The 89,044-nt window shown below is 60.5% G+C and carries 84 protein-coding genes and 2 pseudogenes (1 of these 86 cut by a window edge); 14 read left to right on the forward strand and 72 right to left on the reverse strand.

The window, feature by feature from the left end; genetic code table 11:
• The 19 genes from V3W40_RS08995 to V3W40_RS09085 form a co-directional block, all read right to left on the reverse strand.
• A protein-coding gene (locus tag V3W40_RS08995) for a DUF2165 family protein (protein WP_323147364.1) crosses the window boundary here: on the reverse strand, positions 1–129 show its start. Its footprint begins 372 nt before the window's first position; only the first 129 of its 501 coding nucleotides appear in the window; it begins with the start codon at positions 127–129; its stop codon lies off the left edge, out of view.
• A gap of 223 nt (positions 130–352) precedes the next feature.
• Complete coding sequence (locus V3W40_RS09000; protein ID WP_027607428.1) at positions 353–775, reverse strand: RidA family protein; 423 nt, start codon at positions 773–775, stop codon at positions 353–355.
• Between the two features lie 11 nt (positions 776–786).
• Positions 787–2,370, reverse strand: coding sequence for a flavin monoamine oxidase family protein (locus tag V3W40_RS09005; RefSeq protein ID WP_330214880.1), 1,584 nt, complete (start codon positions 2,368–2,370; stop codon positions 787–789).
• Positions 2,371–2,382: 12 nt separating this feature from the next.
• On the reverse strand, positions 2,383–3,309 hold the full coding sequence (locus tag V3W40_RS09010) for an ABC transporter substrate-binding protein (RefSeq protein ID WP_065927299.1): 927 nt from the start codon (positions 3,307–3,309) through the stop codon (positions 2,383–2,385).
• An 18-nt stretch (positions 3,310–3,327) separates the two neighbouring features.
• Positions 3,328–4,101, reverse strand: coding sequence for an amino acid ABC transporter ATP-binding protein (locus tag V3W40_RS09015; protein ID WP_090406292.1), 774 nt, complete (start codon positions 4,099–4,101; stop codon positions 3,328–3,330).
• Positions 4,094–5,059: an amino acid ABC transporter permease gene (locus V3W40_RS09020; protein WP_065927297.1), complete on the reverse strand. Its 966-nt coding sequence runs from the start codon at positions 5,057–5,059 to the stop codon at positions 4,094–4,096. The genes V3W40_RS09015 and V3W40_RS09020 overlap by 8 nt, the downstream gene beginning before the upstream one ends.
• 15 nt (positions 5,060–5,074) lie before the next feature.
• Positions 5,075–7,468, reverse strand: coding sequence for a TonB-dependent receptor plug domain-containing protein (locus V3W40_RS09025; RefSeq protein ID WP_330214881.1), 2,394 nt, complete (start codon positions 7,466–7,468; stop codon positions 5,075–5,077).
• 578 nt (positions 7,469–8,046) lie between these two features.
• Positions 8,047–10,269, reverse strand: a complete 2,223-nt coding sequence (gspD, locus tag V3W40_RS09030; protein WP_330214882.1) for a type II secretion system secretin GspD — start codon at positions 10,267–10,269, stop codon at positions 8,047–8,049.
• On the reverse strand, positions 10,266–10,790 hold the full coding sequence (locus tag V3W40_RS09035) for a hypothetical protein (protein ID WP_330214883.1): 525 nt from the start codon (positions 10,788–10,790) through the stop codon (positions 10,266–10,268). The genes gspD and V3W40_RS09035 overlap by 4 nt, the downstream gene beginning before the upstream one ends.
• The gene (gspM, locus tag V3W40_RS09040; protein WP_065940309.1) at positions 10,787–11,398 is read right to left on the reverse strand and encodes a type II secretion system protein GspM; all 612 of its coding nucleotides are present in this window, start codon (positions 11,396–11,398) and stop codon (positions 10,787–10,789) included. Before gspM ends, V3W40_RS09035 begins: the two co-directional genes overlap by 4 nt.
• The gene (locus V3W40_RS09045) at positions 11,373–12,416 is read right to left on the reverse strand and encodes a type II secretion system protein GspL (RefSeq protein WP_330214884.1); all 1,044 of its coding nucleotides are present in this window, start codon (positions 12,414–12,416) and stop codon (positions 11,373–11,375) included. The genes gspM and V3W40_RS09045 overlap by 26 nt, the downstream gene beginning before the upstream one ends.
• Positions 12,413–13,138, reverse strand: a complete 726-nt coding sequence (locus tag V3W40_RS09050; protein ID WP_065927292.1) for a general secretion pathway protein GspK — start codon at positions 13,136–13,138, stop codon at positions 12,413–12,415. Before V3W40_RS09050 ends, V3W40_RS09045 begins: the two co-directional genes overlap by 4 nt.
• Positions 13,135–13,764, reverse strand: a complete 630-nt coding sequence (locus V3W40_RS09055; RefSeq protein WP_281114079.1) for a prepilin-type N-terminal cleavage/methylation domain-containing protein — start codon at positions 13,762–13,764, stop codon at positions 13,135–13,137. Before V3W40_RS09055 ends, V3W40_RS09050 begins: the two co-directional genes overlap by 4 nt.
• Entirely contained in the window at positions 13,761–14,129 is a 369-nt protein-coding gene (locus V3W40_RS09060) for a type II secretion system protein (RefSeq protein WP_092485894.1), read from the reverse strand. The genes V3W40_RS09055 and V3W40_RS09060 overlap by 4 nt, the downstream gene beginning before the upstream one ends.
• Positions 14,126–14,557, reverse strand: coding sequence for a type II secretion system protein (locus V3W40_RS09065; RefSeq protein WP_027607416.1), 432 nt, complete (start codon positions 14,555–14,557; stop codon positions 14,126–14,128). Before V3W40_RS09065 ends, V3W40_RS09060 begins: the two co-directional genes overlap by 4 nt.
• A gap of 9 nt (positions 14,558–14,566) precedes the next feature.
• Complete coding sequence (gene gspG, locus V3W40_RS09070; protein ID WP_027607415.1) at positions 14,567–14,992, reverse strand: type II secretion system major pseudopilin GspG; 426 nt, start codon at positions 14,990–14,992, stop codon at positions 14,567–14,569.
• 20 nt (positions 14,993–15,012) lie between these two features.
• Positions 15,013–16,215, reverse strand: a complete 1,203-nt coding sequence (gspF, locus tag V3W40_RS09075; RefSeq protein WP_027607414.1) for a type II secretion system inner membrane protein GspF — start codon at positions 16,213–16,215, stop codon at positions 15,013–15,015.
• Positions 16,212–17,942 (reverse strand): type II secretion system ATPase GspE, encoded by a 1,731-nt coding sequence (gspE, locus tag V3W40_RS09080; protein WP_330214885.1) that lies wholly within the window; start codon positions 17,940–17,942, stop codon positions 16,212–16,214. Before gspE ends, gspF begins: the two co-directional genes overlap by 4 nt.
• A gap of 128 nt (positions 17,943–18,070) precedes the next feature.
• Positions 18,071–18,298 carry a hypothetical protein gene (locus V3W40_RS09085; protein WP_065927288.1) on the reverse strand — a complete coding sequence of 76 codons (228 nt, stop codon included), beginning with the start codon at positions 18,296–18,298 and terminating at the stop codon, positions 18,071–18,073.
• Positions 18,299–18,805: 507 nt separating this feature from the next.
• Here V3W40_RS09085 and V3W40_RS09090 point away from each other — a divergent pair.
• Positions 18,806–21,556 carry a beta-glucosidase gene (locus V3W40_RS09090; protein ID WP_065948033.1) on the forward strand — a complete coding sequence of 917 codons (2,751 nt, stop codon included), beginning with the start codon at positions 18,806–18,808 and terminating at the stop codon, positions 21,554–21,556.
• Positions 21,557–22,030: 474 nt separating this feature from the next.
• Here the strand turns inward: V3W40_RS09090 and V3W40_RS09095 are convergent, their stop codons facing one another.
• Both V3W40_RS09095 and V3W40_RS09100 read right to left on the reverse strand, forming a co-directional pair.
• On the reverse strand, positions 22,031–22,645 hold the full coding sequence (locus V3W40_RS09095) for a TetR/AcrR family transcriptional regulator (protein WP_065940319.1): 615 nt from the start codon (positions 22,643–22,645) through the stop codon (positions 22,031–22,033).
• 29 nt (positions 22,646–22,674) lie between these two features.
• Positions 22,675–23,697 (reverse strand): LacI family DNA-binding transcriptional regulator, encoded by a 1,023-nt coding sequence (locus V3W40_RS09100; RefSeq protein ID WP_330214886.1) that lies wholly within the window; start codon positions 23,695–23,697, stop codon positions 22,675–22,677.
• 209 nt (positions 23,698–23,906) lie between these two features.
• On the opposite strand from V3W40_RS09100, the gene V3W40_RS09105 reads away from it, so the two are divergent.
• From V3W40_RS09105 to V3W40_RS09115, 3 genes are read left to right on the forward strand one after another with little or no spacing between them, the layout of a single operon-like run.
• Positions 23,907–26,090 carry a TonB-dependent receptor gene (locus V3W40_RS09105; protein WP_074847295.1) on the forward strand — a complete coding sequence of 728 codons (2,184 nt, stop codon included), beginning with the start codon at positions 23,907–23,909 and terminating at the stop codon, positions 26,088–26,090.
• On the forward strand, positions 26,083–27,423 hold the full coding sequence (locus V3W40_RS09110) for an LLM class flavin-dependent oxidoreductase (RefSeq protein ID WP_178084565.1): 1,341 nt from the start codon (positions 26,083–26,085) through the stop codon (positions 27,421–27,423). The genes V3W40_RS09105 and V3W40_RS09110 overlap by 8 nt, the downstream gene beginning before the upstream one ends.
• Entirely contained in the window at positions 27,420–28,352 is a 933-nt protein-coding gene (locus V3W40_RS09115) for a sulfonate ABC transporter substrate-binding protein (protein ID WP_330214887.1), read from the forward strand. Before V3W40_RS09110 ends, V3W40_RS09115 begins: the two co-directional genes overlap by 4 nt.
• Positions 28,353–28,463: 111 nt before the next feature.
• On the opposite strand, the gene fecE is transcribed toward V3W40_RS09115, so the two are convergent.
• From fecE to V3W40_RS09180, 13 genes are all read right to left on the reverse strand, one after another.
• Positions 28,464–29,255, reverse strand: coding sequence for a Fe(3+) dicitrate ABC transporter ATP-binding protein FecE (gene fecE, locus V3W40_RS09120; protein ID WP_330214888.1), 792 nt, complete (start codon positions 29,253–29,255; stop codon positions 28,464–28,466).
• 4 nt (positions 29,256–29,259) lie between these two features.
• Positions 29,260–30,228, reverse strand: coding sequence for an iron chelate uptake ABC transporter family permease subunit (locus tag V3W40_RS09125; protein WP_065948028.1), 969 nt, complete (start codon positions 30,226–30,228; stop codon positions 29,260–29,262).
• A complete protein-coding gene (gene fecC / locus V3W40_RS09130; RefSeq protein ID WP_223015333.1) occupies positions 30,225–31,214 on the reverse strand; it encodes an iron-dicitrate ABC transporter permease FecC in 990 nt (329 codons plus the stop codon). Before fecC ends, V3W40_RS09125 begins: the two co-directional genes overlap by 4 nt.
• 2 nt (positions 31,215–31,216) lie before the next feature.
• Positions 31,217–32,137, reverse strand: a complete 921-nt coding sequence (locus tag V3W40_RS09135; RefSeq protein ID WP_330214889.1) for a Fe(3+) dicitrate ABC transporter substrate-binding protein — start codon at positions 32,135–32,137, stop codon at positions 31,217–31,219.
• Between the two features lie 307 nt (positions 32,138–32,444).
• Positions 32,445–34,850 (reverse strand): TonB-dependent receptor, encoded by a 2,406-nt coding sequence (locus tag V3W40_RS09140; protein WP_330214890.1) that lies wholly within the window; start codon positions 34,848–34,850, stop codon positions 32,445–32,447.
• 122 nt (positions 34,851–34,972) lie between these two features.
• The gene (locus V3W40_RS09145) at positions 34,973–36,583 is read right to left on the reverse strand and encodes a gamma-glutamyltransferase family protein (protein WP_065948024.1); all 1,611 of its coding nucleotides are present in this window, start codon (positions 36,581–36,583) and stop codon (positions 34,973–34,975) included.
• Between the two features lie 22 nt (positions 36,584–36,605).
• Entirely contained in the window at positions 36,606–37,385 is a 780-nt protein-coding gene (locus tag V3W40_RS09150) for an amino acid ABC transporter ATP-binding protein (protein WP_053129053.1), read from the reverse strand.
• A gap of 2 nt (positions 37,386–37,387) precedes the next feature.
• Positions 37,388–38,164 (reverse strand): amino acid ABC transporter permease, encoded by a 777-nt coding sequence (locus V3W40_RS09155; protein ID WP_027607402.1) that lies wholly within the window; start codon positions 38,162–38,164, stop codon positions 37,388–37,390.
• Between the two features lie 12 nt (positions 38,165–38,176).
• Entirely contained in the window at positions 38,177–38,983 is an 807-nt protein-coding gene (locus V3W40_RS09160; RefSeq protein WP_330214891.1) for an ABC transporter substrate-binding protein, read from the reverse strand.
• 64 nt (positions 38,984–39,047) lie between these two features.
• Positions 39,048–39,716 carry a GntR family transcriptional regulator gene (locus V3W40_RS09165; protein ID WP_065927276.1) on the reverse strand — a complete coding sequence of 223 codons (669 nt, stop codon included), beginning with the start codon at positions 39,714–39,716 and terminating at the stop codon, positions 39,048–39,050.
• Positions 39,717–39,972: 256 nt separating this feature from the next.
• Entirely contained in the window at positions 39,973–40,410 is a 438-nt protein-coding gene (locus V3W40_RS09170) for a hypothetical protein (RefSeq protein WP_065927275.1), read from the reverse strand.
• Positions 40,411–40,467: 57 nt separating this feature from the next.
• Positions 40,468–41,751, reverse strand: a complete 1,284-nt coding sequence (locus V3W40_RS09175; RefSeq protein ID WP_330214892.1) for a HAMP domain-containing sensor histidine kinase — start codon at positions 41,749–41,751, stop codon at positions 40,468–40,470.
• Complete coding sequence (locus V3W40_RS09180; protein ID WP_065927273.1) at positions 41,748–42,431, reverse strand: response regulator transcription factor; 684 nt, start codon at positions 42,429–42,431, stop codon at positions 41,748–41,750. Before V3W40_RS09180 ends, V3W40_RS09175 begins: the two co-directional genes overlap by 4 nt.
• 196 nt (positions 42,432–42,627) lie before the next feature.
• Between V3W40_RS09180 and bamA the strand changes: the two genes are divergently transcribed.
• The gene (gene bamA, locus V3W40_RS09185) at positions 42,628–44,994 is read left to right on the forward strand and encodes an outer membrane protein assembly factor BamA (protein WP_330214893.1); all 2,367 of its coding nucleotides are present in this window, start codon (positions 42,628–42,630) and stop codon (positions 44,992–44,994) included.
• A gap of 165 nt (positions 44,995–45,159) precedes the next feature.
• Positions 45,160–46,017 carry a lipopolysaccharide biosynthesis protein gene (locus tag V3W40_RS09190; RefSeq protein ID WP_330214894.1) on the forward strand — a complete coding sequence of 286 codons (858 nt, stop codon included), beginning with the start codon at positions 45,160–45,162 and terminating at the stop codon, positions 46,015–46,017.
• A gap of 881 nt (positions 46,018–46,898) precedes the next feature.
• On the opposite strand, the gene V3W40_RS09195 is transcribed toward V3W40_RS09190, so the two are convergent.
• From V3W40_RS09195 to V3W40_RS09205, 3 genes are all read right to left on the reverse strand, one after another.
• Positions 46,899–47,519, reverse strand: a complete 621-nt coding sequence (locus tag V3W40_RS09195; RefSeq protein WP_330214895.1) for an NADPH-dependent F420 reductase — start codon at positions 47,517–47,519, stop codon at positions 46,899–46,901.
• A 65-nt stretch (positions 47,520–47,584) separates the two neighbouring features.
• Entirely contained in the window at positions 47,585–48,526 is a 942-nt protein-coding gene (locus V3W40_RS09200) for an SDR family oxidoreductase (RefSeq protein ID WP_330214896.1), read from the reverse strand.
• A 90-nt stretch (positions 48,527–48,616) separates the two neighbouring features.
• On the reverse strand, positions 48,617–49,642 hold the full coding sequence (locus V3W40_RS09205) for an SDR family oxidoreductase (RefSeq protein ID WP_330214897.1): 1,026 nt from the start codon (positions 49,640–49,642) through the stop codon (positions 48,617–48,619).
• Between the two features lie 91 nt (positions 49,643–49,733).
• Here V3W40_RS09205 and V3W40_RS09210 point away from each other — a divergent pair, with 91 nt between their 5' ends.
• A complete protein-coding gene (locus V3W40_RS09210; RefSeq protein WP_330214898.1) occupies positions 49,734–50,186 on the forward strand; it encodes a winged helix-turn-helix transcriptional regulator in 453 nt (150 codons plus the stop codon).
• 62 nt (positions 50,187–50,248) lie between these two features.
• Here V3W40_RS09210 and V3W40_RS09215 read toward each other — a convergent pair whose 3' ends face one another.
• A complete protein-coding gene (locus V3W40_RS09215) occupies positions 50,249–50,848 on the reverse strand; it encodes an NADPH-dependent F420 reductase (RefSeq protein WP_330214899.1) in 600 nt (199 codons plus the stop codon).
• 73 nt (positions 50,849–50,921) lie between these two features.
• Positions 50,922–51,656, reverse strand: a complete 735-nt coding sequence (locus tag V3W40_RS09220) for an SDR family NAD(P)-dependent oxidoreductase (RefSeq protein WP_281112983.1) — start codon at positions 51,654–51,656, stop codon at positions 50,922–50,924.
• Positions 51,657–51,768: 112 nt separating this feature from the next.
• On the opposite strand from V3W40_RS09220, the gene V3W40_RS09225 reads away from it, so the two are divergent.
• Both V3W40_RS09225 and V3W40_RS09230 read left to right on the forward strand, forming a co-directional pair.
• Positions 51,769–52,131, forward strand: a complete 363-nt coding sequence (locus V3W40_RS09225; protein WP_330214900.1) for a winged helix-turn-helix transcriptional regulator — start codon at positions 51,769–51,771, stop codon at positions 52,129–52,131.
• 437 nt (positions 52,132–52,568) lie between these two features.
• Positions 52,569–52,812: pseudogene (locus V3W40_RS09230) on the forward strand (Arm DNA-binding domain-containing protein); the annotation flags it as partial.
• Between the two features lie 153 nt (positions 52,813–52,965).
• On the opposite strand, the gene V3W40_RS09235 reads toward V3W40_RS09230, so the two are convergent.
• Both V3W40_RS09235 and V3W40_RS09240 read right to left on the reverse strand, forming a co-directional pair.
• Positions 52,966–54,840, reverse strand: coding sequence for a DUF4209 domain-containing protein (locus tag V3W40_RS09235; protein WP_330214901.1), 1,875 nt, complete (start codon positions 54,838–54,840; stop codon positions 52,966–52,968).
• A gap of 538 nt (positions 54,841–55,378) precedes the next feature.
• Entirely contained in the window at positions 55,379–59,143 is a 3,765-nt protein-coding gene (locus V3W40_RS09240) for a hypothetical protein (RefSeq protein WP_330214902.1), read from the reverse strand.
• A 425-nt stretch (positions 59,144–59,568) separates the two neighbouring features.
• Here V3W40_RS09240 and V3W40_RS09245 point away from each other — a divergent pair, with 425 nt between their 5' ends.
• Positions 59,569–59,721 (forward strand): hypothetical protein, encoded by a 153-nt coding sequence (locus V3W40_RS09245; protein WP_330214903.1) that lies wholly within the window; start codon positions 59,569–59,571, stop codon positions 59,719–59,721.
• 100 nt (positions 59,722–59,821) lie between these two features.
• Here V3W40_RS09245 and V3W40_RS09250 read toward each other — a convergent pair whose 3' ends face one another.
• Positions 59,822–60,874, reverse strand: coding sequence for a hypothetical protein (locus tag V3W40_RS09250; protein WP_330214904.1), 1,053 nt, complete (start codon positions 60,872–60,874; stop codon positions 59,822–59,824).
• Between the two features lie 217 nt (positions 60,875–61,091).
• On the opposite strand from V3W40_RS09250, the pseudogene V3W40_RS09255 reads away from it, so the two are divergent.
• Positions 61,092–61,271, forward strand: a pseudogene (locus tag V3W40_RS09255) (hypothetical protein); the annotation flags it as partial.
• Between the two features lie 22 nt (positions 61,272–61,293).
• Here the strand turns inward: V3W40_RS09255 and V3W40_RS09260 are convergent.
• Entirely contained in the window at positions 61,294–64,686 is a 3,393-nt protein-coding gene (locus V3W40_RS09260; RefSeq protein WP_330214905.1) for a TM0106 family RecB-like putative nuclease, read from the reverse strand.
• Between the two features lie 212 nt (positions 64,687–64,898).
• Here V3W40_RS09260 and V3W40_RS09265 point away from each other — a divergent pair, with 212 nt between their 5' ends.
• The gene (locus tag V3W40_RS09265) at positions 64,899–65,804 is read left to right on the forward strand and encodes a hypothetical protein (protein ID WP_320337344.1); all 906 of its coding nucleotides are present in this window, start codon (positions 64,899–64,901) and stop codon (positions 65,802–65,804) included.
• 675 nt (positions 65,805–66,479) lie between these two features.
• On the forward strand, positions 66,480–66,839 hold the full coding sequence (locus V3W40_RS09270; RefSeq protein ID WP_330214906.1) for a hypothetical protein: 360 nt from the start codon (positions 66,480–66,482) through the stop codon (positions 66,837–66,839).
• 45 nt (positions 66,840–66,884) lie between these two features.
• Here the strand turns inward: V3W40_RS09270 and V3W40_RS09275 are convergent, their stop codons facing one another.
• On the reverse strand, positions 66,885–67,418 hold the full coding sequence (locus tag V3W40_RS09275) for a glycoside hydrolase family 19 protein (RefSeq protein WP_330214907.1): 534 nt from the start codon (positions 67,416–67,418) through the stop codon (positions 66,885–66,887).
• An 89-nt stretch (positions 67,419–67,507) separates the two neighbouring features.
• Here V3W40_RS09275 and V3W40_RS09280 point away from each other — a divergent pair, with 89 nt between their 5' ends.
• Positions 67,508–68,575: an acyltransferase family protein gene (locus tag V3W40_RS09280; RefSeq protein ID WP_330214908.1), complete on the forward strand. Its 1,068-nt coding sequence runs from the start codon at positions 67,508–67,510 to the stop codon at positions 68,573–68,575.
• Here V3W40_RS09280 and V3W40_RS09285 read toward each other — a convergent pair.
• The 28 genes from V3W40_RS09285 to V3W40_RS09420 all read right to left on the reverse strand — a co-directional run bounded on the left by V3W40_RS09285 (position 68,560) and on the right by V3W40_RS09420 (position 89,043).
• Complete coding sequence (locus V3W40_RS09285; RefSeq protein ID WP_330214909.1) at positions 68,560–68,961, reverse strand: hypothetical protein; 402 nt, start codon at positions 68,959–68,961, stop codon at positions 68,560–68,562. The genes V3W40_RS09280 and V3W40_RS09285 overlap by 16 nt on opposite strands.
• Positions 68,958–70,250: a hypothetical protein gene (locus V3W40_RS09290; protein ID WP_330214910.1), complete on the reverse strand. Its 1,293-nt coding sequence runs from the start codon at positions 70,248–70,250 to the stop codon at positions 68,958–68,960. Before V3W40_RS09290 ends, V3W40_RS09285 begins: the two co-directional genes overlap by 4 nt.
• A gap of 11 nt (positions 70,251–70,261) precedes the next feature.
• A complete protein-coding gene (locus V3W40_RS09295) occupies positions 70,262–70,861 on the reverse strand; it encodes a YmfQ family protein (protein WP_122768122.1) in 600 nt (199 codons plus the stop codon).
• Positions 70,852–71,889, reverse strand: a complete 1,038-nt coding sequence (locus tag V3W40_RS09300; RefSeq protein ID WP_330214911.1) for a baseplate J/gp47 family protein — start codon at positions 71,887–71,889, stop codon at positions 70,852–70,854. Before V3W40_RS09300 ends, V3W40_RS09295 begins: the two co-directional genes overlap by 10 nt.
• Positions 71,879–72,277, reverse strand: coding sequence for a phage GP46 family protein (locus tag V3W40_RS09305; RefSeq protein ID WP_330214912.1), 399 nt, complete (start codon positions 72,275–72,277; stop codon positions 71,879–71,881). The genes V3W40_RS09300 and V3W40_RS09305 overlap by 11 nt, the downstream gene beginning before the upstream one ends.
• A complete protein-coding gene (locus V3W40_RS09310; protein ID WP_330214913.1) occupies positions 72,274–72,783 on the reverse strand; it encodes a phage baseplate assembly protein V in 510 nt (169 codons plus the stop codon). The genes V3W40_RS09305 and V3W40_RS09310 overlap by 4 nt, the downstream gene beginning before the upstream one ends.
• Complete coding sequence (locus tag V3W40_RS09315; protein WP_330214914.1) at positions 72,780–73,895, reverse strand: phage baseplate assembly protein; 1,116 nt, start codon at positions 73,893–73,895, stop codon at positions 72,780–72,782. The genes V3W40_RS09310 and V3W40_RS09315 overlap by 4 nt, the downstream gene beginning before the upstream one ends.
• Before the next feature lie 3 nt (positions 73,896–73,898).
• Positions 73,899–75,152, reverse strand: a complete 1,254-nt coding sequence (locus tag V3W40_RS09320) for a DNA circularization protein (protein ID WP_330214915.1) — start codon at positions 75,150–75,152, stop codon at positions 73,899–73,901.
• On the reverse strand, positions 75,153–77,210 hold the full coding sequence (locus V3W40_RS09325) for a phage tail tape measure protein (RefSeq protein ID WP_330214916.1): 2,058 nt from the start codon (positions 77,208–77,210) through the stop codon (positions 75,153–75,155).
• A gap of 130 nt (positions 77,211–77,340) precedes the next feature.
• Complete coding sequence (locus V3W40_RS09330) at positions 77,341–77,637, reverse strand: phage tail assembly protein (protein WP_265085419.1); 297 nt, start codon at positions 77,635–77,637, stop codon at positions 77,341–77,343.
• Positions 77,634–77,981: a phage tail tube protein gene (locus V3W40_RS09335; protein ID WP_330214917.1), complete on the reverse strand. Its 348-nt coding sequence runs from the start codon at positions 77,979–77,981 to the stop codon at positions 77,634–77,636. The genes V3W40_RS09330 and V3W40_RS09335 overlap by 4 nt, the downstream gene beginning before the upstream one ends.
• Before the next feature lie 60 nt (positions 77,982–78,041).
• Entirely contained in the window at positions 78,042–79,538 is a 1,497-nt protein-coding gene (locus V3W40_RS09340; RefSeq protein WP_330214918.1) for a phage tail sheath subtilisin-like domain-containing protein, read from the reverse strand.
• Positions 79,538–79,744, reverse strand: coding sequence for a DUF2635 domain-containing protein (locus V3W40_RS09345; RefSeq protein ID WP_065948813.1), 207 nt, complete (start codon positions 79,742–79,744; stop codon positions 79,538–79,540). Before V3W40_RS09345 ends, V3W40_RS09340 begins: the two co-directional genes overlap by 1 nt.
• Positions 79,741–80,331 carry a phage tail terminator protein gene (locus tag V3W40_RS09350; protein WP_034112028.1) on the reverse strand — a complete coding sequence of 197 codons (591 nt, stop codon included), beginning with the start codon at positions 80,329–80,331 and terminating at the stop codon, positions 79,741–79,743. The genes V3W40_RS09345 and V3W40_RS09350 overlap by 4 nt, the downstream gene beginning before the upstream one ends.
• Positions 80,332–80,354: 23 nt before the next feature.
• Positions 80,355–80,876, reverse strand: a complete 522-nt coding sequence (locus V3W40_RS09355) for a hypothetical protein (protein WP_330214919.1) — start codon at positions 80,874–80,876, stop codon at positions 80,355–80,357.
• A complete protein-coding gene (locus tag V3W40_RS09360) occupies positions 80,869–81,231 on the reverse strand; it encodes a phage head closure protein (protein ID WP_034112024.1) in 363 nt (120 codons plus the stop codon). Before V3W40_RS09360 ends, V3W40_RS09355 begins: the two co-directional genes overlap by 8 nt.
• Complete coding sequence (locus tag V3W40_RS09365; protein WP_330214920.1) at positions 81,232–81,717, reverse strand: head-tail connector protein; 486 nt, start codon at positions 81,715–81,717, stop codon at positions 81,232–81,234. It abuts the gene before it with no gap.
• 2 nt (positions 81,718–81,719) lie between these two features.
• Positions 81,720–81,962, reverse strand: a complete 243-nt coding sequence (locus V3W40_RS09370) for a hypothetical protein (protein WP_187681744.1) — start codon at positions 81,960–81,962, stop codon at positions 81,720–81,722.
• A 50-nt stretch (positions 81,963–82,012) separates the two neighbouring features.
• Complete coding sequence (locus V3W40_RS09375; RefSeq protein WP_187681745.1) at positions 82,013–83,266, reverse strand: phage major capsid protein; 1,254 nt, start codon at positions 83,264–83,266, stop codon at positions 82,013–82,015.
• Between the two features lie 9 nt (positions 83,267–83,275).
• Positions 83,276–83,977: an HK97 family phage prohead protease gene (locus tag V3W40_RS09380; protein ID WP_330214921.1), complete on the reverse strand. Its 702-nt coding sequence runs from the start codon at positions 83,975–83,977 to the stop codon at positions 83,276–83,278.
• Complete coding sequence (locus V3W40_RS09385; RefSeq protein ID WP_330214922.1) at positions 83,974–85,311, reverse strand: phage portal protein; 1,338 nt, start codon at positions 85,309–85,311, stop codon at positions 83,974–83,976. Before V3W40_RS09385 ends, V3W40_RS09380 begins: the two co-directional genes overlap by 4 nt.
• Entirely contained in the window at positions 85,304–85,468 is a 165-nt protein-coding gene (locus V3W40_RS09390) for a hypothetical protein (protein ID WP_187681747.1), read from the reverse strand. Before V3W40_RS09390 ends, V3W40_RS09385 begins: the two co-directional genes overlap by 8 nt.
• A gap of 7 nt (positions 85,469–85,475) precedes the next feature.
• Positions 85,476–87,203, reverse strand: coding sequence for a terminase large subunit (locus V3W40_RS09395; protein WP_330214923.1), 1,728 nt, complete (start codon positions 87,201–87,203; stop codon positions 85,476–85,478).
• Complete coding sequence (locus V3W40_RS09400; RefSeq protein WP_330214924.1) at positions 87,203–87,688, reverse strand: phage terminase small subunit P27 family; 486 nt, start codon at positions 87,686–87,688, stop codon at positions 87,203–87,205. The genes V3W40_RS09395 and V3W40_RS09400 overlap by 1 nt, the downstream gene beginning before the upstream one ends.
• A gap of 131 nt (positions 87,689–87,819) precedes the next feature.
• Entirely contained in the window at positions 87,820–88,221 is a 402-nt protein-coding gene (locus V3W40_RS09405; RefSeq protein WP_265085411.1) for an HNH endonuclease, read from the reverse strand.
• A 6-nt stretch (positions 88,222–88,227) separates the two neighbouring features.
• Positions 88,228–88,419, reverse strand: a complete 192-nt coding sequence (locus V3W40_RS09410; RefSeq protein WP_330214935.1) for a hypothetical protein — start codon at positions 88,417–88,419, stop codon at positions 88,228–88,230.
• The gene (locus V3W40_RS09415; RefSeq protein ID WP_330214925.1) at positions 88,376–88,762 is read right to left on the reverse strand and encodes a hypothetical protein; all 387 of its coding nucleotides are present in this window, start codon (positions 88,760–88,762) and stop codon (positions 88,376–88,378) included. Before V3W40_RS09415 ends, V3W40_RS09410 begins: the two co-directional genes overlap by 44 nt.
• Complete coding sequence (locus V3W40_RS09420; protein ID WP_330214926.1) at positions 88,759–89,043, reverse strand: phage holin, lambda family; 285 nt, start codon at positions 89,041–89,043, stop codon at positions 88,759–88,761. Before V3W40_RS09420 ends, V3W40_RS09415 begins: the two co-directional genes overlap by 4 nt.
• Between the last annotated feature and the right edge of the window lies 1 nt (position 89,044).

Here is an 89,044-nt window from a genome sequence, read left to right on the forward strand (position 1 = left end):
GCCTACCGAGCTGCGAAACGCTTGCCAGTTGTTAAGCACCGCAATGCTCAGCCACAGGCTCAAGCCGACGGCCTGTACGCCCAGGAACACCGACAACGAGTGACCCAGTAACCCTGCCTCCACAGTCATTCAAACCTCCGTATTTGCCGAAAGGGAAATCCAGCCTCAGGTATATACACAAGACATTGCTTGGATAATACGTCGCAGGCGTTTAAATACAAGATTTATCTTTGTGCGGGAGGGGCTTCAGGAAGGTTGGAAACGCTGTCTGACAGGCGCCCGCCGGGGCGTTCGGCGCAGTCACGCCGAAGCCCGGAAGCGGTTGTGAGGGGGGGTTACTTGCGAGGGATTATCACGCCGTCCTGGCGGCGATGGCTTCGATTTCCACCAGTGCACCGGGCAATGGCAAGGCCACGACCTGCAACGCGGTGCGTGCCGGCTTGTTCGGCTGCTCGGGGGTGCCGAAGAACTGCGTATACCCACGCTGCAACCCAGCGAAATCCAGCTTGCCGCCCGTTTCCTCGGCGCCGACCAGGAATACCCGTAACTGCACGATATCGCCCAGGTCCAGGTCTTGCTGGCGCAGGATCTGGCGCAGCTTGTTGAACACCGAAACTGTCTGCACTTCGGTGTTGCCAAACACCCCGGGAACCGTTGGATCAACCAGGTCCGGCAAGGTCCCGCTGACAAAGATCAGGCTGGCGGACGCCGGTACGGTGACGGTCTGCGAGATCGGGAAATCGCCGACGCTGGTGCGTTGAATGCTGTCGCTCATGGGTGTGTTCCTTATGAGGCGGCCACTGCCGCGAGGTGTGTTTGTCGGGTCACGCGTTCAGCCAGTTGCGCGACCACATGCCGCGCCGAGTTGGCCGCCGATTCCTGCCAGATGCCCACGCCGCTTTGCACCAGGCCGTCGCCGGCGAAGTACACGCGGCCGTGGCCCTCTTCGAGCAAGGCGCTGGCATCGGCGGGGAAGTGTTCACGTTGCAGCCACGGGCCTTCGCTGAAGGGGATCTGTTCCCAGGACACCGCCAGCGGGTGACGCAGGTGCCTGGAGTAGCCCGGATGCAGCAGCTCCACCGCTTCCTTGGAGGTGGCGTACTGCTGGTCGAACGGTCGCGCGCCAAACGCATCGGCGCCCTCCCCGGTCACGTAACCGGCCACCAGCAGGCCCTCGCGGGTGTTGAGGTCGTTGCTCGGGTACCAGAGCAGGCGCGCCGGGTGTTCGATCCACGACAGGCCGCCGTAGGTGCGGTAGTCGGTTTCCCAGAAGCGTGGGGACTGCCACGCCACTTTGGTGGCCTGGTCGCTGCGGGTGCTGAGCAAGGCGGCCTTGATCGGGTCGCTGAAGTCGGTGTCGAGCTTGGCCAGCAATGGCAGCGGCAAGGTCGAGACCAGATAGTCGGCGCGTACCACCTGCTCGCGACCGCTGCGTTGGTCGTGGTAGGTCACGGCTACGCCGTTTTCCAACTGACGGATCTGGCGCACCTGGGCGCCCAGTTGCACGTGATCGCTGACGCGCCGGTAGAAGGCGTCGGTGATGCGGTCCATGCCGCCCACCGGCTGGAACATGGTCGCCGAGAATTCCGGGAATTCGGTGTGCAGCAAGGCGCCCCACAGTTCGGGGTGCAGCAGTTGGTCCAGCGCCAACGGGCTGCGGCTGGCGGGCAAGGCGCCGGGATGTGCCGGGGACTCCAGGTGCCCTGAACGGATCGTGCCCTCAAAGGCCAGCTCCTGGGACAGGTCGCCATACACGTGCAAAAACGCCAGCAAGCGCGTGCGTTCCTCGGCGCTCAGCACATCGTCGAGGGCATCACGCTGCACCGCTTTGGCCAGCAACCCGGACAAATGCCCGCGCGCATCGTTGATCGCCTGGCCGACGGTGAAGGCCGGCTGGTTCACATCCGGCCGCACCTGGGCGCCATGGCTGCTGTTGACCAGCACTTCCAGCGGCACCCCCAGCTCACTGCAATAGTCGAGGATCGTGCGGTGCTGGCTGGGAATCCGTGCAGGCCCGGCGTTGAAGTAATGCCCCGGCTCGAACGCGGAGGTCTGCGTACGGCCATCCTTATAGTCCACGCGGTCGCCATGACGGATTGTCCAGGTGCGGCCGCCGACTCGCTCACGGGCTTCCAGCACCTGCACGCTGAACCCGGCGCGGGTCAGTTCCAGGGCGGTGACCAGCCCGGCAATCCCGGCACCCAGCACCAGCACGCGGGTGCCCTGCCCCAGACCGTCCTTGAGTTTCAACGGTTGCGGTCGGCGGTGCGATGACGGCCCGAGGCCGAGTACCGCGAGTGCATCCTTGACGGCTTTTTCGCCGCCTACCGCAGCGATGCTCGACAACGCTTCACGTCGTGTCAGTCCCATGTCGATTGCTCCTTAATCCGGCAGGCCCGGTGGGTTGATCAGCGACTTGTCGACGCGCTCCACATCCAGGCCCCAGCGTTGCAGCACCTGCTCGTACTGGCCGCCGGCAATCGCGCCTTCCAGGGCGGTGTGGATCGGCTTGACCAGGCCGTTGTCCTTGCGGGTGGTCACGGCAATGTCCGCCTGCAATGGCCAGCCACCGTTCACCGTACCGACGCGCTTGATGCCGCCGGTAATCGCCGCCGAATAGGCGTACACCGAGTTGGGCCCGAACAGCGCATCGCTGCGCCCCGATTGCACCGCCAGTTGCGCGGCGGCCTGGTCGTCGAAGTACTGCAACAGCGCGGGCTTGAGGCCGGCCTTTTCGTTGGCCTCGTTCCAGGCCAGCAGGACTTTTTCCTGGTTGGTGCCGGAGCCGACGATGATCTTCAGCCCGGCAATATCGGCTGCCTGCTTGATCTCGCTGATCTTGCTGGTGGTCTTGACGTAGAAGCCGAGCACATCCTGGCGATAGGTGGCGAAGTCAAAGCGCTTCTTGCGCGCCTCGGTCACGGTGACGTTGCTGATCACCGCGTCGTACTTGCCCGAGCTGACGCCCAGGGGCCAATCCTCCCAACTGGTAGGCACCACGTTCAATTCCAGGCCCAGACTGTCAGCAACCAACTGCGCGGTATCGGCCTCGCTGCCGATGGTGGTCTTGTCGTCATTGGCCAGCATCGCCAGGGGAGGCGCTGCGCCTTTTACGGTTACTGCCACGGTGAACGTGCCCGGCTGGGCGAACTTGAAGCCCGGCGGGATCTGCGCAATGGCCGCTTCGTTACGCGGCACATGGATGCGCGGACGGTCGGGGCTGAGGTCGACCTGTTGCACGGCGAATGCGCTTTGCGCAGCACTGACGGCCAGCGCCAGCAGGGCCACGCGGGTGGTGTTGATGAACATGGGCAGTCACTCCTTGAACTAAAGCACCTTGCCGAGAAAGGCTTTGGCGCGGGGATGTCGGGGTTGGCGGAAAATCTGTTCGGGCGGGCCTTCTTCGATCAACTCGCCGTCGCAGAGGAACACCACGTGGTCGGCCACTTCGCGGGCAAAACCGATTTCGTGGGTGACGATCACCAGGGTCACGCCCAGTTGGGTCAGGCCCTTGATCACGTCGAGTACTTCGCCCACCAGTTCCGGGTCGAGGGCCGAGGTGGGCTCATCGAACAGCAGCACCTTGGGGTCCAGCGCCAGTGCGCGGGCAATGGCGACGCGCTGTTGCTGGCCGCCGGAAAGCTGGCGTGGGTAGGCATCGACCTTGTCCGCCAGGCCAACCTTGGCCAACAGTGCGGTGGCCTTGGCCTGGGCGTCGGCCTTGCTCCAGCGCTTGTGCGCCAGCGGCGCCTCGGCGACGTTTTCCCAGGCGGTCAGGTGCGGGAACAGGTTGAAGTTCTGGAACACAAAACCGACGTCGATACGGCGCTTGAGAATCTCGCGTTCCTTGAGCTCGTAAAGCAGGTCGCCCTTGCGTCGATAACCGACGTATTCACCGTCGATGGTGATGTGCCCGCTGTCGATCTTTTCCAGGTGGTTGATGGTGCGCAGCAAGGTGGACTTGCCCGAGCCGGACGGCCCGAGAATCACCGTGACCTTGCCTGGGTCGATGGTCAGGTCGATGTCTTTCAACACCTGTTGATTGCCAAAGCGCTTGCCCACGCCCTGGATCTGGATACGGCCGGCACGGGCTTCACTCATGGGTGTTCTCCTTCAGCCAGCGGCGCACGCGTTGCAATGGCGTGGGCGGCAGCACCCTGGCCGTACCCCGGGCGAAATGACGCTCGACGTAGTACTGGGCGCTGGTGAGCACGGTGGTGATGATCAGGTACCAGACGGTGGCGACGATCAGCAGCGGGATCACCGCCTGGGTGCGGTTGTAGATGACCTGCACGGTGTAGAACAGCTCCGGCAAGGCCAACACGTAGACGATGGAGGTGCCCTTGACCAGGCCAATGATTTCATTGAACCCCGACGGCAGGATCGAGCGCAGCGCCTGGGGCAGGATGATCCGGAAGATGCGCCGCGAGGCCGGCAGGCCCAGGGCTGCCGCCGCTTCATGCTGGCCGGCATCCACACCGATCAGGCCGCCGCGAATGATCTCTGCCGCGTACGCCGCCTGCATCAGGCTCAGGCCCAGTACGGCCACGGTGAATTGGCTGAGCACGTCCACCGTCGACCACTCGGCGAACACCAGGTCGGTAAACGGCACACCGAGGACAATGTGGTCGTACAGGTAGGCGAAGTTGTAGAGGATGATCAGCACCAGCAGCGCCGGCATCGAGCGGAAAAACCAGATGTAGCCCCAGGCCAGGGCCGCCAGCAGCGGCGAGCCCGACAGCCGCGCCAACGCCAGCGCAGTGCCGAGGATGGCGCTGAACACCGTGCTCAGCAGCGTCAGCAACAGGGTCTGGCCGAGGCCACGCAGCACCGACGGCGAGAAGAACCACTGGCCGAACACGCCCCACTCCCAGCGCGGGTTGGTGGCCAGGGAATGCCCGATGCCGAGCAGCACCAGCGCGGCAAAGATCGACCCGGCCCAGCGCCAGGGGTGCCGCGCGGGCACCACCTGCAGGGCTTTGATCGGTGTGGACACTCGCGCCTGGCGCAGCGCGCCGGGCGAGTCAATCAGGTCATAGGATTTGGCAACGATGGGCATGGTGTATTCCTCGGCCTAGAAGGCATAGGTCAAGCGGGTGTAGTAGTACCCGCCGGTAAAACCGTAGGGCGAATAGGTGCCGTAGCTGCTGACCATGGTGCTGCTCGGTACACCTTGTTTTTTCGGGTAGACGTCGAACAGGTTCTTGGCGCCGATGGCCACGTTGAGGTCTTTGGTGAGGTTGTAGCCAAGGTCGAGGTCGGTGATCCACTTGGCGCTGTAGACCCGGTCGAGGCTGCGGTCGGCAGAGACGTTGACCTCTTTGTAAGAGCCGTAGCGGGTCAGGGCCAGGTTGAGGTTGAAGCGCTCGATGCTCCAGTCGCCACCGAGGATCAGCTTGGTGCTGGGCTGCACGCCGGTGATCAGGTTGCGTGCCTCGCGGTCCATCAGGTCATAGGCCGTGCCCAGGATCGTGGTGGATTCCTTGTAGTTGAGGATTCTGGTCTGGTTCCAGTTGAACGCGGCGGTCCATTTCAGCGCGCCATAGGGGCCGAGGTCCTGGCTGTAGTTGCCGACCAGGTCCAGGCCTTTGGTGCGGGTGTCGGCGCCGTTGATGAAGTACTGGCCGCCGGAGGTGGAGGTGATGCCATTGCCTTGCAGCACCTGGGTGATTTCCGGGCCGAGCAAGGTGCCCGTGAGGGTGATGCGGTCGCGCAGGTTGATCACGTAGGCGTCGGCGGTGAAGCTCAGGCGATCGGTGGGGGTGAGGGTGAAACCCAGGCTGAAGTTGGTGGAACGCTCGGGTTTCAGTTCCTGCGCCCCCAGAGCCTGGGCAGCGGCTGAACCTACCGGCAGCACGCCGTAGTTGATCGACTGGTACACGCCGTCGACCACGCCATAGGTGGTGGACCGCGCACTGAACAGGCTGTTGGCCAGGGACGGCGCACGGAAGCCATTGCTCACGGTGGCGCGCACGGCGAATTGCGGGGTGAAGTCGTAGCGGGTGGTCAGCTTGCCGCTGCGGGTAGCGCCCACGCCCTGGTTGTAATGCTCGTAGCGAAACGCGGTGCCCACGTACCAGTCCGGCACCGGGTTGAAGCCCACGTCGACGTAACTGGCGAGGCTGTTGCGCGAGGCGCTGCTTTCTTCATCCGGCGAGATGCCGTTGGTGACCTGGGCCCCGGACGACGCACAGTTACCCGGTGCCACGCAGTAGCCGCCGTTGGCGTAGGACTCATAGTCACCGGCCTGCACCTCGTAGGTGTCGCGGCGATGTTCGAAACCGTAGCTCAGGTCCAGCGGCTTTTGCAGGCCGATATCGAAGCCGCGCTTGAAATCGAGGTTGGTGGTCAGCTCGGTGGAAATCCAGGTGCCGGAGGTGAAGCTGTTCGGCGTGGCCTCGCCCAGGGAGGGGTTCTGGTTATGGGTGGTGCCCTGCTCCGCCGCGTTGCGTCCGTAGGTGGTGGACAGGTCCCAGTCCCACTCGCCGACGGTGCCTTTACCGCCGAATGCGGCCTGGAAGTCGTCCTCGTCGATATACCAGGTCGGCGTGTAGCCGCCGGGGTAACCGTTAGGCCCGGTGGTAATGGTGTTGGTGATGGTCGGCAGGCGGAAGTTCTGGCCCTGCTCGGCCTTGCGCCGCGAATAGGTGGTGAAGGAATACAGGCTGAAACTGTCGTCGATCGGCAATTCGGCGTTGTAGCCCAGGGTCAGCAGGTTGGTCTTCGGTGTGCCGTAGCCGCCGTAGGTGGAGCGGCCGGCCTGCTCAAAGGCCTGGGCGTAGGTGTAGCCGTTGGCGCTGGCCTTGTTGTCGTCGTTCTGACTGCGCGCGTCCAGGGCCAACTGCACGATGCCGCCGTTGCCGATCTCGAAGCCCTTGTTGAGGCTTTGCTGCACGGTCTGTTTCTTGCCGTCGTAACCCTGGCCGACATGGGTCACCGAGGTGCCGCTGGTGTCGGCCTTGAGGATCACGTTGATGACCCCGGCGATGGCATCGGAGCCGTACTGGGCGGCGGCACCATCGCGCAGGACTTCGACGTGGTCGATGGCGCTGATGGGGATCAAATCCAGATCGGCCGGCGCGGCGCCGGTGTTGATGCCGTTGATGTTCAGGGTGGCCGCGGTGTGGCGGCGCTTGCCATTGACCAGCACCAGCACCTCGGCGGCACTCATGCCGCGCAGGTTCGGCGCACGGGCGATGCCGCTGGCGTCCCAACCGGTTTTTTCCGGCAGGGTCAGCGACGGGATCACCGCGCTCAACGCCTCCATCAAACCGGGCTTGCCGGTGCTCTGCAGTTGCTTGGCGCTGACCACATCGATCGGCACCGGGCTGCTGGTGACCGTGCGTTGTTCGGCGCCACGGTTACCAGTGACCACCACGGTGGACAGGGTGCTGTCGTCCTGGGCCTGGGCGGTGTTGGCCAGAATCGCCAGCGCCAGGATGGCGGTCGGTTGTAAGACTTGCTTCATAGCCACTCCAGACATTCCAAATCGCGAAGTCGGGCAGTCACGCGGGCGGGCGCGGTGCTCGATTTTTTTCAGGGGTGTTGCGGCGATTGGGGACTAGGTGTGGGGCAGTCGAGGGGTTTGAGTCGGCAACATACGTTGAGCTCCCTTCCAACGATTCTGCCGCGGGGCTATCACCCGGTTATGGCGCGCAGAATCTGAATCACGCTGGGTACCATCCGAGGTCAGGGGTAGGCTGTTGCGATCAAACATAACGGAATGGGTTTTGAAAATATAATGCTGTTTTGGTATAAGCTAATATTCTCTAATTTTATTATTTTTTAGTTTTTTTATTCATATAAATAATGTCTTTTTGAGGTTGGTCTTTATCTCAGGCCCAGATCTATCTGATATCGGGATATCAAACTGTGGGAGGGGGCTCGCGTACATCGCCTCCTGTAGGAGCGAGCTTGCTCGCGAAAAACGTCAACGATAACGCGTGCCTCCTGAATGAACGTGGCGCCTGTGAGTTTTTCGCGAGCAAGCTCGCTCCTACAAAAAGCCTTAACTGACTGGCATTAGGGCAAGCCCCCTCCCACATTTCAGTTAGCCGGCTTCAACAGCTGCATCTGCTGGCGATAGTCATCCGTCACCTGCCGCGCCTGGCTGCTGCTGGTAATCACCCTCGGGGTAATCAGCACAATCAATTCCGTGCGGTCCTTGGACTTGCTGGTATTGCCAAACAACCAGCGCAACCCCGGAATTTTCCCAAGGTAAGGCACCGCACTGACACTCTCCGCGTTGTCCTGCTTGATCAACCCGCCCAGTAGCACTGTCTGCCCACTCTGCACCGCGACCTGGGTGGATACCGAGCGCGTGGAGATACGTGGGTTGGCCTGGGTGTCGTTGCTGGACGCCTGCGGGTCCTGGGCATCGCTGACCTGCTGCTGAATGTCCATGTACACCAAGCCACCCGGATTGATGCGTGGCACGACGTCGAGGATCACCCCGGTCTGCACGTATTCAACACTGCTCAAGGTGGTGTCGGAGGTGCCGGTGTTGACCGTGGTCTGGCTGATCGGGATGTTGTCGCCCACCTGGATCTGCGCCGGTTGGTTGTTCATCACCACCAGCGACGGCGCCGACAGCACCTGGGTGCGACCGTTGGTTTCGAGGGCGTGCAGGGCCACTTGCAGGTTGGAGCTGACGAAGGAGTAGAACAACGAATCCGTCGCGCCCAACCCTGCCCCGCCGCCGCCCAACGCGCCTTGGCTGCCGGCGGTGTTACCCACGGTGGTGCTGGTGGAATTGCCTGCCAGGCGGCCGAGGTACCACTGCACGCCCAGGTCCAGTTCGCCGGTGAGCTTGACCTCGAGGATGCGCGTTTCGATCTGCACTTGCAGCGGTGGGTTGTCGAGGCGTTTGATCGCCGATTCGATTTCTTTCCACTGCACCGGGCGGGTGCGGACCAGCAGTTGGTTACTGCTTTTTTGCGCGGTGATGCGGGTGCCGGCGTCGAGGCTTTTGGCCGGGGCGTCTTCGCTCGCGCCCTGCTCGGCGGTGTCCTGCTCGGCGTCGGGCGCCTGCTCCTCATCCTCTGCGGCGGGTGGGTTGCCATTGAGGTTGTTGCTCAGGCCACCGGGCGTGCTGCCGGAGGTGCTGTTGGTGCCCGGCGAGGACAAGGTCGCGGTGCGCAAACCGGGGGCGACCTTGGCCGGGGTGTCGTCCTTGATCGCACCCGTGCCGTAGATCTGGCGCAGGTACTTGGCGAGGTCGGTGGCCTTCATGTTGCGCACGTCGTAGACGTACATCTGCGGCTCGTTGCCGCCGCCTTCGTCGATGGTGTGGATCCAGTCGCCGACTTCACTGAGGTACTGCGGCTGCGACGAGATCGCCACCACCGAGTTGGTCCGCTCGATGGGCAAGAAGCGCACCATGCCGGCCAGGGGCATGCCGCTGTCGGGGCCGAACATTTTTTGCAGCTCGGGCATCAGCTCGGCCACCGACGCCCGTTGCAGGCCGAACACGCCCACCGACATGCCCTTGAGCCAGTCCACGTCGAAGGTGTCGATGGTGTCCTGGTAATTGGCCAGTTCTTCGGGGGTGCCGGCCAGGCTCAACACATTGCGCGCCGGGTCCACCAGTAGGAACGCATTCTCGCGGGCGAACGGCTTGAGCAGTTTCTGCATCTCGGTGGCCGAGATATAACGCAACGGAAACAGGCGTGCCGACAAACCGCTGGAGGGCTGCGACACGCGCATCTCCGGCACCAGCTTGCCCGCCACCGCCTGGTTGGCCGGCAGGATCACATAGCGGTTGCCCTGTTTGATCATGGCGTTGTCGGTCCACGACAACAGGGTCTCCAGAATCGACAAGGCCTGCTGTTTGTTCACCGGCTTGGACGTGGAAAAGCTGACATTGCCCTTCACGCCCTGGGCGATGCTGTAGTTCTCGTGCAGCAGGTCGCCCATCACGCTGTTGATCACCGCTTCGATCGGCTGGTCGGCGAAGTTGAACACGATGTCGCCGCTGCCCTCCTCCTTGGCGGCCGAGACCGCTGCCGGTTGGCGCACGAACTGCTGGTTGCCGCGTATCAACTGGCGCTGGGGCGGTGTCTTCGCCTGGGGTTGGCCGCTGTCGACCGGCGCCTGTTCGCTGGCCGGATCCACGGGTGGGCGTTGCGAACCGGTGCCCTGCATCGCCTCATGCAGCAGGGCCTCGTCCGGGTCGAGATGCTCGGGGAAGGTGCCGCAGCCACCGAGGGAAACGGCGGTGGCCAGGCACAACACGGTGGTGCGCAAGGCGCCAGGGAAGGTATCGATCAAGGGGTGGACTCGTGAGGAAGGGTAATCGGGGGTGTGGTGGACGGCGGCGGCAAACGCAGGGCCCGCAGGCTCAGGGTTTGCGTGCGGCCGTCGAGTACAAAGCGGGCATCGCGGGGCGTCAGCTGTTCCAGGCGCCAGCCATTGGGCAGGGTCTGGCCCTGCTGGACTTTGAGCGGCGGGCCATCGGCACGCTTGAGCAGCGCCACGCGCAGGTCGCCGTCGAGGACGATACCGGTCAGTACCAGGCTCGACAGGCTGGAAACGGCGGCCTGGCCCACCGCACGGTCGGGGCTGCGGTCGGGGCTGAACAGCGGCGCTTGCCAGGTGCCGGCCAGGCTTTCGAGGGTCGCGCTCGGCGCCACCAGCACCTGGGCGGCGGTAGTGGCGCGCGCATCGGGGTCCGGTGCCGGCAGCCACTGCGGCGCATCGCCGATGCTGCTGAGGATGCCGACCATCAGCAGGCCCAACAGCCCGGCCACACCGAGCAACAGCCATTCCAGGGGACGCAATGCATGGATCATCGTTGCACCTGCCGGGCGGCGGCCGGTTGCAGGTAACCGCGCACCAACAGGTGCACCACCAGTTGCCCGGCGCCGCCACTGGCCGGCGCGTTCGGTGGGCGGCGAATGCTCATCTCATCGACAAACAGAAACGGCCGCTGGTACTCCAGCTCATGCAGGATCGCGGTCAAGGGCTCGATGGCGCAGTTGAGGGTCAGGCTGACCTTGACCTGGCGATAGGGCTCGGCGTCGTCCTGCTCCGGGGTGATGGGCATGCGCTGGGTCAGGCTGCAACCGCCACCGAGGCCGGCGCGGCTGTTGATCAGGTCGGCGATGCGCTGCATCAGGTCCGCCGCCACCGCGCTTGGGTCGTCGCCGGGCAACAGGCTGGTGCTGCTGGCCGGGTCCTGCCGCGCCTGTTCCAACTGTTGGCGCAGGCTGTCGCCCTGGCGCAACACGCCGGCGTAGCGTTGCTGCTGTTCACGCAGTTGCTCGGCCTGCTCGCCCATGGCGCGCAAGGGGCCGGCGAACCAGCTGTCGATCAACAGCCAGTAACCGGCGCCGAGCACCAGGGCCAGGGCGATCAGGGCCGCGCCACGGCGTTCACGGGGTGTCAGTGGTCGGCGCATCGGCGGCCTCCTGGTGCAGGTGGGCGCGCAAGGAAAATTGATCCTTGCCGGTTTGCGCATCGGGTTGGATCACCCCTTCGAACTGGGCGTTTTCCAAGCTGTGGCAGCCCTTGATCCGGGTGATCAAGGCGCTGGCCTTGGCGCTCTGCCCGGAGAAGGACACGTCGGCGCCGTCGTTGACTTCCAACTGGTCGAGCCAGGTGTCCGAGGGCAGGCACGCGGTCAGCTCGTTGAGCAGCGCCGCCAACGGCGGTTGGACGGCCTTGCGACGAATCAGGTACTGGGCGGCGCCACGGGTATTGAGCAGTTGCTGGCGCAGGGCCTGGATCTCGGCGACCTGGGCTTTCTGCTCGCGCACACTGTGTTGCATGGCATCGAGTACGCGCTGGCGGTCGTTGAGCCACAGCAGCATCGCCGCAATCAGCAAGGCGCCGCACAACCACGGCAGGCTGCGTTGCAGGCCCTTGCCCTGGGGGCGCTGACGGGGACGCAACGGCGCCGGCAGCAAGTCGATGCCCATGGGTTTGCCTGCACTATCGGCGACATCCACGGCATGGGGCTGCAAGCCGAGGACCGCGCAGTCATTGAGGATCTGGTCGAGGCGCTCACGCAGGATCGCCACCAGCGTGACGTGCAGGTGCGTGGGGGTGCGGCGCTCCTGGCGCGCGACAAAGTACAACTGGGCGGCGTCGAACGGCGTGAAGCGGTCCAGTTCATAGCCGACCACCGTCGTCAGGTTGCGCGCCGCCGCCGGGGGCAATTGCAGGGTTTGCACCAACACCGTTTCAGGCGGCAGCACCAGCACCTGACGCGCTTCGCCAGGCAGCTTTTCGACCGGCGCGGTCAGCGGCCAGGCGTAGACATGCTCGGGGATCTCGGCAAACGACAACCATGCCGGCAGGCAGCCACGCAGCTCCTTGAGCCACAGGCGCCAGCCCAGTTGCAGCAGGCTGCCGCGCCAGCGCTGGGTGATGGGCTGCGCCAGCGCCTGAAGCCGTGCGCTCAACTGTTCGTTCATTCTTGCCAACGTAAGACTCGATAAGGTTGTGCGCTGCCTTGCGCGGGGCTCAATAACACGGTGGCCTGCACCTGGGCGTGGTAACCGCCGGGGCGTTGGGCGCGGCTGCTGACCACCAGCACGTCGCCGGGATCGGCACCCACCGCATTCTGATGTGGCAGGTTCAGTGCGCGGCGCATCAAGGCACTGGCGAATGCCGGATCGGGCCGGTCCAGGCCGCTCCACAGGCTGATCTCGGGCACCAGTTCGCTGTACAACGCCTGGGTCATGCCCGGCAGCTGGCGCACCTCTTCCACCACCCGAAACGGCGCCAGGCCCTGGTTACGCCGTACCTCCAGGGCTCTGGCGAGTTGGTTGGCCTGGGCCTGGGTCGCACCGCAGGCCAGGGCCAGGCGAGCAAAATCACCCACCTCGGCGCTGTTCAAATACAACTTGCCGCGCTCGCTGTGCAGGCTGACGCGCAACTGCGCATCGTCGAACACCAGCGGGATTTCACGCCCGTCGGCAATCCACTGCTTGCGCTGCAACGGGTCCGCCACGGCCTGCATCGCCAGCGCCACCCCGGCCTCGGCCGCCAGCACCGCCTGGGTGTGCTGGCGGTGCCAGGCGGCCTGGCGTGTTTCCAGTTGCACCCAGCCGGCCAGGCCGCCGAGCAACAGGCTGAGCAAGGCCAGCACCCACAGCACCAGCAGCAGGGCCACACCGCGTTGATGGCGGATCATTCGGGCGCTCCGCCGGACAGGTTCAGGCGCAAGGCAACCACCTGGGTCACCCACGGCACCGGCCCGTTCACCCGTGCGTCAATCCGCACTGCGTAAGGCAGGCGTTTGGTCCACGGCCACTCACTGATCCAGCCGGTGGCCTGGCCCTTGGGCGACACGCCGCGATAGCTGAATTGCAGGTCCTCGACATCCTTCAACAACACCTGCGGCTCACTGCGCGAGGCCGGGACGCTGACTTGCGCGGGGGACTCAAACCGCGCGAACGCCACCTGCAAATCGCGCTGCGATTCAGGACCCACCAACTGCAAGGTGAAGCGCTGGATACCGCCGCCGAGCACACCCGGCAAGGTCGCGACAAACTGCATACGCTGGGGACCACCGGCGAAAAAGCCATCGGTCTGGCTGTCGTCCTCGGTCACATCCAGCGGTAACGCCTCGCTGATGGCGGTGCGCAAAAACTGCTGCGCGGCACGCATTTCATCCAGGCTGACCGTGTAGCGCTGGGCCTTGAGCACGGCGCGATTGGCCCCCAGCAACGCGCCGCCGACCAGGGTCAGCAACACCCCGAGCAGGCTCAGTACGATCATGATCTCAAGCAAGGTAAAGCCCTGCTGACGCGCCTTCACAAGCCGGCCCCGACGCCGGCAGCGCGCAGTTTCAAGGTGCTGAAACGGGCCTGGCGCGGGCCTTCGCTGACGGTGAGGTCCAGGCGAAACAGATGGGCCTGGCCGATGCGGCTGGGCTGCTGGGCGATGCGCAATTGCCAGGCAATACCGTCAAGCTCGCCCTGGCGGGTGCCGCTGGCCAAAGGGCCCATGCCTTCCTGATCCATAACACTCACGGCGGCATGGGTCAGGCGGTCGCTGTGGGCCACCTGCAACAACGAACGTGCGCTCTGGCCGAAGGCGACCAACAGCACCGTGCTACAGATCGCCATCAGCGTCAGCGCGGCGAGCATTTCCAGCAGGGTGAAACCCGCCTGGCGCTTCATGGCAGGGCCTTGGATTCGACGCTGCCGGTCAGCCAGCCGATGTCGATGCGCCAACGCCGACTGCCGTTGGCCAGCAACACGTGGCCGCCGGTGGAGCTGCCATCGGGGTAGAAATCCACCGCCGCGCCGGCTTGCTCGGCGGTGTGCAGGGTCACTTGCAGCCCGGCCGGCCAATACTTTTTCGGACGGCCCGGCGCCTGCACACTGAGGTTGCGCAAATCGAACACCGTGCTTTCGGTAGTGCCACTGACAATCGCCCGCGCCCGCGTGCTGCGCAACGCCTCGACCACCTGCCCGACGGCCTGGCGCTCTTTGGCCGCACGCAGGCCTTGTTGCAGGCCAAACCCCACCAGCCCGGCCGCGATGCTGATCAAGACGATCACCACCAGCATTTCCAGCAGGGTAAAGCCGCGTTGGGCGTTGGCCATGGTCGTGGGTTATTCCCAGTTGCCCAGGTCGGCGCTGTAGCCTTCGCCGCCGGGCTGGCCGTCCTGACCGTAGAAAATCAGGTCGAACGCACCGTGCTCACCGGGGAAGCGATAGCCGAAGGCATGGCCGAACGGGTCCTTGAGGTCCGACGGCTTGGCATACGGGCCGGCCCAACCGGCGCTGTTGCCCGGCTTGTCGACCAGTTGCTGCAGGCTCTTGGGCGGCGAGCCGACGTCCAGGCCGTAGCTTTCGATCTTCATGCTCAGGCTGGCCAACTGGGCCTTGCCCGCGCCGTATTTGCCCTTGTCCACATTGCCGCCGACCTGGCGTACCACGATGGTCGCGACAATGCCCAGCAGCACGATCACGGCGAGCATTTCCAGCAAGGTAAAACCGCCCTGGCGGCGGGCGGGCTTGAATCGGGTATGGCGCATCAGCGTGTTTCCTTAAGGGTTCATATATTGCTGGTCAGGCTCATCAGCGGCAGCATGATCGCCAGCATGATCACCGCCACCAGCACCGCCATGACCACGGTCAGGGACGGCACCAGCGCGGCGAGCAGGCGGTCGATGCCGCGTTTGGCCTCGACGTCGAACACCTCGGCGACTTTGAGCAGCATGCTGTCGAGTTCGCCGGCCTGTTCGCCGACTTCAATCATTTGCAACGCCAGGTCGGGCAGCAACGGCTCGCTGCCGAAGGCGCTGGCCAGGGTGCCGCCGCCCTTGACCGACTCGGCGGCCTGGGCGACCTGGGCTTGCAGGGCGCGGTTGGTGCAGACCTGGCGGGCAATCACCAGCGCTTGCAGCAGCGCCACACCGTTGCTCAGCAGGGTGCCGAGGGTGCGGGCCAAACGGGCGGCTTCGACCCGTTGCAGCAACGGGCCGATGATGCGGATGCCCAGCACGCGGCGGTCATAGCGTTCGCGGCGCTGGGGATCGCGCAGGCGCGCGGCCAGAGCCCATGCGCCGACAATCAACCCGGCCAGCACCGCCAGGCCGTAGGCCCCGAGGAATTGGCCGAGGCCCAGGATCACCTCGGTGATCAGCGGAATCGGCACGCCCAGGTCCTTGAAGATCGGCACGAACTGCGGCACCACATAGGCCAGCAGCAACGCCAGCGAACCGAGCACGCCGACCACCAGAAACGCCGGGTAGATCAGCGCGTTGATCACTTCGCCCCGGAGTAACTGGCTGCGCTCCAGGTAATCGCTGAGCTGGCGCAGGGTGTCTTCGAGGGCGCCGCCCGCCTCGCCGGCGCGGACCATGCTCAGGTACAGCGGCGAAAACTGGCTGCCCTCCGCCTCCAGCGCCTTGGATAACGGCTGGCCGGCCTTGACCTGTTCGCGGATGCGCTCGATCAGCGCGCGGGTCTGGGGCTGGCCGGGCTGCTTGAGCAGGATGCCCAGGGAGCGTTCCAGCGGCTGGCCGGCGCCCAATAGCGTGGCCAATTGTTGAGTGAAACTGACCAGCGCCGCGCCGTTCAACTGGCCCCGGCCAAAGGCCTTGCGCAGGCCCTGGGCGCCCGCCACCTCGATCTGCAACAGCAGCAAACCGCGCTTGTGCAGCGCGGCGACGGCGGCATCCTGGTCCTTGGCTTCGAGGGTGCCGTTTTGCGCCTGGCCCTGGCTGTCGAGGGCGCGGTATTTGAACAGGCTCATGCGCCCTCTCCCCGGGTGACGCGCAGCACTTCTTCAAGTGAGGTGACACCGGCCACGGCCTGGCGCAGGCCTTCTTCATGCAAGGTGCGCAGGCCGCCACGGCGGGCGGCCTGTTCGAGGGTGGCGGCGTCGGCCTGGCGCATCAACAGGCTGCGCAGTTCGTCGTTCATCACCAGCAGTTCGGTGATCGCACTGCGGCCGTGGTAGCCACCGCCCGGCGCATCGGCGCGGGGGCGATAAAGCATGATCGGGCGCTGCTCGGTAAACCGGTCGAGGCCGTGTTCGGCGATCAATTCCGCCGGTGCTTCGAAGGCTTCGCGGGTGGCCGGGTCCAGGCGCCGCACCAGGCGCTGGGCAAGGATGCCGTTGACGGTCGAGGCAATCAGGTAGCTTTCGACACCCATGTCCAGCAAGCGCGTGATACTCGCCGCCGCGCTGTTGGTGTGCAGGGTCGAGAGCACCAGGTGGCCGGTGAGGGACGACTGGATGGCGATACGGCAGGTTTCCAGGTCGCGGATTTCACCGATCATGATCACGTCCGGATCCTGGCGCACGATGGAGCGCAGCGCACCGGCGAAGTCCAGGCCGATGGCCGGTTTCACCTGGATCTGGTTGATGCCCTCAAGCTGGTATTCCACCGGGTCTTCGACGGTGATGATCTTGCGCTCGGCGGTATTGAGCCGCGACAGCGCGGTGTACAGCGTGGTGGTCTTGCCCGAGCCGGTGGGCCCGGTGACGAGCAGGATGCCGTGGGGCCGCTCGAGCACTTCGAGGAAGGTTTCCAGGCGCTGGCCATCAAAGCCCAGGCTCTGGAAATCGAACTGCACGGTCTGGCGGTCGAGCAACCGCATGACCACCGACTCGCCAAAACTGGTGGGCACCGTGGACACCCGCAAGTCCAGCTCCTTGCCCTGGATGCGCAGCATGATGCGCCCGTCCTGGGGCAGGCGCCGCTCGGCAATGTCCAGGCGCGCCATGATCTTCACCCGCGAAATGACCGCCGCTGAAGAGCTGGACGGCGGCGCCTCGGCGTCGTGCAGCACGCCGTCGATGCGGTAGCGCACCTTGAGCTGGTTTTCGAAGGGTTCGATATGAATGTCCGAGGCGCGATGTTCCACCGCGCGCTGCAGGATCAGGTTGACCAGGCGAATCACCGGCGCTTCGGAGGCCATGTCCTTGAGGTGCTCGATGTCTTCCAGGGCACCGCCCTGCTCGTCGAGGTTTTCGATCAGGGTGCCCATCGCCGAACGACCCTGGCCGTAGTAGCGCTCGATCAGGGTTTCGACTTCGTTGCGCGGCCCCACGGCCAGCCACACCGGCACGCCACAGGCATAGGCCATGGCCTGGAACGGGTAGACCAGCGACGGGTTGGCCGCCAGCACCCGCAGGCCGCCCCGGCTCCAGCCCACGGGCACCACCTGGTAGTGGCGCATGAAACGCTCGGTCAATACCGGCAATGGGTCCAACAGCGGCGGCGCAGCATCGGCCAGCAGCAGCGGTGCGCCGAGCAGGTCGGCCCAGGCACGGGCCAGCTCCACTTCGGAAACCAGCCCCAGGCGCGTGAGCAGGCCTAGTAATTCGGTGTCACCGCCCTCCTGGGACAAGCGTCGGGCGCGCTCCAGGTCAACGGTTTTCAAGCCGGCATGTTGCATCAGCCACGCGCAGACCTGTTCGGTGTGCGGGATGTGCAGTTGGCAGGCATCGATGGGCGTTGAAGGGCTGGGCATGGGTAAAAATCTGAGGGGCTATATGAGCCCCCTGTAGGAGCGAGCTTGCTCGCGAAAAAGGTACATCCGACGCCGCGATGCGCTTGGAATACTTTCGCGAGCTAGCTCGCTCCTACAGGGGGTCAGGCTTACTTGGTTGGTGCTGTTTTAGAGGTAGCAGATTGGCTCAGCGGCCGCCCACCCTTGGTGGTTTCAGCTTTCTGTTTTTTGACGGCCTTGGCATCGTGGGCCTGGGTCAACACCGTGGAATCGGCGGCGCCGGATTTCGCATCGGCGTCCGTGGACTCGGCCGCCATCGCCGCGCCACTTAGCGCAACGCCCAATACAACACCGGCACCCAACAGGGAAATCTTCATCAACTTTCTCCAGATCAAAAACAGCAGATAGCCCAAGTGGCGCCTTGAACTCGATCAAGACCCTACACCAAAGCGTTGTGTATGACAGCTTGTGTAAACATGGCACTTTGAAACTACCGAGCTATGCCACTAGTTAGCCACGACTCGATAAATTTTCTTAAACCAATCGACTGGTAGGTTTAGCCTTAGTTCCGAAAGGTAAGAAAATATTTCTTATTTCACGCAAAAATTAGCTTTCGTTTGACTTATAACCGCAAGAATTGCCTTAATTATGCGGTTTTTGCGGTTCAAAATGCCATCTCGTGATATCGCTTAGACACTATCCACAACAATAACTAATACAATTATTACACTTATAAAACTGCGAAATTCGCCAAATAGTTGCAATTAGCCATCGGTTAAAAATTGCGATCACGGGCAACTATTGCCCAGAAAAAAGTGACGAGGTGCAGTGCAACACGCACTTCTCGGCGCGCCCTGTTTACTGAACTGTTGTCGGAGAGACCCATGAATAAACGCAAAATGATCGGTGCACAGTCGGCTTTCGCCCTGCTGGCACTGGCCGTGTCCCAGGTGCATGCGGCCACCAGTCCTGCCCTGGATGAAGGTCGGGTAAGCCGCGCGGAAAAAGCCGCGGACAAGACCCTGGCAAAGATGACCCTGGAAGAAAAACTCGCCTACATCGGCGGCACCGGCGGCTGGGACGTCAAGCCACTGACCCAGTACGGTATCCCGCAGATCCACGGCGCCGATGGCGGTGTGGGCGTGCGCTACACCAGCGAAGGCAACGCCCAGGGCGTGGTCTACCCGTCGGGGCCGAACCTGGCCGCCAGCTGGAACCCGCGGCGCGCCATCGACCTGGGCCGTGCCCTGGGCTATGACACCGCCAGCGGCGGCTATCAGTTCGTCACCGGCCCTGGTGTGAATCTGTACCGCATGCCGTACAGCGGCCGGGCGTTCGAGTACCTGTCCGGTGAAGACCCGTTCCTCGGCGCCAGCCTGGCGCCGGCAGTGATCAACGGCATTCAGTCCCGTGGCGTGTGGGCCAATGCCAAGCATTTCGCCGCCAACGACCAGGAAAGCAACCGCTTCCACCTCAATGAAATCATCAGCGAACGCGTGCTGCGCGAGATGACCCTGCCGCCGTTCGAGTCCGCCTCGAAGAACAGCAAGGTCGCGATGATGATGTGTGCGTTCCAGAAGGTGAACGGCGAGTTCGCGTGCCAGAACAAGCACCTGATGCGTGACATCCTCAAGACCGAATGGGGCTACCCGGGCTTCGTGCAGAGCGACTACAACGCGGTGGTCGACGGTTTGCCGGCGGCCCAGGCGGGTACCGACCTGGACATGATGGGCTACCAGATGAACAGCACCATCCTCAAGCCGTATCTGGACAGCGGCGAGCTGAGCAGCGCGACCATCGATGACAAGGTGCGCCGCATCCTCAAGCAGATCTACCTGTACAAGTTCGACAGCAAGGCGCCGCTGACCAGCCACAACATGAACAGCGCCACCAGCAACCGCGTGGCCCTGAACGCCGCCCGCGAAGGCATCGTGCTGCTGAAAAACCAGAACAGCCTGCTGCCGCTGGACGCCAGGAAGGTCAAGCGCATCGCCGTGGTCGGCACCCTGGCCAAGTACGCGCCGCCTACCGGTTTCGGCAGCGCCAACGTCATGGCCGCCAACTACATCAGTGAGCTGAGCGGCTTGCAGCAACTGGCGCCAGGCGCCAAGGTCGAGTTTATCGACGGGCTGTCCCTGGACCCGGCCACCTCGACCTGGACCCATGCCGACGGCAATGGCAACAGTGTCAAAGGCTTGAAGACCGAGTTCTTCAGCAACACCAACTGGTCCGGTGACCCGGCCGCCAGCCGCACCGACACCCATGTCGACCTGGACTGGTCCACCGACAGCCTGCCGGTGAACGGCGATACCGCCGCCACCTCGATTCGCTACAGCGGCCAGATCACCCCGACGGTCAGCGGCGAGCAGGTGTTCAAGGTGCGTGCCGACGGCGCCGTGCGCCTCTACGTCAACGGCAAGAAAGTCCTCGACAACGGCGACGGCAAGCCGCTGCCGAACAACAGCATTCCGCCGACCATCCCGGTGTTTGCCAAGGTCAACCTGGAAGCCGGCAAACCGGTCGACATCAAGCTGGAATATTCACGCCGCAACGGCTACCTGTCGACCATGGGCGGCCTCGTCGGTGTGCAGATGAGCTGGGCGTCGCTTGTGGCACCGCAGGACCTGGCCAAGTACGACGCGGTACTGGTCGCGGCCGGTAACAGCAATGAGTACGAAGGCGAAGGCTTCGACCACAGCTTCGACCTGCCCGAATACCAGAACCTGCTGATCCAGAGCATCGCCAAGGTCAACCCGAATACCGTGGTCACCCTGCACGGCGGTACCGGCCTGAAGATGAGCGACTGGATCGACCAGGTACCGGCCGCGCTGCATGCGTTCTACCCTGGACAGAACGGCGGCCAGGCCTTGGCGGAGATCCTGCTGGGCAAGGTCAACCCGTCGGCCAAGCTGCCGATCAGCATCGAGCGCAACATCGAAGACAACCCGATCTACGCGACCTTCCCCACGTTCGACAACCAGGAAACCCTGGCCGAGATGAGCTACAAGGACGACCTGTTCCTGGGCTATCGCGGCTACGAGAAAAAGGGCATCAAGCCGCTCTACCCGTTCGGCTATGGCTTGTCGTACACCACCTTCGGCTACAGCAACATCAGCGTGACCCCTGGGGTGGCGGTGGCCGGTGCGCCGATCAAGGTGTCGTTCGACCTGGCCAACACCGGCAAGGTCGCGGGCGCCGAAGTGGCCGAGTTGTACGTGGGCCAGAACAACCCGAAAGTCGAACGCGCGATCAAGGAACTCAAGGGCTACAAGAAGGTGTTCCTCAAGCCGGGCGAGAGCAAGCGCGTGACCATCGAGCTCAACGATCGCTCGCTGGCCTACTACGACGTAGCGAGCAAGCAATGGGTGGTGGATGCCGACAGCTTCAACCTGTCGGTGGGCGCGTCGTCCCAGGATATTCGCCTGAACGCCAAGCTGGTCAACCCGTTCCGCCAGGAACTGTCGACCACCACCAGCAACCCGCTGCCGCGCTCGGCGCTCAACTCGACGCTGCGTGAATCGACGGTGAAGACCGGCGGTGTGCTGCATCAAAATGAAGGTGACAGCGGCACCAGCGACGGTGATGGCTATGACATGAGCGATGACAGCAGCCAGGGCAGTGCTACCGGCAACTGATCCCTGTGGGAGGGGGCTTGCCCCCGATGAGCATGGGTATCTACACAACTGTGTAGCAGCCAACGCTAACCACGATGCGAAGCGAGCCGCCCTTGATCTTGATCTTGCTTTTGATCTTGATCTTGATCTCAGGCGCCCCGTTAACCACGCTGGCCGGAATTCGATAGTGATTTGGGGGGTAAACCGGCAGGGATGCCGGTTTAGCCGCCCCGCGCCATGGATGGCGCGTGGCGGCGGCCCCCCACATCACTGTCGGATTACGGGCACACCGAGCCTGGGCGAGGTGCCGAGTGGTGGGGCGAAGCGTTTTTGGTTACTTTTGGCGCTCTTCCAAAAGTGACCCGCTGTAAGAGCGGAACCCTAAGTAGCCGTTACCGCAGCAACGGATATGTACTCATTCCAACCCCAGCACATGGCCGGCCCAGAGACCGCCATCGGGGGCAAGCCCCCTCCCACATGTTGACTGTGTTCAACTCAGGTTCTGATGGCTGCCTCGACCCGCGCGATGTAGCTGTCAAACCGCGCCACCAGGTCCACCTGCTCGGGAAAGCGCAGCCACTGGATCTGCAGGCCATCCATCATGGCCAGGATTTCTTCCACCAGCCCGGCGATATCCACATCGCTGCGCACCTCCCCCGCTGCGACCAGGTCGGCAAACTGCCCCTGCATGCGCTGGTGAATCGCCGCATAGCGCGCCTGGAACCAGGCCCAGGCCGGATGGGTGTCCAGCAGGCTTTCGGCATTCAAGATGGTAAACGCGCGCACCACGCCCGGTGCCGTGGCATTCGAACGATTGATCGCACGCAGGCTGCCGAGTAAGCCATTGAGGGTTTTCTCCGCACGAACCTCATCGGCAATCCGTTGATTGACCTCATCGCGACGCTGCAACACCCCCATCAACAGCGAGATCTTGCTGGGAAAATGATGCAGCAGCCCGGCCACCGAAATACCCACGATCGCCGCCACCTGGGCCATCGAGGCGCCGCTGTAGCCTTCCAGGGAGAACACCTGCAGGGCCGCGTCCAGCAGCTCTTCGCGGCGTTTTTCACCTTTGGGGGCGCGGCGGGTCTTGGGGGCGGGTTCGGTCATGGGCAGGTCCTAGTGGGCGGTAAAAAAGCTCAGGCGCTTTCCCGTTCGATCAAGCGGCAATCCAACAGGTTCAAACGCTGTACGGCATCCGGCAACACGCCGAGGCTTTCCAGCACGCGGGTTGCCGCCAGTACGCCGATCTCCAAGGCCGGCGGTTTGATCGTACTCAGGCTGGGCAACAACATTTCGGCAAACGGGTAGTCACCGAATCCAAGCACCGCGCACTTTAACCCGGAACGCTGCCCCGCCAGCAAACCACCGGCGGCGAGGTTGTCATTGGCGAAGAAGATCGCGTCAGGTGGGGTGGCGTGGTTCATCAGGGCTTGCATCGCCTGCTTGCCGGCTTCGAAGGGCGCGCTGTCGGCGTCCGGGACGAAGACCCGGGGCTGTACACCCAGTTCGATCAGGGTTGCGGCAAACCCATCACCCCGTTCCAGCGCGCTGAAGTCGCCCGTGGCGCTGTTCTGCACGAAGGCGATTCGCCGATAGCCCTTGCCATACAGGTAGCGCGCGGCCGTGACGCCGACTGCGTAGTGGGAAAAACCGATCTGCACCGGCGCGCGTTCGGGCACGTAGTCCCAGGTTTCCACCACCGGGATATCGGTGTCGGCGATCATCTTTTCGGTGCCTGCACTGTGGAAGCGACTGGTCAGCACCAGCGCTGCCGGCGACCAGCCGAGGAACGCGCGCACCGCGCTTTCTTCCTGCTCGGCGCTGAAGTAACTGGACGCCAGCAACAGCTGATACCCATGGCGACTGAGGGTGTCGCTGAAGCCCTGGATCGTGTTGGCAAAGATCGGCCCCGAGATGTTCGGGATCACCATCGCCACGATCCGCCCCCGCGCCGACGCCAGCCCGCCGGCCACCAGGTTGGGCACATAACCCAGCTCGGCCACCACCTCGGCAATGCGCTCGCGACGCTCGGGCGAGACCTGCTCCGGCTGGTTGAAATAGCGCGACACGGTGATCGCCGACACCCCGGCCTGCCGGGCCACGGTGTTCAAGGTGACGCGCCCGGCGCCACGGCGCTTGCGCGGTTTGTCTTCGTTCACGGGATCATCCTGCTAACAACCAAAAAGAATATAGGGATAATTTTTAAGTCTTTGACGCTCTAAACCCGAGCTACCAATAATGCCGATGTTAGCGCTAACAAAGCGCACTGTCTGCTACTCGCTCAAGCGAATGCCCAAGGCAGTTTCCACAGGCGCTGACGGTCGTAAGAACCGCAGCGGTTCAGGGCATTTTTTCGAGCGAACACACCATGCACAGGCACACGCACTTATTCCTTCTCGCCGGTCTGACCGCCCTCCCCGTGCCCGGCGCCTTTGCTGCCGACGAGCAGGAACCCACGCTCAAAGCGGTGACGGTCACCGCCACCCGGCGTGAAGAATCCCTGCAAAAAGTCCCGGTGGCGGTCTCGGTGCTGGACGGCGAACAACTGGAGCGCGACAACCGCAACGGCGTGGCCAGCATCGCCCAGCAAGTGCCGTCGCTGAACTTCCGCACCGGCGCCTCGAACAAGGACACCTCGCTGTTCGTGCGCGGCGTGGGCACTATTTCCACCTCTCCTGGCGTGGAGCCGACGGTGGCCACGGTGATCGACGGCGTGGTCTACGCGCGCCCCGGCCAGGCCACCCTCGACCTGCTGGACCTGGAGCGCATCGAAGTGCTGCGCGGCCCGCAAGGCACCTTGTTCGGCAAGAACGCCTCGGCCGGCGTGCTCAACATCACCAGCAAGGCGCCCAGCGCCGAGACCCATGGCTATATCGACCAGGCGTACTACAGCGGCAACGAAAGCCGCACCCGTTTCGGCATCGGCGGCAGCCTGGTGCCGGATGTGCTCAAAGGCTCGATCAGCACGCTGTTCGGCAGCTACGACGGTAACGTCGATAACCAGCACAACGGCCAGGAGGTCAACGGCTACAACCACAAGGGCATCCGCGGCAAGCTGGAATTCACCCCCAACGATGACGTGAAACTGACCCTGATCGCCGACTACATGCAGTCCCACGACGACGCGCCGAATGGCGTGGTCAGCAAGTCCCTGAGCCCGGCCTTCAGCAATGCCTTGAGCCCGGTGCGCGCCTCCAGCGACAACCGCGACATCAACACCGATACGCGCAGCCATGTCGAAGACACCAACAAAGGCTTGTCCGCTCAGTTGGACTGGAACCTCGGCGACTACACCCTGACCTCGATCACCGCCTGGCGCGGCTGGGACAACACCCAGTACCAGGACGGCGACCGCCTCGGCACGGTGACCGCCGCCTTCCCCGGCACCGCCGACAAGGGCGAGCTGGCCTTCGACCAATACTCCCAGGAACTGCGCCTGGCCTCGCCCAAGGGTGAGTTCCTGGAATACGTCGGCGGCCTGTTCTACATGCACGGCAAGGACGAGGAAACCTATCAGCGCACGCTCACGACCACCACGCGCACCGACCGTGGCATCGCCGACTACAGCACCACCAGCGACAGCTACGCGGTGTTCGGCGAGACCACGCTGAACTTCACCTCGCGCTTTCGTGGCATCGCCGGCCTGCGCTACACCCACGATGAGCTGAAATACGATCACCGCCGCGTCTCCACCTCGGCCACCACGGTCAGCGGGATTCAACCGGCCACCTCCAGCTCCGGCTCGGTGGACGAAGACGGCTGGTCCGGTCGCCTCGGGGTGCAGTACGACATCAGCGACAGCGTCACCAGCTACCTGACCTACTCGCGCGGCTACAAGGGCCCGGCCTACAACGTGTTCTTCAATATGCAACCGCGCGACACCGATGCGCTCAAGCCGGAAACCTCCAACACCTGGGAAGCCGGGATCAAGGCCACCGCCTGGAACAACCGCCTGACCACCAACCTGGCGGTATTCCACAGCGACTACGACAACTACCAGGCGAACTTTTTCGACACCGTCGCCGGCCAGGTCGTGACTCGCCTGATCAACGCCGGCAGCGTCAGCACCGAAGGCGTCGAGCTGGATTACGCCCTGCAGGCCACCCAGCAACTCAAGCTCTCCGGCGCCCTGGCCTACACCCGTGCGCGCATCGATGAGTTCGCCTGCCCGGCGGGCGCAGCAGCGACGTGCAACGTGAACGGCAAGCCACTGCCCTTCAGCCCGGACTGGAAAAGCTACGTGCGCGCCGACTACACGATCCCACTGGATAACGGCCTGGACATCGAACTGGGCACCGACTACAGCTGGCAGAGCGAAGTGCAGTACGACATCAGTCAGAACGTCGACACCAAGCAAGGCGCCTACGGCATCTGGAACGCCAGCGTGGCCCTGGCCGACTACAGCAATGGCTGGCGCGTGGCGTTGCTGGCCAAGAACCTCGCCGACAAGTCCTACTCACCGCTGCTGGCCAGCGGCGGCAACTACATCTACCGCGCCGTACCCCGTGACGATGAGCGTTACTTCGGCGTGCAACTGCGCAAGGATTTCTAGCATGAGCCGTCAACTGAAACTCGGCGCCTTTCTCATGGCCACCGGGCACCATGTCGCCGCCTGGCGCCACCCGGACGTGCCGGCGGATGCCGGGCTGGATTTCGCCCAGTACAAACACCTGGCGCGGGTGGCCGAAGCGGCGAAGTTCGATGCGCTGTTCGTGGCCGACAGCATCGCCGCCGCCACCGGCACGATCGCCAGCCATATGGCGCGTTCGGACCATTTCGAGCCGCTCACCCTGCTCTCGGCGCTGAGTGCGGTGACCGATAACATCGGCCTGATCGCCACGGCGACCACCAGCTACAACGAGCCCTACCATGTGGCGCGCAAGTTCGCTTCGCTGGATCACCTGTCCGGCGGGCGCGCGGGCTGGAACCTGGTGACCTCGGACAACGCCGCCGAAGCGCAGAATTTTGGCCGCGACGAACACCTCAGCCATGGCGAACGCTACAGCCGCGCCAAGGAGTTTCATCAGGTGGTGACCGGGTTGTGGGACAGCTGGGAAGACGATGCCTTTGTGCGCGACAAGGCCAGCGGCAACTATTACGACCCGACGAAACTGCATGTACTGGACCATGTGGGCGAACATTTCCGGGTCAAGGGCCCGCTGAATGTGGCGCGCTCGCCCCAGGGCCAGCCGGTGATCGTGCAGGCCGGCTCGTCCGAAGCCGGCCGTGAGCTGGCCGCGCAGACCGCCGAGGTGGTGTTTACCGCACAGACCTCGCTGGCCAATGCCCAGGCGTTTTATGCCGACCTCAAGGGCCGCTTGAGCCGGTACGGGCGCGGGCCGGACTCGCTGAAAATCATGCCCGGTGTGTTTGTGGTGGTCGGGGCGACCGAGGCCGAGGCCCAGGCCAAATTCGAGGCATTCCAGGATCTCGTCGAACCTGAGGTGGGCGTCGCGTTGCTGGGGCGCATGCTGGGCAATTTCGACCTGTCCGGCTACCCGCTGGACGGGCCGTTGCCGGCGCTGCCGTTGACCGACAGCGGACAACGCAGTCGTCAGCAACTGCTGAGCGACTTGGCCAACCGTGAGCAACTGACCCTCGCGCAATTGGGTCGGCGAATTGCCGGTGGCCGCGGGCATTACAGCCTGATCGGCACGCCTGCGCAGATTGCCGATGAGCTGCAGAACTGGTTCGAAAACGGCGCGGCCGATGGCTTCAATATCCTGGTGCCGCACTTGCCGGGTGGGTTGGAAGACGTCGCGCAATGGGTGGTGCCCGAGCTGCAGCGGCGCGGCCTGTTTCGCACTGAATACAGCGGTTCCACCTTGCGCGAAAACCTCGGCCTGGCGCGCCCGGCCCATCGATTTACAGAGGGTAAAGCATGAAGTTTCCAGCACTGCTCCTGGCCTTGCTGGCGGTGACGCAAACCGCCCTGGCCGCCGACCCCGCCACCTTGCGTATCGGCTACCAAAAAGGCTCCATCGCGCTGGTCCTCGCCAAGCAACATGACCTGCTGGAAAAGCGTTTCCCGAAGACGGAGGTGAAGTGGATCGAGTTCCCCGCCGGCCCGCAGATGCTTGAAGCGCTGAACGTGGGGGCACTGGATGTGGGTTCCACCGGCGACATCCCGCCGCTGTTCGCCCAAGCCGCCGGGGCCGACCTGGTCTACATCGGCGCCGAACCGCCCAAGCCGAGCGCCGAGACGATCCTGGTGCGCAACGATAGCCCGCTGCATTCGGTGGCGGACCTCAAGGGCAAGAAAGTGGCGTTCCAGAAGGGTTCCAGCTCCCACAACCTGATCCTGCGAGCGCTGAACAACGCCGGCCTGAGCTACAAGGACATCCAACCGGTGTACCTCCCGCCGGCCGATGCGCGAGCGGCGTTCGAACAAGGCAGCGTCGATGCCTGGGCGATCTGGGAACCCTACTCGTCACTCGCCTTGAGCCAGAGCCCCAGCCATGTGCTGGCCAATGGCGAAGGCTTGGGCCTCTCTGGACCGGTGTACAGCGCGCGGCGCGAGTATGCGCGGGACAATGGGGCCTTTATCCATGACCTGCTCGACGAGCTCACCGCCGCCGAAGCCCTTACCCGCAGCCAGCGCGAAGACAGTTTGAAAGTACTGACCGAGTTCATGGGCCTGCCCGCCGACGTGGTTGCACGCTACATGGACAACCGCCCGCCTTCGCCGATTTTGCCGATTGATGAAGGGATCATTCAGGCGCAGCAGGCGACGGCGGATCTGTTTTTCCAGAATCGGTTGTTGCCCAAGGCCATTGAGGTGAAGAAGGCCGTGTGGAGTTCCAAAGCCGACTGAGATCCTAATGTGGGAGGGGGCTTGCTCCCGATGGCGGTGGGTCAGTCAATGCATGAGGTGACTGACCCACTGCTATCGGGAGCAAGCCCCCTCCCACATTTTTTGACCGAGTCAGGTTTGGGCTCGGGTGCTTTTTTCTATCAGGCACATGGGGGTGCCGGCCACCGGTTCGCTCATGATCTGCACCTGCACCTCAAACACCTGGCGCATCAACTCGGCACTGATCACCTGTGCCGGCGCGCCATCGGCCACCAGTTTGCCGGCGTGCATCACCGCCAGGTGGTCGGCGTAGCGGCAGGCCTGGTTGATGTCGTGGAGCACGGTGATCACGGTCTTGCCTTCGGCGGCGAGTTCGCCCATCAGGTCGAGCAGTTCGACTTGGTGGCTGATGTCGAGGTAGGTGGTGGGTTCGTCGAGCAGCACTACGGGGGCGTTCTGTGCCAGGACCATGGCCAGCCAGGCGCGTTGACGCTGGCCGCCGGACAGGTCCGCCAGGGCGCGGTCGGCCAGATTGTCGAGTTCCAGGCGTTGCATCGCCTGGGTCACATGGGCCTGGTCATTGCCGCTCAGGCGTCCCCACAGCGAGTTGTGCGGGCTGCGGCCATAGGCGACCAACTGGCGCACGCTGACGCCTTCGGGCACCGGCAGCACTTGGGGCAGGAATGCAATGTGCCGGGCCAGTTGGCGGGCGGACAGGCTGGCGTAGGCCTGGCCATCCAGGCTCAGCTCACCTTGCGTGGGCTTGAGGATGCGCGCAAACGCCTTGAGCAAGGTGGACTTGCCGCAGCCATTGGGGCCGATTAACGCGGTGACTTTTCCCGTCGGCGGCGTAAACGACAGCCCCTGCACGATGGGTATGGCGCCGTAGCCGATATCCAGCGCGCGTGCTTGAAGAATACTCATGTCATCAGCCCTTGAACCGTGCCAGCAACCAAAGAAAATACGGTGCGCCAATCACCGCCGTAAGCACCCCGGCGGGGATTTCGCTGGGCGCGATCAGCGTGCGCCCGAGGGTGTCGGCCAGCACCAGTAACAGCGCGCCGATCAGCATCGCCGCCGGCAGCAGGTACTGGTGATGCCCACCGACCAGGCGCCGTGCCATATGCGGTGCGACCAGGCCGATAAAGCCGATCGGCCCGATCACGCCCACGCCCAGGCTGGTGAGCAGCACCGCGCAGGCCATCGCCAGCCAGCGTGTGCGGTTCAGTGCGGTGCCCAGGCTGTGGGCCGCCTCATCGCCGAGGGCGATCAGGTTAAGCGGTTTGGCCAGGCACAGCCCCAGCGGGATCAACACCAGGAACGGCAGCACCAGCGCTACATGGTGCCAGTTGCGGCTCCACAGGCTGCCAGTGAGCGCGAGCAAGGCGGTGTTGATGTCCAGCGGGTGGGACAGGATCAGAAACTCGGTGACGCTGGACAAGGTCACCGCAATCGCCACCCCGGACAGCGCAAAACGCACGCCGGAAAAACTCACACCGGTGTTGTACAGCGCCAACAGCAACGCACCACCGGCGCCGCCCAGGCAGGCCACCAGGGGCAGCCAGGCAATCGGCAAATGCGGCCAACTGATGATTGCCACCGTCAGCGCGAGCCCCGCACCTTGGGTGACACCGAGGATTTCCGGCGAGGCCAGCGGGTTGCGAATCACGCCCTGCACAATCGCCCCGGCCAGGCCGAATGCGCAGCCGGCGAGGATCGCGATCAGGCTGCGTGGCAGGCGGTGGTTCCAGACTTCAAAGTCGAGGGCGTCATGGGCCAGCAGGCGCTCCAGCACGGTTTCGGGCGTGAGCCACAGGGTGCCGGCGCTGAGGCTGACGAAGGTCGCCAGCAGCAACAAAACGAGCAGCAGCCAAAGGCGCAATCGTGGCTGGGTCATAGGGCACGCCTGGCGAGAAAGAGGAAGAATGGTGCACCAATCAGTGCCGTGACCACCCCGGCCGGGGTTTCCACCGGGAACGCCACGGCGCGGCTGAGCAGGTCGGCACCCAGCACGATCACTGCGCCCAAGGCGGCACTGAGTGGGATCAGCCAGCGGTAGTCATTACCGAGAAACTGGCGAAGGATATTCGGCGCGATCAACCCGACAAAGCCGATGGGCCCGACCGCGCAGACACTCGCCCCCACCAGCAACAGGCTGGCGACGAACACCTGCAAACGCAGGCTGGCAATGCCCACGCCCAACGAGCGCGCGGCGTCTTCGCCGAGGTTGATCAGGTTCAAGCGCGGCGCACACCACAGCGCCCACAGGCCGCCGATCAAGGTGCACGGCCAGAGCAATTGCACCTGGGCCGCACCGACGTTGGCCAGGGAACCGGCCAGCCAATTGAGCACGCTTTGCGCCTGGGCCTCGACCAGGATCACCGTGAGCCGGGTCAAGGCAGCACACAACGCGGCGACGGCCACCCCGGCCAACACCAGGCGACCTTGGGCCGTGGCCGGCGACCAGGCGCCACCGAGGCTGAACACTGTGATCCAGGCCAGTGCGCCGCCCAGGCAGGTCATCAGCAAGGCAGCGCCGGCAAACGGCGGTGCGACCAACCCGGTGGAAAACAACGCGAGCCCCAACGCCGCACCTGCCGTCACGCCGAACAGCGACGGCGATGCCAGACGGTTGCGGGTGATGCCCTGCATCAGCGCCCCGGCCAGGCCCAGGCAGGCGCCCACCAATGCCGCGCACACCGCACGCGGCACGCGCAACTGGGCGACGATATAGGCCATATTGCCGCCCACGCTGCCCTGATGCACCAGCCCATTCCAGGCGTCGGCCGCCGTGAGAGTGAACGGCGACCAGCTGTACAACGACAGCCAGAACAACACGGCACCCAGCACCACGATGCCGGCTGCGGCCAAACCACGGCCCATGCTTATTGGCTCAGTACGGCTTTGCCGCCCTTGAGGATCGCCAGGGCGTCCTCGGCGATCTGCTCCGAGGCCAACACACCACGGTTGCGCGCCCAGCTGTCACCGTCCACTTCGGCCACCTGCTGGTTGCGCACCGCGCCCAACACTTGCCACAGCGGCTGCTTGCTCCAGCTGTCGACGATGCTCGGGCGGCGGTAATGGCCGACCAGCAGCCAACCCGGATCGAGGGCGAGCAGTTGTTCGAGGCTAACGAATTCGGTCGGCGCGGCGTTGGCGCGCACCGACGGCACTTTCAGGCCGATGGCTTGCAGCACGCTGCCGGCGTAGGAGTCCGGGCCGTGCACGGAGAGGCTGTCTTCACGGGCGACACCGAACAACACGCTGGCACCGGCGGGGATCTGCTGGGCGATTTTCTTCAGGTTTTCGCGGTTTTGTGCGATGCGGGCTTCCATCTGCGGGCTTTTGCCCAAGGCCTTGCCGATCAGCTCAGCGGACTTGAGGCTGCCCTCGTAATCCTCACCGCGCGACGGCAGCAACAGGATTGGCGCAATACTCGCCAAGTCGCTGTACAGCGCCTGGTGGCGGTTGAGGTCGGCCACGATCAGGTCCGGCTTGAGCCGCGCGATTTCCTCGATGCTCGGTTGCGAGCGCAGGCCCACGGATTTCCACTGGCCGATGGCCTGACGCACACGCGGCAGCACGCGATTGGCGTCGCCATCATCGGCGGCGCCGACGGGGGTGACGTCCACGGCGGCGAGGCTGTCGAGAAAAGAGAACTCCAACACCACCACACGCTTGGGCGCATCGGGCAGATGCACCGCGTGCTGGCCGTCATTGAGGTCGATGGGGGCAGCGCTCAGCAGGCTGGAAGAGAACGCCAGCAGGCAGGCGGCAAGGGTGGGGATGGAGCGCAGCAATCGCATGGAGGTACCTCGGCGTTAAAACACCCCAACTGGACGGGCTGGGGAAAACGGCGGGTACTATTCCATATCGGGGCGACGTGATCAAAAAACATTCTCATTTGTGGGAGGGGGCAAGCCCTAATGCCAGTCAGTTAAGGCTTTTTGTAGGAGCGAGCTTGCTCGCGAAAAACTCACAGGCGCCGCGTTCATTCAGGAAGCACGCGTTATCGTTGACGTTTTTCGCGAGCAAGCTCGCTCCTACAGGAGGCGATGTACGCTTAACTGACTGGCATTAGGGCAAGCCCCCTCCCACATTTTTAATCCGCGTCTAAAAGTCGACCGTGGCAGACAGCAGATAGGTACGCGGGGTCGACAAGGTCAGCCCCGGCTCGCTGTCATCCGACGCGCCGGCCGAACTCCAGTAGCGCTTGTCGGCGACATTCTCCACATTCGCCCGCAGGGTGATGTGCTTGTCATCGACCTTGAAGGCGTAGCGGGCGCCGACGTCGATACGGTTCCAGGCGTCGATTTCCTTGACGTTGGACTGGTCCAGGTATTGGGAACTGGAGTGGATGCCCCGGCTGGTCAGGGTCAGGCCTTCGAGGGTCGGTACGTCCCACTCGGCACCGAGGTTGACGTTGTACTTGGGCGTGGCCGGCGCGCGGTTGCCGTCCCAGGCGCCATTGGTGGTGTCCTTCAATTTGCTGTCGATGTACATCACGCCGCCGAGCAGGCGCACGCCCTTGAGGGGTTCGCCGAACACGCTCAGCTCCGCACCGGTGTTCTGGCGTTTGCCATTGGGACCGAACAGCCGCGACGTGGCGTTGGTCTCGTAGGCCGGTTGCTTGATGCGGAACACCGCGGCGGTCACGGCGAAGGCGCCAGCGTCGTACTTGGCGCCCACTTCCACCTGGCGGCTGATAAACGGCGGGAAGATCTGGTCTTCGTTGCGCGACGTGGACGGTGCGATCTTGCCCTGGCTCAACCCTTCCATGTAGTTGGCGTACAGCGACAGTTTGTCGGTGGCTTTGAACAGCAGGCCACCCGAAGGCGAGATCTTTTCTTCGTCGTAGTTGGTCTTGCCTTTGATGCCGTCGCTCCAATCGTCCACGATCACGCGCTGCCAGCGCGCACCGAGGGTGAGCAACAGGCGGTCATCGAAGAAACCCAGGGTGTCGGACAAGGCCACGCCACTGAACGTGTTCTCGGTATAAACCTTCGCATCCTGGCGCGTGGCCACCGACGGCGTCGGGGTTTGCACGGGGTTGTAGAGATTGCTCGATGCGTTCGCATAACGCGCACCGCCGTTGGTGAAGTCCATATAGAAGTAGCTGGCGGCCAGGTTGACCTCATGGCTCACCGGCCCGGTGTGGAACCAGTTACGCACGCCGGCCGTGGCGGTACGGACGTTTTCATCGCGGGTGAAGTCCCGAGGCTGCACGGTGAAATCACCGGCCGCATTGGTCACCGAAACAGCATGGCGCAGGAACTCATGGTTACTTTTACGCGCGCCCACACCGCCGTAGAGCATCACCGAATCGCTGAGGTCATATTCGGCATTCAGCGTACCGAAGGTGTCCTTGGTGCGGGCCTTGCTCCAGGACTGCGCATAGTTGCGGCGCACATCGTTGGCGCTGGGCACCGGCGCGGCAGCCGCGACTTGCACACGCTCCTGCGGCGCATCGGTATCGCGCTCGGTGCGGCCGATATCGGTGGAAAGGCGCAGGCGCTCGCCACGAAAATCCAGGCCCAGCACGGCCATCTCACGGTCGACGCTCTGGTGGTCCCATTCGGTATCGCCGGACTGCTTCACGCCGTTGAAGCGCAGGCCGAACTTATTGTCTTCGCCAAAGCGCCGGCCCACATCCACCGCGCCCCCGGCCTGGCTGTCGGAGGCCCAGGTGCCGGTGAACGAGGTGATGTCCTTGTCGGTGGCGCGCTTGGGCACCACGTTGATCCCACCGCCGACGCTGCCGCGCGGCGAGATGCCGTTGATCAACTGGGTGGGGCCTTTGAAGATGTCGACGCGGTCGGCCATTTCCATGTCGATGGTGTAGGTCGGCAGCACGCCGTACAGGCCGTTGTACGACACATCACTGTTGAACAGGCTGAAGCCGCGAATGGTGAACTGTTCATAACGCCCACCGGCCGGGTTGGTGGCGCGTACCGACGGGTCGCTGGCGATCAGGTCGCCGAGGGTGCGCGCCTGCTGGTTTTTCACCGCGTCCTGGGTGTAGGTGGTCATGCTGAACGGGGTTTCCATGAAGTCCCGGGTGCCCAGCAGGCCTTGCGAGCCACGCCGCGCCACCTGGCCACCGGCGTAGGTGTCGCCGTCGTACAGGCCGGTAGTACCGAGAATCGACGTGGGCGCCAGCTCCAGGCTGCCGCCCTCCGGCACCGGCACCAGCATGTAGGCCTGCTCCCCCATGGGCTGCAACTGCAGGCCGGAGCCTTGCAGCAAGCGGGCAAAGCCCTCTTCCACGCCGTATTCGCCGGATAAACCGCTGCTGCTGCGCCCGCTGACCAGCGCCGGGTCCACCGACAGGTTGACCCCCGACAGCCCGGCAAAACGGGTCAACGCCGCACTCAGGCTGCCGGCCGGCACCTGGTAGCTGCGGCGCGCGGCGCTGTCTTCGGCATAGCTGACGGGGACGAACAAGGGGCTGGCGCTGAGGCTCAGCATCAGGCTCAGTTTGAGCAACGGGCGCAAGCGCAAGGGTTGGACTGCGGGCATTGGAAGAAGCTCTCGATTTTGTTCACTTGCCTGGAATGACAGGCGAGGTGAAAAAAGGGGACAGGCTTCGACCAACTTTTTTCAAAATGGCAGGGCAATGGCGGCGCCATGCCCTGCTTTGGCTACCATACCGCGATATGGGAATCCGCACGCGGTTCGGTACCGCCGCACAGCACGCCGCTGACCGGGTCGCGCAGGATGATCTGCCCACGGCCGTAGTCGGTGAGGTCGCTGGCGATCTGCACCTGGTGACCACGCCGGGCCAGGGCATTGGCCAGGTCGCGGGAGGCGCCCTGCTCGATGCCGACCTTCATGTCGCCCAGCCATTGCCAGCGCGGCGCATCCAGTGCGGCCTGGGGGTTGAGGCCGAAGTCCACCAGGTTCATCACCATCTGTACGTGACCCTGGGGCTGCATGTAGCCGCCCATCACGCCGAACGGGCCAAGGGCCTGGCCGTCCTTGGTGAGGAAACCGGGGATGATGGTGTGGAAGGTCTTCTTGCCTGCTGCCAGGCAGTTGGCGTGGGCCGGGTCGAGGCTGAATTCCTGCCCACGGTTCTGCAACGCAATGCCGCTGTCGGGCAACACCACGCCGGAGCCGAAGCCGTGGTAGTTGCTCTGGATGAACGAGACCATATTGCCTTCGGCGTCCGCCGTGGCCAGGTACACCGTGCCGCTGGCGTGCGGGTCACCGGGCTTGGGCGCCTGTGCCTGCTCGCCGATCTGGCTGCGACGGCGCGCGCTGTAGTCGTCGCTGAGCAGGTCGGCCACTGCCACGCGCATGTGCAGCGGGTCGGTGATGTAGTGCAGGCCGTCGCTGTAGGCGAGCTTCATGGCCTCGAGCTGGCGGTGCCAGGTCTGTTGGCTGTCGCGGTGATCGAAGGTGAAGCCTTCGAGGATGTTCAGCGCCATCAGCGCCACCAGGCCCTGGCCGCTCGGCGGGATTTCCCAGACGTCGACACCGCGATAATTGATGTGGATCGGGTCCACCCACTGTGCGCGGTAGTCCTTGAGATCACTGGCGCGCAGGTAACCCCCGGTGGCCCGTGAGTGGGCGTCCAGGCGTGCGGCCAGGGCACCGCGATACAGGCTTTCGCAACGGCTGGCGGCCAGTTCTTCCAGGGTGCGCGCCTGGGCCGGGTTGCGGAAGATCTCGCCCGCTTGAGGTGCGCGCCCATCGATGAGGAACGTGTCGAACCAGGCTTGCAGCACTTCATCGCGGTGCGGGCTGAATTCGTTCAAGGAGATCTGCCATTGGTGGGCAACCACCGGTGACAGCGGGAAACCCTCGCGGGCCAGGCGGATGGCCGGTTGCAGCAGCTCGTCAAACGCCAGCTTGCCGAAGCGTTGCGACAGCTCCGCCCAGGCCGATGGGCAGCCGGGCACGGTCACCGGGGTCCAGCCGTACAGCGGCATCCGATCGTGCCCGGCAGCCTTGACCGCCTCGACACTCAAGGCGCCCGGCGCGTGGCCATTGCCGTTCAGGCCGTGCAACTGGCCCTTGCACCACACCAGGGCAAACGCATCGCCGCCCAGGCCGCAGCCGGTGGGCTCCACCACCGTGAGCGCGGCCGCCGTGGCGATGGCCGCGTCGATGGCGTTGCCGCCCTTTTGCATGATCTCGATACCAGCCTGGGCGGCCAGGGGTTGGGACGCAGCGACCATGCCACGACGGGCAAATACGCTCTGGCGCTGCGACGGATAGGGGTACTCGTGGGCAGAAAATTTCAACATGGCAAAGGCTCTTCAAAAAAAGTCATAACACACGGCTGAGAAACGCCCGGGTACGGGGATGGCTGGGGTGGCTGAAGATCTGTTCCGGCGGCCCTTGTTCGATGAGTTCGCCCTGATCGAGTACCACCACGCGGTCTGCCACTTCCCGGGCAAAGCCCATTTCATGGGTGACCACCACCATGGTCATGCCCTCCTCGGCCAGCTCTTTCATCACCTGCAGCACTTCGCCGACGGTTTCCGGGTCGAGGGCGCTGGTGGGTTCGTCGAACAGCATGGCCTGGGGTTTCATCGCCAGGGCGCGGGCGATGGCGACCCGTTGCTGCTGGCCGCCGGAGAGCATCGACGGGTAATGGCTGGCCTTGTCCGCGAGGCCGACCCGCGCCAGCAGGCCACGGGCCTGTTCCAGCGCTTCGGCACGTGGTGTGCCGAGGACCTGGATCGGCGCTTCAATGATGTTTTCCAGCGCCGTCATATGGGGGAACAGGTTGAAGCGCTGGAACACCATGCCAATGTCGCGGCGCTGGCGGGCGATGTTGCGCTCCGAATCGCGCACCAGGCTGCCGTCGCTGCGCTCGCGATAGCCCATGGCGCGGCCGTTGACGCGGATGCGCCCGCCCTGGATGTCTTCCAGCAGGTTGATGCAGCGGATAAAGGTGGTCTTGCCCGAGCCCGAGGCGCCGATCAGCACCACCACTTCGCCGCGCCGTACTTGCAGCGAGATACCCTTGAGGATCTGCAACTCGCCGAACGACTTCTGAATATCCAGTGCCTCAATGATCAGCTCTTCACTTTGGTGCGCCATGGTTATCGTCCCCTCAGCAGTTTCAGGGTGCTGCGCCCGAACATGCGGCTGGCTGCCGGTGGTGGCGCGGAAGGCCGGTCGGACTGGCTGAAACGGGCTTCGAGCCAGCGCTGGAAAAAGCCCCAGAGCGTGGTCAGCGTCAGGAAATACAGGGCGACCACCAGGTACAGCTCAAACACGCGGAAGGTCGCCGAGGTGATCATCTGGGTGCTGAGCAGCAGCTCCTGCACACCAATCACGCTGACCAGGGTGGTGTTCTTGAGCATCACGTTGAACTCATTGCCCAGCGGCGGCACGATCACTCGGAACGCCTGGGGCAGCACGATGCGCCGCATCAACTTGGCGAAGCCCATGCCCAGGGAGCGCCCGGCTTCATATTGGCCCTTGTCCACCGCGCCGATGCCGGCACGGATGATCTCGGCCATATAGGCACCTTCGTTGAGGCCCAGGGCAATGATCGCCGCCTGGATATTGCCGGGGACGATCAGGCCGAACAGTTCAATATCTTCGAAGCGGAAAATCCCGCCCGCCGCCAGTGCCGTGTACAGAAACACGATCTGTACCAGCAGCGGCGTGCCGCGCATCAGCCACACGTAAAAACGCACCGGCAGATGCAACAGCGGGTTCTTCGACAAGCGCAACAACGCCGCCGCCAGCCCCAGCGCGCAGCCCAACAGCATCGCCAGCACACTGATCAGGCACGTCAGCCACAGCCCCGTGAGGTAGACCCCGCTGGGCTGCAGCAGGTACTGCCAGAACACATCCCAATTGAAATTCATCGCAGGTACGCCTCAGTCGAGTGTGTCGCTGCTGACATGCCATTTGTCCAGCAACTGCACATAGCTGCCATCGCTGCGCATATCGCTGATCACCTGTTGCACGGCGGCGGTCAGTTGCGGGTCGTCCTTGCGTATGCCCAGGCCGGTGAGGATGCGGCTGAACGCCGGCACGCCTTCCTGGAATAGGTCCGGGGCCATTGCTGCGTAGTAACCGGCGGTTTCCACGGTGGTGCCGTAGGCGTCGACCTGGCTGATACGCAGGGCCTGGAAGGCATCGGTGTCGGTGTTGTAGACCACCAGTTTCATCGGGGGCTTGCCGGCCTTGGCGAGGCTTTCATTGTGGGCATCGAGCAGGGTCTTGATGGTGGAGCCGTTGAGCACCGCGACCTTGTGCGCGGACAGGTCATCCAGCGCCTTGATGCCCTTGGGGTTGCCCTTGGGCACCACCACCGACTGGCTGGAATACATGTAGTTGACGATGTCGATCACCTGGCGCCGCTCGGGTTTGTCGAACAACTGGTCGACGATCATGTCGCACTGCTGGGCGAGCAACGCCGGCACCAGCCCAGAGAACGGAATCACCCGCCATTGCACTTGCTTGCCGCCCAGGCGCCTGGCGATTTCCAGGCCCAGGTCAACGGTGAGCCCGCGCGGTTTCTGGGCTTCGTCGAAGGACACCAGGGGCGGGGAATCCATCCCCGAGCAATAGACAAGTTTGTCGACTTTTTGCAGACGATCCGGCACTTGAGGCGCAGCAAAGGCCCCCTGTGCGCAGAGACCGAAGGAGACAGCCACCAGCAAGGCGCGGCATTTATGCATGACCAGACACTCCAGTTCGTTGAATAACGGGGCAGGACTAAAGTCAAAACACAGCGGGTGTTTCTTATTGTTCGGTTTGCAGGAACTGGATCAGTGCCGGCACGGTGCCTTCGATGTGTTCGCGCACCACGGCTTCGGCGCGGGCGGCATCGCCGGCGCGGATCGCATCAAGGATCACTGCGTGTTCCTGGCGGGCGCTGAGGGGTTTTTCGCCGTGCTGCAGCCACAAGCGCATAGGTGCCTCGACCAGCGAGTACAGCGCCGAAATCTGCTTCATCAGGCGCGGGCGGCCGCTGAGGCTGCACAGGTATTCATGGAACGCGCGGTGCCGACTGACCCACGCGGCGCCTTCGTCACGGTAGTCGTCCATCTCATCGAGCATGCGCTCCAGGGCCGCCAGTTGACGCTCGCCGATACGCCCGACGGCAACGCGTACCGCCAGGCCTTCAAGGGCGCTGCGCATCTCAAACACTTCGTGCAGTTCATCAATATCCAAACCGCTGACGACTGCGCCACGGTTGGGCCGCAGGGTCACCAGGCCCTGGGCGTCCAGGCGGCGAAAGGCCTCGCGCACCGGCATGCGGCTCATGCCGATCTCGCTGGCGATGTCTTCGGCGATCAGCCGGTCACCCTTGCGGTAGCGGCCGCCGCAAATGGCATCGAGCAGAAAGTTGTAGGCCTCCTCCTCGGCGGTGAGGGGCTGGCGGTCAACGTAAGCGGGAGCGAATTGCATCGGCAGCACCTTTTGAATTTTTGTATCCAATTATCCACAAATACAAAAAAGCAGGATGCGTGCCAACGGCTTGGGACAGGAGCCAAGTGATTGATTCAGGTCGGATAGAAGGGAAAAAGCTGGGGCTGGCGTTGAAAAGTCGCGTGGGATTTTGCTACCCAATGGCGCAGAAGACGCCCCATTGGTGGGCGGAAGTAACAAGCGGACCGTGGGCGAGATGCTTTTTGCTTGAGGCGAATCCAGCCCACCGCTGGCGTTATGGCTCGACCGAATAGATGACGGTTTGCGCGCTGTTTTCGCCGACCGCCCGGCGGGTGAAATAGGTGTCGCCTTCGTCGGTGAGGATCTCGTAGTCGGCCTTGCGGGCCGGACTGGCGTGCTTGATGATTTTCAGCACGCGCTGGAACTTCACGCTTTGCGTGCCGTTCTGGTTGGGTCCGGTGAGCACATTGACGCTTTGAAACCAGCCGGCGTGCCGCTGGTTGCTCACCAGCGCGTGGCTCATCGCCTCGAAACGTTCCAACCGCGTGAAGCCCCATAGGGTCTGTTCTTCGACGGTGGCGCCCGGCGTAGCGGCGCCGGTAAACACAAACAGATTGATCGCCGGGCTGTCTTCGCAAAAGAAGTCGTAAGGGACCAGGCCGTCGACCATTTTCCTGCCGGGCACAAAGCCCTTTTTATGCACCTGAAACATCGCCACCTCCACTCAATCAATGGCGACAAGTCTAATCAGGCGCGACGTACAGGGCGGTCAAGCCAATGTAATGTCGTGTAAAGATCGCACGCTGTGCAGGGTGATCTCCACTGTCAGCCCACCGCCTGGCTCGTTGCGCGCGAGGATGTGGCCGCCGTGCATCTGGACGGCCCTCGCAGCAATGGCCAGCCCCAGGCCAAACCCCACGCTGGCATCGCCCACCCCACGCTCGAACGGCTGGAAAATGCTGTGCAGCCGGTCATCGTCGACGCCCGGCCCTTGGTCGGTGATCTGTACCGTGAGGCGGTTCGCATCGTGGTTGACCTGCGCCGACACGCACACGGTGGTGTCCGGCCGGGTGTAGCGCACGGCATTGCGAATCACGTTCTCGAAGCAGCGGTACAACAACTCACCGCTGACGCAGGCGATAAACGGCGGGCACACCTGCAGGTGCACGCGACAGCCTTTGATGCCGGCCTCAAACTGCGCATCTTCAACGATCATCGCCAGCAATTCGACAATATCCACGGGCTCGCGCTCGATACTTTCCGGACGGCCTTGCAGGCGCGCCAGGGTCAGCAACGCCTCGATCAGGGTGTCCATGCGCTCGGATTCGCGCTCGATGCGTTCGAGCATTTCCAGGCGGGCGGCGTCCTGGCGCAACAGGCCGATGGCCGCCTGCATGCGCGTCAGCGGGGAGCGCAGTTCATGGGAGATGTCGTGCAGCAGCTGTTGCTGGGCCTCCACCAGCACCTTCAACTGGTTGGCCATGCGGTCGCAGTCTTCCGCCAGGTCGACGATCTCGTCGCGACGCTTGCCCATGGCCGGCTTGACCCGGGTTTCGAAGCGTCCCTGGGCCGCGTCGCTCATGGCGCGCTTCAGGTACGCCAGGGGCCAGGCCAGGTAATAGGCCATGTAGCCGCTGAACAGCGCACTCATCAACGTGCCGATGATCAGCGGAATCTGGTGCCAGGGCCGGCCCGGCGGGTTACCGGGCGCGTGGGTCGACCTGATCGACAGCGTCAGGCCTTCCTTGCTGACGACCGCTCGCTCATAGACCGGCTGCGTCACGGGCCCACCTACCAGCAATTGACCGGCACTGTTGTAGACGCCGATGGCCTCGTCCGCCGGGCGCTCCCACACCGCCAGGAGCTGGCCGCCCGCCTCGACACCGAACGTTTGCAGCAGCTTGTCTTCGGCCGCCAGCATGGCTTCCACATGCGGGTCATTCGGCTGGAAACGGCCCAGTTCAAGCACGCCGACGCCCACCAGGAAGGTCAAGGTGGTCGCCAACCAGAAGGCCAGGAACAGTTTCCAGAACAGCAGGCTGGGCTTGGTCATTCGGCAATCAACAAATAGCCGAGGCCGCGTACGCTCTGGATCCAGGCCTTGGCGTCCGGGCGCGGCCCGAGTTTTTGCCGGATGCTGCTGATATGCACGTCGATGCGCCGGTCGTAGCGGGTCAGCGGGCAACCGAGGGCATTGAGTGACAGATCCTTTTTACTCACTACCTGGCCGGCACTGCGGGCCAGCTCTTCCAGCAGGCTGAACTCGGTGCTGGTCACGCCCAGCTCGAGGCCGTTCCACAGGGCCTGGCGCCTGCCGGGCCACAACACCAGCGCGCCGGTCGTGATCACTTCGGTGGTCGGCTGGCCCACCGGCTGCACCCTGCGCATGATGGCGCGCAGGCGCGCGACCAGTTCGCCGGGGGAGCTGGGCTTGGGCACGTAATCATCGGCGCCGAGTTCCAGGCCGGTGATGCGGTCGATGTTGTCGCCACGGGCGGTGAGCAGCACTACGGGTACCTGGCTGACGACGCGGATGCGCCGGAGTACCTCGATGCCCGAGCGCTGGGGCAGCATGACGTCCAGCACCACAATGCTGTAGCGCCCCGACAGCGCCTCCTCCTCGCCCTCCTCCCCCGTGTGCACGGCCGTGGCCTCAAAGCCTTCGCGCGCGAGGTATTGGCTCAGCATGTCAGTCAGTTCCTGGTCGTCGTCGACCAACAGTACGCGGATCATCTCGGGCTCGTCAGTGGGGGGTTGCGCATTATCGACCCGGCATTGGCATCCCAGACCAAACTTTACCTAACTTGACATTCGGTTAACCGCACCAAACGCCCCTCGCTCGTATGCTGGATGTTCACCAGTCCGGCCGCGCGGCGAGTTGTCCATGCGTGCCGGCGCTGCTTGTCGATGTGTTCTGGAAAAGATCTTGATGAATTTTTCGCGCCTGCTCTGCTCGGTTGCGCTGCTGCTCAATGCCTCACTGGCACTCGCCCAAGGCTTCAAAATCTCGGATATTCGAATCAACGGCCTGCAACGGGTCTCTGCGGGCAGCGTGTTCGGGGCATTACCCCTGAACGTCGGCGACGAAGCGGATGACCGGCGCCTGGTGGACTCGACCCGCGCGCTGTTCAAGACCGGTTACTTCCAGGACATCCAACTGAGCCGCGAAGGCGATGTGTTGATCATCAATGTAGTCGAGCGTCCTTCGGTTGCCAGTATCGAATTCGAGGGCAACAAGGCGATTGCCACCGATGACCTGATGAAAGGCATGAAGCAATCGGGCCTTGCCGAGGGCGAGATTTTCCAGCGCGCCACCCTGGAAGGGATACGCAACGAGTTGCAGCGCCAGTACGTTGCCCAGGGCCGGTACTCGGCGTCGGTCGACGCGCAGGTGGTGGCTCAGCCGCGTAACCGCGTGGGCTTGAAAATCAAGATCGACGAAGGTGAAGTGGCGTCGATCCAGCACATCAACGTGGTGGGCAACACGGTGTTCGCCGACGACGCCCTGATCGACCAGTTCACCCTCAAGACCAGCAACTGGCTGTCGTTTTTCAAGAACGACGACAAATACGCACGGGAGAAGCTGTCGGGCGACCTTGAACGCTTGCGCTCCTATTACCTGGACCGTGGCTATATCAACATGGATATCACCTCGACCCAGGTCTCGATGACCCCGGACAAAAAGCACGTCTACATCACCGTGAACATCCACGAAGGCCAGAAATACACGGTACGCGAGGTGAAGCTCAGTGGTGAGCTGAAAGTCCCGCAGGACCAGGTCCAGTCCTTGCTGCTGGTGCAGAAGGGCCAGGTGTTCTCACGCAAACTGATGACCACCACCTCGGAGCTGATTACCCGTCGCCTGGGCAACGAAGGCTACACGTTCGCCAACGTCAACGGCGTGCCGCAGGCCCACGATGAAGACCACACGGTTGACGTCACGTTCTCCGTCGACCCAGGTAAGCGGGCCTACGTCAACCGTATCAACTTCCGTGGCAATACCAAGACCGACGACAAGGTGCTGCGGCGGGAAATGCGCCAGATGGAAGGTGGCTGGGCGTCAACCTATCTGATCGACCAGTCCAAGGTGCGCCTGGAGCGCCTGGGGTTCTTCAAGGACGTGAACGTCGAGACGCCTGCGGTGGCCGGCCTCGATGACCAGTTGGATGTGAACTACGCCGTGGAAGAACAGGCGTCCGGTTCGATTACCGCCAGTGTCGGCTTTGCCCAGAGTTCGGGCCTGATCCTCGGCGGCTCGATCACCCAGAACAACTTCCTCGGCACCGGCAACTACGCCAGCCTGGGGCTGACCCGCTCGTCCTACCAGAGCAAGTACAACATCGGTTTCACCGATCCCTACTTCACCACCGACGGGGTGAGCCTGGGTTACAACGCGTTCTACAGCAAGACCGACTACAACAAGTACTACGATGACGGGGTGTCCTATTACGCCATCAATAGTTTTGGCCTGGGCGCCACCCTCGGTTACCCGATCAATGAAACCTCGCGTTTGAGCTTTGGCCTGACGGCGCAACACGACAGTATCGAACCGGGCACCTACAGCGCCGACGAGATCTACGACTTTATCCAGCGCGAAGGCAAGGAATTCACCAACTTCAAGGCCAACCTTGGCTGGTCGGAATCGACCTTGAACAAAGGCGTGCTGGCGACTCGCGGGCATTCGCAAAACCTCAACCTGATGGTGACGGTGCCCGGCAGCGACCTGAGTTTCTACAAAATCGACTACACGGGGCAGACGTTCCTGCCTGTCAGCAACAACACATCACTGCGCTTTCACACCAAGCTCGGCTACGGCAGCGGCTACGGCTCCACGGACGGGCTGCCCTTCTATGAAACCTACACCGCCGGCGGCGAAGGCACGGTGCGCGGCTTTGAAAGCGGCACCCTCGGCCCGCGCAACACCCCGGCAACCGGTGCCTACGCCAGTGCCGGGCAGGCGTACTACTCGGACCGGGACACCGAGTCGCTGGGCGGCAATATCCTGATAACCGGCGGCGCGGAGTACTTATTCCCGGTGCCGTTCATCAAAGACAACAAATCCGTGCGAACCTCGTTGTTCTGGGACGTGGGCACGGTGTATTCGGACAAGTGCTACCTCAGTACCACCCAAGGCTGCGGCAGCGTGGACCTGGGCCAGATGGCCAGTTCGGTGGGGGTTGGGGTGACGTGGTACAGCCCGCTGGGGCCGCTGAGTGTGAATTTGGCATACCCGATTCGCACGCCGGAGAACGCGGACAAGCAGGTGTTTCAGTTCTCCATGGGGCAGACGTTTTAAAGGTTGCGGCGTGTTGATGCGTTTCCCCCTTCTGGGAAAGGCCCTACACAAATACCGGACGTCTGGCGAAGCCGCGTTTATGTATTGTTTTTTATAAGGGAACTCTGCTGTCAAGCCTTGGTCGGCTGATGTGTGGATTTTCCTTTCACTACGCGGATAGATCGGATGAAACAGATGCCCTTCGTCGAGGCCAAGCCTGTTGCCGACAAAAAGCTGGCTTTGTTTGCACCCGTGTCAGCGCCATGGCGTTCAAGCGCAAGCCCGCTGCACCTGCACGATTTTGCTGCCTGTCGGAATGTCGAATCAGGCGCGGTTTTTATTATCGCTTCCGGCCTGTCAGCCAAATCATTCCCCCTCGAAAAGTTTGCGCACGTGCCCATGATCACCATGAATGGCGCCATTTCGATGTTTATGAACACCGATATCAAGCCGAGTTTTTACGCTTGCACGGACAGAAGCTTTTCCAACCAGCAGCCGGATTTATTCAATTACGCCATGGCTGTCAGCCAAAGGGTCGCGCTATGGGAAGACCACGCGCAATCCTCCCATGCTCGTCCAACCGGGCAGCTCTACCCGCTGTCCAAGGCTCCAAAACCGTCGTGGATCGATGTGGCGCTCGGAAGATCAAAAGAGCTGGTTACTGATCACTCCTTGATCGCCTTTCGGAAACGGTCCATCGGGTTCAGCAAGGACATGAGCCAGGGCTTTTTTGATGCCCGAACCGTGGCCTACCTGGCCATCCAGCTGGCATTCCACGTCGGGTTCTCCAAGGTTTTCCTGGTGGGCGTCGACCTGGACGAAAAGTCGGGGAGGTTTTACGAAACGAAAAACTCCACAAACTCCCCCTGCGGGCTCGACCAACACTATTACACCCGCATACTGCCGTCGTTCGAGTTGATGTCCAAAAAGGTCATGGGGGATGACTTCATGGTTTACAACTTATCCGATATTTCGAAGATCCCGGACAGCGTCATTGCGCGTGTAACCGTTGCGGAAGTGGAAGCGATGCTCCAAAGGTCATGAAGCAAGAAGGGTTGACGCGAGCCCTTAGCGACTGCTGCCCTTTCACATACCTTTCACAGTCGAGCGTCTAGGGTTAACCCAGCTCCTGGTGAACATCCCTTTAAGCCCGCACTCCCCATCGCGGGCTTTTCTTTGCCTGGGATTTAACCGTGTGAAACCAGGTCAGTGCCGGGCTTCTTGCATCTGCCTGCCGCTGCAACCTGGTCCCTATCCAAGCATAAGGCCCTGTGATATCACTGCTCTCGAGAAAGCGGCCTATCTGGGAGCGGTCGATGAGGGTATTTGGCCTGGCAATACTCATCCCTACCTGCGTCATCAGTTATTTCATTTACGCCCTAGCCCTCCCCGCGTCCTGCTGATGGCAAATCTCCTCGCTGGATGGACCCTATTCGGCTGGTTCAAGACTTACCGTTGGGCACTGACGGAATTGAGCCAGAACGATGGCGCCCAGCCTAAACGCTGACATCCAGGATCATGGCCCGTTGGCACTTTTTCAATCGAGGCATGTCAATCCTGCATAACCACCACGTCAGTACCTCATCATGCACAGTTGGAAGAAGATATCGTTGACTGAGGGTCTACAACAGAACCTGCCCGGTCACCAAGTGGATTGCATTCTGATCAATGGCTGGACGGCGACCGTTTTCGTCAGACAGCTCGAACATGACTCAATGTTTTGCACAACGGGTATCAACCTCGCCAAGCTGGCAGATAGCTCAAGTATTCAAAAACTTGCTGACGAGCTTGTGTTCGAGATCGACATGTCGGGGGGGAGAGCTGGCTAGCTCTCCCCTAGTCATTCATTCTGCTGTGCTGGGGATGTGTGTCCGATCTAACCGGACACATTGTTGGCCTGCTGGTGAGGATGTGGTGTCGGTGATTCAGCCGATATCGACATTCATGGCGATGTCCCAGGTGCCGGCGCCGTTTTTAGCCAGGCCGATCATCATCAGACCGAGCCACTCGAGCGACTGGGCCATCTGCAGGTTTCCGACATCCAACGGACGCAGCCCGAGACTCTCGAGGAAGGTCGAGACGCGCGCCTTGGCGTGCGCATCGTCCGCCGCGATGAACGCGTCGAGGCGTTTATCCTTGGCAAGTACGTGGCCGAAGAGGGTATTGAACGCCTTGACGACATGCGCGCTGGTCGGGACGACCTTGGCGATCTCCTGCGCGCCGGAACTGCCGTGAGGGGTGACGAGGCCCGAGAGATCGGAAGCGACCGGATTGGTGATATCGATGATCACCTTACCGCCGAGCGCTTTCCCAAAGTCGGCCAGTACTGCCAGCGCATGGGTGTACGGTACGGCGAGAATGACGATCTCGCCCGCCGGGGTGGCGCCGTAAGTTCCCGTGATCGCTCCGGATGCGAGCGTGTCGGCAAGCGCCAGTGCCTTGGCGGGATCGCGGCTGACCACCTCGACGGTGTATCCGGCCTTGGCGATACGGCCGCCGACAGCCGCGGCCATGCCTCCCGAACCGATGATGCTGATAGTGCTCATGTGCAGTCTCCGTTTGAAATCGGGTGGTTTTCCAGCGTTTCTGGACGGGTTACGCCGTCACTTCATCAGTCGGCCGGAAAGTAGTGTCCGCCATCAAGATCGGCGAAGAGTCCGGGCTGGGTCGGTTCCCAGCCAAGCACCCGGCGCGTGATGGCGTTCGATGTCGGGGTGTCCAGCGTGACCAGATTCGCAAGAAACCCGAAGTAGCCAGGCAGCATCAGCACGTCCGCAGGGATGGGCACGGCCGGCAGATTCAAGCGGCTGGCAATGGCTTCGGCGATCTGGCGGTATGGGATAGCCACCTCGGCGATTGCATGCCAGCTTCTGCCCGCCGCACCTTTTTCCAGCGCCAGGCGAAACACGGTGGCGAGGTCACGGGCATGCACGGCCCCCCAACGGTTGGTACCTTCTCCGGGGTAGCCGACAACCCCCTTTTCCTTGGCCAGCCCGATCAACAACGGTAGGAAGCCGGCGTTATCGGTGGAGCTGTGCATGATCTCGGGGATCCGCACGATAGAAGACCGTATGCCCTTTTCCGCAAGACCGATCACCGTGGTTTCCACGATGTTCCGAACCCGCAGGGTATTCTTGTACGGATCGCCGCCTGGAAGGGGCGGATCCTCCTCGGTGGCCGGCCGGCCCAAGCCCTCCCACCCCGGCGAGCCGACGCTTCCAGACACGACCAACGGCTTTGCGCTTCCGGCCAATGCTTCGCCATAGGCGAGCATGATCTCAAGCTCCGCGGCCGCAACGGCGTTGATCCCACCGGTTGGAATCAGGTCCTGCCGATGCGCGAGGTGAATGACGCCGTCCGAGGCTGCAGCCGCTTCCTTGAGACCGTCGAGGTCCTCGAGATTGCCGCGACGTACCTTGGCGCCGAGCGCAGCAGCCTGCGCCGCGGCCGTGTCGGACCGAGCCAGAGCCGTGACCTCATGGCCGGCAGCAATAAGGTCGGAGATGACGTACGGACCGGAATGGCCGGTGCCGCCGGTAACAAAAACCTGCATATGCGTGTTCCTCATGGGTGATGGGTGCGGAAAAAGGTGCAAGGGGGGGCTGTGCCGGGCACCTGTGTAATCCGGCGCCCCACCGTCAGCTCAGGTCGTCGGCGGAAAATAATGGCCGTTGTCGAAGTCCTCAATCAGGCCGGGCTGGACGGGGTCCCAGCCAAGCGCCTGGCGGGTGATGGCATTCGATGCGGGGAGGTCCAGCGTGGCCACTGCCGCCAGGAACCCGAAGTAGCCCGGCAGCATCAGTTCGTCCGCGGGGATGCTCACGGCTGGGACTCCCAGGCGAGCGGCTATAGCTTCGGCGATCTCGCGGAACGGGATTCCCTCGTCGCCGATCCCGTGCCAGGTTTTGCCTGCGGCCCCCTTCTCGAGCGCCAGGCGGAACAGAGCGGCGAGATCGCGGACGTGCACGGCGGGCCAGCGGTTCTTGCCGTCTCCCGGGTAGCCGGCGAAACCCTTTGTTTTCGCGAGCATGATCAGTTGCAGGCGACCGGTCGCACTGTGTAAGAGAGTGGGAATCCGCACGACCGACGATCTGACTCCTCGCTCGGCGAGGCCCACGACGGCGGTTTCCACGACATTGCGTGCCAACAGAGTGCCTGAATCGATAGGGCCGTTAGGTAGAGCGGGATCATCCTCGGTCGCCGGACGGCCCAGGCTGACCGGTGCGCCGATAGGCGCTGCCCTGCCCACGTTCATGGGCGTGCCGATACTGCCTGCAACGACCAATGGCTTATCCGTGCCCGCCAGCGCTTCGCCGAACGCGAGGACGGTCGCGAGCTCAGATTCGACTAAGGCGGCGATCCCGCCGGAGGGAAGCAGTTCGGCCCTGTATCCGAGGTGGATGACGCCGTCGGACTCGACCGCCGCCGCCTTGAGCCCTTCGAGGTCGGCAAGATCTCCACGACGCACCCTGGCGCCGAGCGCGGACGCCGTTGCTGCGGACGCGTCTGACCTTGCCAGAGCGACGACCTCATGGCCGGCTGCGATGAGGTCGGGAATGACGTACGAACCAACGTGGCCGGTGCCGCCAGTGACAAAAACGAGCATGTATTGGCCCTTCTGAGCAGAGTGATACGAGACGCGCTGGTGCGATCCGGTGAACTCACTCAACGTAGGATCCATGCTGGTCTTTTCACTTGTAAAAAGCAAGTGATCGAATCGAATTTTACTTGCGACATGCAAGTGATGCTAATATCCAGCCATGAAAACGACTCTTAAAGAAGACTTTCGGTCCCATTGCGCGGTGAACTACGGCGTGGAGATTTTTGGCGACCGGTGGTCGCTCCTGATCATTCGCGACATCGTTTTTGTTGGGAAGAAGACGTATGGGGATTTCCTGAAGTCGGAAGAAGGAATCGCGACCAATGTGCTTGCTTCTCGCCTTGCCTTTCTGGAGGAGCAAGGCGTTCTCTCGAAGGCGCCCAGCCCCGACGACAGACGCAAGGACTTTTACACGTTGACCGAGAAGGGCCTGGACCTCATTCCAATTGTGATCAATATCGTGCTCTGGAGCGCGAAGCATGATTCGAAGTCATACGTGCGGCGCCGCGAGGAGTTTGTTGCTCGATTAACTCAAAACCCGATGCAGGTGAGCGAGGAAGTAAAGGCGCTGGTCCGCAATGGCGGGTGCATCTTTCCTGAGAGCGGGGGATGAACAAGGCGGCAAACGCGCCCTGTCAGGGCGCAATTGGCACTTATCCAAACGTATAAGCGCCATCAATCGAACTTGACCAAGTCCTTGAAGATCAGCTGACCCCAGCTATTTCCGCGCGCCTGCACAAGCATTCCACCTTCCGAAAGCCCGCCCAGTTTGATCGGCGAGAAACCGAGATTTTCCGCGAGCGCACCAATCTCCGCTGCGGCGCCGTCATCGTCGCTCGCCAGGAACACCACTCTCCTGCCACCCTGTACGGCCGGGTCCTGGTCTAAAACGGCAGCGACCAAATGGTTGAAGCCTTTGACCAGTCTCGCACCCGTAAAGGCCTGCGCGACGACCCTGGAGGATGGCTGTCCGCCGAGTTCCTCAGGGGGCACGCCGTAGGCATTGGTCACATCGATGACGGTCTTGCCTTCCCAGTTCTGCAGCGCCTTCGCGACTTCCCGGTGCGACTCGTAACGGACAGCCAAAAAGACAATGTCCGCCTCGAGGGCTTGCGCCAGTGTTTTTGCAATAATCCCGGGGCCAATCGCGGCCGCATCGGCTGCAAAACTTTGCGGATCGCGCGTGGTTGCAACGAATACTTCGATGCCTTTGCGGGCAAACGCCTTGGCAAGCGCCTGGCCCAGTTTGCCGAAGCCGATAATTGCGTAGCTCATAAAAATCTCCTTTGGTTTACCACGCCTTGCGGGCTCCGAAGAGGGAATGGAGTGACCGCTCGGGCGTAGCGAATCAGATTTGTGCCAGACCGCCGTCGACGGCAACCTCACTGGCGGTCATGAAGCTGCTGTCCTGCGACGCGAGAAACGCGGCTGCCGCTCCGATCTCCTTCGGGTCGGCCATGCGTTGGAGCGGATTCATCGCGGCGAAGACCTTCATGCCTTCCTCGCCGAGCGCTGCCTTCGCGAGTTCGGTGGCCGTCGGCCCGGGCGACAACACGTTGACCCGGATACCGGTGCCCTTCAGGTCCTCCGCCCAAGTCCGCGCGAGGTTGCGCACGGCCGCCTTGCTTGCGCTGTAGACACTGAATGCCGGCGCGCCCGTGGTGCCGGCGCTCGACCCGGTCAGGATGATCGAACCGCCCTGCCCCATCAGCGGCAACGCCTTCTGGACCGTGAAGATCACGCCCTTCACGTTGGTCTCGAAGGTTTCGTCAATGTGCTCGACGGTGATCTTGCCGAGCGCAAGCGGGCTTCCCGCCCCGGCATTGGCGAAGACGATGTCGAGGGTTCCGCGCTCGGCCTTCACCGCCGCGTAGAGCCGGTCCAGGTCGGACTGATCAGAGACCGAGCCCTTCACCGCACGGGCATTGGGCCCAAGCTCGGCGATGGCCGCGTCGAGCGCTTCCTGGCGGCGGCCGAAGATGAAGACGAAAGCGCCTTCCTCGATGAAGCGCTTCGCTGCGGCGAGGCCTATACCGGTAGCGCCGCCGGTGATCACGGCGGTCTTTCCATTCAATCTGGTCATGACGTGCATCCTTGGTTGGCGTTGTACCCAAGCAGGAAATTGCTTGCTTGAGACAAGGATGCAGCGCTGATAACCTAAGGACAAGTATGCACCTTTTGGTAAGTATCAAAAAATGAAGACGACATCTGAAATCTGCGACACCGGTTGCGGGCTCAACGCCACGCTGCGCATCATCTCGGGCAAGTGGAAACCGCTGGTCCTGTTTTTCCTGCGCGGCGGGCCGAAACGCTATGGCGAGCTCAAGCGTTTGATCCCTGGCGTCAGCGATAAGGTGCTGATCCAGCAGCTGAAGGATCTGGAAGCCGATCAGGTGCTTGCACGCAACGACTACAAGGAAGTGCCCCCGCGCGTGGACTACACGCTGACCCCGCTCGGCCGTAGTCTGGCTGATGCGATCATCCCGCTGTGCACCTGGGGGACCGAGAACGCAGCGCAAATGGCAAGCATCTTCGCCAAGCGCGATACCTTGGCCTAGCGGGATGCAGACGGACCGCTGAGTGGGACGCATGCGAAATAGCTGAGAAAGATAGAGAAAACTCAGACAGGATTGGTGCCAAAGGCAGCGCGAAGAATGGCCAGAGATGAAGTGAACTCACATCACAAGATGCGCTGATGATTCTACTGAGAACCTACCGTTTTGTAGGGGTAAAAACGATCAACAATAAAAAAGGGCCGCGAGATAAAATCTCGCGGCCCTTTGTATTATATGGTCGGGACGGAGTGATTCGAACACTCGACCCCTAGCACCCCATCTCCTTTTTCATACTTCTTGAAAGCTTCCAAAATTTTACTATGGATTTTTCTAAGCTAGTATTTACTTGAGCTCCAGCGGTGTTCTGCTCTACGAGAGTCCAGTAACGTCCATCAAGAGCCGACGTTTTTGTGGGGGTAAAAGTAGGGGGAGTCCGTTTCATGGCCAAAATCACCATCAAAGAACTCGAGTCGCTGACCGACAATGAGGCCGATCGGATCCTCAGGGAGGATGGCAATCTGGCCGGTCGAATCTCATTCCGTAAGGACGGTGTGTCAGTCAGTTTTTTTCTATCGGTATCGCTGGGGCGACCAGAACAAAGAGTATGCCTGCGGAACTTGGCCGCGCAAATCCTTGACGGACATCCGCAAGACCCACAACCAGACCCGAGCGCTCATTGATGAGCTGCCGTGCGACTCGTGGAGCGATTAGACAAACGCCCGCCCCCATCACCGCCCACTCCAAAACGCCGCCCAGGTGCTCCATGGGAGCCTAATTTCATGTCCCTGCGAAGCCCCAAGTTTGAATGGGCCTCAACGGCCGAACTAACGTTTCAGATCAGTGAGCGGCAGTTTCAATTAGAGGCGCGATATGTTGCTTCCAGTTCCGCAATAGCGGCTTGCAAGTCAGCCAATAGATCAACCAACAACCATAGATGGCTGAATGGTGATAGCAGTCTCCGATCGTGAGTTTTCCGTGCGCCAGCTGATGGCGCAAATTGGGCCCCCCCTTGTGGTGGAAGAGCAGCTCGATCTCATTCACCAGATCTGCCCCAAATACTTCATCCATCTCAGGGCGCATATTCTGTAGTAAACCACTTAACGACCTGTCTTCCTCCAACAGATCGGGTTTGATCTTGGAAGATTCTTTTCCGGCATTGGTCATGACGTAGCGGATAGAATTTTCGAGCTGTGGGATTAGTAGAAACGCCGCGGAGCAATAGTCACCTTGGAACAAGCGTGCAAATCCAAGAGCGAAAACCTCTGCATGTCCTTGAGGTACGAAGGGGCTGGCGGCAACTATTGGGGGAAAATGTCGCTCCTCGATCGGAAAACGCTGTGTTGTAGTTCGTAACGCCGGTTCAATCGCAGACGCGACGGCGATATGCCGTCGTAGGTCCAACTCACGCAGCCATTGAGCTTTAAACCACTCTTCGTCCGGCTCTTCGCTGGCATGCCCATCACTAGGAGAGGAAACAGAAACTCTACCTTTTCTATCGATGTAACTGTTCGACATAGAACTGAAAAGGAACTCATCCCTGCTCCGCAGAGCGGTCGCTCGCAGATCCGCGATCGGCACCGGTCGCCACCAGGCCGCTAACTGGTAAAAAATGTCCGGTAGCGTTAGCCCTTCGAACAGCTCAACCGTCCCCTTTCGCTCCTCACTGAGATCCATCGGGACGGTGAAACACGCAAGTTCATCTAGCGCTTGATCTTGTAGCTCCACCAGCTCGAGCCGAAGAGCCTTGATCCGATCTCGGTGCCCACCTATTGCCCGCAACTCACCGATAACGTCCAAAGTCCATGAGGCTTTGGCCATCGGCGAATGGACCTGATCACGCATTCGAAGGGTTTGCTCAATGGACGCATCTTTACAACGACGTTGCGCCTCCACATTATTCCGTTTCCCTTGTGCGTCCGCCGCTAAATCCCAAAGGCCTTTAACTGCCATTGGGTATGCGTCATCGTCAAGAGATGACGCCAGACGCTCGGCATCCTCTGCAATGGTTTCCCAGGTCGTTAAATCGTAGCTCTGCGCCAAGCGAGCGATTCGAATGAAAGATACAAAATGCGAATGTCCTTTAGCACGACTATAAAGCTCATGGACACATGCTTTGACTCTCGCGGGGATTCGAGATCGTTTACCGGTACCCGCAAGAATCTGCAGTGCACGCTCGATGAAGTCGAGTAGATGCTGATCCACCCAATCTTCTTCCAGGTAGCTGTTCCGGTATACGCCCGACAAACGTTTTTCAATGACCTCGCAATAAGCTTCTACGGCGACTTCGGCCATTCGCCACTGCTTTCGATCGTTGTACCAGACCACGTCTGCGACCCTAGCTCGTAACGCCGGATGTGAAAGTGAATGGGCGACCTTAGCCAACACTTGATTCTGCTCAGTTGAAACATCGCTCGCAGTGGTGGTCCGCACCACGGAATTCTGAACCATAGGGCCGAAAATAGTCGCTGGGTCTTGTACTCTGAAGCAGAAGGCGGCGAGGGTCGCGAGCAGTCGGTATGCGTAGCCAGTGCCGTGCTCTCCTCGGGCGTCAGCATCAGCGGCAGCCTGAAATAGGGGCGAAAATATTGTGTACCCTTCGACCGTATCCACCCCGTCGAGCGCAGCATCGAGATCAACAGACTCGAAGTTCTCAACCGTCACCAAGATCTCTGCATCACCTGCCTGGGGCTTGGCGCTTTCATCCAAACTCATAAATTTCCTTTCTATCGCGCCCCATCGAGAAGCTCGAACGGGTAAACCTCCCCAAATAGAAGCAGGAATATGAACAATGACCAAGTTTCCGCCGATGGCTCATGCTTAAAATTAACACCTAGGGCTTGCAACCCGGCAGCGTCCCTGGCGATGCGGGGTAAGTTGAATCTGTCGACGCAAACGATGATTACTTGGGCATATCGTCAATATTTCCGAGCGTCTAATCCTGGCCGATTGCTGCCTTTGGCGAAGGTCAGGTTTGAGTGGATTTCTAATCCTCACGAGAGGCAGTAACCGGCCACCTTTGCTAAAGAGCATTCCAAAACGACCACATTCACCATAAGCAGGTTAGAGCAACCTGGAGGCTTACGAGTGTGGCCACAACCGGCCACTTAACCGACCCGCGAACTTTTGTTGCCCGATGAGCAGCGAGACATGATTAGTACTTCACATTCTCCGTTAGGTGATCGACTGCTCAGCAAGCAATGTCCTGAGAGAGGAACAAATAACTGCCCCCTGTTCGATCCTGGCGTCGGGATCAATGACGCATCGCGTCCTGCTTTGCCTCGGTGTCTGCACGTCCAGCATCTTCCAGCCACTTCCGAGCGATAAGCTCGAGCATTGCGTGGGTACGTACGAAATCCAATGACGCCTGCGCCCATTCCTGTGCTTGTTGAGCGAAAGCCCGCTCCTGGTCGCCACCCTCTCCGAGTGATTTGCAGAACACGCCTCGCATGTTGACCCTTTCGATGCGAATCCCGAGCTCTACCTGCGAAGAAGCGAGTGTCTCTATGACATGCCGAACGGCTTCGTGTGGCCAGGCGCCATCCGTAGGACTCATTGGGGCATGGGCCAGTACTTGGCCGATCAACTGATCAGTAATGTCCTGACGATTCTGTTCTGCTGCTAGGCGCCGGAGCTCAAGGCACCACGCCAGCAAGGCATCTTGGTTGACCTCTTTATCCGTCTGACCTGGCAATGACTTCAAACTTTTCAGCAATTGGTAAGCAGTGGTGGCCCGCCCCTTCTGCAATGCAGAGGCTTCCACCGGCTCTGCCCCCTTGGCTCTGAACACCAGACACACCAGTTCCATGAAAAAGCTGGGCTGCTCAAGCAGCATTCGATGCAGCGCTTCAGGCTCATTGCGCAGTAGAGGGAGGTAGGCAAACTCTAGGCTCGCCATTTGCTCCACCGTCGTGTCCGGTCGCCCGGCCAACTCCTTGATGACCTTTTCAATGTCGAAGAAGCTGGTGGCCAACTGAGCACTTGGCTTGGCGTTTTGCTCTGCAACTCCCTCCATCAACAGCGACACGACTTCCTGTGTCGGAATCTCACCAAGGCGATGGGATACGGCGCTCAAGGCGGCGACAGGACGTCCGACCTCTCGGTATTTGCCCACTGCATGGAGGAGCTCATCGGCGCTTACATCGAGGGGATAGGGCGATTTTGCAGTCCAATAGGCTCGAGCTACTTCATTTCCGAAGGTCTCTACGTATAGCCATGTCTGCCTATTCTCCGGTATACGCTCGATCACCCTCGCTACACGGTCAGCAGTCAGGCCGCTGCCAATAAGCGCAGAACGCGTGTCCTCTTTCCACCTATCATCGAACCGCACGACCCCGTCTGCCATGACCCCACCAGCTGCGAGCTCAAGCTCCTGCACATCCCTAGCTAGCAGGCCTGTGAACAATGCAAGGCGTTCGTCATAGGACAGTTCAAGGCGCAACGCGGAATAAATCACGAAGTGCGGAAGCTTGGCGCGGTCCGCCAGTTGCAGAACGCCCTGAATACCGAGCGCGTCATACACCACCTTCATAGCTAGCAAACGAGCATTTTCAATGAGCTGGGTAAAATCGGCGCCTTCGTCGTCCATGCCTTCCACAGGTGGCGTCCAGTCATCGAACAACCAAGTATGGTTTTCTACCAGCACTTCGGGCGCGTACTGATCAATTAGCGGCACTAAACATTCAACCCGCTCCTTCGACATCGCCCAATCCATACTCGAATACTTCTGGTGATGCTTGACCTGCACGTTCAAGGCTTTCCAGATTTGCGTGCGGTCATCAGCCTCCGCGACGCTCAGCACCGCACTGAGCCGTTCGACGGTAACCTCGAAAGTATCCTGCTGGAAATGATGCAGTGCGTTAATCAATGTGATCCAACGCTCTGGCGTTGAACCTGCCGCATCGACCGCCAGCGAGATGATCTTGGCCTCGCTCTCCCAGACCAAACCATATGTCAGTGTTTCACCGTCATCCTGCTCGTACTCCCGAAATTTCGGCTTTTCAATTGGCGAGCTGGTATCCCCTGAGCTGGGAAGCAAGCTGGAGAGGAGCGGCCAAGCAATACTCGGGACGGCGTTCAAGGTAGATTGCAGAACGGCCAACCGACGCTTCGTTCTCACAGAAGTGCATGGCATCCAAGAGAGGAAAATAGCGCGTAGGCTGTTGATGGGTCGGTTGCTTAACTTGCCGCCCGGATCGATCGCCGCAAGCTTGGCAAGGCACAGCACAGCCCGCTCAAAGTAGCTGGCATCCCAGACGATTACTTCCAGCGCCCACAACAACCCGCAGTGGTATGTCACGGGCGTGAGCATCCCTGGGTGCTCATCGAAGATGGGCAAGATAGTCGGCGAGACGCCCTCAAGCTGACGCTCAAGGGCTTCTAGAAAAGACCGGGGTGATGCCTCTGCAAGCAACACAAGATTCTGGCTCAGGCTTGCCATCAACGTGGAGTCGCTCGACAGTCCGGGAATCGATCTAATCAAGTCGTCTACAAAGACTTGAGGATCACCACCCGCAACGGTGAACCCCGCATGTTTATGCAGCACAGCCATGTGTAGCAACGTCGTCATTAAACCGTTTCTGAGCTGTTCACTGTGCGAGGTTTCTTGGTCGCGCTTGCTGCGCAGCACGAAGGGTTCGTTTGCAGTGGGTGGTTTGTGCGATGCCACAGCCGTTTGGAAAACGGCGATCAGAGCTGTTTTGAACTGCTCCAGGTGCCGACGCCCAACCCGATGAGCGAGGTGCAGAAACGCATCGACTGGGGCTTTAGTCGCCCACAAATTCTCAACCCTCTCGATGGGCGAATCCTGCATGATCAAGAATTTGAGCAGGTCGTCCTCTGTCTCGTCATAAGGTTTTTGGCTGAGCGAACTGAGGATTTGTTGATCATGTTCAACATTGCAGACCCATGCCCCCGCCAGCATGGCCGGTATCAAAGCGTCGGCATCGCCGACCCACCTCGGCAACTCAGCGGTACCACTTGGCTTCTGTCGAGCCAAGACCGCTAGGCTCCGACCACAGGTACGGGCAACTTCATACCCTTCGCTTTCAGACATGCCCATACCGGTGAATGCTTTACCAAGCTGAGTGCTGGTCGGTCGTACCAGGTCGACATGATCGTTCTTTTTGTCCTCTGCTCCGGCGCTTATCACTGTTGGCCCCGAAGTTTTCAATAGACCTACACAGCTGCGCGCGGCGAGCCGGGGCAAGTAGATAAGGGTGCTCGTGTTGACCAGGTGCCGAGCAGCCTCCTCCGTCTCAACGATCAAGGTACGCGCTTCCAGCGGCTTGCGCACTGGCTCGGGCGCCTTGCGGATCGCGGAGACCGCGAAGGCAATGACTTCATCGGTAGTGTCGGCGGCGAACGCCAGCCGCCCACTTCCCTGGGTCAGGTTTCGCAGCAAGTCTTCGGCCTGGGATTCGCGCCCGGCGAGCAAAACATCTTCGACCAGTGCAGGCTCGAAGCGGCGGGAAAAGAACTCCCAGAACTCATCCGTGCTTAGCACGCCGTGTTGGGGCGCGCGTTTGAATGCATGCCGCGCCCAACGCGAGGCAACTGCTGGGCTTTGCGCAAGCCAATCCTCCAGCAGCGGGCCATCCAGGTAGACGACACGCTTCCACTCACCCAGCTCGTTCTTTTCATCAAGCCAGTCCTCAACTTTTACTGTTGGCGTGTCCCACGTCCTGGGCGAGACGATGACCAAAGTGCACTCGGCACGATCTTCAGCAGTGACCTCTTTGGTGCGCTTGCTGTAGTCGCCTTCGGCCTTGGTTTTGCCGGCACCGTTGGTTCCGAACTCCCAAATTGACTTTTCGTCTGGCACGAACGGGGATGTTGCATCAACATCGAGATAGCCATCGAAGCCTCGAACTTGCCCCATGTCACCGTACAAAAAACGAAGCCGGCGCACCCTAGTGGCGGTGGCCCAGATCAGGTCCGCTACCAGCTCGGGCATCTTATCCCTGCCTTGGAGGGTGTCGGCCCACTGCCCTAGTTCAAGCGCACTGATCCACTTCAACGTTTTTTCTCCCTTTACATGATGTAGCGGTGATTGCCGAGACTACGCGGCTCCTTGGCGTAGACACACTCTAACCCACGCCAGAACAGGACTGCTAGGCACACCGCATTGGTACGTAAAGCGCCTCGTACCTTGCCTCTGTAGGCATGTCTCCAACGGAAAAGGTGGAAAGTGGAGGGTATTTATTTATCGGGCAGACTGGCCGTTGCTGGCCGATTGTTGCCTGTAATCGCGACCGGCAGAAAACGGCCATAAGCTGCCCCTCCCTGGAACTGCGCGCAGCCTTCTGCAGATTGCGCTAGGTACAGGCCTGCCCATTGTTCTGATGGGCAGCCTCCCCACCAATATCGATTTAGTAGAACCACAGGACCACGCCTTATATTGATAAACGCAACACCGATGGATAAAAGGACGTCGAGAGCATCATGCCGACAGGGCATGACTACGGGGTGGGCGATATCAAACAGGCCATTTATGGCTTTCGCGGCAGTGAAAGCGCCTTGATGCAGGCCATCCTCAAGTCACTTCCACAACTCGGCATCTTGACGGCGCGGGTGCGGGAGTTGATCGAGTCGTGACTCTCTGATGAAGTCGCCGGTGGCACTGCCGTGATATTGGCCAGCGCGTAGTTCACCAAACTAATTCCGGTCCTGAGCAATCAGGACCGGCGCTGGCAGTTCAGTCCAATCGGATATCCAACCCAAGCCCCGGCAGGCACCATTCCTGCCAACTTTCGTCTACGGCCGCACGCTCTTCAGCGTTGGCACAAAAATCCTTGGCCAACTCGAACAACGCCGCCATTCGCTGCCGGCGCTGCTCCGTGGTCATCTCGTCTCTGATCCCAACGGCCTGTACCGTCTGGAGAATTTTCGTGCATTGGGCCTCATCCAATCCCTCCGGAAAGATGGAAAAGCACGTTTTCTGACTGACATGCAGCAGCGGTGGCAGTACGCGCAGGATCAATCGGTGCAGTGCTTTATCACCCGTGACCACTGCAGGTGTGCCAATAAATGAATAACCCTGCTGGCGTAGCGTCGGCAGTATCAACCATAGGTTCAAATCCCCCGCCCGGTTGCGCAGGTACGGCACTGTGATGTGGCTGCCCTCAACCTTTTGTCCCGACTGGAAAGCCAGGAAGGAATCCAGATACGAGTAGGCAGGCTTCGTATCCCCGTCGAGTTTGAGCGCCTGCTTACTTTTCAGCACAACCCCTAAGGCAGTCAACATAAGGCTGGAAGTGAAGCGCGGAATATCAGCTTGGCCAATTCGATCAAGCTCAGCCAGCGCCGTATCCACCGGCATCTTCCTCGACAGCAATGATTTCATGATCACTACATAGGGAAAAATGAGGCTAAACTGCGTCTTCAGTGCCGCTTCATTCCTGCGTAAAATTGCCACTTGTTGCTCGGCGAAATTCGCTCGAAAGTTAAAGCCCAAATCGCACAAGGTTTGGGTCATCGCGTCTATCCGGGTAATCGGGTCAGCGCGAAACTCTGGATTGGAAAACCACTGTTCCATCAGCGCCGGCAACGGATTCAGAATTGACTGGTCTCGGACGTACTGCGGCAGCTGGCGCGCCCAATCCACTTTACTCAGGGCATTGGTGTCCAGAAATAGCTCATAGGGACCATCGCCTTTCTTTGCATTCAGAAACGGCCACACCACCGCGCAACCACTTGGTGTGAGCACGCATCGTTCGTCATAAGGCACAGCGATATTAAGTTGCTGCATTGGAACACGAACCTCATCGCATTACTGTTTTTGAAGCCCTAAATCTTATAGGTGACAGGCTACCCTTGCATGGCATCGTTCAAACGCATCCGCTGATTGATTATTGCGTCTCACAACTGTATTCCGGCCGGCGTATTTATCCGCCCTGCACCGACGGGGATACTGCCCCACTGTCGCCTTTCGGATAAACGCTCATGACGAAGTCTGATTTCTCCGCCTGGTCCTGGACCGCAGGGGCAGGCATCGACGCAGAGATCTGGCTCTCTTCGATCTGGCCATCGGCAGCAAGCTTCGAGCCTGCGATTTAATGAAGCCCAAGCTCCGCGTGCGCGATGTCGCTCCTGGCGCGTACGTATCATCACGAGCCATGGTGATGCAGCAGAAAACGCAGCGGCCGTCAGGATTACTAACTCCTTTTTCTATATTTTCGTCGCAAGTTCATCGTAACGGCAGAAAGCATTGGCGAGTTGCATCTGGCGGGGTGTTCGGCATTGGGCCTCAAACAAAGTAGGCGATGCAACGAGTACACATACACATTTTGCACGTGATGTAGCGACATTCAGTCGGTTTAGGCTGTAGAGAAACTCCATGCCACGCGGTGCATCGGCGTAACTTGATGTTGTCATCGAGTAAATAACGATCGGCGCTTCCTGTCCTTGGAATTTGTCGACAGTTCCGATCCGAGCGCCCGAAATGCGGTCCTGTAGCTCGAACACCTGCGCATTGTAGGGAGCAATGATTAATATATCTTGAAGCGATATCAGTCGCTCAACACCATGTCTGTCGATCCAGGTAGTGCCTGACGCAAGGATTTCCTCCACGAGCGTTCGAACGCAATCAGCCTCTTCCGGCGATGAACTCTGATTGCCTTCAGAAACGACTGCAACATAGCGGAGGCCTGAACCATTGAGGCGTCCGGGTGAGCGAATTGCTTGAGCCTCCAATCCTGGGCGAGGATGAAGACGCCCCTCGTAGAATAGTTCGGACGTATAGGAGCAGATGTCCGGATGAAGACGCCATGTCTCCGCAAGAAAAAGTCCTCGGTCAGACGCAATCGTCTGCTCTTCACCAAGAATATGATGCAGAGCTGAAACATCAGTGCCTTCTGGATGACTACCCTGCATCGGCTGATCGAGTTGTTGCGGATCGCCTAGCAACACAACGCTATTCGCCGCTTGTGATACAGCAATTACATTCGCAAGCGCCATTTGCGCCGCTTCATCAATAAACAGCACATCCACGGAGTGCGCTGCATCAGGCGACGCCCACAGCCAAGCAGTCCCTCCTGCCACATTTGCTCTGCTGCCGATGGCGTTTAGCAAATCAGCATTACTTTTTACAAATCGCAATCGCTGCTGATCTGGTTCCATCTCCGAAGGTTTTTGAAAGCAGCAAACATCAATTCCCATTTCTTCAGAAGCCTTCACAACTCCATCGAGAAGGTTGCGGATGACCTTGTGGCTATTGGCAGTTACTCCAACAGTCTTCCCGGCTTGCACGAGAGAACAGATCATACGTGAGCCTGTGTGCGTCTTGCCGGCACCTGGCGGCCCTTGAATTGGAAGCAGTCCACTTTCGATATGTGCCGCAACACGGAGTGCGGCATCTAGGGCAGGCTCACCTTCATGCTGGATCGGTTGATTGCCTATACGAGGGGGCAGACGCATCAGAAGATCACGAGCGGCCTGAAAGGGTCCGCCTCCCTCCATCCCATGAGCAACGACATGTTCGCCGATGCGAACAAGCGCATTGGCGAGGACAGTCGTATTAATAACTGTGTGGGAAAAAACTGCCTCAGGATGAATATTTGCACTGTCCCCTCTTTTCTTAATATCGACCCAACGTTCATCCAGAGAAATTGCGTCGACGCTGCCTAGCTTCCTGCCTCCCAAAGTGTGCAAATCCTCACTGCCGCGCATCTCCGTTTCTTGAGGAGGGAAGCTGTAGCGATGAATGGGTGCCTTAGCGGTTCCCCCATTCACGCCCACAAATGTTAGACCTGAAAGTCCAGCTCGCTCGTCGAGCAAATCTTCTGCCATGAGGTCGGAAAGACGGAAATACTCCCACCAAAGCGCCTTCTGTTCTCGCCGGTGCCAGTCGAGCGAATGCGCGAGAATCCATCGAGCATGCTCCTCGGCCGTGCGCTCCGCCGCATCAGTAGGAACCCCGTCCGTCAACCGTTCGATAAGCCCAATGATCTTCTCTTGCCATTCACCAAGTGCCTCGCTTGGCACGCTCCCAGGGACTTCCGGTCGAGGAATGATATTGCCAACGTTGATCAAGTTGGTGCGCTGTATTTCTAGCCAGTCCCGAAGTCGCCATGTAGATACGCAATCATCTCGGTTGTATCCAGTCACAACAGAACGATCAACATCATTGATGAACGCTAAATCTCCCAGCTCAAGGCATGCTTGAACCTTAGCAAGCGCCTTGTTTGCTTCTGAAAGTTCTGTATCTCGGCTGAAATCGTATAAGGGCTCAAGCTTTTTGATCGAGTAACTTTCCACGCTCGCTCGCAGACCATTTCGTATCACGCTGTAAAGGTCAACAAAACGTTTAGAGCGCAGAAGAGCATCAATCTCTTCTTCACGACTTGCATGACGCCCCATCAACCGTTTTAGAGCAGCCGGCTCATAGGGTGCGAAATGGTAAATGTGCAGATCCGGGTATTGCTCCTGTCGAGCGACGACGAAATCGATGAAACGCTCGAAATTCAGTTTTTCCTCCTCACGAGATAGCGCCCAGTCAGCCGTATAAGCGATGCCATTGTTACCATCAATAAAAGTATAACCAAACAAGTACTCAAGGCCGCCTTCCCCAGCAAATGGGTCGCCCTCCAGATCGAAGAAGATATCCCCGACTGAAGGTTCGGGTAAGCTCGCTAAACCGAATCCCTCCGTAACAGGTAAAAGTTTGTGAAGCACGCTCCCTGCTTCGCGTCCCTCGACCTGAATGCGCGCCTGCTCTCGTACCCGCTCGTACGAATGTACTGCCCCGCGCGAGGGCCTCCATGGAAGCAGAACCGGCATTGCTGCTAGATCCGTCATAGTTTCTATGCCGTGCCGTCTTAACTCATCGATATGGACTTTGGTAATCCCGGCCACAAGCGAGAGATGGTCATCCTCTCGACGTTTCCGGTCGCAACGACTCTGCCAACGACAGATGTCGCAATGCTCCTTCGGTTCGGGATAGATCACCTCCCCCGCGTGCTCGATAGCAGCTACAAGACTGCTTTTGACTCGTCGGAAGTACGCTGCGTAATCGTCCATTCGATACATCTGAGGCTCATACCCGGACCATGGGGCAACTACATAGCTATGTGTCGGGCAACCCCCTTGGATGGTGCCGACTAGATCGGCGTACAAGCAAAGCTGCAAGACAGTTCCACCTTTCGTCTCACGAGCAAGCTTGGTATCGATCACCTCATAAGACCATGCTCCAAGATTGCTCTCGGCCTCTACTCGCCTGAGGACATCCGTGCGACCCACCCAACCATTCGCGCGAAACGCGCCTTGTACTATGATCTCATCCCCAGCGAGCATGGCGCTCCTTGTGCGCTCAACCGATTCGTCATCAACTCCGATACCGTCAATGATTGTCACGGATAGACCCTGGGATCGTAGGTGCTCGACAAAGCCTTGTTCATGTCGCGTGCCACGCTCCCATAGAATCTGCAGCAATGGGTCCCAGATAGCAGGGCGTTCTAGCTCGCCATTCGCCACCGCCAAGTCAAGGCTCGTTAAGTGCCGGCAGTTAAGATGTCCAACCAAGTCAGAAGCACTAAGAAAAATCGAATCGCCTTGCCTTTGCATTTGATTCCGACCTCATCAAAAGTCCATTCAGATGCTCTGTCGTCCAAATGCCAGCTCAAGTGACTTTTAGGATTAGCCAAAGCGAATGCCCGCTCGTCGAGTGTAGTCAATAGTGAAAGATCCACTGTGGATCGAAAAACAGGCACTCAAACATACCCCGTCGCGCTACCTTAGAGCTTGATCCTCATCACGACGCGACTAGGAACCATGGAATGAATCGCAAGCAGTTTCTCGAGCAACCGGACGTGCTCGGCCTCATCCAGTGGCTAATCGAAAACCTCCCCACTCTGCCAGTGCATCTGAAGGTCTCGCGCAGCAGGTTCGTGCGCAAAGCGATCGACTGCAAGGTTCAAGGTATCGAAGCGGTTCAGGCGGAATACCAGTGGGGCGGGAACTGGGAGACGGTCAAGGCGGAGCTGCGCCGGCTGCGCATTCGCTTGCGCCTTGCGGTTCGAGCCCGCGATGAGTTCGCCACGCATGGGGCCTGCGAAGCGATCCTAGCGTGGGGAAATGTCGATGGCGCCGTCGGATTCCTCAAAGAGCAAATGCACGACAAGAACTTGGTGAATTACCTAAAGCAGTGCCAGGCGCTTCTCGCGCTGGACCGCAAGCAGCAGCTCAACCACCTCACCAAGCAGAACATCCTAAGATTCGACTCGGGCATGACTAAGATCCATGCCCTGCTCGATACCACTGGCTCTCCCATCTATGACGGCCGGGTCGGTGCCGCCATCGCGCTGCTCTACCGCCTTTACCGCCAAGGCACCGGCACCACTGCGCCGCAGGCACTGGACTTCGCCTGGGGGCCAGGGATCGGCGACCAGATTCGAAACCCAAAACACTTAAAGCTTGGCTACAACGGTACACCGCAACTCTCCACCACCAGTCGCCACCTTTGGGCACGGCGCCAGCTCCAATTAGGTTGGATCATCCGCGCGGTACTAGAAGGGTCCGAACTATTCGCCAAGCAGCCTCAGCTGGTAGACCGCTGCCACGCCTTTGAAGCTGGATTATTCATGATGGGCTATGACCTACGCAGTCTAGTCCCCGACGGCTATACGATCCCAGTGCCGCCCAAGCCTAACTACCGGGTACGTAGGATGACCCGAGCGACCTGAGATATACAAGCTGATGGTTGACCTGTATGTAGTTCTCAATACGCAGGAAAATAGTCTTAAACACTCAAAAACGTCAGGACCTGAAGAAAAAGACCAATCAACATTGGTAAAGAGACCACGCGTGAGCGCCAAAGCCTGCGTCCGCCCACGCGGAAGCCGTGAGGATTCCACCCAGAGCCAGTGGTTTTGTAGGGGTAAAAACGAAGAGAAATAAAAAAGGGTCGCGAGATAAAATCTCGCAACCCTTTGAAAAATATGGTCGGGACGGAGTGATTCGAACACTCGACCCCTAGCACCCCATGCTGGGGACTGTATCCAGCTAAGCCATTGATTCAAAAAGGATACAACCCCTTTATTGCTCGGCAAAACATAAGCTTTTTTGTGCTTATGCAAATGGAAACACGCGGTCTCTGGATGAGGTTTTGCGCACGACACGCCACTGATGCAGCAGTATGGGCTTGATCGGCTCTCGGGGCTTTTTCTACGGGGCTTTCAGCCTCACCCTGTCTAAAACCCTATCGTCATTTTGGATGCTTTAAGGCCAATGAAACCGGGTTAGCGCAAGGTAGTATTAGACAGAAAAAACCTCCCCCGGCGTCCTGCCGACGAACACCACTCCCAAATCCGCAACACCTCGATTACTGTATGCGCATACAGTATTTGAGTTTTCCCACCATGAACATAGACGAAGACACCTCGGCGTGGCTTGGCTGCCCTACGCCGCTGGAAATGTACAAGCACCAGTGCGCGCTGCTCGAGGATGAACTGACGACCAGTCAGCAGCTTTTGAGCAAGGCGCGCGCGAACATCGCCGGCCTGGTTCAGATGAACGACCTGCTAGCCACCGGCATGGCTTCGGCAGAAGCGAAACTGCGCAAGGCACAGGCCGAGGTAAGTCGCACGAACCTCGAAAACTCGGAGATCTGCAAAAAGATCATGGGCCTGATGATGATGTCGAGCCAGAGCGAACACCTGATCCGGGAGAATCAGCGGCTGCTGCAGGAACTGAGGGTGCTCAAGGAGACACCGCCTTGAAATACAGCTGGCATACCCGAGCGCCGGCCATCTTCTGTATAGGCATCATGCCAGCACCTTTTTCGCCCGACCCCACAACTGCAAGCGATCTTCCAGGCCGTTCAGTCCGCCGTTAATGCGGCGGGTGATCTTCGTGAAATCCCCCTGGTCCGCCAGTGTGTTCAGGCCTTTCGTAGACCAGAACCAGGCCGCCGACATCGCCGCGTGCTGCGGCAGCTCCAGCAGCTCAGGTTGATTGACCAGGTCCAAGCCCAGGGCCTCGCCGCACGCGGCATAGTTGGCCCGGCCGGTGATCTGAATCAGGCCTCGGCCACGGTACTTGGAGCCGTCGCCCTTTACTGTGTTGCCCAGGTCGGCGCGGCCTTCGTAGCCGGCCTGCTGCGCAGTGGGGCCCCAAATCTCGCGGACGTATCGCAACTGGCCCGACTCGTGCCCGACCTGGGCGATGAATGCGGCAACGCGTGCCGCTCCAACGATGCCGTAACGGTTCATGGCGGCATTCAGCACAGGAACAAAAACGCCGGCTTGGCGGCCGGCGTTCGGGAGTATCTGCAGCAGCTGCTGCTCGGTTATAGGCATGATCAACCTCATCGATCATAAAGAAACATGTCGAGACTGATACCGACATGCAATGTAGAATCAGTTGCCCCCCAAGGAAGAAGCTCAGGATGACCAAAGATAATCAGCGCCGCATAGTTTTTTTGGACTACATGCGCATATTTGCTTTCGCGAGCGTATTGATTGGACACAAGTTCTATCCCGCAATGGAACGCTTCGTAGCTGATCAGAACAATAGCGGTATAGCGCGCTGGATGTTAGAGCTAGTTATGCCTCTGTTTTACGGCGGAGTTGTTGGCGTAATAGTTTTTTTCTTGGTTTCAGGTTACATCATTACCCATGTACTACAAAGTGAGCGCCCGCTTGAATTTTTAGTTAAGAGGGCATTCCGCATCTACCCTCTATATGTAGTAGCCGTCATAACTCAGACCGCAATGGATTACAAATTTCATAACGTAACCATTCCTGAAATGGCAACTATGATTCCGCGACTGCTGCTGCTAGGGGATTTTTTCAGCACACCTTACTCACTTGGTGGCGTTGAGTGGACGTTAAGGGTCGAGATTTTATTTTACGCCTACATGGCAGTGCTTAGGATATTCCGCATCCTCGAAAACCCGAACCTTCTGCCTTGGATTTACGCCGCGACGGTGGCTGCCATATATTTTCTGCCAGCCTTTCCATCCGGTGAATTTCTATCCTACGGATATACAAGCATATACTTTGGAGTATTACTTGTAGGGTCTTGCGCTTATCTAATCGAATTCAGAAAAGTCACAGCAGTATTTGCCATCGCCAGTTCAATCATGATGATTGCATCTTCACTATCAATGATAGAAGCTTATCAACCTAGGTGGAGCAACATGTATTTCATTTACTATGGTCTTTCGATCTTTTTGGCGGCAATATATTTAGGGCGCCACCTGCCAGATGGCAGGCCTATAAAGCTGTTATCAAGCCTAACATTTTCGGTATATCTGTTTCATAACTGGCTCATTGAATATATTGTGGCTTTGATTTCCTATATAAAGCCAGGCCTGCCAGCGAACGCACTTACCGCTCTGCCTATCTTAATTTTGGTTTGCTACATTGCTAACCGCACAATTGAGAATCCAATCATACGAATTGGAAGGATCGCCACAGATAGAATATCTGTGGGCATTCAAACACCAAAGTAAGATTCTGGCTTCGATGGCCAAGAAGGGCTGTCTGGCCATCCAGGCAGCCCTGGGACTCTCCCCAAATCAAGATTGTAACGACGCCATAACTGAAGTTGTTCTTTGCGTAGAGGAAGTTCTTCAAGCTCCGAAGGTGAGGCATCACCTTCAGACACTGCAAAGTCCAAGGTATCAAGCCGCCCCGCCAAAACACTTACTTGCAGGTTGGCTTTCTGTGTGGCAGAGCCCAAGGCAGACAGGGACTCGTTCAATTTCAACCCTGCAAGAAAATCGAGATACAGCCCACTTTCCTCGTCGACCTCAACAACACCCGGCCAATCCTCACTGTCTTGAACGCTGGAAAATACAGCAACAACCTTACCATCAACAACTTGTGCATAAATCATATAGTGTACCCCGATACAAAAATATTTATGCTGGCGCTGCTGCCAGTCGCAGAGAACGTGTAATAAATTCTTTGAGCTGTAGCGATAATAAGATTGTAATTCGCGGAGAGGTTGGTAACTGCTGACGCGGTCGTCTGCTGAAGTCCTACTCCGCCCGTCGTAGCGTCCGAGGCAATAAGTGCGTTCAAAGCGCCGGAGTTCGAATTCAGTCCAACGGTTCCGACCACAGAAACAGCGTTCAGTGGCGCAGCTGACGAAATATTTACGCTCGTGAATGTAGAGGCGGACGCAGTTGAAGTCAGCACGCTAACTGCTACGAAGTTAATGTTTCTATCAGACTGATAGCCCACTCTCAGCTGGCCACTGGCGTTCGTACCCCATACGCTGACAAGGGCCGACGCAGTGTATCCAGCAGGCATGCTTGCGCCGCCATAAACAGAGGGCGCGGCGGCCGAGGTCGCATTCACGGCGAGCAGTGCCGATACCTGGGTGGTTGGGTTGTAGATAGCGTAGATCGCAACAAAGCCACTGACCGGAGCCGTACCGGTGTCCATGCCGCCGGCACCGACGGTTGCCAGGTTGATGGACTTGTTGAACGAGGAAAGCTTGACCTGAGCGCCGCCAAGAGAAGTGGCGACAATGATCTCATCCGCAGTCAATGTGGCGTTAGCGCTCGCGGCAGCGACAGACATTTTTAGATTGCGCGCGGAACCCACAACGCTAAGCGACAGCGACAATAACTCTTGGTATACGAAATTCGTATTGGCGAGTCTCGCGCTGTTGTTATGAAGGGGCGGTGTTGAGTTCGTTGCCGGCTCACCAGTAAATACCGGGCTATTTAAATCAGCTTTATCGAGCAACCGAGTTGCAAGCTTTTTCGGTGTTACTGCCACGGAGTCATTGGTACCCGTGGTTACCTGCGCCTGGGTTGCAATCTTGAGCCATCCAAATGCGGTCTCAGTGGCCTGCGTTACCACCTTGGCGATCGCCTGGAATACTCGAAGCGGGCTCATCGCCTTGGTGATTGATGTCCCGTCCTCGGCTTCGGGCTGGCTCGCAAACGAAACCGAAGAGCCGGCGATCTTCTGATCGATAGCCGCATTCAACTGCGTGTTGTCGTCTTCGTCCGGATCGAGCCCGGCCTCCTGAATTACATTCAGGATTTCCTGGGTTACGGCATTACCCCAGGCGGATGGAATCAGCGAGCCGGGCGTGCCGGCGACTGCGTCCTCATCAATAAATTTGCCATCTACCAACCCAACGCTGGGCACACTTTTCGGAAAATCCACGGTTTTACCCCTCAGTCGTAATTGATATGCACAACGGTGTGTGCCGGCGCTGGCCGCCTGATCAGGCATTCCAGTGCGTTGCCCGGGTTGGTGCCGAAACGCTCGCCCCAATAGCTGACACCGAAGCGGCGGCCCTGCCGCTGCCGGCCGCCGGTGTTGAGCGTCCACATGAATTGGGCGTTCCAGGTGCCGAAATGAGCAGCCCCAAAACGAGAACGCCCCATACGGGGCGCTCTGTGCTCGGTGATATTTGCGTTTGGGTATCCCTGGCTTACCGCGATCTCTATGAAGTAGCCGCGGCTCTGCCCGCCCACCTCCACCAATCTCCGGCGAACGGCCAGGCGTCGATCCTCAAACGCAGGGTTCGGGCCGAGGCAGGTGTCCGGCAGGCCCATGATCGATTCCCAATCTGGAACGAGCTCGCTAACCCCTGCTGGATCCATTTCGTTCAGCAGCGCCACGGCCCGCGCATCCACGCGGGAGAACTCCAGAGCCACGCCGGATAGCACCAGCGCGACTTCTGGCACAAGCTCAGGATCCCAGGCAGGGCCAGGCGGGAGCAGCCCCTGAAGCTGCACCCGATATTCTTCCGCCGTTCTAATCACAGCCATGTGATACCCCCGAAGGTCAGAAGCTGGTTGGCAGCGGGTACAACGTTCGCCGACGGCGCGATGAGCTGGTGATCAGTTTCGCCGGCAGACCCACTGATAGCCTCGGCTATATGGGTGAGCAGAAGCGTTTCGCCGAGCCCCGCCTCACGCTCGTGAAGGTCCACAAGCTGAGCCTGGATGGCGGCGCGTACTGCTGACGTGTCGGGTACGGCGTGGATCTGGTAGACCACCGGCACCTCAACCGGGGCCAGCACATACAGCTCAGCAGTAACTGGCCGTAATTGCTCGATATAGGCCTTCACCTCAGCCAGTTGGGTGGGATTCGGCACTGGCTCAGCGTCGCCATCACGCATCACGAACAAACCAACAGTGCCTGGCCCAAGGTAATTGCCACGGCACCATGCCCGCGTGATGCCGGGCACCTCAAGTGCCCAGGTTTCGTAGTCATCTTTTGAGCCGCCATGCGGGATCACGCGGTAGGACCGAACAACGCGCGCCCGCAGCGATTCAACGCTCTCTTGAGCAATTCCGCCGGTGAGCCCTGGAGCGAGTACGGTGAAGGTGTTCACCACACCCTCCACTGGCTGGATCAACTTCAACGTCAGGCCTGCGTCGGCATTACCGAGAACGCCCGCATCAACGGCAGCAATCGTGGTGGTGTTTACCCCGGCCGTAGTCGTTAATCCGGCAGTGATCTTGTAGGTTCGGCCGTCATCGGCCTGGAGCACCACGTCGACATCGAGCACCGCCAGCGCGGCAGCAGTGAATCCGACCGAGCCTTCGGCGGGCTGCGCCGGATTGCGAGGCTGGCTCAATCGAAGGATCGCTATGCGCTCGAGTGTTTCCTCGTCAGCGCGGTCTGGCAGGATCTGGTCAACGATCCAGTCGAGGTATCCGTACAGCCCGTACGCGGTGCCGCTCAGGGTCCTGGCCAGCACCTGGGCGTCAGACCGTCGTAACACATCACTGGCAAGGTCGCTTTGGGTACGGCTGATGAGTACCGGCAGGGACGGAGTTTCAAACGGCATAGATCACCTGCCATGAAGAAGAGGGTTTGATTTCGAGCCGAGCGCCGCCAAGAATCGTCAGGATCACAACCAGGTTCAGGCGGTTGATTCCGACTTTCTCACTGTCGATTTCGATACCCACCACGCGCTCATCGGTGAGCAACCAGCGCAGCGCCTCATCGGCGTAAAACTCGGCATCGCGCTGAGTGGCCTCGGTGAGCTTTACCCGGCGCAGCAGCCACAGGCGGGAGCCGATCTTGTCGTCGGCGGTCGCTGGATAGCTGTCACCCCACCAGCCATAGCGCTCCTCGTCATCGACCGGGTCATCCGTCGCCGCGCGTCGCCAGGTGAAAAGGCTGATCATCACCGCGCGCGTGAGACCGGCCTCCACTGTGTTTGAAATAATCATTCAGCCTCCGGCACGGGCGGGCCACTCTGGCTGTTCCCGAACATCACGGAGCCATGGACATGCTCTATCTGGCTGACACCGCCTGCCACCTGGTCACCCGCGGAAACGATCCGTCCGGTCTGGGTTATCAACGGGGTGTCAAAATTCACTGACGTTCCGGCCTTGATGTTCAGCGTTTGGGTTTCTATGTCGATGACCTGGCCACGCTTGAAGTGGATCTTGTCCCCCTCGTCCGTGAAGATGACCACCTCGCCCGGGGCAACTTCGCTGATGCGGTAGCGGCGGTCAGAAGCGACCACAACAACCGCGTGGGAGCGATCACCACCCAGGAACGCCGTCAGCACCTCGGCGCCCGGCAGCGGATTGCTGGTGAAGCCGTAGGGTTCGAAATGCTCGACACCATCTTTCAGCTCACCCGCCGTCAGGCGGATTTGCAGCGATTGCATCTTCTTCCCGGCGTTTGCGAGCACGACGGTGCCGCGGGCCAACATGCTTTTCAGGCTCATTGTTTTGGCTCGTAGTCTGCTGGGATGAGGTATTCGAAGTTGTCGCCCTTCCCGCCCTTTTTAAGCTTGCGGTTTTTCAGCGAATCGTTCGGCTCCGGCTCGTAACTGTCGGGCGGGCCGACTTCCATTTTTGTGATCATGCCGCCCTCGCCCAGGATGTATGTCACCCGAGCTATGAGCATCCAACGGTCGTATCCGATGATCGGGTCGATGACCCGGACCAGCATGTTGTGTTTCCAGAGCTGGCCGTTGGTCTGCCTCCACCCCTGAACCTCATACGTGGTGGTCAGCGCCTTGCCCATGCGCGTGACGCTTTCCCAGTGCGCCCTTGCCTGGGCCAGCTCAGTCGTAAGCTGGCCGGACTGCTGGATCACCATCACCCGCCGACGGGCAACCCGGGGATCAGTGACCGTTGCCGAAACCTCGGCTGCCGCGGCGCCGAACTCGTCATCGGTGCCGCTCTTCTGCCCGAGCACTCGGTACTCGGAAAACACCGCAGAGAAGTCGAGCCCGGCACTGCCGGTCTTGATGTTCTTGCCCACCTCAAGCGCGTCGAACGCGCGCCCCTCACTTCCCGGCCTGGCCAGCACCACCATCCCGGTGGCGTCGTCAGTCGAGAACACCCTGAACAGAGTGAGCAGTCGGTCGATGGACTCGAAAACCGTTTCGCCTGGCTCGATGGTGTGATCCGAAAGCTTTGCGCTTTCGGGGATCTCGCTGCGCACCTTCAACCCGTAGGGCGCTGCAAGCGCAGAGACGATTGACAAGACGCTCTGATTGTTCCACTGACCCGGTTCATTGATTGCCGCGCAATCGACCAGGTCGGCGGTCAGCGACCTACCGCTGATGGACATGGTGATTTGTTTGTCGTCGTAATCAATCGGCGAGGCGAACACCCACCCAGTAAGAACCAAGTCATCCCCGATTCGAATTTGGCACTTGTCCCCCTCTTTGATCGGTCGCCCTATGGTCTGCCCTGGCCACTTCCATGTGACGCTCAAATTGAACGACCGGGCCTGATCCTCGAGGCCTGGGGCAATTTCAACCGATTTCCAGCCAGAGTAATCCGAACCGTTGACGCTGAGCGTCACGGTGTTTTCATCTTCGTCCACGGGTTACCTCTGGGCTATTTTGATCGGCCGTGCGGGCACAAACCCTGGGTGGTGAATGCGGTTTCGCTCCACGACCTCGGACTCACGCGTAGCGTCCCCGAAGCGCCGGTACGCCAGGACCAGAGCAGAAAGGGTTTCCGGCGGGGTAATTTCCACCAGGCGAACGCCGGAAGCAGCGACCGCCGTCAGGTGCTTGACGATTGTCTGTCGCAGGGCATTGAGCACCAGGTAATGAGCCGAGTCGGCTTTAAGTGATGCCTCAAGCATCGCCTCGTTCAATCCGTCGCGCAGCTCGAGCACATCATCTGCCACCGGCACCTCAGGCCTTTCGAAGGGCTGCACGGCCTGTTGATCAGCAGATGGCGTTGTGTCTGTGGACACAGGCTGCGAGGCGATCGGCATTTCGCTGACGATCAGGGCAATCTGAACAAACAGTGCGTCCTGCACCAGATCGGCCGTGGCCTTCGATGCAGCGGCCGAGTCGACACCGCCGATCGTGCTGACGGTATTAATGCTGCTCACCGCTTCGGCCTGCTGGCTTGCTGTGGCTACGGTGTTGCGATAGCTGGAGTCGTTGCTCAGGTAATCCTGAACTGAGAAATCGCTGAAATAGCTGGAGAACAGTGCCGACAGCGAGCCGGGCGCATTCATGATCGACTGCGCCAGCCCGGTCAGGTTTGTGAAGACGGCCACGAACGGTGCGAACTGGCGCTGGATTACCGTGTACACCGCAGACAGGTTGTTGCGCAGGCGGGCCAGACCCAGGCGTGCCTGGTCAACCTTGGCCATCGCGGCCTTGTATCGCGCCAGCGCCGATTCCCACATGCTCTCCGAAGCCTTCACCACCTGCTGCTGGGTATTGACCCTGGCCACGGGGAACTTGAGCGGCGTGTCCGGATAGAACGTGACCAGCATGCTGACCATGCCGCCCTGTTGGTAGTCGTGGGTCAACTCTGCTTCGCCGGCCTTGACCTGCATTCTTCCCAGCCAAGGGTGAACCAGCTCGCCAGCTCCCGGCGTTTGAATGGCTTCAAGGAACTTATCGCGCCGCTCGAAACAATCGTCGCCGATGATCCAAATCGTGAGCCGGTGCACCTGGGACTGCTTGCCCAGTTGCTCGAAGTAAGGCTCATCTCGCTGAGGAAACTCGTGCAACTGCCCTTTCATGCCCACCGGCACCGAGGCCTGGGGAATCAAGAAACTGATCCCCCGGAACGAGGCCGGCAGCAGTTCGTCACGCCACGTTCTTTCTGCCATTTACTGCGACCTCATCACGCCAACGGTTCGCGTACCGACGTTGGGCTTTATTTTCAGACCGGTCTGGCTGGCCTGCGGCTGATCGACGGTCGTGCCAAGCGGCGCGCCTTTGATGTTTACGTTTATCTCGCCGTTGACCTTCTGCGTCTGGGTAGCAGCGGTTTGCTGCAGCAGGCTGCCAGAAGGCGGCAATTGCCCAGGCCGGCTCAGCAGTCGGTTGTTATCGATGCCAAAGGCTTCGTTGTTGGCCGCCCGCCGCGACTGAGCAGCCAACGCCGCATCGGACTGGAGAAACTCACCAGTGCCGCCGCCGGCGCCGGCATTTCGTTTCTGCTGGGCCTCCGTGAAAGCGTTCACCTTGTTGGTCGCGGTCTGGATGATCCCGTCGCCCCCGTCCCCACCACCGAACCATTTCATGATCGGCTCAATGATCGGCTTGAGCTTTGCCCACAAAGATTGGAACCAGGCGGTGATGGGGCCCCAATGCTTGACGATCAAGCCCAGGGGGCTCCAGTCGAATATCAACTTGAAGAAGTCCATGGCAGGAACCGACAGAGCCACAAGCAGATCCCACAAAGCCCCGAAGAACTTCGTCAGCGGCTCCCAGTTCGCCGTGATCAGCGCGAGCGGCGTGTACTCGGCAAACTTCTTGAACCACTCCCAGGCTTGCATCACCGGGCCTTCGATCTTGGCCCAGACCTTCTCGAAGAACGGCGCAACCGTTGCCCAGTTTGCAATGAGCAGGCCGGCCGCCAGCGCGATACCCCGGATAACCAGGCCGACAATCGACTTCTTGGTCACGGCGTTGAACAGAGTCATCGCCATGGTGGTGGCCACCACCGCTACGCGGAGCACGCCGTAGGCCAATGCCGCGGCGACGATGCCTTTGATCAAGCCAGGATGCTGAGCGGCCAGTGTGGAAAGCTTGGAAACCAGGGGGCCGATGATGGTCAGGAAGTCGTTAAACGGTGGCAGCAGTGCACTACCCACCTCAACGCCCAGCCGGGTCACTTTGTTCTGCAGCAACTGCATCGCATTGGCTGTGGTGGCCGAACGCGCGGCATATTCCTTCTGCATAGATCCGGCATAGCCTGAACCCTCGGCGACATCCCGGAAGCTCTTCTTCAGGAGATCGAGGTTTGTCAGCAATGGAGCGATCGCGGTGACGGACTCCGAACCAAACAGCTGAGTCAAGAGGCCGGCCTGCTTCTCCGGGGCGACCATCGCGATGCGAGCGAGCACATCCTCGATAGTGCCCTGCGCATCCTTCTGCATGCTCTTGGCGACCTTCGTCACGTCGAGGCGCAGAGACTTAAAGGCCTGGGCCTGTTGTTTAGTGGCGGCACTCCCTTTCGTCAGGGCCAGCATGAAGTTCTTCATGCCGGTTGCCGCAACCTCGCTCGGTACACCTACGCCCGCCAGAGTGGCACCCATGGCGGCGATCTGCCCTGAAGCCAGGCCAGCGATTGCGCCAAGCGGGCCGATGCGCGTCACGATGTCGGAGATCTGCGCGGCCGAAGACGGACCGACGTTGCTCAGGTAGTTGATCTGGTCGGCCAGCTTAACCACTTCGGGCTGGGTCAGTTTGAACGACGTGCGCCACTTGGCCATCATGTCGCCCGACTGCTCGGCGGTCTGATCAAAGGCAACGCCCATCTTCACGGCGTCTTCGGCAAACTGTTTCAGCTCACCGCGAGCAAAGCCGGCCTGGCCGCCGGCGGCGACAATCGCAGCAATGCCGCTTGCCGCCATCGGCATGTTTTCCGACAGGTCGAGTACATCCTGCCCCATCTGCTTGAACTGCTGCGGGGTGTCGAAGTCAACCACCTTCTTCACGTCCGCCATAGCGGTCTCAAACTCGATGGCCGCCCGGGCGCCAGCAATAAACGGTGCCGCCAGGGCGCCGCCCTGCAAAGCCTCCTTGAACCCGATTTTGCCCAGACCCGAGTTGTTCATCTGCTTGGTGAAACCCGCAACGTTCTTACGGATCCCTGCCAGCGTCGGCGACAGCTTGTCGACGCCGGTGATCAACGCCTTGAGCTGGAACTTGTCCGCCATCACTACACCTGCTGGGATTGGTTAATGCGCTGGGCGTGCTCCAGCGATTCAAGAAGCACGTCCAGTGGCCGGGCCATCAATAGCTCCGGATCAACTTTCCAGAACCACGCCAGGTCATACGCGACCTCGATCAGCTGCTCGGTTGTGCTGATGCCGCGCTCATGAAAAAACCGGCCACCTGCCAGCTCAGTGTGTTGAGGTCCGCCAGATCGAGCTGGTTGACCGACGACGGAGGGATGCCTGCGCAAACCGCGATGTATTTCGCGGCGACGTCCATGTCGAGGCTGACCTCTTCGTTTTTGTCGATCTTGTAGGGCAAGGCCTTGATGGCCCGAACTTCCTGCACGGTCGGCCGGCGCAGGTTCAGTTCGGTCAGGGGCTCGCCGTGCGCTTCAATAGGAACCTGCAGCTTTACGGAATCACTCATTGCCAGATCCCTTTGATGCCATCGAATTGCAGCTCTACCGTGCCGTCGTCAGCCTTGAACGATGGCTCATCGACCAGGTAGGCGCCGGAAAGAACGTAGACGCGGCCGTTGTTGAATTCGCAGGTGACCGTCATGTCGCGGCCATTCGCCAGCGTCTTGATCGGAAAGCCCACCTCAACGATGGCTGTCATCTTCAAGTACGCCGCCAGTTCTTCTTCCTTGTAGAAGCCTGGATAAACCGTCTCCCGCTTCACTTCCATCAACGGCGCTTCCGCGCCTCCGGTGATAGTGAGCTGCGTGCCGTCCACTTTTACGTATGCGGTACCCGCTACTTTTTGACCCATGGTCTTTTCCTCTGGAATGAAAAAGCCCGCTCAAGGCGGGCCGGGTGATCAGGGTCAGCGTTACGCCGCGGCGTCGTACTGAAGACGGAATTGGTTGAGCATCGCGAAGATGCGCAGACCGTTGATGTAGTCCGGCGGGAACAACATGTTGACCCGGCTCGGATCCTGAGTGTCACGCTCCACCACCAGGTGCTCAGCGAACAGATCCGCGTTCTCGACGTGACCTTCCAGTTCGAGCTTGCCGTATTGAGCAATCAGCTCCCCACGGATGGTGCTCGGCGTGACAATTGGCTGACCGGCACCAAAGCGCGTACCGTCATTCGCCAGCTTGTGGCGGCCGTACTTACTGGTGATGACGCTTTGCATGCGACGAATGATGTACGCCGACTGGTGCATTGTCTCGCTGTCCAGGTAGGAGTTATCCGCCTGACCGTAGGCGTTCTTCTGATAGGTGGTGATCGAGCGCTGAATGCGCACGTAACCGCCCTCGTAATACGCCGTGGCCAGGCCGTAGTTCAGCAGCGACTGACGCTCGGTCAGTGTGAAACGGTCGCTCGCAGGGGCCGGATCAAGGCCTGGCATGCTGCCACTTTGGGTTGGACGGCTGGCATCGGCGGAGATGAAGACGGCGGTACGCGCGGCCAAAGCTGCAGCCTGCACCCACACTGGCTGAGGTACACCAACTTCCACTGCCTGGATGGTCATGTGCTGATCGTTACGCACCTGGCCGGCAGCAACCAAAGTGCCGATCGTTCCGCGCTTCGCGCTGTAGACGTGCCCGAACAGCTGCTTGGCCCAGCTCCAGCGACCGACGTTGTCGTCCATCGCTTCCTTCCAGGCATTCAGCGACGTCGTGTCGGTCCAGGGCTGGCACAGGAACTCGAAAGGTTCATCACCCAGTGCGGCGATTGCGTCAACCTGGTCGGGCGTGCCGACGCCGGCGGTCATTTGCGTAACTGCAACGGTCATACCGGCCGGCGTCATTTCGCCATTGGACTTGCCCAGGCGATTAAGCGCGATGCTGATGTCGTTACCGCTTTCGCCGGTCCACTTGCAGGTCAAAGTAACCACGCCCGCCGCTGCGACTGCTGTCACTGGAAGATCTGGTGAGGCATTGATCTTGACAGCCAGGGCGGCGGCCGCAGCCGTCGGTGTTGCGGCAGACGGCACCACAGATTGCACTCGCACACCGCCGACATACAGATTCAGCAAGCCAGCTTCGGTGGAAGTTCCGGTGAGGGTGATAGTCGCAGAGGCCACCTCGCCGGTTTCGTTTTGCAGCGGCAGGCACCAGATCTCGCCGATCGGGTCAGTCTTGCGCCAGGCTTCGTACATTGCGGCGAGCATGGAGCCCTGCCCGCCAATTTCCTTGGCCAGGGCCAGGCTGGTGACCAGCACCAGCTTGCCGATGCTTTCGCCCACGGCGTTGTCGTTTACCTGGCCGACGATCAGACGGCGCATGGCCGACGAGGCGCTGTTCGCAGCCGAGTTATCCATCTCCGCATAGAACAGCGGCACACGGATATCGGCCGGGATGTTGCTGAATCCGATAGGCATTATTTGGCCACCTCGGTTTTCGCCGCGACTGCAGCTTTGGTGGTAGTGGGTTCAACGTCTTTCAACTTGACGTCGCCGTCAGCTTGGCGGCGGCGCCACCAGACGTTGTCGGGTACGTCCCGGCCTTCAACAGGCAACAGGTCGCCAGCCTCCGGATCGGGCACAGAGCGGCCTTTGGCCGGCACCACAGTGATGCGCTTGGTCATGGTGTTACGTCTCCTGAGAAATGCGCTTCGATACGCCCATCCGGGCCGGGTGATTGCAGGTTTGGATCTGCCGGGTCGATGCAGTCCATTTGGAAGTCGACACCGGTAAACCCGGTGAGCCCGTCGAGCTCAAGCTCTTGCCAAGTCTCGGCCGGCTGGTCAGGACGATTACGCCCAACCTGGAATTCGGAAAAGAAGGTGAACTGGTAAACCACCCGGGCCCGACTGATGTGCAGCAAGGCGCCCTTGCCATACTCGATAGGCGTGTATTCCGGCGATGGGATATACCCCAGCAAGGCGCGCCACAACTCGGCCCGGATGTCGTGCAGCAGGTCGTTGGCGGCCTGGCCACGCTCGTCCGTCGTATCCAGCACGATCACCACGTTGAACTGATCAGTGATGTCCTGAATGATCATGTTTTGGGCTTTTGTCGGGGTCGCAGCGTCAGCGGTTGCAATCACGTACGCAGCCGGCAAAGCCAACTGCGCGCTCTCGACGACAGCGTCCCAGTCGATGCCGCCAGCCACCCGACCAGCAAAGGACGGGCAAGCCAGCCGCAAGTGCGCGACAAGCGGGTTCAGCTTCATGTGTTTGTCCGGTGTTGTTGCGATCAGCCCAGGGCAGCGGCGAAGGCAGCGGAAAGAATGGATTTGACTTGCGATGCCGAGTCCTGCAGGGCGTCGGCCATGTAGTTGTCACGCGGCTTGATGCGCCATTCACCCGCGGCACGCTCAGCAACAGCAGCGGCCCGCACGCCAGCGGCTCGGCGATTCGACCTCCCTTTACCGGCGCCTGGGGCCAACTTCCCGAGCTTGCGGCCCTTCTTGACGCCGTAGTGCAGGTAGGCCGGATAGAACTCTTCCATTGCTGATGTCTTGGTGGGAGAGATACGCACCAAAAAACCAGCGCGGGAAACCTTGAACTTCACGGACTCGACGGTTGCACCAGTGCGGTTCACCGGGTACCCGTCCTGGCCCTTGCCCAGCACCAGGTTCATCTGGGCGCGCTGAGCGATCAGCAGCCCGACCTTGCGCATCCCCGCGCGGATCTTTCGCTTGTCGAAGGCATCACGCTCGAAGTTATCGAAGCCCTCGACGTGCAGGTAACCCTCAACCGAGGCCGAGTTAGACATAGATACCCCCGCCAGGCTTCAACAGGCCGAGTTCCTCCACCTCGAGCACGACGAACCGCCCGCGGCCGTTCATGTCGAAACCGCGTTTCACGCGATACAAGGTGTCTTTGTGAACCACCTCGTAAGCGGTCGTGATTCCTGTTCGAAAGCGCAGGAATATGCGGTGCGTGATTTTGTTTTCCGTCTGAGCGCTGTCGGTGTAAACCGCCGAACCGACTGGTTCGATCTTCGCCCAGCGCGGGTTGGCCTCAGAGAACAGGGAGTCCAGCCCCATGTCTTCGGCCGGAACGTCGTCGCGACGCCGGAGCGTCACGTGCTTGTTTAGCTCGCCCGCCCCAATCTCTCTGTACGCCATCTAGACCCCCATGGAAATCCTGTCTGGCTGCAAAAGTGAGCGCGAACCATTGGGCAACTCAATGACAGAGGAGGTGTTGATACCCGTCACTGCATCCTCTCGGTTTGCCCAAAGGTGGCCCAGCGTTAGCAAACATGCCGCGGTGATCGACTTGTTAATGACCATGCCACGCGCAATTGCAGTGCACGCAATCAACGCTTCCGAGAAAACAAACTGGGCGTCAGCGACAGCAGCACATCGGTCATCCCAGTTTTCCACCGTTTCGGCCGCCGCGAGCGCGGCCTCATAAGTCGTCCTGGAAGCGAGTCGGGCAGCTGGCACGCCTGCAATAGCCGCTGACAACGCGGCGGCATCCACATAGAACCGGCGCTGCAAGAATTTTTGAGCTGCACTCTCCGCACCATCAAGCTTCGACTGGACATCAACCAAGTCCTCAAACTCAGCCCGAAGGTGCTTCATGGCCAGCTCGATGTCGATCACGCTCATGGTCAGTCGGCCTTTTTCTTGGAAGCGGGTTTCGGCGCCGCTTTATTCAATGGTGTGGGGGCCTGTTTGTTTTCCGGGGTCGCAGAATTCTTCACGTCGTATTCCTCGATCAGGCCATTACGGCGTAAATCTCGGGCCACTGATTCATCCACGGTAAATTCAGCACCACGCTTCACATACTTTTCGCCTGAATCCAGGCCATCGGCATTGAAACCCTTGATCGCTTTTACAGTGATGTCTGGCATCGGTGTTCGCACCCGGTTTCCCGGGTGCGCTCCTGTGAGGTGTCGAAGCCTTACGGCGCGTCGAATTCACCGTGGACAAAGGATTCTTCACGGTACACAGCCATAGCCAGGCGCTCTTCCGCGCGAATCGTGACCATGTTGGTACGGAAGTTGTCGCCGTCTTCAGTCGAAACTTCAACGGCCGCCTCTTCGCGGTCGAAAATCTGAGCCGCGATGTTCATGGCGCCCACCAGGAATTCACCCTCTGGAACAGCGTTGCTGTCCACAACAGGCAGCTTCCACAGGCGTTGTGCGCCGCCTTCCTGGACGTTGACCCAGATGTAGGAGCCAGTGCTGTCCTTGGTCAGCTCGATATCAGCCCAGTCGACGGGGTTGAGGGCGATCGCCGAGGCGCGGTATTCGGCGATCCGCACCTGCAGGATGGCGCGACGCAGCGTATCGATCTTGGTATCGCCAGCTTTGCGAAGGGCGTTGTTGAAAGCGGACGCCTGAGGGATCAGGCCGAGCATGTTCCCGCCCACGCCGTTACCGGCGAGGATCTGCTCCTCTTCCTTGTACTTCAGGCCGTAGATCGCGCGACCGTTGATGTAGCTCTGCAACAGCGGGATATCGGACAGAACCTGCTTGGAGGCGCGGAACCAGTGCGCGATGGTGACGACGTTGGTCGTTTTCAGCGCAAACGAGATGTCAGACTGAGCTTTCGCTGCGCCTTCAGTGGCCTGGATCGCCGCCATGTTCTGGAAGCCGCTTTCTTGCACGAACTCGACAGCGTTAGAGCCGGTCCGGCCGGGCATGATCAAATCACGGATGACGAATTGACGCTCCGGATCTGCAACGATGCCAGGTACTCGCGTAGGCTGGATGCCGACGCCCACGCCGCCAGTACCGGTGGTTGCGCTGGTAATGTTGGTGACGGCCTTGCGACCAATACGGGCAATACCACGGCCGCGAGTTTGCAGGGCCTTGAAGTCATCCGAGTCGGACAGTTCTTCACCTACCGACTTGGCGTCAGTTGGGTCGTTGGCCGCAAAGCGACGAGCCAGCTTTTGCTCGATGTCCTGAAGGCGATCCTGCAATCCCAGACCATCCTTTACCAGGCCGTCGAGAACGGTCTTGGTATCGGCCAGAATGGTGCCGTGTTCTTTGATTTCTTTGTTCGCCTTCTCGGCAAAGGCTTTGATTTCCTGGTCACGCTGATCCAGCAGGTCGTTTACCGCTTTCAGTTGGACCTTGTCGTCGGAGTGCTCCTTGCGTTGCAACTGACGGTTTTCGGCGCGAGCCTGGTTGCTCATGGCGTTATGCATGGTGAATCCTCAAAACGAAGGGAGGGACAGCGCGGGACGCAACTTAAGCGCCTCGACGACTTCAATTGCTGCCAGGTCGCCCGCGGACTCGCTCCGGAGCAGATGCTGCAGTCCACGGTTGGCAATCACCGCAGACTGAGTTTTCGAGAAGCCTGCCTCGCGCAGGAGCAGCTCAAATTCGGGAAGTGAAGGCAGGCCGCCGTGGGCCAGCTTCGACTTGATGGTGTCGGTTCTAGCCTCGTCGTTGGCCGGCACAGTCACGATGGAAATCTCGACCAGGTCGAGTTTCGTCAGGGTGCGGATCCGGGTCTTCTCGTCGAAGCTGGATTCACGTACGTAGTAGCCGATCGACAGGCCTGTGATCGATCTGGACTTCATACCCCGCATGGCGATGCGCGCATACGGAGCGTCAGCCAGCCAGAGCTCGCCATCCCCGAACAGTCCTTTGGTGTCCTCTTTTAAGGTATCCATCGACCACGATCCGATGGGCTCGGCGGTACGGTGCTGCCACAGAACCGGCAGCGACCGGGACTTTGCTTTCAGATCGGCGATGGACTCCAGAAAAGCACCCGGCGCGACAACTTCGTTATAGCTGTCGATCACGCCGAACACGGAACCGTAGCCAGAAAAAAGGCCATCATCGCTGACAGCCTTTACGTCGTAGTCAAATGAGCGGTACTTCACCGCCAGGGACTGGTCCTTATGCTTCATTCCTGGTTCCCCTTTGGTTTATCGTTGAGCCAATCCAAGAGCGCCGAGCGCGCTTGCTGCGCATCACCGGCATCACCGCCGAGCTTGTCGATCGGCAACATGTTTGACTGAACTGTGAGCTGAGCGGCGTTTCCGCCTTTGGGTGCGAGGTTCTCTTTTACCCGGCACTCGTCTCGGGTGTAGATGCCGTTCTGGGTCATCGAGCTATAGAAGGCTGCACGGGCCGCGCTATCCGCACGAAGCAAGCCTTCTGGGTTGAACTTGGCGTAGAACCGCCGGCGCTCTTCGGGCCGTAACAGGCGACGATTAATGCTCTGCTCGATACGTTTCATCCAGGGCAGCAACGTGAAGCTCAGGAAGCCGAGCATCTGCTGCTCCATGCCGGTCCCCCAGCTGGTACTGTTCGACGTGTGGCCGACCATCCAAGGCGGAACACGAAACCACCGGCAGATCTCTTCGACGTTGAAGGCCCTGGTTTGCAGCATCTGGGCATCCTCAGGGCTCATCGACACCTGCTGATATTTCATCCCCGCTTCCAGAACCATCGTCTTACCAGTGTTCACGGCGCCGGCGAACTTGGCCGCCATGTCCTCGCGGATGTCTTCCCGCTGTGCTTTGTTGAGAATCTGGTCGGTCGATAGAACGCCGCCGAGCTTCATCCCATTGGCGAACATCTTGCTGGCCGATTCATCGGCAGCCATCGCGGCGCCGAAAACATTGCGGCCCATAGCAACCGGGCTCAACCCGAACATAGGATCCGTACCGAACCCCCGCGTGTGCATCATTTGCTCATCAAGCAGCGTGTGAGGCTTGCCCTCGCTGTCGATGAACCGGTATTCGATTGCGCCGCTGCTAGTGCGCCGAGGCGGAGAAACCGACTGCGGAAGAATGAACTCCAGCGAAGATAGATCGCGGCCTACCAAATGAGGCTCATTGAAACTGTTGCCGCTGAGCAGCAAGCTGGCCACCACGCACTCCCAGAATTCCACAGGTGTTTGGTCGGCGTTCGGCTGCTGGCTGATTACACGGTGCACAGGGTGAGAAGTGGCCACCTCTGGCACGCCGTTTTTATCTTCGTAAAGCGCGATCGGGAGAGTGGCCAACGTTTCCGCAATAAGGCGAACGCAGGCCCACACCGTAGACAGCTGAAGCGCTGTCTGCTGGCTCACCGTTTTGCCTGATGCCGAATCAGTGCCGTAGTAGCCGTTCCAAAAGGCAGCATCACCGAGACCGATACGCCGGCCAACCCAACCTGCCAAAGAAGATTTGACCAGCCCAGGCTCTGCCGACTTAAACAGCGCCTGACGCAATACTGACTTGAGAGGTTTATTCACCGGTCAGCCCCTTGCGAATGAAACCAGCGGCGACCAAGAACGATGCAGCGGCAGCAATAAACGCCCAACCGAGACCGGCCAGGAGAAATACGCCGGCGACAAACAGGCACAGAGCGGCCACGGCCGCCACGATGAAGAGGATCAGGCCTGTATCCATGGGTGAGTTATCCAACAATGATTGGTTTTGAAAAGAAGTCGCTGATGTTGCCGCTGTTGTCGTTGACCAAAATCAAGGCTCTACCGATGGCCATGATCAGCGCCACGGCACCGTCTATCTTGTTGTCATCGCCCTGCTTGATGGGGCGAACGATGTCATCGTTTCCCGGCATGTTTTTGCCGATCACGTTGGCCACGCACCAGGTCATGATCGGATTGCCATCATGGTGGAAGCGGCCAGCAGTAATGGCGGCCTCCAGTTCCTTCATGGGGTCCGACATGTTGGTGTAGTTCTGTGTGATCGTTATCGGGTTGAAGCCTTCATCATCAAGGTCGTGGCTAAGGCCGGTCGCGCCGTGAGGGTCGATAGGACACTCTCGAACTGGGGCCTGGTGATTGGCTTCCTTGGTATCTTCGAGTATCTCGCGATAGTCGATCTCGGCGCCGTCGGTTATCTCCAAATGCTTTGAGTTGATCCAGGCCTGAAAGCGTTCCGACATACGCTTGTTGTCGCTGTCGTAGGCGGTGTCATATGGCACCCAAAACTTAGGCGCCACACTGTAGTAGTGGGTCTTTCCATCAATAACCCGCCAGAACAGACGCGCCCGCGAGTTCATGTCCAGTTTGCGTGCCAGGTCGAACCCTGCGATCCACTCTTGCCCCTCGAACTGTTCCAGGGTGAGCGTGGCGTCTTCGCAGGATTTCCAGTCCTCCATGTTGAAGAACCCCGACTTTGCGCTCACCCATAGGTTGAGGTGCTTCGTTTTGAACGTGTTTGCAAAGCGCGCAGATCGGATGGCCCTGGCCTGCTGACTTTCTAGGTACTCCTGAAACACCGAGACGCCGTGGTTCGGGTTGGCCTTGGCCAGCATCTTCGGATCGGTCCAGTCGTCGCCCTCGTCGAGCGTCCAGATCCAGCCGAACAACTCTTCGTCTGGAACCGTGCCGGCCAGCATCTCAACGACCTGGCGGCGCTTGTCGTAGCACGGGCCTTCGATGTCTGCGCCGGCAGTGGTGATGATGAACATGAGCGGCTGCCGCCTGGCGCCCATACCTGTGAGCATGGTGTCGTACTGGGCCGACGTTGGGTGTTCGTGGTATTCGTCGACGATCGCGCAGCTTGGGGAAGCGCCGTCGCCAGGATTACCGATCAATGGCTCAAAACGGCTGAAGTCGGACGGGATATTCATGTTCGAGGCGTTCACCTCGATTCCGGCGGCCTGAATCAGCATCGGCGACTTGCTGACCATCAGCTTGGCAGGACGGAAAACTTCCCACGCTTGCTTCTCTGTGGTCGCGCCGGCGTAGACCTCGGCACCAAATTCGCCATCGGCAACGAACATGCTGATGCCCACACCGCCGGCGACAACAGACTTGCCGTTTTTCCTGGGCACTTCCCAGTAGCTTTCACGGAAGCGGCGGTGACCGCCCTTCTTCTTGACCCAGCCAAATGTCACAGCCAGACCGAACAACTGCCAGGGCTCCAGCGTGATCAGCTGACGCTTGAATGCCCACTCGCCCTTGGTGTGCGGGAGCAGCTGCATCAGCTTGAGTTTTTTCTCGGCCTTTGCCGCATCGAACTTGAAACGGAAGCCGCGCTTGCGGCTGGCCGCCAGGTCGTCGAAGTGGCGCTGTACCGCCTGGTGTATGTAACGGCACGCCGGGACCTTACCGCGCAGCACTGACCGACCCCATGCCGTCGCCTTGTCGACATTGGGGTGGGCAGATTTGGTCATCAGGTTCTCAGCAAGTTGGCAAATTCGTTGGTTTCTTTCTCCTTGTTGCCGCCGATCAGTCGTGTGCGGCTGGCGGGGTCCAGGCCCAGCATTGACCCGAAGGTCACCATCTGGCGCATCGTTTCGTTCGCGGCGGTAAGCGCGGGGTTCTTCATTGGTCCACCCATGGCGCCGGTAACAACGATCCCGTGTTCCTGGATCGATTCCTGCGCAAGCCGCCAGTTGTCGTAGGCGCTACAGAAGGCCTCGACGTTGTGCAGATCCGTGATCGCCACAACGTTCTCGCGTAGCAGCTCCGGGACAATCATGTTCCACATGGTCGCCGCCCGCGGGCTGAACCACTCTGGCGGGTCGATTTGGGTGATCTTGGAAAACTGCGGCTCGGCTGTATTCAGCGCGCGCTTGCCAGGGTTTCCGGCGAGTGCTTTCTTGGCCGTTGGCTTGGGTTTGCGACCACGGCCGGCGACCGTGGCGGTGCCTCCCATCGCGCAACTCCTGAATTTTTAATTTCGCGGGTGTAAGAAAACGATTGGGCGGACGGTCTAGAAGGCAAAAGCTCTGGACTTTTGACCCTCCCCCACCCCTTTAGTGAGAATTCGTCTCATTTGAGACTTTTTCACTGCGTTTTGCCCGATTTTCTGCTTGGGTTGCCCCAACCACCGTCTTCAGACGCTGTTTTGGTGCTGTGGCAGCTGTGGCACAGGGACTGCCAGTTGGTTCGATCCCAGAAAATCACCATGTCGCCTTTGTGCGGGGTGATGTGGTCAACCTCGGTGGCCGCTACCACCTCACCGCGCCGATCATGCTCAGCGCACAACGGATGGCGTGCCAAGAACCCCTTGCTTGCCTGCTGCCACTTGTAGCCATAGCCTCGCTGGCTACTGCTCTCGCGCTTCTTGTCAGCCAGTTTGGCAGCCGCTGCCTTCGCGAGTTCGGCATGCTCGTCGCAATAGCGAGGGTTGCGGGTCAGCGCCCTGCACCCCTGAGCACTGCAAGGCTTCTGTGGTCTTAATGGCATCAGTGATCACTTGCTCTGGCTGCGTTTGATCTGGGCGTCTACCTGGTCGGCACATGTGTCGAGCAGGTTGATTGCCCTGTCCTTCAACTCCCACACATCGCCATTCAGGCTAAGGTCGGCGGCATCCTCATCAACCCGTTCGCACGGGATCAGTTCAGGGGCTTCCAGCCTTACGGCCTGGGTCTTTGTTACTACCACCGGCTTTCCCGCGCAGGCCGTCAGGCAGAGGCTGAGCAGCCCAGTCACGAACAGGCTTGCTGTTGCGCTTGAGGTCTTCAAAGTTCTTCTCCGCCTTTTTTGCTTTGTCCTGGCTGGACTTGAGGCGCTTTGCCAGATCGGCCTGGTACTCGGCATTGCGCCTTGCTTCAGCACGCAGCGTGGTGATGGTGGCCTGGCTCTCGGTATTGGCCTTGATGGCGTCATCCTTGGCCTGGGTCTCGACGCGCTTCTCTTCGCGAAGGTCTTCAACCCGTAACTGTTGAATGCCGACCAGCAGAAGACCCACCAGAGCGATGATGATTGCTGCCGCGATCGCCTTCATGCCGAGTCCACCTTCTTGCCCAGGAATCGGATGATCATGTCCCTGATCGCCGTTACGCCAATGAAGCCAATGGCACCACCAGCAGCAACGGACAAACTTGGGGGCCAGGTCATCCATTCAATGATGCTGCTGGCCGACAGGCTGAGCGCGCCACAAATGAGCGCCTCCAAGATGATCCGCCACTTGTTTGGCTCTTTGGCTTCGTACAGCACGCGAAGAAGAGTGATCGTGACGGCCATGATTGCGCCCTGCCATAGCGGGTTCGAGAGGGCCAGCCAGATT

It is taken from the genome of Pseudomonas sp. AM8 (assembly GCF_036346475.1).
Taxonomy (GTDB): Bacteria; Pseudomonadota; Gammaproteobacteria; order Pseudomonadales; family Pseudomonadaceae; genus Aquipseudomonas; species Aquipseudomonas marginalis.

Excerpts from the sequence above, each read along its gene's own strand:
- V3W40_RS09000 (WP_027607428.1), bottom strand. The coding sequence starts at position 775 with ATGAGCGACAGCATTCAACGCACCAGCGTCGGCGATTTCCCGATCTCG.
- V3W40_RS09005 (WP_330214880.1), bottom strand. The coding sequence starts at position 2,370 with ATGGGACTGACACGACGTGAAGCGTTGTCGAGCATCGCTGCGGTAGGC.
- V3W40_RS09010 (WP_065927299.1), bottom strand. The coding sequence starts at position 3,309 with ATGTTCATCAACACCACCCGCGTGGCCCTGCTGGCGCTGGCCGTCAGT.
- V3W40_RS09015 (WP_090406292.1), bottom strand. The coding sequence starts at position 4,101 with ATGAGTGAAGCCCGTGCCGGCCGTATCCAGATCCAGGGCGTGGGCAAG.
- V3W40_RS09020 (WP_065927297.1), bottom strand. The coding sequence starts at position 5,059 with ATGCCCATCGTTGCCAAATCCTATGACCTGATTGACTCGCCCGGCGCG.
- V3W40_RS09025 (WP_330214881.1), bottom strand. The coding sequence starts at position 7,468 with ATGAAGCAAGTCTTACAACCGACCGCCATCCTGGCGCTGGCGATTCTG.
- V3W40_RS09035 (WP_330214883.1), bottom strand. The coding sequence starts at position 10,790 with ATGATCCATGCATTGCGTCCCCTGGAATGGCTGTTGCTCGGTGTGGCC.
- gspM (WP_065940309.1), bottom strand. The coding sequence starts at position 11,398 with ATGCGCCGACCACTGACACCCCGTGAACGCCGTGGCGCGGCCCTGATC.
- V3W40_RS09045 (WP_330214884.1), bottom strand. The coding sequence starts at position 12,416 with ATGAACGAACAGTTGAGCGCACGGCTTCAGGCGCTGGCGCAGCCCATC.
- V3W40_RS09050 (WP_065927292.1), bottom strand. The coding sequence starts at position 13,138 with ATGATCCGCCATCAACGCGGTGTGGCCCTGCTGCTGGTGCTGTGGGTG.
- V3W40_RS09060 (WP_092485894.1), bottom strand. The coding sequence starts at position 14,129 with ATGAAGCGCCAGGCGGGTTTCACCCTGCTGGAAATGCTCGCCGCGCTG.
- V3W40_RS09065 (WP_027607416.1), bottom strand. The coding sequence starts at position 14,557 with ATGGCCAACGCCCAACGCGGCTTTACCCTGCTGGAAATGCTGGTGGTG.
- gspG (WP_027607415.1), bottom strand. The coding sequence starts at position 14,992 with ATGCGCCATACCCGATTCAAGCCCGCCCGCCGCCAGGGCGGTTTTACC.
- gspF (WP_027607414.1), bottom strand. The coding sequence starts at position 16,215 with ATGAGCCTGTTCAAATACCGCGCCCTCGACAGCCAGGGCCAGGCGCAA.
- gspE (WP_330214885.1), bottom strand. The coding sequence starts at position 17,942 with ATGCCCAGCCCTTCAACGCCCATCGATGCCTGCCAACTGCACATCCCG.
- V3W40_RS09085 (WP_065927288.1), bottom strand. The coding sequence starts at position 18,298 with ATGAAGATTTCCCTGTTGGGTGCCGGTGTTGTATTGGGCGTTGCGCTA.
- V3W40_RS09090 (WP_065948033.1), top strand. The coding sequence starts at position 18,806 with ATGAATAAACGCAAAATGATCGGTGCACAGTCGGCTTTCGCCCTGCTG.
- V3W40_RS09095 (WP_065940319.1), bottom strand. The coding sequence starts at position 22,645 with ATGACCGAACCCGCCCCCAAGACCCGCCGCGCCCCCAAAGGTGAAAAA.
- V3W40_RS09105 (WP_074847295.1), top strand. The coding sequence starts at position 23,907 with ATGCACAGGCACACGCACTTATTCCTTCTCGCCGGTCTGACCGCCCTC.
- V3W40_RS09115 (WP_330214887.1), top strand. The coding sequence starts at position 27,420 with ATGAAGTTTCCAGCACTGCTCCTGGCCTTGCTGGCGGTGACGCAAACC.
- fecE (WP_330214888.1), bottom strand. The coding sequence starts at position 29,255 with ATGAGTATTCTTCAAGCACGCGCGCTGGATATCGGCTACGGCGCCATA.
- V3W40_RS09125 (WP_065948028.1), bottom strand. The coding sequence starts at position 30,228 with ATGACCCAGCCACGATTGCGCCTTTGGCTGCTGCTCGTTTTGTTGCTG.
- fecC (WP_223015333.1), bottom strand. The coding sequence starts at position 31,214 with ATGGGCCGTGGTTTGGCCGCAGCCGGCATCGTGGTGCTGGGTGCCGTG.
- V3W40_RS09135 (WP_330214889.1), bottom strand. The coding sequence starts at position 32,137 with ATGCGATTGCTGCGCTCCATCCCCACCCTTGCCGCCTGCCTGCTGGCG.
- V3W40_RS09140 (WP_330214890.1), bottom strand. The coding sequence starts at position 34,850 with ATGCCCGCAGTCCAACCCTTGCGCTTGCGCCCGTTGCTCAAACTGAGC.
- V3W40_RS09145 (WP_065948024.1), bottom strand. The coding sequence starts at position 36,583 with ATGTTGAAATTTTCTGCCCACGAGTACCCCTATCCGTCGCAGCGCCAG.
- V3W40_RS09150 (WP_053129053.1), bottom strand. The coding sequence starts at position 37,385 with ATGGCGCACCAAAGTGAAGAGCTGATCATTGAGGCACTGGATATTCAG.
- V3W40_RS09155 (WP_027607402.1), bottom strand. The coding sequence starts at position 38,164 with ATGAATTTCAATTGGGATGTGTTCTGGCAGTACCTGCTGCAGCCCAGC.
- V3W40_RS09160 (WP_330214891.1), bottom strand. The coding sequence starts at position 38,983 with ATGCATAAATGCCGCGCCTTGCTGGTGGCTGTCTCCTTCGGTCTCTGC.
- V3W40_RS09165 (WP_065927276.1), bottom strand. The coding sequence starts at position 39,716 with ATGCAATTCGCTCCCGCTTACGTTGACCGCCAGCCCCTCACCGCCGAG.
- V3W40_RS09170 (WP_065927275.1), bottom strand. The coding sequence starts at position 40,410 with ATGTTTCAGGTGCATAAAAAGGGCTTTGTGCCCGGCAGGAAAATGGTC.
- V3W40_RS09175 (WP_330214892.1), bottom strand. The coding sequence starts at position 41,751 with ATGACCAAGCCCAGCCTGCTGTTCTGGAAACTGTTCCTGGCCTTCTGG.
- V3W40_RS09180 (WP_065927273.1), bottom strand. The coding sequence starts at position 42,431 with ATGATCCGCGTACTGTTGGTCGACGACGACCAGGAACTGACTGACATG.
- bamA (WP_330214893.1), top strand. The coding sequence starts at position 42,628 with ATGAATTTTTCGCGCCTGCTCTGCTCGGTTGCGCTGCTGCTCAATGCC.
- V3W40_RS09190 (WP_330214894.1), top strand. The coding sequence starts at position 45,160 with ATGAAACAGATGCCCTTCGTCGAGGCCAAGCCTGTTGCCGACAAAAAG.
- V3W40_RS09195 (WP_330214895.1), bottom strand. The coding sequence starts at position 47,519 with ATGAGCACTATCAGCATCATCGGTTCGGGAGGCATGGCCGCGGCTGTC.
- V3W40_RS09200 (WP_330214896.1), bottom strand. The coding sequence starts at position 48,526 with ATGCAGGTTTTTGTTACCGGCGGCACCGGCCATTCCGGTCCGTACGTC.
- V3W40_RS09210 (WP_330214898.1), top strand. The coding sequence starts at position 49,734 with ATGAAAACGACTCTTAAAGAAGACTTTCGGTCCCATTGCGCGGTGAAC.
- V3W40_RS09215 (WP_330214899.1), bottom strand. The coding sequence starts at position 50,848 with ATGAGCTACGCAATTATCGGCTTCGGCAAACTGGGCCAGGCGCTTGCC.
- V3W40_RS09220 (WP_281112983.1), bottom strand. The coding sequence starts at position 51,656 with ATGACCAGATTGAATGGAAAGACCGCCGTGATCACCGGCGGCGCTACC.
- V3W40_RS09225 (WP_330214900.1), top strand. The coding sequence starts at position 51,769 with ATGAAGACGACATCTGAAATCTGCGACACCGGTTGCGGGCTCAACGCC.
- V3W40_RS09235 (WP_330214901.1), bottom strand. The coding sequence starts at position 54,840 with ATGAGTTTGGATGAAAGCGCCAAGCCCCAGGCAGGTGATGCAGAGATC.
- V3W40_RS09245 (WP_330214903.1), top strand. The coding sequence starts at position 59,569 with ATGCCGACAGGGCATGACTACGGGGTGGGCGATATCAAACAGGCCATT.
- V3W40_RS09250 (WP_330214904.1), bottom strand. The coding sequence starts at position 60,874 with ATGCAGCAACTTAATATCGCTGTGCCTTATGACGAACGATGCGTGCTC.
- V3W40_RS09260 (WP_330214905.1), bottom strand. The coding sequence starts at position 64,686 with ATGCAAAGGCAAGGCGATTCGATTTTTCTTAGTGCTTCTGACTTGGTT.
- V3W40_RS09265 (WP_320337344.1), top strand. The coding sequence starts at position 64,899 with ATGAATCGCAAGCAGTTTCTCGAGCAACCGGACGTGCTCGGCCTCATC.
- V3W40_RS09270 (WP_330214906.1), top strand. The coding sequence starts at position 66,480 with ATGAACATAGACGAAGACACCTCGGCGTGGCTTGGCTGCCCTACGCCG.
- V3W40_RS09275 (WP_330214907.1), bottom strand. The coding sequence starts at position 67,418 with ATGCCTATAACCGAGCAGCAGCTGCTGCAGATACTCCCGAACGCCGGC.
- V3W40_RS09280 (WP_330214908.1), top strand. The coding sequence starts at position 67,508 with ATGACCAAAGATAATCAGCGCCGCATAGTTTTTTTGGACTACATGCGC.
- V3W40_RS09285 (WP_330214909.1), bottom strand. The coding sequence starts at position 68,961 with ATGATTTATGCACAAGTTGTTGATGGTAAGGTTGTTGCTGTATTTTCC.
- V3W40_RS09295 (WP_122768122.1), bottom strand. The coding sequence starts at position 70,861 with ATGGCTGTGATTAGAACGGCGGAAGAATATCGGGTGCAGCTTCAGGGG.
- V3W40_RS09300 (WP_330214911.1), bottom strand. The coding sequence starts at position 71,889 with ATGCCGTTTGAAACTCCGTCCCTGCCGGTACTCATCAGCCGTACCCAA.
- V3W40_RS09305 (WP_330214912.1), bottom strand. The coding sequence starts at position 72,277 with ATGATTATTTCAAACACAGTGGAGGCCGGTCTCACGCGCGCGGTGATG.
- V3W40_RS09310 (WP_330214913.1), bottom strand. The coding sequence starts at position 72,783 with ATGAGCCTGAAAAGCATGTTGGCCCGCGGCACCGTCGTGCTCGCAAAC.
- V3W40_RS09320 (WP_330214915.1), bottom strand. The coding sequence starts at position 75,152 with ATGGCAGAAAGAACGTGGCGTGACGAACTGCTGCCGGCCTCGTTCCGG.
- V3W40_RS09325 (WP_330214916.1), bottom strand. The coding sequence starts at position 77,210 with ATGGCGGACAAGTTCCAGCTCAAGGCGTTGATCACCGGCGTCGACAAG.
- V3W40_RS09330 (WP_265085419.1), bottom strand. The coding sequence starts at position 77,637 with ATGAGTGATTCCGTAAAGCTGCAGGTTCCTATTGAAGCGCACGGCGAG.
- V3W40_RS09335 (WP_330214917.1), bottom strand. The coding sequence starts at position 77,981 with ATGGGTCAAAAAGTAGCGGGTACCGCATACGTAAAAGTGGACGGCACG.
- V3W40_RS09340 (WP_330214918.1), bottom strand. The coding sequence starts at position 79,538 with ATGCCTATCGGATTCAGCAACATCCCGGCCGATATCCGTGTGCCGCTG.
- V3W40_RS09345 (WP_065948813.1), bottom strand. The coding sequence starts at position 79,744 with ATGACCAAGCGCATCACTGTGGTGCCGGCCAAAGGCCGCTCTGTGCCC.
- V3W40_RS09350 (WP_034112028.1), bottom strand. The coding sequence starts at position 80,331 with ATGAAGCTGAACCCGCTTGTCGCGCACTTGCGGCTGGCTTGCCCGTCC.
- V3W40_RS09355 (WP_330214919.1), bottom strand. The coding sequence starts at position 80,876 with ATGTCTAACTCGGCCTCGGTTGAGGGTTACCTGCACGTCGAGGGCTTC.
- V3W40_RS09360 (WP_034112024.1), bottom strand. The coding sequence starts at position 81,231 with ATGGCGTACAGAGAGATTGGGGCGGGCGAGCTAAACAAGCACGTGACG.
- V3W40_RS09365 (WP_330214920.1), bottom strand. The coding sequence starts at position 81,717 with ATGAGCGTGATCGACATCGAGCTGGCCATGAAGCACCTTCGGGCTGAG.
- V3W40_RS09370 (WP_187681744.1), bottom strand. The coding sequence starts at position 81,962 with ATGCCAGACATCACTGTAAAAGCGATCAAGGGTTTCAATGCCGATGGC.
- V3W40_RS09375 (WP_187681745.1), bottom strand. The coding sequence starts at position 83,266 with ATGCATAACGCCATGAGCAACCAGGCTCGCGCCGAAAACCGTCAGTTG.
- V3W40_RS09380 (WP_330214921.1), bottom strand. The coding sequence starts at position 83,977 with ATGAAGCATAAGGACCAGTCCCTGGCGGTGAAGTACCGCTCATTTGAC.
- V3W40_RS09390 (WP_187681747.1), bottom strand. The coding sequence starts at position 85,468 with ATGGATACAGGCCTGATCCTCTTCATCGTGGCGGCCGTGGCCGCTCTG.
- V3W40_RS09395 (WP_330214923.1), bottom strand. The coding sequence starts at position 87,203 with ATGACCAAATCTGCCCACCCCAATGTCGACAAGGCGACGGCATGGGGT.
- V3W40_RS09400 (WP_330214924.1), bottom strand. The coding sequence starts at position 87,688 with ATGGGAGGCACCGCCACGGTCGCCGGCCGTGGTCGCAAACCCAAGCCA.
- V3W40_RS09405 (WP_265085411.1), bottom strand. The coding sequence starts at position 88,221 with ATGCCATTAAGACCACAGAAGCCTTGCAGTGCTCAGGGGTGCAGGGCG.
- V3W40_RS09415 (WP_330214925.1), bottom strand. The coding sequence starts at position 88,762 with ATGAAGGCGATCGCGGCAGCAATCATCATCGCTCTGGTGGGTCTTCTG.